90 protein-coding genes, 4 pseudogenes and 1 riboswitch are annotated in these 96,779 nt (G+C 55.5%); of the genes and pseudogenes, 20 read left to right on the top strand and 74 right to left on the bottom strand.

Translation table 11 applies throughout. The features are described from left to right. From B5G37_RS06435 to B5G37_RS06410, 6 genes and pseudogenes are all read right to left on the bottom strand, one after another. Window positions 1-557: pseudogene (locus tag B5G37_RS06435) on the bottom strand (hypothetical protein); the annotation flags it as partial. Window positions 558-567: 10 nt separating this feature from the next. Further along, complete coding sequence (locus B5G37_RS06430; protein ID WP_087255631.1) at window positions 568-1,653, bottom strand: hypothetical protein; 1,086 nt, start codon at window positions 1,651-1,653, stop codon at window positions 568-570. A gap of 791 nt (window positions 1,654-2,444) precedes the next feature. Next, the gene (gene groL / locus B5G37_RS06425; RefSeq protein ID WP_087255627.1) at window positions 2,445-4,070 is read right to left on the bottom strand and encodes a chaperonin GroEL; all 1,626 of its coding nucleotides are present in this window, start codon (window positions 4,068-4,070) and stop codon (window positions 2,445-2,447) included. Between the two features lie 30 nt (window positions 4,071-4,100). After that, window positions 4,101-4,388 carry a co-chaperone GroES gene (locus B5G37_RS06420; RefSeq protein ID WP_087232017.1) on the bottom strand — a complete coding sequence of 96 codons (288 nt, stop codon included), beginning with the start codon at window positions 4,386-4,388 and terminating at the stop codon, window positions 4,101-4,103. A 184-nt stretch (window positions 4,389-4,572) separates the two neighbouring features. Then, window positions 4,573-5,496 (bottom strand): diacylglycerol kinase family protein, encoded by a 924-nt coding sequence (locus tag B5G37_RS06415; RefSeq protein ID WP_087255624.1) that lies wholly within the window; start codon window positions 5,494-5,496, stop codon window positions 4,573-4,575. Between the two features lie 13 nt (window positions 5,497-5,509). Continuing rightward, entirely contained in the window at window positions 5,510-6,634 is a 1,125-nt protein-coding gene (locus B5G37_RS06410; protein WP_087255621.1) for a class I SAM-dependent RNA methyltransferase, read from the bottom strand. 183 nt (window positions 6,635-6,817) lie between these two features. Between B5G37_RS06410 and B5G37_RS06405 the strand changes: the two genes are divergently transcribed. The 6 genes from B5G37_RS06405 (at window position 6,818) to B5G37_RS06380 (ending at window position 10,772) form a co-directional block, all read left to right on the top strand. Next, on the top strand, window positions 6,818-7,279 hold the full coding sequence (locus tag B5G37_RS06405) for an NfeD family protein (RefSeq protein WP_087255618.1): 462 nt from the start codon (window positions 6,818-6,820) through the stop codon (window positions 7,277-7,279). Next, entirely contained in the window at window positions 7,264-8,262 is a 999-nt protein-coding gene (locus B5G37_RS06400; RefSeq protein WP_204217879.1) for an SPFH domain-containing protein, read from the top strand. The genes B5G37_RS06405 and B5G37_RS06400 overlap by 16 nt, the downstream gene beginning before the upstream one ends. Before the next feature lie 126 nt (window positions 8,263-8,388). Beyond that, window positions 8,389-8,667: a hypothetical protein gene (locus tag B5G37_RS06395; RefSeq protein WP_087255615.1), complete on the top strand. Its 279-nt coding sequence runs from the start codon at window positions 8,389-8,391 to the stop codon at window positions 8,665-8,667. Beyond that, window positions 8,664-9,314, top strand: a complete 651-nt coding sequence (locus B5G37_RS06390; RefSeq protein ID WP_087255610.1) for a hypothetical protein — start codon at window positions 8,664-8,666, stop codon at window positions 9,312-9,314. Before B5G37_RS06395 ends, B5G37_RS06390 begins: the two co-directional genes overlap by 4 nt. Window positions 9,315-9,325: 11 nt before the next feature. Further along, on the top strand, window positions 9,326-9,730 hold the full coding sequence (locus B5G37_RS06385) for a hypothetical protein (protein ID WP_087255607.1): 405 nt from the start codon (window positions 9,326-9,328) through the stop codon (window positions 9,728-9,730). Window positions 9,731-9,836: 106 nt separating this feature from the next. Then, a complete protein-coding gene (locus B5G37_RS06380) occupies window positions 9,837-10,772 on the top strand; it encodes a hypothetical protein (protein ID WP_087255603.1) in 936 nt (311 codons plus the stop codon). Window positions 10,773-10,861: 89 nt separating this feature from the next. Here the strand turns inward: B5G37_RS06380 and B5G37_RS06375 are convergent, their stop codons facing one another. The 15 genes from B5G37_RS06375 to B5G37_RS06305 all read right to left on the bottom strand — a co-directional run bounded on the left by B5G37_RS06375 (window position 10,862) and on the right by B5G37_RS06305 (window position 28,107). Next, the gene (locus B5G37_RS06375) at window positions 10,862-11,905 is read right to left on the bottom strand and encodes a M15 family metallopeptidase (RefSeq protein ID WP_204217877.1); all 1,044 of its coding nucleotides are present in this window, start codon (window positions 11,903-11,905) and stop codon (window positions 10,862-10,864) included. A 118-nt stretch (window positions 11,906-12,023) separates the two neighbouring features. Further along, the gene (truA, locus tag B5G37_RS06370; RefSeq protein ID WP_087255599.1) at window positions 12,024-12,761 is read right to left on the bottom strand and encodes a tRNA pseudouridine(38-40) synthase TruA; all 738 of its coding nucleotides are present in this window, start codon (window positions 12,759-12,761) and stop codon (window positions 12,024-12,026) included. Between the two features lie 3 nt (window positions 12,762-12,764). Further along, on the bottom strand, window positions 12,765-14,561 hold the full coding sequence (gene thrS / locus B5G37_RS06365; protein WP_087255596.1) for a threonine--tRNA ligase: 1,797 nt from the start codon (window positions 14,559-14,561) through the stop codon (window positions 12,765-12,767). 485 nt (window positions 14,562-15,046) lie between these two features. After that, window positions 15,047-15,601: a hypothetical protein gene (locus B5G37_RS06360; RefSeq protein ID WP_087255593.1), complete on the bottom strand. Its 555-nt coding sequence runs from the start codon at window positions 15,599-15,601 to the stop codon at window positions 15,047-15,049. Further along, window positions 15,594-16,016 carry a bilirubin utilization transcriptional regulator BilQ gene (gene bilQ, locus B5G37_RS06355; protein ID WP_087255651.1) on the bottom strand — a complete coding sequence of 141 codons (423 nt, stop codon included), beginning with the start codon at window positions 16,014-16,016 and terminating at the stop codon, window positions 15,594-15,596. Before bilQ ends, B5G37_RS06360 begins: the two co-directional genes overlap by 8 nt. Before the next feature lie 130 nt (window positions 16,017-16,146). Further along, complete coding sequence (locus B5G37_RS06350) at window positions 16,147-16,920, bottom strand: TatD family hydrolase (protein WP_087255592.1); 774 nt, start codon at window positions 16,918-16,920, stop codon at window positions 16,147-16,149. Window positions 16,921-16,934: 14 nt separating this feature from the next. Beyond that, window positions 16,935-18,914: a methionine--tRNA ligase gene (metG, locus tag B5G37_RS06345; RefSeq protein WP_087255589.1), complete on the bottom strand. Its 1,980-nt coding sequence runs from the start codon at window positions 18,912-18,914 to the stop codon at window positions 16,935-16,937. Further along, window positions 18,907-19,851 (bottom strand): hypothetical protein, encoded by a 945-nt coding sequence (locus B5G37_RS06340; protein WP_087255587.1) that lies wholly within the window; start codon window positions 19,849-19,851, stop codon window positions 18,907-18,909. The genes metG and B5G37_RS06340 overlap by 8 nt, the downstream gene beginning before the upstream one ends. Before the next feature lie 18 nt (window positions 19,852-19,869). Next, on the bottom strand, window positions 19,870-20,451 hold the full coding sequence (gene lepB / locus B5G37_RS06335) for a signal peptidase I (protein ID WP_087255584.1): 582 nt from the start codon (window positions 20,449-20,451) through the stop codon (window positions 19,870-19,872). After that, window positions 20,444-22,321, bottom strand: a complete 1,878-nt coding sequence (ftsH, locus tag B5G37_RS06330; protein ID WP_204217875.1) for an ATP-dependent zinc metalloprotease FtsH — start codon at window positions 22,319-22,321, stop codon at window positions 20,444-20,446. Before ftsH ends, lepB begins: the two co-directional genes overlap by 8 nt. Before the next feature lie 34 nt (window positions 22,322-22,355). Next, entirely contained in the window at window positions 22,356-22,898 is a 543-nt protein-coding gene (gene hpt / locus B5G37_RS06325; protein ID WP_087255582.1) for a hypoxanthine phosphoribosyltransferase, read from the bottom strand. After that, window positions 22,891-24,198, bottom strand: a complete 1,308-nt coding sequence (gene tilS, locus B5G37_RS06320) for a tRNA lysidine(34) synthetase TilS (protein ID WP_087255579.1) — start codon at window positions 24,196-24,198, stop codon at window positions 22,891-22,893. The genes hpt and tilS overlap by 8 nt, the downstream gene beginning before the upstream one ends. Continuing rightward, a complete protein-coding gene (dnaB, locus tag B5G37_RS06315; RefSeq protein WP_087255576.1) occupies window positions 24,198-25,556 on the bottom strand; it encodes a replicative DNA helicase in 1,359 nt (452 codons plus the stop codon). The genes tilS and dnaB overlap by 1 nt, the downstream gene beginning before the upstream one ends. Window positions 25,557-25,592: 36 nt before the next feature. Further along, window positions 25,593-26,042: a 50S ribosomal protein L9 gene (rplI, locus tag B5G37_RS06310; RefSeq protein ID WP_087255573.1), complete on the bottom strand. Its 450-nt coding sequence runs from the start codon at window positions 26,040-26,042 to the stop codon at window positions 25,593-25,595. Window positions 26,043-26,085: 43 nt separating this feature from the next. Beyond that, the gene (locus B5G37_RS06305) at window positions 26,086-28,107 is read right to left on the bottom strand and encodes a DHH family phosphoesterase (RefSeq protein ID WP_087255571.1); all 2,022 of its coding nucleotides are present in this window, start codon (window positions 28,105-28,107) and stop codon (window positions 26,086-26,088) included. Between the two features lie 369 nt (window positions 28,108-28,476). Here B5G37_RS06305 and B5G37_RS06300 point away from each other — a divergent pair, with 369 nt between their 5' ends. Then, on the top strand, window positions 28,477-29,544 hold the full coding sequence (locus tag B5G37_RS06300; RefSeq protein ID WP_087255568.1) for a branched-chain amino acid aminotransferase: 1,068 nt from the start codon (window positions 28,477-28,479) through the stop codon (window positions 29,542-29,544). Window positions 29,545-29,594: 50 nt separating this feature from the next. Here the strand turns inward: B5G37_RS06300 and B5G37_RS06295 are convergent, their stop codons facing one another. The 20 genes from B5G37_RS06295 to B5G37_RS06205 all read right to left on the bottom strand — a co-directional run bounded on the left by B5G37_RS06295 (window position 29,595) and on the right by B5G37_RS06205 (window position 51,940). Next, window positions 29,595-31,196, bottom strand: coding sequence for a CTP synthase (locus B5G37_RS06295; RefSeq protein WP_087255641.1), 1,602 nt, complete (start codon window positions 31,194-31,196; stop codon window positions 29,595-29,597). Between the two features lie 178 nt (window positions 31,197-31,374). Further along, a complete protein-coding gene (locus B5G37_RS06290; RefSeq protein ID WP_087255565.1) occupies window positions 31,375-32,115 on the bottom strand; it encodes an ABC transporter ATP-binding protein in 741 nt (246 codons plus the stop codon). 2 nt (window positions 32,116-32,117) lie between these two features. Further along, the gene (locus tag B5G37_RS06285) at window positions 32,118-33,134 is read right to left on the bottom strand and encodes an ABC transporter substrate-binding protein (protein ID WP_087255562.1); all 1,017 of its coding nucleotides are present in this window, start codon (window positions 33,132-33,134) and stop codon (window positions 32,118-32,120) included. A 1-nt stretch (window position 33,135) separates the two neighbouring features. Next, the gene (locus B5G37_RS06280) at window positions 33,136-33,921 is read right to left on the bottom strand and encodes an ABC transporter permease (RefSeq protein ID WP_087255558.1); all 786 of its coding nucleotides are present in this window, start codon (window positions 33,919-33,921) and stop codon (window positions 33,136-33,138) included. After that, a complete protein-coding gene (locus tag B5G37_RS06275; protein ID WP_087255555.1) occupies window positions 33,887-34,189 on the bottom strand; it encodes a thiamine-binding protein in 303 nt (100 codons plus the stop codon). The genes B5G37_RS06280 and B5G37_RS06275 overlap by 35 nt, the downstream gene beginning before the upstream one ends. A gap of 196 nt (window positions 34,190-34,385) precedes the next feature. Continuing rightward, a riboswitch (TPP riboswitch) is annotated at window positions 34,386-34,492 on the bottom strand. A gap of 38 nt (window positions 34,493-34,530) precedes the next feature. Continuing rightward, a complete protein-coding gene (locus B5G37_RS06270) occupies window positions 34,531-37,185 on the bottom strand; it encodes a DEAD/DEAH box helicase family protein (RefSeq protein WP_087255552.1) in 2,655 nt (884 codons plus the stop codon). Window positions 37,186-37,617: 432 nt separating this feature from the next. Beyond that, window positions 37,618-38,340: a TatD family hydrolase gene (locus B5G37_RS06265; RefSeq protein WP_087255549.1), complete on the bottom strand. Its 723-nt coding sequence runs from the start codon at window positions 38,338-38,340 to the stop codon at window positions 37,618-37,620. Then, a complete protein-coding gene (qatC, locus tag B5G37_RS14950) occupies window positions 38,327-39,709 on the bottom strand; it encodes a Qat anti-phage system QueC-like protein QatC (RefSeq protein ID WP_158099359.1) in 1,383 nt (460 codons plus the stop codon). Before qatC ends, B5G37_RS06265 begins: the two co-directional genes overlap by 14 nt. Beyond that, the gene (locus B5G37_RS06260; protein ID WP_143482884.1) at window positions 39,693-40,394 is read right to left on the bottom strand and encodes a hypothetical protein; all 702 of its coding nucleotides are present in this window, start codon (window positions 40,392-40,394) and stop codon (window positions 39,693-39,695) included. Before B5G37_RS06260 ends, qatC begins: the two co-directional genes overlap by 17 nt. 2 nt (window positions 40,395-40,396) lie before the next feature. Further along, window positions 40,397-42,262, bottom strand: coding sequence for a P-loop NTPase fold protein (locus tag B5G37_RS06255; RefSeq protein ID WP_087255542.1), 1,866 nt, complete (start codon window positions 42,260-42,262; stop codon window positions 40,397-40,399). 220 nt (window positions 42,263-42,482) lie between these two features. Next, on the bottom strand, window positions 42,483-44,090 hold the full coding sequence (locus tag B5G37_RS06250) for a recombinase family protein (RefSeq protein WP_087255539.1): 1,608 nt from the start codon (window positions 44,088-44,090) through the stop codon (window positions 42,483-42,485). Between the two features lie 14 nt (window positions 44,091-44,104). After that, the gene (locus B5G37_RS06245) at window positions 44,105-44,899 is read right to left on the bottom strand and encodes a recombinase family protein (RefSeq protein WP_242962788.1); all 795 of its coding nucleotides are present in this window, start codon (window positions 44,897-44,899) and stop codon (window positions 44,105-44,107) included. A 38-nt stretch (window positions 44,900-44,937) separates the two neighbouring features. Continuing rightward, window positions 44,938-46,479: a recombinase family protein gene (locus tag B5G37_RS06240; RefSeq protein WP_087255532.1), complete on the bottom strand. Its 1,542-nt coding sequence runs from the start codon at window positions 46,477-46,479 to the stop codon at window positions 44,938-44,940. Window positions 46,480-46,564: 85 nt separating this feature from the next. Beyond that, window positions 46,565-46,744, bottom strand: coding sequence for a hypothetical protein (locus B5G37_RS06235; protein WP_087255529.1), 180 nt, complete (start codon window positions 46,742-46,744; stop codon window positions 46,565-46,567). A gap of 7 nt (window positions 46,745-46,751) precedes the next feature. After that, window positions 46,752-47,165 (bottom strand): recombinase family protein, encoded by a 414-nt coding sequence (locus B5G37_RS06230; protein WP_087255526.1) that lies wholly within the window; start codon window positions 47,163-47,165, stop codon window positions 46,752-46,754. Further along, window positions 47,162-47,599 (bottom strand): recombinase family protein, encoded by a 438-nt coding sequence (locus B5G37_RS06225; protein WP_087255523.1) that lies wholly within the window; start codon window positions 47,597-47,599, stop codon window positions 47,162-47,164. The genes B5G37_RS06230 and B5G37_RS06225 overlap by 4 nt, the downstream gene beginning before the upstream one ends. Window positions 47,600-47,613: 14 nt before the next feature. Next, the gene (locus B5G37_RS06220) at window positions 47,614-49,566 is read right to left on the bottom strand and encodes an ATP-dependent DNA helicase (protein ID WP_087255519.1); all 1,953 of its coding nucleotides are present in this window, start codon (window positions 49,564-49,566) and stop codon (window positions 47,614-47,616) included. Window positions 49,567-50,090: 524 nt separating this feature from the next. Beyond that, window positions 50,091-50,522 carry an RNA polymerase subunit sigma-70 gene (locus B5G37_RS06215; protein WP_087255516.1) on the bottom strand — a complete coding sequence of 144 codons (432 nt, stop codon included), beginning with the start codon at window positions 50,520-50,522 and terminating at the stop codon, window positions 50,091-50,093. Between the two features lie 426 nt (window positions 50,523-50,948). Beyond that, window positions 50,949-51,383, bottom strand: a complete 435-nt coding sequence (locus B5G37_RS06210) for a winged helix-turn-helix domain-containing protein (protein ID WP_087255513.1) — start codon at window positions 51,381-51,383, stop codon at window positions 50,949-50,951. Further along, window positions 51,371-51,940: a DUF1273 domain-containing protein gene (locus tag B5G37_RS06205; protein ID WP_143482883.1), complete on the bottom strand. Its 570-nt coding sequence runs from the start codon at window positions 51,938-51,940 to the stop codon at window positions 51,371-51,373. Before B5G37_RS06205 ends, B5G37_RS06210 begins: the two co-directional genes overlap by 13 nt. 67 nt (window positions 51,941-52,007) lie before the next feature. On the opposite strand from B5G37_RS06205, the gene B5G37_RS06200 reads away from it, so the two are divergent. The 10 genes from B5G37_RS06200 to B5G37_RS06155 all read left to right on the top strand — a co-directional run bounded on the left by B5G37_RS06200 (window position 52,008) and on the right by B5G37_RS06155 (window position 61,063). After that, complete coding sequence (locus tag B5G37_RS06200) at window positions 52,008-52,367, top strand: helix-turn-helix transcriptional regulator (protein ID WP_003531233.1); 360 nt, start codon at window positions 52,008-52,010, stop codon at window positions 52,365-52,367. A gap of 143 nt (window positions 52,368-52,510) precedes the next feature. Continuing rightward, window positions 52,511-53,185 carry a response regulator transcription factor gene (locus B5G37_RS06195; RefSeq protein ID WP_204217872.1) on the top strand — a complete coding sequence of 225 codons (675 nt, stop codon included), beginning with the start codon at window positions 52,511-52,513 and terminating at the stop codon, window positions 53,183-53,185. After that, on the top strand, window positions 53,169-54,533 hold the full coding sequence (locus tag B5G37_RS06190) for a HAMP domain-containing sensor histidine kinase (RefSeq protein WP_204217871.1): 1,365 nt from the start codon (window positions 53,169-53,171) through the stop codon (window positions 54,531-54,533). The genes B5G37_RS06195 and B5G37_RS06190 overlap by 17 nt, the downstream gene beginning before the upstream one ends. Before the next feature lie 170 nt (window positions 54,534-54,703). Then, window positions 54,704-55,180: an MGMT family protein gene (locus tag B5G37_RS06185; protein WP_087255501.1), complete on the top strand. Its 477-nt coding sequence runs from the start codon at window positions 54,704-54,706 to the stop codon at window positions 55,178-55,180. 336 nt (window positions 55,181-55,516) lie between these two features. Further along, window positions 55,517-56,854, top strand: a complete 1,338-nt coding sequence (locus B5G37_RS06180) for an FtsX-like permease family protein (protein WP_087255498.1) — start codon at window positions 55,517-55,519, stop codon at window positions 56,852-56,854. A 15-nt stretch (window positions 56,855-56,869) separates the two neighbouring features. Then, complete coding sequence (locus B5G37_RS06175; protein WP_087255495.1) at window positions 56,870-58,132, top strand: FtsX-like permease family protein; 1,263 nt, start codon at window positions 56,870-56,872, stop codon at window positions 58,130-58,132. 12 nt (window positions 58,133-58,144) lie between these two features. Next, complete coding sequence (locus B5G37_RS06170; protein ID WP_087255490.1) at window positions 58,145-59,419, top strand: ABC transporter permease; 1,275 nt, start codon at window positions 58,145-58,147, stop codon at window positions 59,417-59,419. Window positions 59,420-59,459: 40 nt separating this feature from the next. After that, a complete protein-coding gene (locus B5G37_RS06165; RefSeq protein WP_087255486.1) occupies window positions 59,460-60,164 on the top strand; it encodes an ABC transporter ATP-binding protein in 705 nt (234 codons plus the stop codon). Then, a complete protein-coding gene (locus B5G37_RS06160; protein WP_242962782.1) occupies window positions 60,164-60,571 on the top strand; it encodes a hypothetical protein in 408 nt (135 codons plus the stop codon). The genes B5G37_RS06165 and B5G37_RS06160 overlap by 1 nt, the downstream gene beginning before the upstream one ends. 54 nt (window positions 60,572-60,625) lie before the next feature. Beyond that, window positions 60,626-61,063 (top strand): winged helix-turn-helix domain-containing protein, encoded by a 438-nt coding sequence (locus B5G37_RS06155; RefSeq protein WP_087255480.1) that lies wholly within the window; start codon window positions 60,626-60,628, stop codon window positions 61,061-61,063. Between the two features lie 34 nt (window positions 61,064-61,097). Here B5G37_RS06155 and B5G37_RS15705 read toward each other — a convergent pair whose 3' ends face one another. From B5G37_RS15705 to B5G37_RS06050, 21 genes and pseudogenes are all read right to left on the bottom strand, one after another. After that, entirely contained in the window at window positions 61,098-62,849 is a 1,752-nt protein-coding gene (locus tag B5G37_RS15705; protein WP_242962780.1) for a M23 family metallopeptidase, read from the bottom strand. A 73-nt stretch (window positions 62,850-62,922) separates the two neighbouring features. Next, on the bottom strand, window positions 62,923-65,271 hold the full coding sequence (locus B5G37_RS06145) for a TraE family protein (protein ID WP_087255478.1): 2,349 nt from the start codon (window positions 65,269-65,271) through the stop codon (window positions 62,923-62,925). Window positions 65,272-65,304: 33 nt separating this feature from the next. Continuing rightward, complete coding sequence (locus tag B5G37_RS06140; RefSeq protein ID WP_087255476.1) at window positions 65,305-66,024, bottom strand: hypothetical protein; 720 nt, start codon at window positions 66,022-66,024, stop codon at window positions 65,305-65,307. Continuing rightward, on the bottom strand, window positions 66,015-66,431 hold the full coding sequence (locus B5G37_RS06135) for a PrgI family protein (protein WP_087255473.1): 417 nt from the start codon (window positions 66,429-66,431) through the stop codon (window positions 66,015-66,017). Before B5G37_RS06135 ends, B5G37_RS06140 begins: the two co-directional genes overlap by 10 nt. 20 nt (window positions 66,432-66,451) lie before the next feature. After that, a pseudogene (locus B5G37_RS06130) lies at window positions 66,452-66,745 on the bottom strand (hypothetical protein); the annotation flags it as partial. Between the two features lie 102 nt (window positions 66,746-66,847). Further along, complete coding sequence (locus B5G37_RS06125; protein ID WP_087255465.1) at window positions 66,848-68,680, bottom strand: reverse transcriptase domain-containing protein; 1,833 nt, start codon at window positions 68,678-68,680, stop codon at window positions 66,848-66,850. A 603-nt stretch (window positions 68,681-69,283) separates the two neighbouring features. After that, window positions 69,284-69,748 (bottom strand): annotated as a pseudogene (locus tag B5G37_RS06120) (hypothetical protein); the annotation flags it as partial. 145 nt (window positions 69,749-69,893) lie between these two features. Next, entirely contained in the window at window positions 69,894-70,271 is a 378-nt protein-coding gene (locus tag B5G37_RS06115; protein WP_242962786.1) for a glutamyl-tRNA amidotransferase, read from the bottom strand. A 27-nt stretch (window positions 70,272-70,298) separates the two neighbouring features. Beyond that, a complete protein-coding gene (locus tag B5G37_RS06110; RefSeq protein ID WP_242962778.1) occupies window positions 70,299-71,963 on the bottom strand; it encodes a type IV secretory system conjugative DNA transfer family protein in 1,665 nt (554 codons plus the stop codon). A gap of 92 nt (window positions 71,964-72,055) precedes the next feature. After that, the gene (locus B5G37_RS06105) at window positions 72,056-72,829 is read right to left on the bottom strand and encodes a phosphoadenosine phosphosulfate reductase family protein (RefSeq protein WP_275532974.1); all 774 of its coding nucleotides are present in this window, start codon (window positions 72,827-72,829) and stop codon (window positions 72,056-72,058) included. Between the two features lie 106 nt (window positions 72,830-72,935). Continuing rightward, window positions 72,936-73,238 (bottom strand): hypothetical protein, encoded by a 303-nt coding sequence (locus B5G37_RS06100; RefSeq protein ID WP_143482882.1) that lies wholly within the window; start codon window positions 73,236-73,238, stop codon window positions 72,936-72,938. A 105-nt stretch (window positions 73,239-73,343) separates the two neighbouring features. Continuing rightward, window positions 73,344-74,285, bottom strand: coding sequence for an ArdC-like ssDNA-binding domain-containing protein (locus B5G37_RS06095; protein WP_242962776.1), 942 nt, complete (start codon window positions 74,283-74,285; stop codon window positions 73,344-73,346). A gap of 21 nt (window positions 74,286-74,306) precedes the next feature. After that, window positions 74,307-75,041 carry a PcfB family protein gene (locus tag B5G37_RS06090; protein ID WP_275532973.1) on the bottom strand — a complete coding sequence of 245 codons (735 nt, stop codon included), beginning with the start codon at window positions 75,039-75,041 and terminating at the stop codon, window positions 74,307-74,309. Window positions 75,042-75,138: 97 nt separating this feature from the next. Beyond that, window positions 75,139-75,408 (bottom strand): DUF4314 domain-containing protein, encoded by a 270-nt coding sequence (locus tag B5G37_RS06085; RefSeq protein WP_087255444.1) that lies wholly within the window; start codon window positions 75,406-75,408, stop codon window positions 75,139-75,141. Between the two features lie 4 nt (window positions 75,409-75,412). Further along, window positions 75,413-76,741: a relaxase/mobilization nuclease domain-containing protein gene (locus B5G37_RS06080; protein ID WP_087255441.1), complete on the bottom strand. Its 1,329-nt coding sequence runs from the start codon at window positions 76,739-76,741 to the stop codon at window positions 75,413-75,415. After that, on the bottom strand, window positions 76,742-77,050 hold the full coding sequence (gene mobC / locus B5G37_RS06075; RefSeq protein WP_087255438.1) for a plasmid mobilization relaxosome protein MobC: 309 nt from the start codon (window positions 77,048-77,050) through the stop codon (window positions 76,742-76,744). Between the two features lie 10 nt (window positions 77,051-77,060). Further along, window positions 77,061-77,861, bottom strand: a complete 801-nt coding sequence (locus tag B5G37_RS06070) for a DUF6329 domain-containing protein (RefSeq protein ID WP_087255435.1) — start codon at window positions 77,859-77,861, stop codon at window positions 77,061-77,063. A gap of 127 nt (window positions 77,862-77,988) precedes the next feature. Beyond that, window positions 77,989-78,327, bottom strand: a complete 339-nt coding sequence (locus B5G37_RS06065; protein ID WP_087255432.1) for a hypothetical protein — start codon at window positions 78,325-78,327, stop codon at window positions 77,989-77,991. Between the two features lie 104 nt (window positions 78,328-78,431). Beyond that, window positions 78,432-79,241 carry a site-specific DNA-methyltransferase gene (locus tag B5G37_RS06060; RefSeq protein ID WP_087255429.1) on the bottom strand — a complete coding sequence of 270 codons (810 nt, stop codon included), beginning with the start codon at window positions 79,239-79,241 and terminating at the stop codon, window positions 78,432-78,434. Window positions 79,242-79,257: 16 nt separating this feature from the next. Next, entirely contained in the window at window positions 79,258-79,893 is a 636-nt protein-coding gene (locus B5G37_RS06055) for a hypothetical protein (RefSeq protein ID WP_087255426.1), read from the bottom strand. Beyond that, window positions 79,890-80,405 (bottom strand): hypothetical protein, encoded by a 516-nt coding sequence (locus tag B5G37_RS06050; protein ID WP_204217868.1) that lies wholly within the window; start codon window positions 80,403-80,405, stop codon window positions 79,890-79,892. Before B5G37_RS06050 ends, B5G37_RS06055 begins: the two co-directional genes overlap by 4 nt. A gap of 70 nt (window positions 80,406-80,475) precedes the next feature. Between B5G37_RS06050 and B5G37_RS06045 the strand changes: the two genes are divergently transcribed. The 3 genes from B5G37_RS06045 to B5G37_RS06035 are packed head-to-tail and all read left to right on the top strand — an operon-like array spanning window position 80,476 to window position 83,694. Further along, window positions 80,476-81,720 carry a site-specific integrase gene (locus B5G37_RS06045; protein ID WP_087255422.1) on the top strand — a complete coding sequence of 415 codons (1,245 nt, stop codon included), beginning with the start codon at window positions 80,476-80,478 and terminating at the stop codon, window positions 81,718-81,720. Beyond that, on the top strand, window positions 81,708-82,688 hold the full coding sequence (locus B5G37_RS06040; RefSeq protein ID WP_087255420.1) for a tyrosine-type recombinase/integrase: 981 nt from the start codon (window positions 81,708-81,710) through the stop codon (window positions 82,686-82,688). The genes B5G37_RS06045 and B5G37_RS06040 overlap by 13 nt, the downstream gene beginning before the upstream one ends. Next, complete coding sequence (locus B5G37_RS06035) at window positions 82,681-83,694, top strand: tyrosine-type recombinase/integrase (RefSeq protein ID WP_204217867.1); 1,014 nt, start codon at window positions 82,681-82,683, stop codon at window positions 83,692-83,694. The genes B5G37_RS06040 and B5G37_RS06035 overlap by 8 nt, the downstream gene beginning before the upstream one ends. A gap of 148 nt (window positions 83,695-83,842) precedes the next feature. On the opposite strand, the gene B5G37_RS15530 is transcribed toward B5G37_RS06035, so the two are convergent. From B5G37_RS15530 to B5G37_RS05975, 12 genes and pseudogenes are all read right to left on the bottom strand, one after another. Beyond that, window positions 83,843-84,049, bottom strand: a complete 207-nt coding sequence (locus B5G37_RS15530; RefSeq protein WP_204217865.1) for a hypothetical protein — start codon at window positions 84,047-84,049, stop codon at window positions 83,843-83,845. A gap of 210 nt (window positions 84,050-84,259) precedes the next feature. Then, window positions 84,260-85,225, bottom strand: a complete 966-nt coding sequence (locus B5G37_RS06025) for a DUF3991 domain-containing protein (RefSeq protein ID WP_087255417.1) — start codon at window positions 85,223-85,225, stop codon at window positions 84,260-84,262. A 21-nt stretch (window positions 85,226-85,246) separates the two neighbouring features. Further along, a complete protein-coding gene (gene metK, locus B5G37_RS06020; RefSeq protein ID WP_087255414.1) occupies window positions 85,247-86,407 on the bottom strand; it encodes a methionine adenosyltransferase in 1,161 nt (386 codons plus the stop codon). A gap of 4 nt (window positions 86,408-86,411) precedes the next feature. Then, window positions 86,412-86,657 carry a hypothetical protein gene (locus B5G37_RS06015; RefSeq protein WP_003531158.1) on the bottom strand — a complete coding sequence of 82 codons (246 nt, stop codon included), beginning with the start codon at window positions 86,655-86,657 and terminating at the stop codon, window positions 86,412-86,414. A gap of 178 nt (window positions 86,658-86,835) precedes the next feature. Beyond that, window positions 86,836-87,603 carry a class B sortase gene (locus B5G37_RS06010; protein ID WP_087255412.1) on the bottom strand — a complete coding sequence of 256 codons (768 nt, stop codon included), beginning with the start codon at window positions 87,601-87,603 and terminating at the stop codon, window positions 86,836-86,838. Beyond that, window positions 87,600-91,799, bottom strand: a complete 4,200-nt coding sequence (locus B5G37_RS06005) for a SpaA isopeptide-forming pilin-related protein (RefSeq protein WP_087255409.1) — start codon at window positions 91,797-91,799, stop codon at window positions 87,600-87,602. Before B5G37_RS06005 ends, B5G37_RS06010 begins: the two co-directional genes overlap by 4 nt. An 81-nt stretch (window positions 91,800-91,880) precedes the next feature. Then, window positions 91,881-92,363: pseudogene (locus B5G37_RS06000) on the bottom strand (gamma-glutamylcyclotransferase family protein); the annotation flags it as partial. Window positions 92,364-92,403: 40 nt separating this feature from the next. Then, window positions 92,404-93,357, bottom strand: a complete 954-nt coding sequence (locus B5G37_RS05995) for an amidoligase family protein (RefSeq protein WP_343229691.1) — start codon at window positions 93,355-93,357, stop codon at window positions 92,404-92,406. Beyond that, the gene (dcm, locus tag B5G37_RS05990) at window positions 93,353-94,501 is read right to left on the bottom strand and encodes a DNA (cytosine-5-)-methyltransferase (protein ID WP_087255400.1); all 1,149 of its coding nucleotides are present in this window, start codon (window positions 94,499-94,501) and stop codon (window positions 93,353-93,355) included. The genes B5G37_RS05995 and dcm overlap by 5 nt, the downstream gene beginning before the upstream one ends. Before the next feature lie 141 nt (window positions 94,502-94,642). After that, window positions 94,643-95,182 carry a hypothetical protein gene (locus B5G37_RS05985; protein ID WP_143482881.1) on the bottom strand — a complete coding sequence of 180 codons (540 nt, stop codon included), beginning with the start codon at window positions 95,180-95,182 and terminating at the stop codon, window positions 94,643-94,645. Window positions 95,183-95,343: 161 nt separating this feature from the next. Further along, window positions 95,344-95,601, bottom strand: coding sequence for a plasmid segregation centromere-binding protein ParR (locus B5G37_RS05980; protein ID WP_242962774.1), 258 nt, complete (start codon window positions 95,599-95,601; stop codon window positions 95,344-95,346). A gap of 14 nt (window positions 95,602-95,615) precedes the next feature. Beyond that, window positions 95,616-96,548: a ParM/StbA family protein gene (locus B5G37_RS05975; RefSeq protein ID WP_343229690.1), complete on the bottom strand. Its 933-nt coding sequence runs from the start codon at window positions 96,546-96,548 to the stop codon at window positions 95,616-95,618. Between the last annotated feature and the right edge of the window lie 231 nt (window positions 96,549-96,779).

Below are 96,779 nucleotides of genomic sequence, written 5' to 3'. Positions count from 1 at the left end.
TTGGGGTCGGTGATGAAGTAGTTGGCGTTCAGTTGCATGATGTTGGGGGTGACGTAGTTGAACGTCTTGCCGGAGCCGGAGCCGCCGATGACCAGCACGTTCAGGTTCCGGTCCAGCTCGGGGTTGTATTTGGGCCGGTGGAGGGCGAGTCCGTAGTTCTGTGTGAAGATCAGGTTGTTGTCCTCGTTGGTCTGGTCCTTGAACGCCTTGCCCTCCTTGAGGGTGCCCCAGCGTGCCGAACCGCTCTCCTCGCCCGCACGGTAGTTGCCCATGAAGGCCACAAACCGCAGCCACACCAGCCACACCACGCAGAACATGCCGAGGCCGATGAGCAGGGATGTGGCCGACAGGTCGAGATGCAGGGGCCGGTCAAGGATGAGGGGCCACATGCCGGTGAAGGCGTCGCCCCAGTGGTCGAAGAACTGGCCCGGCTGGGAGGCGATGGCCTCCCCGTACCGGTCGCCGAGGTAGAAGCCGAGGACGGACAGCAGGAAAGTGACCAGCGCCGAGACGCCCATCTTCCGGCTGACCTCCGGGTTGCCGCTGTGCTTTGCCATGCGCCGCCTCCTACCGGACCGGATTGAGCTTGTCCGAGATGTCGGTGACGCGCTCCTGCGTCTGACCGCTCTCCTTGGCGAGCTGCCTGCTGGCGTCACGGGCCTCTCTGGCCTCCGAGTCGAGGCTGTACGCCTTCTCCTCACGCACCTTGGACGGCGGCACATCCGTGCCGTTCTGCTCACGCTCGATACGCATGGTCCGCGTGTCCGTGTCCATGCCGTCGTGGGAGCGGATCCCCTGATTCAGGTCCGGGGTCTCCCCGCGCTGATCCAGAGAACCGTCCGCCACCGTGGGCCGGTTGCGGTTGAACCAGTCCTGCCGGGCGTCCACGCCGTAGTTTTTCTGAAGCGTATCGGCTCCAACGGACCAGTCCTGCCGGTGCTCGAAGGGCAAAAGCTGTCCGTCCGCACCCATGCGGGCCTCATAGAACATAAGTTCTCCCGTCATGGTGGTGGTGACACCGATACCCTGTTCGGCGAGCCGCTGGCGGAAGTCACTGAAGCCGGTGCAATTGTCGCGGGCGTCCCGCACCTTGTCCGCGATGGCCTGCGTGCGGTTGGGAGCCTGCTGCGTTTGCGTCTGTGCGGCACGCTCCTGCGCGGGAGCCTGCTCCGGCGCGGTGCGGGGACGATCCGTGATGGGGATTTCCCTTAGCCGCGGCAGCTTCTCCGGGCTGACCGGCTGGCGGAGCGTTTCGCCTATCCACTGCTCATGCTGCCGGGCCACCTCCTGCGCGAACCGGGAAATGGTGGACTGCATTCGGTCAAGGTCGGCCACGGCGAACTGGAGGAAGCCGTTGCCCTGCGGGTCCGTGAGCGGCATGGCGTACACGCCGTCCTGACGGCACATCTGTGCGAACAGGGCCGCGTCCTGTGCGCCGCCGAACGGCACGCACACCGCCTCGCGGGCGGCTGCGGCCTGCGCTTGGGCCTGTGCTTGGGTCGGGTCCATGCCGTTTTCGAGGAACCGCTGCCGGGTCCATTGCTCCGCATTTCTCTGGTAGTCCGCGAGGAAACGGCGCATTCCATAGCCGACTGCGCGGCCAAGAAGCCGGAAAATCCGCTCTCCTATATCGTCGCCCATATCCTGTGCCATGTTGTTCCTTCCTTTCTCCCGCCGGGGCGGGCGTATTGGGTTGCCGTATCCCTTCCATCTTACCCGTGGCACCTCCTTTCCCGGCAGCCTCATTCTCTACACGACGCGGGATACGACTGCTGCCAACGGGGAAACGAAAAAAGGCCCCGATCCGAAGACCGGGGCTGAAGGCAGTGATTGGGCTGTGTGATAACAGACAACATTTGGAGGTATTACGAATACGCATCCAACCATCGCCTGACAAAAAGGATACCACAGGAAACGGAGGACGGACCGGGATCGCGCCGGATATGGAAATCCCCCGAAGGTGGAAAACCCTCGGGGGTGAGTTTCATGAGAGAAGGGGCTGAGACCCAGGAGTATTTGAGCTGTACCTCAAGCCTCCGCCCAATTCCATATTCTACGGGAAGCGCTTACCCGACACGCCGAAAAATGGAATCCGGTTTTGAAAGGTGGTGCGGCGGATGGATGAGTCTGTTCCGAGCATTGTATGCCATCCGCCGCGCTCCCCACTCTATACGCCGTCGGGATGGGACACGCCGGAGGGAAAACAGAGAAAATTGGCATCGCCCTATAAAATAGGTTGTATTTTTGTTCCTGAAATAATAAAAATACCCGGTACTCAAACAGATGTGAGTACCGGGTATTAGTTACCCTATCATGCGCTTCATTCGTGGCGTAAGTTTGGCGTAAAATTTCGCTCTAATACGGTTTTTTTGTGGCGTAAGTTTGGCGTAAATCCGCTTTTCTCTACGCTGGAATCCAGTCATTTCAAGGGTTTTCGGCATCTATCAGTACATGCCGCCCATGTCAGGAGCGGGAGCAGCGGGAGCGGGAGGCTCGGGCTTGTCGGCCACCAGAGCCTCGGTGGTCAGCAGGGTGGCGGAGACGGAAGCGGCGTTCTCCAGAGCGGAACGGGTCACCTTGGTAGGATCCACGATGCCGCTGGTGATCATGTCGCAGTACTCCTCCTTGTAGGCATCGAAGCCGTAGCCCACCTGACCGGCGGTCTTCACCTTCTCCAGCACCACGGAGCCGTCGATGCCGGCGTTGGTGGCGATCTGCTTCATGGGCTCAGCCAGAGCCTTGGCAATGATCTTCACACCGGTCTTCTCGTCGCCCTCCACGGTGTTCAGCAGAGCCTCCACAGCGGAGATGGCGTTGACGTAGGCGGTACCGCCGCCAGCCACGATGCCTTCCTCCACGGCGGCACGGGTGGCGTTGAGGGCGTCCTCAATGCGCAGCTTCTTCTCCTTCATCTCGGTCTCGGTGGCAGCACCCACGCGGATGATGGCAACACCGCCAGCCAGCTTGGCCAGACGCTCCTGGAGCTTCTCCTTGTCATACTCGGAGGTGGTGTTCTCGATCATGTGACGGATCTGGGACACACGAGCGGCGATGGTCTCGGTGGAACCGGCGCCGTCCACAATGATGGTGTTCTCCTTGGACACCTTCACCTGACGGGCAGTGCCCAGCATGGTGAGGTTGGCTTCCTTCAGGTCCATGCCCATGTCGGTGGACACCACAGTGCCGCCGGTGAGGATGGCGATATCCTCCAGCATCTCCTTGCGGCGATCGCCGAAGCCGGGGGCCTTGATGCAGCAGACATTCAGGGTGCCGCGCAGCTTGTTGACCAGCAGGGTGGACAGGGCGTCGCCCTCCACGTCCTCAGCGATGATCAGCAGCTTCTTGCCGCTCTGCACCACCTGCTCCAGCAGGGGCAGCAGCTCCTGGATGGAGGAAATCTTCTTATCGGTGATGAGGATATAGGGGTCGTCCAGAACGGCCTCCATCTTCTCGGTATCGGTGACCATGTAGGGGGTGATGTAGCCGCGGTCCAGCTGCATGCCCTCTACCACCTCGGAGTAGGTCTCGGCGGTCTTGGACTCCTCCACGGTGATGACGCCGTCGTGGGAGACCTTCTCCATGGCCTCGGCAATCAGGGTGCCGATGGTGTCGTCGCCAGAAGAGATGGCGCCAACACGGGCGATGTCAGAGGTGCCAGAGACGGGCTTGGAGTTGCGCTTGATCTCCTCAATGGCAGCGGCAGTGGCCTTGGCAATGCCCTTCTTCATGACCATGGGGTTGGCGCCGGCAGCCAGGTTCTTCAGACCCTCACGGATGATGGCCTGAGCCAGCAGGGTGGCGGTGGTGGTACCGTCGCCAGCCACGTCGTTGGTCTTGGTGGAAACCTCCTTGACGATCTGGGCGCCCATGTTCTCAAAGGGATCGTCCAGCTCGATCTCCTTGGCGATGCTCACGCCGTCGTTGGTGATCAGGGGAGTGCCAAACTTCTTATCCAGCACCACGTTGCGGCCCTTGGGACCCATGGTGATCTTGACCGTATCAGCCAGCTGGTTGACGCCGCGCTCCAGAGCGTGACGGGCTTCCTCGCCGTAGCAAATAATCTTAGCCATAATTCAATTACCTCCGTAAGAAAAACTCAATTAGTCCTCGACAATGGCCAGAATGTCGTTCTGACGCACGATGTTGTACTCCTCGCCGTCCACTTTGACCTCAGTGCCGGAGTACTTGCTGGTGAGCACCTTGTCGCCCACCTTTACGGTCATGACGACTTCTTTGCCGTCCACCACGCCGCCGGGGCCAACGGCCACGACTTCGGCCATCTCGGGCTTCTCCTTGGCGCTGGCGGTGAGAATGATGCCGCCCTTGGTGGTTTCCTGGGCCTCCATGGCCTTCAAGATCACGCGATCTGCCAGAGGTTTCAGAGTCATAATTGGTTCCTCCTTATATCAATCCAATGGTTTACGGTTTCATGGGTTAGCACTCATTTTATCCGAGTGCTAACTCTAGATAAGATAATAACCGTTTCACTCCAAAAAATCAACCCCTATTTTTGAGAAATAGAGGTTGAGTGAAAAAAATTCATCTTTTGTTCACAAGGCGACAGGGGGAGTGCTAATTCGACTCCTCCACCCGGGGCTGGTAGCTGAGGCCCTGGGGATAGAAGAAATTCACCTTTTTCTCCGAGAGGCGGATGTGGTAACGCTTCTGTTCCAGCATCTCCCCGTCCACCACCGCCACCAAGGGCTGGGGCGCGGTGATGGTAAACTCGGTGCCCTCCACGGCGGTGATGAGGTCAGGGTGCTGGCGATAGCGGCCCTTGGCGTACTCCCCCACCAGGCGGAAGAAGGTCCGGCGGCTGACCTTGGGCACCACCAACATCTCCAGCTTGCCGTCGTCGGGGAGGTTGTCCCCCACGGGCATAAAGCCGCCGCCGTAATAGCGGCCATTGCACACGCATACAATGGCAGTCTCTCCCTCGTAGGCGTACTCCTCCGCCTCCACTCGGGTGGGGCGGCTGATGCCCTTCCACAGCACATTGGCGATGAGAGAGAGGATGTAGGCCCCAATGCCCCGCACCAGAGGCAGGCGGCGGTACTTATGTACATCGGCGGCAATGCGGGCATCCACGCCGGCACAGAAGATATCCAGGCCCAGCTTGCCGTTGCACTCCATCAGGTCCATGGCCACCTGGGGCCCCTGGCTGAGTTGCTCCAGCTGGGAGAACTTGTCCTTATTCTCCGGACCAAAGATTTTCAAAAAGTCGTTGCCGGTGCCCAGGGGCACGTTGGTCACCGCCACATGGTCCAGACCCGCCACCCCGTTGATGACTTCATTTAAGGTGCCATCTCCGCCACAGGCGTAGATGCGTAGGGGCTCCCCACTCTGGGCGGCAGCCCGGGCGATCTCACAGGCCTCCTCCTGGCGCTGGGTGTGCACCACCACGCTGTCCAGGTCCAGCCGGTCGATCTGCTCCAGCAGCGCCCCCTCGTTCCCCGCCTTTCCCGCCGCAGGGTTTACGATAAATAAATGTTTCATATCCCTCTCTCCGTCATTTCACGCCGTACTGGAACAGGTCGCATTTCAACATGCCGTTGTACAGCTTCCGTTTTTTATCCGCCTTTTTGCCATAGGTGCGCTCAAACTCGGTGTGAGAGGACAAAATGGACACCTGCCAGCCGTCGGGGAACTTGTCCATGGCCCGACCAAAGGCCCGGTACAGCTCCTCGGCCTCCCGCTTTTCCATCAGGCGCTCGCCGTAGGGCGGGTTGGTGACCACCCTCCCTCGCAGGCCGCCGAAGTGGAACCGGGTGGCGTCCGCCACTTCAAAGGACACCACATCGTCCACCTCAGCCAGCTGGGCATTGTGTCGGGCCAGCTCCACCGCTTTGGGGTCGATGTCTCCGCCCCAGATCTCGTAATGTCCGTCAAACTCCCCGTCTATGGCCTCGTCGGCGGCATCCAGCCACAGCCCCGAGGGCAGCTGCGCCCACTTCTGGGCGGAGAAAGAGCGGTTCAGGCCAGGAGCCCGGTTCTCGGCGATAAGGGCGGCCTCGATGGCAATGGTTCCCGAGCCGCAGAAGGGGTCACAAAAAGGGTCTCGTCCCTTGTATCGGGACAGGGCTACCATGGCAGCGGCCAAGGTCTCCTTCAAGGGAGCTGCCACACCCTGAGCCCGATAGCCCCGCTTGTACAGCCCCTCTCCGGAGGTGTCCAGCATCAGAGAAGCCCGATCCTTAAACAGGGCAAACTGTACCTGATACAGTGCCCCGGTCTCAGGCAGAGTCTCCAGCCCATACACCTTCCCCAGCCGCTTGGCAATGGCCTTTTTCACCATGGCCTGGCAGGTGGGCACGGCGTGGAGGGCGGAGTTGATGGAATAGCCCTTCACAGGGAATTTGCCCTCCCGAGGGATAAACTCCTCCCAGGGCAAGGCCCGGGTCCCCTCAAACAGAGCCTCAAAAGTGGGCGCCATAAACTCACCCAGTAAAATGAGCACACGGGCGCCGGTGCGCAGATTCAAATTCAGCCGGGGAATGTCTTTTTTGGTGCCCACGCACAAAACTCGACCGTTTTCTGCTCGCACATCGCTAAGGCCCAGTTTCTTTACCTCGTAGCTCACCAAGCTCTCCACACCCAGCAGGGTGGGGATGACAAATTGCAGTTTCCCGTCCATATTCCGTCCTCTCCGGGGTGGTTCCCCTGTTGACATAAAATAGCCATAATCTTTTTTATTATACCCAATTTTCCTCCTCATGACAAGGACAATAATTTTTTGATAAAAGCCGTAAAGGTTACAAATTGTAGTGGTATCACCAGGGGGTGCTATGCTATACTACCCCCAAAGGAGGTTTCCATCATGGATCTTGTCTATCAAATCGTCTGGCTGGCATTGCTGCTCATCTTTGCCGCTGCGGAAGCCGCCACCGTGGGTCTGACTTCCGTGTGGTTTGCCATTGGCTCCCTGGGCGCGCTGGTCTGCGCCCTACTGGGCGGCAGCATTTGGCTGCAAATTGGTATTTTCATTGTGTTGTCTGTGGTGTGTCTGGTGGCCCTGCGTCCTCTGGCGAAAAAGTATCTCAACAGCAAGGTAGAGGCCACCAACGCCGACCGTGTCATCGGACAGGAGGCCCGGGTCACCCAGGACATCGACAACATCCGGGGCGTGGGCGCTGTGACCATCGGCGGCATTCCCTGGACCGCTCGTAGTGAGCACGACACCCTCATTCCCGCCGGGACCATGGTACGGGTGTTGCGCATAGAAGGCGTCAAAGTTATGGTAGAAGAGATAAAGGAGGAAGTTGTATGCCACTCGAAGTAAGTAGTCTGTTCGGTTTGATCATCCCTGTGGTGATCATCATTCTGGTCTTGCTGATCATCGCCGCCAACGTCAAGGTGGTACCTCAGTCCAAGGCCATGGTGGTGGAGCGTCTGGGCGCGTTCCGAGCCACCTGGAGTGTGGGTCTTCACTTCAAGATCCCCTTCATTGAGCGCATTGCCAAAGTGGTGTCCCTGAAGGAGCAGGTGGTGGATTTCGCGCCCCAGCCCGTGATCACCAAGGACAATGTCACCATGCAGATCGACACCGTTCTGTACTTCCAAATCACCGACCCCAAGCTGTATACCTACGGTGTGGAGCAGCCCCTGAGCGCCATCGAGAATCTCACCGCCACCACCCTGCGTAACATCATCGGCGACCTGGAACTGGACCAGTCTCTCACCAGCCGTGACCACATCAACACCCAGATGCGGGCCATTCTGGACGAGGCCACCGATCCCTGGGGCATCAAGGTCAACCGCGTGGAGCTGAAGAACATTATGCCTCCCCGGGACATTCAGGAGTCCATGGAGAAGCAGATGCGCGCCGAGCGGGAACGCCGGGAAGCCATCCTCCAGGCCGAAGGCCAGAAGCAGTCTCAGATTCTGGTGGCTGAGGGCGAGAAGCAGTCCGCCATTCTCCGGGCTGACGCCGCCAAGCAGGCCAAGATCATGCAGGCTGAGGCTGAAAAGACCGCCCGCATCCTGGCCGCTGAGGCCGAGAGTGAGGCCATTTTGAAGGTGCAGCAGGCCACCGCCGACGCCTTGAAGCTCTTGAACGAGGCCGCCCCCAACACCGAAGTGCTCCAGCTCAAGGCTCTGGAGGCTTTCCAGAAGGCCGCCGACGGTCGGGCCACCAAGATTATCATTCCCAGCGAGATTCAGGGTCTGGCCGGCCTGTGCGCCTCTGCCAAGACGGTGTTCGACTCCGTCACCCCCAATCCCGCCACTGCCCCCGCTCAGAAGCCCCCTGTCACCAAGCCCTGAGCCCAGGACTTCCGCATTCATACATCCCAATACTCCTGGAATCCCAGCGATTCCAGGAGCATTGCACTTTTTTCCAGACCTTCTTGTACAAAGAGAGCTGTCAGCCGTAAGGCGGAAGGAGTCAGTATGGACTTGATTGTTTACCTCGTGGAAGGGGCTATCCGGTTTTGGATTGCTGCCATCCCCCTTATCGTAACTTTTCTGATGTTAAAACGATTTCAGCAGCCCCCCAAAGTTGCTGCCTGTTGCGTGGCCCTCTACCTCCCGGTCAGCGTGTTCTTTTGGGTGCAGCTGAAAGACCTGTCCCTGCTTTTGTATCAGGGTGTCCCCTATCTCTCCAGTTTTGTCTGGATTTGGGCGGAACATATTTTGTGGAAACAAAAACAAGGAGGAAAGGACGTATGAACGTACGCCTGCATGGAATTCTCCCCGAAGAATTGAACCTGTACTTTATCCACCATGGAACCCAGATGGATTTGTCCTCGGACACCCCGGTGGAAGTGGACGTGGTAGAGGGTGAGACCATTACCCTGACCCAAGACCCGCCCTTACCCCGTAAATGGAAGGCCTTGGCTGCCCTAGGCATTGTGATTACCGCCCCCTTGCAGGCCGCTTTGCATTTCGGTGATAACCAATGGGACGACGTAGTGCCATACCACCTGAGTGCTGTACTCCGCCCCTCCAAAGATGCCACCTGCACCGTACAGGTCACCAAGTCTTCCCAGAAGCTATACCCTCCCAAGCTGGAAATCTCGGGGGACGGGGTATCCCTGGAGCAGTCCACCTGTGAGCCCCTTCCCCAAGTGCTCCATCAGGCGTATTTCTTCCATATGTGCCGTGTGTTTGGGGTACTCCTGTGGGCCTTGGTGCTGTTTGGTGCACTCTTTTACGGAGCCATGACTCAGAACAACACCATGGCCGCAGCCATCTGCGCCGTGGTGGCCCTGGCCCTGGTGCTGGTGTGCGGGTATATCGGCATCTATAACCGGAAGGTGCTCCGCCGGAATCTGGAGCGTTTGCGGGAAATCAGCGGGAAACGCTCAAACACATAAGGAGGTCTGACATGACCGATCTCAACACCGCTCTAAATGATATCTATGGTTCCGTGATTCGCCGCTTCCATGTGGATTTACTCAACAAAAAGGTAGAATTTGATTTGGAATGCACCGACTACGGCAACACCACCATCCACAACCTCACCTTTACGGGCTGCACCTCATGTATGTGGGTGGAAAAGATGAAGGGCAACAGCACCTTTGATTTTCAGGCCTGTGACTATTACGAATTGACCTCGGTCCTGGTCCGAACCACCACCGCCACCTCCACAGACCCATGGCTCCAGCAGTACCCCCTGGAATACAACATTGCGGTGGAAATTTGGGATTCTGCGCTGCTGCTCCACGCCCAAGAGGTGTGTATGGATGGACTTCATTATCCCATTTCCGAATCGGACAAGGTTACCGGATAGGAGGTGCACCATTGCTACAACTCCAACCGGACAAAGACGGCCTTCAAATCCCTTTGGGCCGCCGCCATTCATCCCATGCACACCTGAATTTCGGGAGGACAATGATATGCAGCAATTACAGTTGAAACGTATCTACAAGTATCCGGCATACGATCTGGTGCCCTCCCCCGATGGCAAATTTCTAGCCGTGTCAGGGGATCGGTGTATTCGCATATTCTCTCTTCCCGCCCTGGCTCTGGAGAAAACCATTTATGTGCGCGACCCCAGCTCCATGGCCTATCTACACGACGGCTCCCTGCTGATCCTCAATACCACCGGGGGCTTGTTCCACTGGCGGGACAACACCCTCCACTCGCTGGGCCATTGGCCGGATCACCTGTGGAGGGAACGGCCCATCTTCCGCTGTGGGCCGGACAGCGTCGTCTTGGGATACGATGAGGGCGTGTGTCGGTACTCCCTTTCCACGGGACAGTTTACCCCCATCTATACCTGTCCAGATAAATTCCTGTATTTCGCCGGGGTGGCAGATGGTCTGCTCCACTTCCTGATCCATGATAGGAAAAAAAACTGGGACTTCCCCTCCTATGTGGTGATGGACCCACAGGGTACGATACACAGCTGTTCGGTGGTAGACCGCAAAATCGACTGTCGGAACATCTCCCGGCCAGGGATCATAGATGGGGGATATCTTGCCATGACCTTCTTCGGTAAACATCCCATCTTAGGGGGAAGTGTCTTGTATCTTATTTCCCCGGATGGTCACACCACGGAGATCGACTTGCCGAAACATTTCCGCTGTTCCCCCTGCATCTCTGTGGTGGGGTCCAGCCGATATCTGGCCGTTCCCAACGACTTTCACCATGATCTCATCATTCTGGACCGCAGGGATGTGAGCACCCGGTTTTATATTTCCACGGAGGAGTTGCATCACACCAGTAAAATCACCTGGCTCTCCGACTGTCTCTTCTTGTCTGATACGGAATTTTTGGTCGGGACTTGGACCAGATTGTTCCGGTATGAGATTACGGAACAGCCCATGTAGTAGACCCAGGCACACCTGACCAACCTGTTATTGCGTCTGCAAGAAATGGCGAGCCCTCAGAGCATCGCTCTGAGGGCTCAGTTTCATATTTATGTCTCTCCACCCCGCTCTGTGGGCTGGGGGCTGAACTCCGGGGTGGAGGTAACCTCCGGTTCCGGGGTAGGCTCCACCGTGGGAACCGGGGTAGGCTCTGGGGTGGGCGTTGGAGACGGGGTAGGCTGGGGCGTTGCTGTGGGGGCCGGGGTGACCTCTGGGGTAGTGCGGAAGAGATACTCCTCCAGGCACAAACCGCTCTCATACACCGCCGTGGCCGTCTTTACCCCCAGGTATCGAATGTGCCACGGTTCATACTGATACCCGGTGATGCTCTCCTTCCCCTTGGGGTAGCGGATGATAAAACCGTATTCATGAGCGTGAGCTGCCAGCCACTTTCCTGCGGGCGTGTTGCCAAATCCGTTGCTGATCTTGCCCACATCAAAGGCCAGACCTGTCTGGTGCTCTGAATGTCCCGGCCAGGCAGAATAGGTATTGGCCGCGGCTACCCCGTCTGTGGCGGCATATCTGCGATACAGCTTGTCCTGGGTTTCAAAGGAGCGAAAGCCGCTGAGCAAAGGCATGGAGAACCCGGCGTTTTCTGCCCCAGCCTGCAGCTGCCGGAGGGCGGCGTTGGCCTCCCCATTGGCGCCGCCATAGCTGCGAGGCAAGGCATACTGTTTGTTCACCAGCAGCACCCCTTTGAGGTAGGTGGGCCGCACCGTGTTGTAATAGCCGTACGGCTTGCCGCTAGGGGTCAACGGCTCCGGCGTAGGGGTGGGCTTTACCGCCCCCGTGGAGGAGTTCCCCCTCTGCCCTTTCTCTCCACCCGGAGACGTCCCCCCCTGTGCCGGTTGGGTGGGAGTGGGGGTGGCCAGTGGTGCCGTTGGTACCGGTGTGGGGGCAGGAGTGGGAGACGGGCTGGCCTGGGGCACCTGAGAGACCTGCGGCTCTGGCTGCACGGGGGCCACCTCTTGGGTGATGGTGGGCCGTGTCCCCGTCTGCACCTGGAGCTCCTCCCCTTTCCCCGTACATCCCGCCAGCAAGAAAACCGCCATACCCACACATACCATCCGTGCTGCCATGCGTCGTCTGTTCATACACACCCTCCCTTTACCAAGACAGCCCCACACGATGTGTGGGGCTGTTCTCCTTTGAGATCAGTGTATAATTTCCATGACAGGTTGTAAAGGAACTTTCGCAATTCTTTATAAAATCTCAAGAATAATATACTTCTTGCAGCACTAAGCCCTGGGCAGGAGCGGTTTTTCCAGCAGCGGTACGCTCGCGGGCCTGGAGCACCTCCACCATGCTCTCGGGGATGCGCTGGCCCAGCCCCACCTCCAACAGGGTGCCGGTCAAAATCCGCACCATGTTGTAGAGAAAGCCGTCCCCTCGGTAGACGAGGGTCAAATCATTTCCACACACCTCGACCCCGATGTGGAAAATTTCCCGCACCGTGGACTTTTTGAAGCGGCGGTTTCCACAGAAGGAGCGGAAGTCGTGCTTGCCGGTGAGGTACTCCGCCGCCTTCCGCATAGCTTCCACATCCAGAGGCTCCTCCACCCGGTATTGGTACTTTCGGGCGAATACGTCGGGGACGCTGCCCATGCGGATATGGTAGCGGTACTCCTTGCCCCGCGCGGACAGGCGGGCATGGAACCGCTCTCCCACTTCCACCACGTCCACCACCGCCACATCCTCGGGAAGATAGCGGTTGAGGTAGGCTAGCACCTCCTGAGGGGTGTACCCCTCTGGCAAGTGGACGCTGGCCACCTGGCCACGGGCGTGAACCCCGGCATCGGTGCGGCCCGCCCCTTGGATTTCCACAGGACTACCCACCATACGGGACAACACACCCTCCAGGCGACCCTGGAGGGTGTTGTCGGTGTTGCCCTGACGCTGCCAGCCGTCGTAGCGTGTGCCGTCGTACTGTATCGTCAGCTTATAATTCATGTCTTACTTCTTAGCCTTGGACTCCACCACGTCGGTGAGCAGAGCCACAAACTCGTCGAAGGACATAGCGCCCAGATCGCCGTCAGCGCGGTGACGGGGAGATACGGTGCCGTTCTCCATGTCCCGGTCGCCGATGACCAGCATGTAGGGCACCTTGTCCATCTGGGCCTCGCGGATCTTCTTGCCGATCTTCTCGTTGCGGTAGTCCACGTCCACCCGGAAGCCCTTACTCTCCAGCTGAAGGGCTAGGCTGGCACAGTAGTCGGCGGCACGGTCGGTGACGGGGAGGAAACGCACCTGCTCGGGAGCCATCCAGGTGGGCAGAGCGCCGGCGTACTTCTCAATGAGCAGGGCCAGGGTGCGCTCGTAGCAGCCCATGGAGGTGCGGTGGATGATATAGGGGGTCTTCTTGGAGCCGTCGGCGTCCACATACTCCATGCCGAACTTCTCAGCCAGCAGCATGTCGATCTGGATGGTGATGAGGGTGTCCTCCTTGCCGAAGACGTTCTTGCACTGGATGTCCAGCTTGGGTCCGTAGAAGGCAGCCTCGTCCACGCCCACCTCGTAGTCGATGCCCAGATCGTCCAGAATGGTCTTCATGACGCCCTGCGCGTGCTCCCACTGCTCAGCGGTGCCCTCGTACTTGTTGTTGGGGTTGGCGGGATCCCACTGGGAGAAGCGGAAGGTGCAATCCTCTTTCAGGCCCAGAGTCTCCATGCAGTAGTTGGCCAGCTCGAAGCAGTTGCGGAACTCCTCCTCCAACTGATCGGGGCGCAGCACGATGTGGCCCTCGGAGATGGTGAACTGGCGCACACGAATCAGGCCGTGCATCTCGCCGGAGTCCTCGTTGCGGAACAGGGTGGAAGTCTCGCCCAGACGCATGGGCAGTTCACGATAGGAGCGCTGGCGGTTGAGGTAGACCTGGTACTGGAAGGGGCAGGTCATGGGACGCAGGGCGAAGCATTCCTTGGTCTCATCATAGGGGTCGCCCAGAATGAACATACCGTCCAGGTAGTGATCCCAGTGGCCGGAGATCTTGTACAGATCCCGCTTGGCCATCAGGGGGGTCTTGGTCAGCAGGTAGCCACGCTTCTGCTCGGTGTCCTCAATCCAGCGCTGGAGCAGCTGAATCACCCGGGCGCCCTTGGGCAGCAGCACAGGCAGGCCCTGGCCAATGACGTCCACAGTGGTGAAGTACTCCAGCTCCCGGCCCAGCTTGTTGTGGTCCCGCTTTAGGGCCTCAGCCTGCTGCTCCAGGTAGGCGTCCAGCTCGTCCTTCTTGGGGAAGGCCACGCCATAGATGCGCTGGAGCATCTTGCGGTTGGAGTCCCCACGCCAGTAGGCGCCGGTGGCGGAGGTCAGCTTGATGGCGTTGCCCTTGATGCGGCCGGTGGAGTCCAGGTGGGGGCCGGCGCACAGGTCCACAAACTCGCCCTGCTTATAGAAGGAGATGACCTCGTCCTCGGGCAGGTCGTTGATGAGTTCCACCTTGTAGGGCTCCTCTTTCTCCTCCATAAGAGCCAGAGCCTCCGCCCGGGGCAGCTCGAACCGCTCCAGCTTCACCTTCTCCTTGCAGATCTTGCGCATCTCGCCTTCCAGCTCGGTGAGATCCTCGGGGGTGAATGGACGGGGGGTGTCAAAGTCGTAGTAGAAGCCGTTCTCAATGGCGGGACCAATGGCCAGCTTCACCTCGGGGTGCAGCCGCTTCATGGCCTGGGCCAGAACATGGGAACAGGTGTGCCAATAGGTCTTGCGGTACTCGGGATTTTCAAAGGTATACAGATTCTTTTCTTCGCTCATGGTATTGCCCTCCTATTCAAATTGGTTCGGGGCGAAGGGATAGAAAAAGCCTCACCCCTGAGATTGGTTCAGGGGTGAGGCATAAAGATGCTCCACGGTTCCACCCTGCTTACAAGAAGAAGTGCGGAGCACCCGAGAGCAGGGCAACAGCGACACACGCAGACCGAAAAATAGGTTGGGCGTAGCCCGGCGGCATTTTCGGCGCAGTGTGGAGCAGTTGGCCGTTGCGAAGGGTGCGAGCATGACACCAAAAGGTGGCAGTACTTGCACATAACATCTTGTCGCTTGTGTCCTCTGTAACGGGAGGGCCCCGTCCCGGTCATGTCCCGGGCAGCTCGGGAGTGGTACCGCCGAAGGCAACGTGCAGGATGCTTGCACCAAACACATCCCTCTCTGGGCAGCTGCTGATTCCGGCTCTTCTCCGTCCACGCCATTTTGATGGGGACACTATATCACTTGGGAGACAAATTGTCAAGGGTCGAACCTTATGCCTCCACCCGCTTGTAGAGAATGGGCTCGTCATATCCGAAGGTGCGCTTGCCACCCACCTCCATGCTCTCAATGACCTCCAGCACCTCGGGAGAGAACCGCTCAAAGAGGTTGAATTTCAGTACAGGAGAGAACATGCTCACGCTGCCCCCCTCCCACACGCCGTCCACCTTGCGGTAGAGGGCCGGGGTGAACTTCTCCGACACCTTCAGCTGGTTGTAGTCCACCTCACCCAACTGCTCATAGGTAAAGGTGTTCTTGTCGTACCCCTGGGGAATCTCGTAGGAGGTGAGCTTCACATCCTCCCCCTCCTGGGTGAAGAGAAACAGGTGGGGAGCGGCATGGGTGCTGCCGTTTCCGGTGTAGTAGCTCTCCTCCACCACAAACAGCCCTTCAAAGCCGTCCGGCAGGTTGGTAATTTTATCGTTGCACACGGTGTTGACGTGGCGGGCGTAGGGGAAGTTCTCCCCCGCTCGCTCCTTCTCTTCAAACTGGGCCTTGTTGTCAAAGTTGCCAATGAGCAGGGCCACCATTTCTTTCAGGTTATTCATCACGGTTCATCCTTTCACGATTGAGTTTTTTCATATAGCTCATGAGCTGCTCCCGCTCCTGGGTGGACAGAGGGGCCAAAACCTCCTGGTCCCAACGGCGGAACACCTCATGGCTCAGAGCAAAGACTTCTTCTCCCTTGGGGGTCAGGCGCACCACCCGGGCCCGGCGGTCCTTGGGGTCCGGCTCCTGCTCCACAAAGCCCCCTTCCGCCAACTTGGCCAAGGTGCGGTTCAAATGCCCCGCATCCAGGCCCAACACCTGGCCGATCTCCTTGGGGGAGCAGGTCCCCCGCTTTCCAATGCAAATTAAAATATACACCTGCCCGTAGGTCACTCCTACCTGGGACAGCTGCTGGGTACAGTAGCCCACAAACTGCCGCCGCAGTGCGGACACTTGGGCTGCAAAGGACGTCATTTCCACGTCGTTCCCTCCATTTATTTGACTAGATCAAGTATATTATATTCTTTGACTAAGTCAAGTATTTATTTGAAGAAAAAACATCCAAGATACGGGTATTTTCCCATATCTTGGATGTTTTGTGCACTTATGGATGCTGGATGCCAAAGAAACGGCATCCATTTGCGGTGGTGGCCTCCACCACCTCCGCCACGGTGAGGTTTTTCACCAGGGCGATGGTCTCCGCCACCCGGTAGACATGGCGGGAGTCGTTGCGCTTGCCACGGAACGGCTCAGGAGAGAGATACGGAGAATCCGTCTCGATCATAATCCGATCCAGAGGCAGCCACTCCAGCACCTCCAGGGCCTTGCGGGCGTTTTTGTAGGTGACCACGCCGGTAAAGGAGAGCATCCACCCCATCTTCACCAGGGTTTTGGCGTCCTCCAGGCTTCCGGAATAGCAGTGGTACACCCCTGTGATATAGGGGTGGGCCTGCACCGCCTCCAGGCAGTCCCCGTGGGCCTCCCGGTCGTGGACGATGATGGGCAACCCCAACTTCTCCGCCAAATCCATCTGGGCGTGGAACACGTGCTTCTGGTGGTCCCGGGGTGGGTTGTCCTTCCAGTAGTAGTCCAGACCGATCTCACCGATGGCCCGCACCTTCTGGTGCTCCCGGGCCAGCTGCTCCAATTCGTCCAGCCAGCTGTCCTGCCAGTCCCCGCAGTCCCCGGGGTGGACGCCCACGGCGGCGTACACATGGGGGAAGGTTTCGGCCAGCTCCACGGCGGTGCGGGAAGTGGCCAGATCACAGCCCGGGTTCACCACCAGCCCCACCCCGGCCAGGGGCAGGGCGGCGAGAACTTCCATGCGGTCGTCCTTGAACTGGTTGGAGTCGTAGTGGGCGTGGGTGTCAAAGAGCATGGTAGACACCCTCTTTAGCACAGCTTAGCCCCGGCGGGGATGGCGTCGCTGACCATCAGCAGGTTCAGCTTCTCCTCGCCACGCTCGGTGTGCACGGCGGAAATGAGCATGCCCTGGCTCTCCTGGCCCATCATCTTGCGGGGAGGCAGGTTGACAATGGCCACCAGGGTCTTGCCAATGAGCTCCTCGGGCTTGTAGTACTGGGCAATGCCAGAGAGGATCTGCCGGGGGGTTCCGGTGCCGTCGTCCAGAGTGAATTTCAGCAGCTTGTTGCTCTTCTTCACGTTCTCGCAGTTCACAACCTTCACGGCACGCAGGTCATTTTTGCAGAAGGTGTCAAAGTCCACCTGCTCCTCACTGAGGGGCTCCACTTCCAGGGCGGGGAGAGCGGCCTTCTTGGCCTCCTCGGCCACCCGCTCCAGCTCCTCCAGGGCCTTCTCAGCATCCACACGGGGGAACAGGTTCTCACCCTTGGACACGGTGGCGGTGTCGCTGAGGCTGCCCCACACACCGGCGCTCTCCCAGGTGCAGCAGCCCTCACAGGCGCCAATCTGGGCAAACAGCTTGTCCATGCTCTCGGGCATGAAGGGGGTGAGGAGCACGCCGCAGATGCGGGTGGTCTCCAGCAGGTTGTACATCACGTGGGCCAGGCGGGCGCCGCTTTGCTCCATGTCCTTGGCCAGAGCCCAGGGGGCGTTCTCGTCGATATACTTGTTGGCCCGCTGGATCACCTTGAACACTTCCTCCAAGGCCTTGTGGGGGGCGTAGGTGTCCATGTCCTTCTGGTAGGTCTCCCGCAGAGCGGAAGCCATGCCAATAAGCTGGGTGTCAAACTCCTGAGGCTCGGCCCAGGTCTTGCACCCGGCGGGCAGCTGGCCGCCGAAGTACTTACCCACCATGGCGGTGGTGCGGCTGACCAGGTTGCCCAGGTCGTTGGCCAGATCGGTGTTGATGGTCTGGATCAGCAACTCGTTGGAGAAGTTGCCGTCGGAGCCGAAGGGGAAGGTGCGCATGAGGAAGAAGCGCAGGGCGTCCACGCCGAACATCTCAGCCAGGATATAGGGGTCCACCACGTTGCCCTTGGACTTGGACATCTTGCCGCCGTCCAGCAGCAGCCAGCCGTGGCCGAACACCTTCTTGGGCAGGGGCAGTCCCAGGCTCATGAGCATGGCGGGCCAGATGATGGAGTGGAAGCGGACGATCTCCTTGCCCACGATGTGCACGTCGGCGGGCCAGAACTTGTCGAAGTCGTCGTACTTGTCGTTGTCATAACCCAGGGCGGTGATGTAGTTGGACAGAGCGTCCACCCACACGTACACCACGTGGCCGGGGTCGAAGTCCACAGGCACGCCCCAGGTGAAGGAGGTACGGGACACGCACAGATCCTCCAGGCCGGGCTTGATGAAGTTGTTCACCATCTCGTTGACTCGGCTGCGGGGCTCCAGAAAGTCGGTGTTTTCCAGCAGGTCCTGGATGCGGTCGGCGTACTTGGACAGACGGAAGAAGTAGGCCTCCTCCTCGGCGTCCTGCACCTCCCGGCCACAGTCGGGACACTTGCCGTCCACCAGCTGGGACTCGGTCCAGAAGGACTCGCAGGGCTTGCAGTACTTACCCACATACTTACCCTTGTAGATGTCCCCGTTCTCGTACATCTTCTTAAAAATCTTCTGAATAGCGGAGACATGGTAGTCGTCGGTGGTGCGGATGAAGCGGTCGTTGGAGATGTTCATCAGCTTCCACAGGTCCAGCACGCCCCGGTCGCCGCACACGATCTTGTCCACGAACTCCTTGGGGGACACGCCAGCCTCAGCGGCCTTGTCCTCGATCTTCTGGCCGTGCTCGTCGGTGCCGGTGAGGAACATCACCTCACGGCCCCGCAGACGCTGATAGCGGGCGATGGCGTCGGTGGCCACGGTGCAGTAGGTGTGACCGATGTGCAGCTTATCGCTGGGGTAGTAAATGGGGGTTGTGATATAAAAACGATTGTCAGACATGGGTATCCTCCTCCTTGTTCTCCATGGGAATCTCGATCTCTTGGGGCATTCCCGTCGGGGCGCTCAGCTTTTCCTCCGAGCCCACCGTGGGCGGGTTTTGCAAGTTGATGGGCAGGCGATGCAGGGCAGCCACAGCGGCCACCCACTGGGACACCAGCAGCAAAGTTGTTCCGGTGTCCGGCCGGGAGGCCAGGGCCACCCAGGAGCACACCACCGTCATCCCCGCCAGCCACAGCATACGCCGGGGCCGGGCGGCGGCACAGGACATACCCGCCCAGTCGATATACATCAACATTCCGGCGATTACCGCCAAAAGCAAAGGCACATAGTCCCACAGCACCGGGTCGGCAGCGCAGTTGCGGTAGGTACCCAGCAGCCAGCCGCAGCCCGCACAGGCGGGCAGGGCCGCCCAGAAGCCGCCCTTTCCTCTCCGTCCGGGCCGGAAGCCCTCCCGGCCAATTTGCAGCAAGCCGAAGAAGGCTAGCAGGGCCAACACCGCAGTGACCATGCCCAGCACGCCGTTGTCTCCGCCCCTCCAGGTCTTCATGGCCAGAGCTACCTGATAGGCCTTCCACAGAGCCCGCCCTTTGGTAAAGAGAATGGGCACGGAGGCCAGAGCGCAGAAAGCGGAAATGCACATCAGAGCCAGAAACACACTGTCCCCGGTGGCAAAAAAGCTCATATCCCACCGGCGGCCCCGAACCTTGGCCCGGGGCGGGGTGACCACAGGCTGACGGGCAGCCAGCATGGCCAAAACAGCCACTGCCATCACCAGTACGCACACCAGCACCACGCTGGCGGTGGCCCCGGGAATGGGCAAGCCATACTCCCCTTCAAAGGCGGTGGCCTCCTGCCACAGCCGCACGGCGGCAGCCACCGCAGCCAGCACCAGGGTCCACACCAGCCAATAGACTTTGTAAGGTCGTTGCTTGTTCATGCTACTCCTCTCCTTCCATCACAACAGGGTAAAGTCCTGGAAGGGAAAGAGCACCATCACCGCTCGGCCAATGACGCAGCGGGTGTCAATGACCCCGATGTCCGGGTAACGGCTGTCGGCGGAGTCGTTGCGGTTGTCTCCCATGACGAAGATGCACCCTTCCGGCACCGTCACATGGTTGACACCTTCCCCGTAAATGGGTATTTGCATGGCCTCTTTGATATAGGGCTCTTCCAAGGCCACGCCGTCCACATAGACGGTGCTGGTCTCATAGTCGATGTCCACCCGCTGGCCTTCCGTGGCAATGACCCGCTTGACCAGGGAGTCGTTTTGGTAGGACCGCTGGGTCACCACCACCACGTCCCCCTGCTTGGGCTCATAGCCCAGGCACCACACCAGCATGGAATCTCCATTTTGCAGGGTGTTCTCCATGGATTCGCCGCTGACCACAATGATGCGCACCACAAAGGTGAACACCAAAATGAGGGCAGCCAGTACAAACACCAAGGTGCGAACGTTCAAATACAATTCATACCCCAGAGAGGTGTCCTTCTGGGTTCTGGATGGGGGAGTGACAACCTCCCGCACTTCATCATCCATGTTTCTCCACTTCCTCTGCGGGGATTTGTTGGGCCAGAGCCTGGGGATCGTCATATACCATCTGGAAGGTATCGGCATCCATGGTCTCAAAGGCCAGCAGATAGCGGGCCACCAGCTCCAGCTTGTCGCTGTCCCGCTTCAAAATGTCCTGACACTGGGCGTAGGCATCGTCCAGCAGGCGCTTCACCTCGCCGTCAATGAGGGCGGCGGTCTCTTCCGAGTAGGGCTTGGCCTGGGCCATGGAGCGGCCAATGAATACCTCGTCATGCTCGGAGGAGAAGGTGACCAGCCCCAGCTTCTCGCTCATACCGTACTTGGTGACCATGTCCCGGGCGATGGAAGAGGCCCGCTGCAGGTCGCTGATGGCGCCGGTGCACACAAATCCCAGGGCGTGGGCCTCGGCGGCCCGGCCACCCAACAGGGTGCACAGGGTCTCGCACAGCTGCTGGCGACTCACATGGCCTCGGTCCTCCTGAGGCCGGTTGATGGTCATACCGGCGGCCTGACCACGGGGGACAATGGTGATCTGATGCACCGGGTCCTGGGTAACCAATGCATGGCTGACCACGGCGTGGCCCGCCTCGTGGTAGGCGGTGATGCGCCGATCCTCCTCCAGCTGGGCCCGACTCTTCTTCTCAGGGCCAGCAATCACCTTGATCACCGACTCCTGAATGTCTTTCAGGGTAAGGAAGGGCTGATTTTTCCGTGCAGCCAGCAGGGCGGCCTCGTTCATCAGGTTCTCCAGGTCAGCCCCGGTAAACCCGGTGGTCTCCCGGGCCACTTCCCGCAGATCCACATCCTCGGCCAAAGGCTTGCGCCGAACATGAACCTTCAAAATCTCCTCTCGGCCCTTCATGTCGGGACGGCCCACATACACCTGGCGGTCAAACCGGCCGGGGCGCAGCAGGGCAGGGTCCAGAATGTCTTGACGGTTGGTGGCGGCCAACACGATGACCCCCTCGTTGGCGGCAAAGCCGTCCATCTCCACCAGCAGCTGGTTGAGGGTCTGCTCTCGCTCGTCATGACCGCCGCCCAGGCCCGCGCCACGCTGACGGCCCACAGCGTCGATCTCGTCAATGAACACAATAGCGGGAGACTCCTTCTTGGCCTGGTCGAACAGGTCGCGGACACGGGAGGCGCCCACGCCCACGTACAGCTCCACAAAGTCAGAGCCGGAAATGGAGAGGAACTTTACCCCCGCCTCCCCGGCCACTGCCTTGGCCAGCAGGGTCTTACCGGTGCCCGGAGGACCCACCAACAGCACGCCCTTGGGAATGCGGGCGCCCAGGTCAATGTACTTTTGGGGGTTACGCAGAAAGTCCACCAGCTCTTGCAACTCGGCCTTCTCCTCGTCGGCACCAGCCACATCCGCAAAGGTAACCTTCACGGTGCCATCCCCCTGGACGGTGCGGGCCTTACCAAAGCGGCTCATGCCGCCCTGACCACCCTGGGCGTTTTGCTGGCGCATAGCCATCACGCCCCAGATCACCATGACCACCACCACAGTACCCACAATGGGGATGGTGATTTGCAGCCACAGGGGCATCTCATAGGCGGGCTCCAGGTCAAAGTCCTTCAACGTTCCATCTGCCTGCTGCTGGGCGATCTCATCTCCCAGGTCGCTGTAGAACAGGTCTACATCCGCCAGACGGTGATACCGCTTCTCCCCGTTTTGCAGCTGCATGGTCAGGGTCTGGTTATCGGACACCTGGAAAGCAGCCACCTGCTCCTCCAAAAAGTAGGTGCGCACCTGGCTGTACGTGACATAGTTTTGCTGTTGGGTGTTGCGGAAGGCCACAAAGCTCCACACCAGCAGCAGCACCAGCACCACGTACACCACAGCGCTGCGAATTTGTTTTCCACGATTCAAAATTGAAAACAGCTCCTTTTTTCCCCGCTGGGGCTCACTCCCCGCCGTAGACGGAGGGCTTCAAAATGCCCACATAGGGCAGGTTTCGATACTTTTCTGCGTAGTCCAGGCCGTATCCCACCACAAAGGCGTCGGGGATCTCAAAACCCACATAGTCGGCCACAATGGGCTGGGTGCGCCGCTCGGGCTTATCCATCAGGGTGCAGATACGGATGGAGGCGGGCTTGCGGGCCTTCAAAATTTCCATGAGGTAGTACAGGGTGTTGCCCGAGTCCAGAATGTCCTCCACAATGATGAGATCCCGGCCCTCGATGGAGTCGGACAGGTCCTTCTTGATTTCCACCTGACCGGAGCTCTTGGTGCCGGCCCCGTAAGAGGACACGGCCATAAAGTCCACCGTCACCGGAAGGTCAATGGCCCGGGTCAGGTCAGCCATGAAAATGTAGGAGCCACGGAGCACTGAGGCCAGTACAGGCTCCTTCCCGGCGTAGTCGGCGGTGATCTGTGCGCCCAGCTCTTTCACCCGCTCCCTCAGCTGCTCTTCGCTATACAGAATGGATTCCACGTGTTCATGCATGGTCTTCGTTCTCCTTTGTTATGGTAATATATCGGGCAGGCTGTCCGGGGGCCGCCAGAAAGTCCGCATCCACCCCCAACAGCGCCACCGCTGCCACACGCTCCCCCTGGGCCAGCACCGGAAGGAATTGGCGCAGAGAAGCGGGGATTTTTTTCTCCATCATGAGTTTTTTCACCGTCTTGGTGGGTCGCTTGGGTAATTGCAAGGTGTCCCCCACTTGGCGGGAGCGAAGGGTATAGTCCCCGGGTGTGAGCCACAGCCCTTTCCCAGGGGTTTGGGGACATACCGCCGGGTGACATTCCACCCGCCATTCTCCCCATACCGTGCATCCGTCCTTCAGGGCAACCGGCAAAAGCTCCTCCACCTCTCCCATCGGGGTGATGGTGAGGTAGTCCCAGCTTTTTCGGGCGGTGTATCCAGGTACATACAGCCGTGCCCCGCTCTGCCCCTCTGCCATGAGCCCATACAGCCCATCCAGATAGGTCTGGGACGGGTGGATGTGCAACTGAGTGAGCATCTGGGCCAGACGCCGCATCACCAAGGGTTTGGGCTGGGCCAGCAGCTGGGGAATGTCCAGCACTACCCCGTCCCCTTCTTCCGTAACCCCGGTCACATCCTGGGCCAAGGTGTCCAGAAGCTGGGCATCCTCCCGCAGCTTAGCTGCCGCCTGGGCGATGTGGCGCACCGCCTGGGGGTTGAGCTGCTCCAAGAGGGGCAACACCTCATGGCGCACCCGGTTGCGGGTGTAGGCGGGGTCGGCGTTGCTCTCGTCCTCCACATGGGGGACGTGATATCGGCTCACATACGCCTCCACCTCTCCCCGGGTCACCTCCAGCATAGGCCGGATGAGCATCCCCTGCCGGGGCTGAATGCCCCGCAGACCCCGCAGACCAGAGCCGCGGATCAGGTGCATGAGCACCGTCTCTGCCTGGTCCCCGGCGTGGTGGCCAGTGGCCAGAAGGGTGTACCCCTCCCGGCGGGCGGTCTCGTAGAGAAAGGCGTAGCGCATGGCTCGGGCGGTCTCCTCCACCCCCTGCCCCCTGCGGACAGCCTCCCGGGGCACGTCGCCGTGGCCCACGAAAAGGGGGATGTGGTGAGACTCACACCAGACGCGGACAAACTCCTCCTCCTGGGCGGAGGAGGCCCGGATGCCGTGGTGGTAGTGGGCTGCGCCCACCTGGTAGCCGCCCTCCTCTGCCCCCTCCACCAGACGGCAGAGCAGGTACATGGAGTCGGCGCCCCCGGACAGAGCGCACAGCACCTTGTCCCCCGGGGCAATGAGATGATAGGAAAAGCCCATCAGTAGTCCTCTTCGTCGTAGTTATAGGCCAGATTGCGGAAGGTGGTGAACTCCGGCCGCCACTCCAGCATGACGGTGCCCGTCTCGCCGTGGCGGTTTTTGGCCACGATGCACTCGGCCACGTTGGGGTTCTCCGTGTCGTCCTCGTAGTAGCTCTCTCGATAGATGAACATGACGATGTCGGCGTCCTGCTCGATGGAGCCGGACTCACGCAGATCGGAGAGCATGGGGCGACGCTGGCCCGCCGAGCGACTCTCATTGGCACGGGACAGCTGGGACAGACAGATCACCGGCACGTTGAGCTCCTTAGCCATGAGCTTCATGGAACGGGAGATGTCGGAGACGATCTGCTGGCGGTTGTCGCTGGCCCGGGTGGGGCCTCCGGCGGAGGTCATCAGCTGGAGGTAGTCCACGATGACCAGACCCAAATCCTTGATGCGGCGGCACTTGGCGTTCATGTCCGCTACAGACAGAGAGGAGTCGTCATCCATGTAGATGTTGGCCTGGCTGAGGGTGGCCACGGCCATGGCCAGTCGGGACCACTCCTCCTCCCCCACAATGCGGCCGGTGAGTAGTTTTTTGTTGTCAATGAGGCACTCGGTGGAAATCAGGCGCAGACCCAGCTGCTCCCGGCTCATTTCCAAGGAGAAAATGGCCACGCTCTTGCCCGAGTGTTTGCCCGCCTCCAGGCCGATGTTCAGGGCCAAGGAGGTCTTACCCATGCCGGGTCGGGCAGCGAGAATCAAAAGGTCTGAGTTGTTTAAGCCGGAAATCCGGCGGTCCAGGTCAATGAGGCCGGTGGAGATGCCGGGGAACTCCGCCCCGTTCTCCTGCCGCTCCTTGATGGTCTCCCACACCTGGCTCATCACCGTGGCGATGTGGGCCATGCCCTGGGCGGAACGGCCCTGGCGGATGGCGTAAATCCGCTGTTCGGCGGCCTCCAAAATCTGCTGGGCGGTGCCGCTTTCGCTGCGCACCATCTCCTCCAGCTCCCCGGCTGTCTCTCCCACCCGGCGCAGGAGGGCTTTGTCCGAGACGATGTTCACATACTCCATGACGTTGGCCGCCGTGGGCGTGATCTCCATGAGCTGGCGCAGGTAACCCACCGAGGTGTTCTCGTCGTACACCCCCGCCTGCTTCATGCGGTCCAGTACCGTCACCGGGTCGATGGTCTCGAAGCGGTTGAACATGGTGAACAGCACCTGGTACAACTCCCGATTTTGGCGCAGATAGAAGTCATCGGGGGTAAGCCGGGCCACCACGTCGGGAATACACCGGTCGTCGATGAGCATGGAGCCCAGCACTGCCTGTTCCGCCTCCACCGAATGGGGCATGCGCAAGCCATTCAATTCGTCCATTTTCATCCCTCCCAGCTATGTGTTACAGGTGTAAGGTTACTGCTGCTCGGTCACCATCACGCGGACGGTGCCAGTGATCTCATAGCCCAGCTTGCACTTGACCTCGTAGGTGCCAAAGGCCTTGATGGGGTCGGCCAGCACCAGCTTGGTCTTGTTGATGTCGATGTTGTACTGCTCCTTGAGGCCCTCGGAAATCTCCTTGCTGGTCACCGAGCCAAACAGGCGGCCGCCCTGGCCAGCCTTGGCCACGATCTTCACCGGGCACTCCTTCAGATGGTTGGACAGCTCCAGAGCGGCAGCGCGCTCCTCGGCCTCCTTGGCACGGCGGGCCTTGTCCTGCATCTTCATGGTGTTGATGTTCTCGGCGCTGGCCTCCACCGCCAGCTTGCGGGGAAGCAGGAAGTTGCGGGCGTACCCGTCGGAAACCTCCACCATCTGGCCCTTCTTGCCGTGGCCCTTCACGTCCTGTTGTAAAATCACTTTCATGATGTGTTCCTCCTAGATAAATTGTTTGCTTAAAAGAAGGACGTTACTCCTCCTCTTCCCCCATCTCCTCCGGGTCGTCGGTCTTGAAGTACCGCTCCAGAGTGGCCATGAGGGATTCCGTCACTTGCTTCAACGTCTGCCCCGTGATCTGGGCTCCGGCTGCTCCGGCGTTGCCGCCGCCGCCCAGAGCCTCCAAAATCACCTGGACATTGGTGTCGTTGATGCTGCGCGCCGACACCACCACCCGGTCTCCGTCTGGGTAGAGCACGAAGGAGGTGTTGATACCAGCAATATTCAACAGCTCATCGGCTGCCTGGGCAGCCGTGACCCGATTGACGGTGTGGTCTACCGGCGCAATGGCGATGTCCTGCCGGTACATTTTGGCGTTTTGAATGATGCCATACTTGGCCACCGTGTCGGCCAGGTCGGTCTGGAACATTTTCTTCACCTCACCGGTGTCGCCGCCGGCCCGGCGCAGGAAGGCGGCGGCCTCAAAGGTACGCCCGCCCGTGCGCATGGTGAAGTTTTTGGTATCCAGCATCAGGCCCGCCATCATGGCCTCCGCCTCGCCCCGCAGCAGATCTCCCGGCTCCATGAGGTAGCTGAGCAGCTCGCTGACCAGCTCGCAGGTGGAGGAGGCATAGGGCTCGTGGAAGTACAGCGCGCCCCCCTCGATGTAGGTGGCAGCCCGACGGTGGTGGTCGATGACCGCCACCTTGTTACAGGACTGGAGCACCTCTCGGCTGGCCACCTGCTCGGGACGGTTGGTGTCCACCACCACCAGCAGGGACCGGGAATCCGCCTTCAACAGGGCCTCCTGGGTGTACAAAAACAGGTTTTTATACTGCTCCATCCCCTCCAGCTTCCGGTACAGCTGGTCGGCGGGGGTGGGGCCGCTCTCCCGGACGATGTAGTGGGGCACGCCCTTTTTCCGGGCAATGGCACACACACCCACGGCAGCGCCCACCGCGTCCATATCGGCAGCGGCGTGGCCCATGACGAACACGCAGGAGGCGTCCGCCACCAGCTCGCCCAGGGCGGAGGCCATCACGCGGCTTTTTACCTTGGTGCGCTTTTCCGTCTCCTTGGCCCGTCCGCCGAAGAACTCGAAGTTGAAGCGGTTTTTCACCACCGCCTGGTCGCCGCCACGGGACAGAGCCATCTCCACGGACAGGGAAGCAAAGCGGAACAGCTCTGCCGGGGTCTCCCCGTCCACGCCAAGCCCCACCGACAGGGTCACGGGGATGCCGCTGGGGGTCTGCACCTGCCGAACACTGTCCAGAATGGAGAACTTCTCCTCCTTGTAGCTCTGCAAGTACTGCTCCTCAAAGATGTAGAGGAAGCGGTCCCGGTCCAGGCGGCAGAAGATACCACCCACATCTCCCATCCACTGGGTGAAGCGCTGGTTGATCTCCGCCAGCATGTTGGAGGCCACGTTTTCCGGCAGCCCCTTGATGGTGTCCTCATAGTTGTCCAGCAACAAAATGGCCACCACAGGCCGGGTGGCCTGGTAAATTTCCTTCAGATTGCTGGCCTCGGTGACGTCCAGCCAATAGGTGGTGGCCAGCAGGCTTTCCCGGCCATCCTCCTGGGTGCGGCCCACGTTGCCAAACACCTGGTAGCGGCGACGGCCCAAAGGCACCTCGTGGGGGCACTCGTGCTTGCCCTCCAGCAGCCAACGGCTGTCAAACTGAGGCACTAAGTCGGTGAGTTTGGTGTCAAACAGCCGTCCCCGGTCCCCAGACAGGTGGAGAAAGCGGTCGTTGGACCACACGATCTCCTCGGTATCCGGGCGGAACATCACCACCGGCAGAGGGCAGTTCAAGGTGCTGTCCCGGGTGGCCTCGTCCACACTGCCCAACAGCTGATCCAGATAACGGGTGGCCTCCCGGCGGCGCTGCAAGGATGCCCGCAGGTACACCAGGTAAAGCACCAGCACCACCGCCGCCTGTCCCAACGCCACCTCCGTCTCCCCCATTAGGGCAGTCATGGCGGCAAAGACAATCATAACCAAAAAATACAGGCCAAATCGGGGGCCCAGCAATCGGGACAATGTCTGGTTCATCTCATCCACTCCTTTTTGTCCCAACATGTATGATTTCAACGGTATCCTTCCGGGTGTTTGGGCCTCATTTTGCCCCAAATCCCCATGAAAATACAAAATCCCATATAGATGAATCATTATATCAAATTCCCGCTCTAAAAACAAGGGAAGGGATGGAGAAATGGCAATGAAAATGGAAGCAGACTGGTATGGCTGGGCAGATTCGGAAAAAATGCCATTGCACATTATGCCTGCAGTTGCTATAATAAATGCCATCATCCATAGTAGGTATTTGCCTGTTTGAACTTCTGCGCGAGCCGGTCTTCTCGGTTGGCGCAATCTTCTCACCAGATGCTTTTACCGCTTTACTGTGTAAAGGAGACGAGTTCCATGCTGGATATTCAAGTGAACCTGGCTGCTCAGCGCAAGCCTCTGCCCGACCCTGACACCCTGAAATTCGGTAAGACCTTTACCGACCACATGTTTTTGATGAACTACGATGCCGGCCAGGGCTGGCACGATGCCCGGGTGGTACCCTACGGCCCTTTGTCCATGGAGCCCTCCTGCATGGTATTCCACTACGCCCAGGAGATTTTTGAAGGGCTCAAGGCCTATCGTACCCCCGAGGGGAAGGTGCAGCTGTTCCGCCCGGTGGAGAATGCCCGACGTTTGAACTCCTCCTGTCAGCGTTTGTGCATCCCCGAGATCCCCGAGGAGGATTTTGTCCAGGCCGTCAAGGCTCTGGTGAAGGTGGACGAGGCCTGGGTACCCCATAAGCTGGGTACCTCCCTGTACATCCGCCCCTTCATCATTGCCACCGACTGCTCCCTGGGCGTCCACGCCTCCCACAGCTACCTCTTCGCCATCATCTGCTGCCCCGTGGGCGCCTACTATCCCGAGGGCATCAACCCGGTGAAGATCTACGTGGAGAGTGAGGACGTGCGCGCCGTCAAGGGCGGCACCGGCTACACCAAGTGCGGCGGCAACTACGCCGCCTCCATTCGGGCCGGAGAGCGGGCGGAGGCCCAGGGCTACTCCCAAGTGCTGTGGCTGGACGGCGTACACCGCAAGTACATCGAGGAAGTGGGCGCCATGAACGTGCTGTTCAAGGTAAACGGCACCGTCATCACCCCCCAGCTCACCGGCTCGGTGCTCCCCGGCATCACCCGCAAGAGCTGCCTGGAGCTTTTGAAGGATTGGGGCATCCCCGTGGAGGAGCGGCTCATCACCGCCCAAGAGCTGTTTGATGCCGCCAAGGCTGGCACCCTGGAAGAGGCCTGGGGTACCGGCACCGCCGCTGTGGTCTCCCCCATCGGCCTGTTGGCCTGGGAGGAGCAGAAGGTAGAGGTCAGCGGCGGCAACATCGGCGCGCTGACCCAAAAGCTGTACGACACCCTCACCGGTATCCAGTGGGGCACCTTGCCCGACACCCACGGCTGGGTGGTACCTGTAGAATAAGATTCAAAAAGGACGCTGCACACTGGGTGCAGCGTCCTTTTTTGCTCTTTTTATTTCTGATAGGCCTTGGCCGCTCCTACAAAGCCCCGGAACAGAGGGTGGGCACGGTTGGGTCGGGATTTCAGTTCGGGGTGGAACTGGCCTGCCACAAACCAGGGATGGTTGGGCAGCTCCACCATCTCCACCAGCCGCCCATCGGGAGACAGGCCGGAGAGCACCAGGCCCGCCTTTGTCAACTCCTCCCGGAAAGCGTTGTTGAACTCGTAGCGGTGGCGGTGGCGCTCCTGGATGTCCAGGGTGCCGTAGATGTCAGCCGCCCGGGTGCCCGCCTGCAGGCGGCAGGGATAGCTGCCCAGACGCATGGTGCCGCCCAGGTCGGTGACCCCCACCTGATCGGGCATCAGGTCAATGACGGGATGGGTGGTGGCGGGGTTGAGCTCCGAGGAGTGGGCATCCGTCATGCCGCACACATGCCGAGCAAACTCCACCACCGCCAGCTGCATACCCAGGCAGATGCCCAGGAAGGGGATGTTGTTCTCCCGGGCGTAGCGGATGGCATTGATTTTACCCTCCACGCCACGGTCCCCGAAGCCACCGGGCACCAGAATGCCCTGAACCCCGGCCAGAATCTGGGCGGCGTTGTCCTCGGTCACCGTCTCCGAGTCCACCCAGCGGATGTTCACCTTCACGTCGTTTTCAATGCCGCCGTGGGTGAGGGCCTCCACCACGGACAGATAGGCGTCGTGGAGGGAAACATACTTGCCCACCAGGGCAATTTCCACGGTGTCCTTCACGTTCTTGGCCCGGTGCACCATGGTGGCCCACTCGGTGAGGTCAGGAGCGTGGCAAATGAGCCCCAAGCGGCGCACCACCACGTTGGCCAGTCCCTCCCGCTCCAGCATCAGAGGCACCTCGTAGAGGATATCGGCGGTGAGGTTGGGAATGGCGTTTTCCACGGGAATGTTACAGAAAAGGGCGATCTTATCCAGAATCTCCTGGGGCACCGGGGCGTCGCTGCGGCACATGATGACGTCGGGCTGAATGCCCAGGCTCAAAAGCTCCTTGGCCGAGTGCTGGGTGGGCTTACTTTTCAGCTCTCCAGAGCCGGGGATGGAGACAATGAGGGAGACGTGAATGAACATCACGTCCTGCCGGCCTCGCTCGGCAGCCACCTGACGGATGGCCTCCAGGAAGGGCTGGGACTCGATGTCGCCCACGGTACCGCCGATCTCCACAATGGCCACGTCGGTGTCGGGGCCTTCCAGGGAGTAGATGTTGGCCTTGATCTCGTTGGTGATGTGGGGGATGATCTGCACCGTGCCTCCCAGGTAATCTCCCCGCCTCTCCCGATTGAGGACGTTCCAATACACTTTGCCCGAGGACACCGAGGAGTTAAAGGTGAGGTTTTCGTCAATAAATCGCTCGTAGTGGCCCAAATCCAGATCGGTTTCCGCCCCGTCGTCGGTGACGAACACCTCGCCGTGCTGGTAGGGGCTCATGGTGCCCGGGTCCACGTTGAGATAGGGGTCCAGCTTCTGCACCTTCACCCGCAGGCCCCGCTGTTTCAGCAGACGACCCAGGGAAGCGGCAGTGATCCCCTTTCCCAGTCCAGACACCACGCCGCCGGTGACAAAGATGAATTTTGTGCTCATAGCCATGTGTGCTTCCTCCTTCGGACAGGAAGATGCGCCCTTGCGCCAGACCCCATTGCCCGGCCCTGTCAAAAAATCATACGCAATATTTTACCCCCGCCCCCCGGAATTCGTCAAGGCATTTGCCTTCCAATTTCCGGGTGGGGCAGGGGTTTTCTTTCATCCAATTCAGACAGATTCAGCCTTTGGCGTGCAGGGCTGCCATGATGCGCCGCTTGTACTCCAGAAATTCCGGGGTCAGATTGAAATCCACATGCCGGGGACGAGGGGCCTCCACCACGATCTCCTCCCCCACCTGCCCGTCTATGAGCAGATAAATGCGGTCGGAGAGGAGGATGGCCTCGTCGATGTCGTGGGTGATAAACAGGGTGGAGAGGCGAATCTCGTCCATCACCTTCAAATACCACTCGTGCACCGCCCCCTTGGTCAGGGTGTCCAGAGCGGAAAAGGGCTCGTCCAGCAGAGCCACATTGCGGGAAAAGAGATAGGTGCGCAGCAGAGCTGCCCGCTGGCGCATGCCGCCGGACAGCTGACCCGGCCACATCTTTTCCGTGCCCTCCAGCCCAAACTGGGGGAACAGGGCCACAGCCTGGGCTCTGGCTTCCTTCTTCTTCACCCCCCGCAGCATCAGGGGAAGGGCCACGTTGTCCTCCACCGTGCGGTAGGGCAGCAGCAGGTCCTTTTGCAGCATGTAGCTGATGTGCCCAGGCTGCCCGGTCACATCCTCCCCGTCCAGAAAGACCTGCCCTTCATCGGGGTGGAGCAGGCCGGAAATGACGTTGAACAGCGTGGTTTTTCCTCCGCCGCTCACGCCCAGCAGGCACACCAGTTCCCCCTCCTTGAGGTGGATGGAGACGTTGCGCAGCACCTGCTTGTCCCCAAAGGACAGGCTGACGTTTCGTACTTCCAGCTTATTCACGGTCACTTCTGGGGCAGATAGTCGTTGGTGAATCCGGCGTTGGGGTCTACGGTACCATCCAGCAGCTGGTTGTCGTTGAGCCAGGTAAAGAAGCCGCTCCAACGGTCGGCGTCAAATTCGCCCCAACGCTCCGCGTCCGCCTGATACTGCTCGGCCAGGTACTTCTGGCTTTCCACCACCAACTCCTCGTTGCTGGCAAGCTCGGGGGCGGCATCCATGAGAATCTGGGCGGCCTCCTCGGGGTTTTCCATGGCGTACTCATAGCCCTTTGTCACCGCAGCCAGGAAGGCCTTGGACTCCTCCTCATGCTCGGTCAGATAGGTGTTGTTGCCGATGATGACGGGGGTGTAGAAGTCAAACACCGGGTCGATGTCGGCAAAGGCGAAATAGTCGGTGTCCAGGCCCGCCACCTGGCAGGCGATACCCGCCCAGCCGTAGTAAATCCAGATAGCGTCCACGGACTTGCTCTGCAGGGCGGACACCTCGTCGGTAACGGTGGAGGGGATGAGCTCCACCTTGCTGAAGTCGCCGCCGTCGGCCTCCATCACCTGCTGGATGGTGGCCTTCTCCACAGGAAGATCCCAAGTGGCATACTTGTGGCCCTCCAGGCCCTTGGGAGTGTCCATACCCTCTCCAGCCCGGGAGATGATGCCGGAGGTGTTATGCTGAATCATGGCCGCCACGGCGGTGATGGGCAGGGGGTCATCCCCAATGAGGCCGGGGGCAATGTAGTCCTGGAAGGACACACCGAACTGGGCCTTCCCCGAGGCCACCAGCACCTCAGCCCCGTCCTCGGGAGGCTGCACCACTTCCACCTCCAGGCCTTCCTCGGCAAAATAGCCGTTGGCGATGGCCACATAGATGCCGGTGTGGTTGGTGTTGGGGGTCCAGTCCAGCACAAAGGTGATCTTCTCCAGCTCCTCCTGCTGGCCCTCGGATTTGGGCTGGCAAGCGGACAAGGTGCCCACCATACCCACAGCCAGAACTCCGGCCAGCATGGATTTCTTCCAATTCTTCACGTCAAGTCCTCCTCTTTTTCTCATCCAAACGGCGATACGGCATGCACCGCCGCTCCAGCCATCCCACCAGTGCCATCAAGGCCAGGGACAGCGCGGAGATCAAAAAGATCACCGCAAACATCTTGTCAAAGGCAAAGGCCTTTTTCACCCGGGTCATGTACACCCCCAGGCCGCCAAAGCCTCCCAGCCACTCGCTGATCACCGCGCCCACAATGGAGTAGGCCGCGGCAATGCGCAGTCCGGAAAAGAACTGAGGCAGAGCCCAAGGGCATTTCAGGTAGCGGAAAATCTGCCACCGCCCCGCTCCCATGGAGCGCAGCAGCCCCACCGCGTCGGGGTCCACACTGCGGAACCCGTCCAGCAGGCCCACCGCCACCGGGAAAAAGGTGACCAAAACCACCAAAATTACCTTGGGGGTCATCTCATACCCAAACCACAGCACCAACAAAGGAGCAATGGCCACCGTGGGGATGGTCTGGGTGATGACTAAAATGGGGTAAAAAATCTTGTAGAGGATTTCAAAGGCATCCATGGCCACGGCAAAGACAAAGCCCACCAAAATGCCAATGAGCAGACCCAAAAATGCCTCTTGCAAGGTGATGACGAGATGCTCGCCCAGGGCGGGGGCATCCTCCACAAAGGCGGTGACCACCTGTACCGGGGAGGGCAGCATGTAGCTGGGCACCAGGCCAGACACACACACCAGCTGCCACACCACCAGCAGCACCGCCACCCCGGCGATCCCAGGCAGCTTAGCCCTGGTGGTGCTTGGTAACCTTCTGGTCAATGGTCAAAATCTCCCCTTCCGGCTCATAAACCACCTTGATGTAGGCGGACACCTTGGGCGCGCCCGCCCGGACGGCCACATGCTGGCACTCCTTGACGATGTCCATGAGCTGGTCATAGTTGTCCCCCTCAATGGTGGTCTCAAAGGGGCCTACATAATAATTCAGGCCGGTGGAACGGATGTAGTCGATGACCTCATCCACCATGCGCACCAGTTCCTGGTCATTGTCCGCCTGGGGCAGACTCTGAATGGCAACACTTGCTCTCATCGCTTTTTCCTCCATTTGCATAAAATTTCATGCGAAACATAACGCACCGCGAAAACTGAGCAAAATCAGCTGTGCATGAAGTTTTGCGCAGCATTTCCGGTTGCCTCGAAGAGGCGAGGAAATGGCGCATTGATGGTTTTTGCTATGCTTTTGCATAGCAAAATACCCCGCCGGGAATACCGGCGGGGTATTTGGACACAAAGACACCAAAACTCCCTACGCTGGCATGACCCAGATCAGGTTAAGGGTCGCAGGACACACCTGCCTCTCAGCTCCTTTCTCGGAACTCCCCTGTCGACATGTCAGTTTAGTCCTTTTTTCCCACTTTGTCAACGAAAATCTCACTCCAAGTACCCTTTGGCCACCTTGCGGCCCTGCCAAGCCTCTTGGTTTTGGTTCACCCAGGATTGGGTGCGGGCCTGGAGCAGCATCCGCCGCCCCTGGGGGGTGCGGGTGTACACCAGTTGGAACCGGCCGCCCAGCACCCGCTTCAGATGCCGCTGAAGCACCACAGCCCGCTCCTTCTGCCGTCCAAACACCTCCGGTACCCCGTAACATTCTCCGCTGCCCTGCCGTTTGGGAACCATCAGGTAGCGGGGGTTGTCAATGACCCCCCACATCTGTCTCATGCAGGTGGCAAAGGTGGTCTTATCCCGCATGCTTCCCCCTTGCAGCCAGGTGCGAATGGCTCCATCACCCAGCTGCTCCACCTGCACCCGGCACCCCTTGGGGTCGTCCAGCTCTCCCAGCTCCAGGAGCGCCGCCAGCACCACGTTCCCCAACTGACCCATACGCCGGGTGGGAGTGGCGCAGTGCAGCAACCGGGGGCCGTGGTACACACTCAGCACCACCCCGGCCAGCACGCCCCCGCACAGGAGGAGGAAATTTCCGCTGATGGCCCCGTAAACGCCAGCCACCGCCACTAAAAACAGACCCAGCAGCTCCCCAGTCAGGGCACGGCGGAACACATATGGGGCGGGAACCCGGGACTTGGGCACACTCTGGGTGTCCTCCATGTCCAGCACCCCGTGAATGTCGTTGAGGGCACTCATCCACCGGCCCCGCAGTCCCCCACGGTCAGCAGCCCGACACAGCATCACCCCGTTGACTCCATCCACCTGGCTGGGATGGTCCACCGGAGGGATGTTCAGCCGCTGGATGCCGCTTTCGATGATATTTTCCCGCCAGGACACCCCCAGGAAGGCATCAAACCGCCGCTCCAGGGTGGGATAATCCCCGGCCAAATACACCTGTCCCGTGCGGGGGTCTTTCTCCTGGTAAACACAGGCCAGGTGCCAAATGTTGCCCGTCTTGTCCGGGTTTCTGCCGTCGGTGCGGATGGTGCGCCCCCGCATCTGGTTGCTGAGCATAAACGAGCCCACATAGGTGGCCAAAATCAGGGTGTTGACGCAGGGAGCGTCCCACCCCTCCCCCAACAGGGATTTGGTGCCCACCAGGGCATGGATGTCCCCCTGCTCAAACAGCTGGGTCACCGCCACCACCACATGGGAGGTGCATCCCTTCATGGAAAGCCGGCCATAACCGGTGTTCCCCATGGGGATCAGGTCGCACGGGCCCAAACAAGCCTCCAACTTTTCCTTGGTGTCCAGGGGCAACAGCACCACCGAGCCGCTCAGGCAGCCCAGGCGCAGCCCGGGCAGGGCCATACGCCGCAGCCGCTCAAAGATAGGTACTGCCCCCAGCTCCCCATGCAGGGCCCCGTCGTTGCCCACCAGGGGGAGCATTTCCTTTTTAATGTAGTCGCACAGCACCAGCAGCCGCAGCTGGTCCCCCAGAGCCTCATATTCCCCCGCCGTAATGTGGCCGATGCTGCGCAGCTTGCCCTGGCTTTTCATCAGCTGCTTTTGCAGGGCCTCGTCCATGGTCAGGGAAACCCGGTTGCGCCCCAGACACCCGGCGGTTTTCAGCGCCTCCACCAGATACTCCCGGTACTTCTCGTCCATGGTGAAAGACTGGGCATCGTCAAAGAGCAGCCCTTGGAGCAGGGCACCCAGGTATACATCATCCAACGGAGGCAACAAATCCGGAGCCCCCAGAATTTCCTTCAACCGCCGGGAAAAGGGAATGCCCTGGGCCTGACAGTACATCAACAGGGCGGCAAAATACTTGGGATGTTCCAAAAATACCTCACAGTATTCCTCCGGCTGTTGCAGCCCTGGGTGAGAGGCCACCGCCTGCATCAGCCGCTCGTCTTCCATCAGCCAGTCCCGCAGCTGTCCCACCCGCTGGTAATGGGCCTGAATGGCGGACACCTCCTGTTGGGTGGGCCAGTTGAAGTAGATGTAGTCCTCGTGAGGGCACAAACTGCCCTCCCGCACCAGCTCCGGGGTAAATATCTCCTCGTCGATGGGGCCGCACAGATCGGTGTACCGCTTCCACTGGGCGGGGGTGCTGTCGTAGGGGGGTGTGGCGGTGAGGGAAATGATGGTGACCTCCCCCATCTCCCGGACAAACCCCTCCAGAGCTTTCCACCACTCGCTTCTCAGGTGGTGGGCCTCATCCAGGCACAGGGTGCGCACGCCGGCCCGTTTCACCTGGTCCAGCAGGCGAAAGTCGCGGAAATCCACCGTTTCCCCCGCCGAAGGCGCATCTTCTCCGTCTCCATCCTCCAACTGCCCCTGAAACTGTTTGGATGCGCTGTACAGGGCCTGATAGGTGATGGCGGTGATGGGGCGCATGTCTTTCAGGTCGTTGGACAGCAGCTTCTGGGGGTCGTTGCCCTCCACCAGAAAGCTCTGGGTGATGCGCTCCAACCACTGCTGGCGGATGGTGATACTGGGGGACAAAATGAGGCAGGGCTGCCCTAAGCGGCGGATGAGCTCAATGCCAAGGGTGGTTTTTCCCGAGCCGGGAGAGGCCACAATGTGGATTTTCCCGTCCGCCAAATACCGGCCGGATCGGTCCAGCACCCGCTGTTGGTACCCTCTCCAAGTGCCTTTGAATTGCAGCACCCCGTCATATGAATTTTGCGCCATAAAACTCCCCCCGATCCACTGGCATACCTATTTTCTTATACCATACCAATTCCCCGATCATTTGGCAATGGCAGATAAAAAACAAAAATCCCGAATGAGAAAGCATTCGGGATTTTGGGAACATCGCAACAGTATAGATGCCAGCAGCTTCCAAGCTTGCACCCAAAACCAAATCGAAGCCCAGCGCAGCGGGTTCGATTTGGAAAGGAGGAGCAGCGGCGTGAGCTTGCTCTGACTTTTATAAAAAAGTCGGAGCAAGCGATACATAGCTTGCTCCGACGTGGGAAGCGTTGACAAAAAAGATACCAGCTGAAAATGAGACTTCTGGATTCAGAAGAGATTCATCTTCGTTTTTATAGTATGATCTTCTGATTTTTTTGGAGGTCTCATTCTTGAGTTCCAAATTCCGAGTTATGTTATTAATTACAGAAATTAGTCCGCAAGTAGTCGTTTAAAATTATGATAAACAATATACGTAATATTTTGTACCCCAAGAGTATCGCTGATTAGGTCATACGTTGATTGTAAGTCTGTGGGAGTATACCTTTTGGTGCCGATTTTTGAAAATGGGCCATCACTTTCAACGAGTAATCTTTCCATTGGAATCTGTGATAATATTTTTTGGCCGTTAGTTGTTGTACACATACTAGAATTAACTGAAAAATAGTATCCTGCATTTAAAAAATGGTGCATTATTCCAACATTGCCGGAATACCAATGGATAATTGCCTTAGAAACTTTGTGTCTCAGCAAAATTCTGAGCGTATCATATTCAGCCATCCTCGAATGAACACTTAAAAGTTTATTTTGTTCTGCAGATTTACGACAAATAAAGTCGAAAATATTAAGCTGCTTTTGCTTTGTACCAATGAACCTCTTAGAAAAGTCAAGACCAACCTCTCCGATATATTGTGTAGTAGACAGCCCATGTAGAAAGGCGCTTTTAGAAAAATTGACTTCAGAGCTTTGTTGAGGATTATATCCCAATGCAAATTTAACAAATTTGGTTTCGGGATACAGTTTTCTGCAAGAATAGTATACTTCAGGAGAATTTGTTACGCATAAAGTGTATTGCTGCAATTTATTAATTTGATCATACCAATATTTATGATTTTTGTAGTAATCCAAATGAAAATGTGTATCAATTAGATGCATATTCTATCCCTATCATTCGCATAAGATCCTTGTCCCTTGAAAAAAGTTCCAAAAGATCGCTAATAGTCGCTTTGTATAGCCTTAGAAAGGCTAATGACTCTTCCTTCGACAACTGTCCTGTTTGTTTAATTCGTTTTAGTAGCGCTTGATCCGTAGATTTTACTGCCGCGCTGATAGAACTCAGAAGGTCGACCAAATCTGAACGTCTTGAATCCGTTGCAGACAAAATATAGTCATATGAAAGAGCATTAAATGTGTAGTGTTCGTTTGGGACTATCACGTCGAGAAGTGAAGATTGCCGAATTAGACATGGATAACAATATCCGCAATTTTCTGGTTGTGATTTTCCGTGCCAACGCGTATTACAAGGGTGTGAGCATGATATTGTTTTAGACACACAATCAAGAAAGCCTTTGGTATCTTTATGCTCTTGAATCATCTCACGTTTAGTCATAAAAGCATAGGGGTTAATTATTTTGTGACTAATCCCCAACTGTAAAAAAAGCTGATTCAGCATTTTCAAAAAATAGGGATGCGTTGTTCGGGTGCTACAGCTTCCTTTTCTCCCTGGAGTTAGAGGAAGATTAAGGCCAATAAATCCGTTTTCAGGTATGTAAACGGGTGTATTAGCTCCTATTGCTTCAGCGACACAAATCGCAGCGGCTAAGAATAAGAACGATCTACTTCTGCTCGTGTTTTCTGCCGGTAATTTCTCAATTCCTAGTGGCTTATATGCTTTTGCGGTAAACGTAAATAGCATTTTTGATGTTTCTGGAAAACTTTCATTAAAGTGATGTACTATTTCGTTTTGTATCTGTTCAAGCTTTCCGAATTCCTTAAACCCGACAAATATAACGTTTTTGCCCTGTGACAACAATTCATATGCGCCACAATATGAGTCCAACCCTCCTGAAAGAAGGGATACTGCGTCATATTCTTCAAGAGATACTAATTTTTGGGGAGGTCGTTTATGATTATCTTGGTAACGATTAGTAGGTTCACATTCTCTGAAATCAATTGTCCAAATATCTCCCGAAAGAAATGAGAGCATTTTTTCTAAGCTGGTACGCACTGAATTCCAATGAGAATATTCTATAACCGGAATAGAAAGATGTAACTTACGCGTCCATCCATCGGACGAAAAAGAACGAGATATTCTTTTATCTGCTGCAAACACAGATAATGCGAGAATATATAAATCTTCGCAGATTGGCGATACACTCTGAATGCCAAGTTTTCTGTACCATCCATCACGTATATTTGACGCAATAAGTCCGCCTTTTCCAGGAACATTTAAATTAAATGTAATTGCGTCATTGAAATAAGTACTTTTTTCTTTTTCGATACATTTGTTAATCCAGATTTTCATATGAATCACCATAATATAGTTCCATCAGTTCAAAACCCTTTTTTAATATATCTTGAACTATGGTTTCATTCGAAAGGTTATGTGGATTGATTGAGGCAAGAATCTCACTAGTTAAAGTAAGTTCCATGGTATAGTAAATATAGTCTTGCATTTCTGCAATACGCTGATTTGCTTGAACAATATTAGGGCATTTATTCCGAATTTGCTTATCAAATAATTGTGCAAATTTTAGCTTTGCAAATTGACATACCATTTCCTTAATAAATCCATTAATTTCTATATTATTTAAATCTTCAATCTTTTGAATATTAAGGACAGAAAGGGTTTCAGAAATGCAATCTAAAGCAATAGCATCGTCAATAGTTTCGCCATTGTTAGCAAAATGAAGAGTCAATTCGTTTATTGCATCCTCTGGATCCATGGCTAGTATATCTTCTCGTCCAATGTCTCGAAGAGCGGTGGCGTAACCATTGGAACTGCTATTTGATGCAAAACTTGCAAATCCAGCGAAGACGTGGGCAACCCGGCTATTGGCATATCCTTCGGTGTTTATAGCCTTGGCATATTTTGATGCAGCAGCGCTCTTTACGGCACTTGATGGATTGTTAATATACATAGATACTCCTCGTTTTGCCTGTGCCCAGTGAGGAGTAGACGGGGCAATATATCCTTTAGATGTTCCCATTTTTATCTCCGATCAACAGCCTTAGCAGCAAAATTTCCACTTGCAATTTGTGATTTAATTACTTGCGAAATCTTTTGGCTTTTTTCCAAATCATCAAGTAGACTACTAATTTGTGTAGCATTCGCACTATACATTCGGGTAATATGTGGTACCGATGACGGGCCAAAAAATGAGTTAGGCTTTGCTTTCAGCGCGTCAACTATATCTGATTGGTAATCTGGGTATTCTTTGTACACTCTGCTAATCATGCTTAGATTTATTGTATCAGACTTAAAATGAACCAACACAGCATCGCATATCTTGCGTTGAGATTCGGGTTCCATATCCTTAAGTTCTTCTAGGCGAGCATCTTCTTGACCTTGTAGACAGTTTTGAATTGCAGCCAACATTTTTCGTTCCGCTTCATTAAACGAAGCGGATATAGTTTCTGTACTAGATAGTGATTCTCTAGATAGATAGAAGTACTTGCTTAGGTCCATTTTATAAAGATTCTTAGGTTCACTTTTGACCCAACGAATAACTCTTGGATTTTTCCAGAGTTTATAATTTTCGTTGAGTTCTTTATCATTATTTATACATGTTTCCACTTCTTTCAGCTGCTTTATTTCACCGTCAAATTCACTATTCCATTCATAGAGTTTTCTAAATGCTTTTATATCAATTGTTTCCAATGCTAAGAGCTTTGCCATAACTGAAAGATCAATTTCTGCTCCGAAATAAAGAGAAGCAAGATTCTTTCGAACAAAAAATGTGTTAAGAAATCTTTTTGCCTGACGTGGGTTTCCTTTTAGGCTGCTTGAAACAGCGAAGCTGATTTTTGATATAATGGAGGCATCTTCCTCTAAACTCGTTTGATTGGAATTTGCTTTAAATGATCCACCTGTTTCTTTAATTATTGATTCAATGACAGTGTATGTAAGAGATTTGTCTGCAAGCATAAGTTTTTTATCATATAGTGTCCGAATTAGCTTTTCAAAGCTTTCTGTTTCCAAGTGCAATTGACAGATTAAAAGCAGTAGATAATTCTCAATGTCTTTTGGAGATAGTTCTGGAATTTTAATAGGCAATTGAATTATCTTCTCAATATAATCTGTAGATACAGCATATCCATCGTTTTGTGGATATTTAATGTTTACTGCATATTCAATGATTCTCTGATCTACGGCAACAATAAAAGTGGTTTTCTTTACAGATAAGAATAGCTTTATTGCTTCGAGAGTATCAATTATTCGATCCGGTGTACACCTGTCTAAATCATCTACAATAACAACAAGTGTTTTAACGGAAGTAACCTCCGCTAACATTTTTTCAAATTCAATTCTGAATTTTCTAACATTTTCTGTTTGCGTTTCAGAATCGCCTGCAGCTTTTATATAATCATTTTTAAATGTCTCCAATTTAGAAATTATATCATCTGGATTAGATAACTCGGCAGAAAGATTGACTGCTATTGGAATAGGATTACCAGTCAATGCAGTGACCACATATGGGACTCCTTTAAACAATATGTTTTTGCCAAGTTTCAGAAAGTCAATGCGAGACAATAAACTTTTAATTTTCTCTCCAGCCTTTTCAAAAAATGTCTCATTGCTTTGCAATGATTTTAATAGAGATTCCATGATGGCAACCTTTGCATCTTCGTATCCTTCAAATTGCCATGCATTCAATGAGATACAAACAATATCTTTGGTGTCGTGATCTATATTTTGTTGGATTAGTTGTAGTAGAGAAGACTTTCCCGCACCCCAGCTGCCATATAAGCCTATTGTTAAGGGAGTTAGTTCTGGTTCTTTTATAAAATTAACAATTGTGTTTGCATATGGAGAGTAGAACAACATATCAATATTAGATGCATTATCTAACCACATTTTACGCCCTCCAATAACATTATTCTTTACAAGACCTCGCAGTTATGCCAATTCTTGATATCTTAAAGTTAGCGCGAATCTATCATTTCCCGCAAATGGAATGATTCTTTCAAATATTACTTTTATTATACCACAAATTTCCCCATTTCTCAACGAGAAAAGCAGGCACAGAGAGACACCGGCAACGCCCAAGCTGTCGGCATTTCTCTGTGCCTGCTTCTTAGTGAAGGGGCTGGGTAATTTCAAACCCACCAACGAAGCGGATGCGGATTTCTTCTTTGGAGAGTACGGTTACTCGTTCAATCACCCGGTACACCAGGGTATCGGAATACTCCGTAAGGTCGAGATCTTCTGCGGAGATGAGTTCCATGATTTCCTTGGCTTTGTTTTCACGGCCCATATCCTGCTGGGCGTCCAGTTCCGCACATTTTTTCATTTGCCTCAGCTGGAGCATCTCATCGCTGATTTGCTTGATCCGCAGATCCACGATTTCACTCCCATCCATCGTAAGCAGCCGGTCCAAGTCCTTGTCCAGGTCATGGAGCCTGTTTTCTATCACAAGGGGATTGATTGCGGCGTTTTCTCCACCAATACAGTGTACAAGTGCTTCTTGCAAGGTGGCTGCCATTTCTTCCTGGTGGCCTTGAACCAGGGAACGAATGGCTTTCAGGATAGCGGAATAGAGTTCTTCTTCCTTGAGGCTGGGGGAGTCCTTGCAAACCTTTGGCCCGCATTCCAGCCGGTTGATGCATCGCCAGACGATTTGCTTCCGCCCGTGGATACTCCATGTCACCCTTCGAAAGTAACAGCCGCAGTTCCCGCAGACAAGTCTTTCCGAAAGAGCGTATTTGCTGGTAAACCGCCCACGATTGGTCTTGGCTTTCTTGGCATTGGCGGGCTTTTTACTTTTCCTGCGGGCGATTTCCTCTTGGATTTGGTAAAACATTTCCCTCGGGATGATGGCCGGATGGTTGTCCTTGATGTAGTATTGCGGGAGTTCTCCATTGTTCTTCTTGACCTTGCCCTCAATGAAATCTGCCGTGTAGGTTTTCTGCAGCAGGACGTCACCCATGTACTTCTCATTCTGCAGGATGCGTTGGATGGCTTCCGTGCTCCAGTTTTGGTTGCCGGTGGCGGTTGGAACGCCCATGCTCTCCAAGGTTTCCTTTATGGTACGCAGGCTATCTCCATTTAAGTAATTCTGAGCAATCAGCCGGATGATCTTCGCTTCTTCAGGCACAATTTCCGGCTCACCATCCGGCCCTTTGCGATAGCCCAGGAAGTTCTTATATCGGAAACTGAACCGGCCCTGCCGGTAGCCCATGCGGATGCCCTTAGTCACGTTGCCGCTGATGGATTCGCTCTCGGCCTGGGCGAAGGAACTCAGGCAGGTGAGGATCATCTCGCTGTTCATATTCGAGGTGTCAATGTTTTCTTTCTCAAAGATGACCGGAATGCCCCAGCTTTTGAGGATCCGCACGTGCTTGATGCAGTCCAGGGTGTTACGGGCAAAGCGGGAAATGGATTTCGTCAGGATGAGGTCGATTTTCTTCTTCCGGCACAGTTCAATCATTTTGTTAAATTGATCTCTTTTCTTGGTGCTGACGCCTGAAATCCCATCGTCCGCAAAAATTCCGGCCAGCTGCCATCCCTCATGGTGAGTGATTTTATCCGTGTAATAGGCCACCTGCACCTCAAAGCTGTTCTGCTGTTCTTCTTCCTCGGTGCTGACCCGGCAGTAGGCAGCTACCCGCAGTTTCCGTTTTCGCTTACGCAGGTCACCCAGCAGAGGGTTTGCCGGGATTTCTGTAACTGTTTTTTGTGCCATAGAGATTTCTCCTTTCAAACCACGATATCGTTCAGCAGACGAAGCTGTACAGATGCGTCCGGCTGCAAAATCACCTGTTTCACAGTCCTCTCAAAAAGTTCCCGATCCAGGGCCGTGTCATTGCTGTGTGCCTGAAAGAGGGCTTTCAGGGTAATGGTCAGATGGTCTGCTTCCTTGATAAAGCAGGTTTTGTATTTTTCAGCGGCACACTCAAGAATGAGAGGGAGCAGTTCATTCGGATCCACTTCCCGCTGATTCATTGCTTGATTGATTTCATTGGTTAGCCTGGCTGCTTGTATTGATAAACTCTCCGCAGATTCCTTTGCTGGTTCCACCATATGAGGATTTAGGCAAACTGCAAGAAACCTTTCTGTAACGATTTGAAGCAACGTATCATCAGGGATAGGGCCAAGACGTTGTTGGCAGCATTTGCAGTCCCAAAAAGTCCGATGAGGCTTTTTCCCATTTCGCCTCAGTCTACTTCCGCAGTATGGGCAGGTCATTCTTTTTTGGATAAACGGTGTTTGGGAGCGAGGAGAAGCTTTGCTCTGTTTCAAATCAGCTACTTTCGTGGCAATCTCCCTTTCCACAATCGGCGGATACTGTTCTCCGTCCCAATACCTGCTGTTGTCCAAAATTCGGGATACCATATTTTTGTTCCAAGAGGATGCATTCTCTCGGAACTTCAAGCCTGTTTCTTCTGCCATGATTGACAGCTGTTGGAGAGAGGCTCCATTAAGGTAACGAGTAAATATCTGCTCAATAAGGCGCCTTTCTGCAGGCACCACAGTATAAGTCCCGTTTTCCATCCGATATCCAAAGGGGCAACTCCGTATCCTTTTCATGTCTATCGCCTCATTTCGCAAAGAACCAGCCCATTGGAAAGGACAAAAGAGAACTTTTCAGGATAGACGGTAATCTCTTTTATCATGCTCTTAAATATGGAAGGTTCAAACTCCAGCATGGGTTGGGCATCATCAAGAAGATCCAGCAATAAATTCGTTTGATCGATTGTTTCACTGACACGGTCTGGCTCTTGAAGCTGGCGCAATTCAAACCGTAGTTCTTCAATCAGTTTATTATTGCGGTTGCTACGCTCTATAAAAATGGCAGAGTCAATGCACCCTTTGGCCTGTAACCTGGAGAGTGAATGATTCTGCCTGGCTAAGTCGGAAATTTTTTGATTTAGGTCTACGATTTCTGGCCTTGCAAATGTGGTCTTGCTTTGAAGTTCTATCAGCTGTGCCAGCATTACTCTTAAGATGAGATTTTTATTATCCAGCAGCTTGTTGTACATAAGCAGAAATGTTTGGTACACTTCGCTTTCTGCCACTACCTCCATGACGCAAAGGCTTTTGTCCTTTCGGTGCTGATAACAGCACCATCGAGCCCCCTCTTTTTTAAGATGACGCTGAAATGTGCTGCCGCAAAATCCGCATTTCATCATATGGCTCAAAGGGAAGCCACCGGGTTTAGGCTTTGCTGTATGTGTAGCGGCACGCCTTTTCATCAGGCGTTGAACAGCTTCGAACATTTCTAATGGTATAATCGCCGGATGGGAGTCTTTTACATAAAATTGCGAGAGCTGCCCTCGGTTGCGAATGTTGACCAAGGGCAGCTCATTGGGGGTAAATGTTTTTTGAAGCAACGAATCGCCAATATATTTTTCATTCGATAGAATGTAACGAATCGATGTGCGATACCATCTTGTCATTTCCTTTCGGCTGTACTTTGCTTCCTGATCATTTAAGAAGGTAGCTATCTCATCCATACTATGTCCGGCAAGATAGCTGGAAAAAATATACTGTACTATAGGAACCTCTTGGGGATCTGGAACCAAGGCTCCATCTTTAAGAAAATACCCAAGTGGCGCATTGCAGGTAATAAAATCGCCGGATTTCATCCGGCGCCGGTAACTCCATTTCAGGTTTTTCGATATGGAGAGGGATTCTTCCTGGGCGGCAGAGCCCAAAATACTCAGCAGCATTTCGCTGCCCATGTTTCCAGTGTCAATGCCCTCTTTTTCAAATTCCACCGCCACACCAAGCTGCTTGAGTTCTCGCACGGTCTGAAGGCAGTCGAGGGTGTTTCGTGCAAACCGGGAGATGGATTTCACAAGGATGCGGTCTATTTTCCCGGTACGGCAGTCGGCAAGCAGGCGTTGAAAATCGTCCCGCTTTTCGGCTGTGGTGCCGGAAACCGCTTCGTCAGCATAAAGGCCGGCAAACTCCCATTCGTCTTTGGATTGGATGAAGTCGGTGTAATAAGCTACTTGGGTGGCAAAGGAATTCAGCTGGTCGGCTGAATCGCTGCTGACACGGGCATAAGCGGCAACCCGCAGCTTTTTGGCTTGCTCTGAGATGGGTTGAATCACTCTGACCTGCGGCATCTCTGCCACCCCCTTTCCGGCGGACATCTTTTTTGTCACACCCAACACTACCACAACCGGCATGGGATAGCTATTACGACAACCACTAAATACTGAGCTCAGAGACTCCGTACTTTTCGGCAATAGCAACATTGGCTTGCTGACAGTATTCTGCTGTGATTTTTCCCTGCTCCATCAGCTTTTTCAGCGTGGAAAACAGCACAAAGTATTTGATTTCCCTGATCACCTTTTCGCACGGTAGCGCCGGAGTAAAAACAGGATCCATGGTAGGCTCACCATGGAAGCCGGAGCCCTTTTTGGGCGGCTCTCCTGAGAAAATGTTTTTCCAAGCCTTTGATGTAGAGTTCATACCGCAGGTCGCTTTCGGTGGTGATCAGTACCGCATTGTGATCCTGTAGGAACTCCAGTATCTTCATAAGGATGGCGGGGTCATGGCTTAGACGGGTGAGATTCTGCACAAGGACAGCTTGGGCAAGGCCGCCTTTCACGGCCCGCATCATCTGCTTCAGGCCCATTCTGGCCATGCTCTTGCCGGAACCCATATCCTGCGAAGTGCCTGCGACAGTGTATGCTCTGCGCTCCGCTTCATCCAGCAGGTTTTGCATCTGCTGGAACAGCACCTTCAGATGCTTATCGCTGCTGCGGCTGTACAGCCACATGGGACGGTCCGCATAGGGAAAACTCATCGTGCGCCGCCCCCTTTCCCCTTTGAGGGCGGCTTTGGAAACAGAGGAAGGGAGAGCGCAGAGGCGTCTTTGGCGCGAACGTGTACCTTCTGTTTTAGAAATTCGGCCAACACAGGGAGGATCGCACCGAGCTCCCTGCTAAGATGACGGAGGCTGGGCATCATCACCGCACCCACCCGTCCTTCATGGACAGCCGCCAGCATTTCCTGAACGCCGGGCCGCTCCATGGGCGGAAGCTGTCTGCTGGAGTCAGTAGAAACCCCGGCAACCACAAGGCCATTTTGCTGGGCCGTATGTTTCATGGCCTCCACGCTCAAATCTCTCCACTCTGCTTGCTCGGAGCTCTTGGAGCTGGCGTAGAGCCAGACTTTTTGCTCTATTGGCACAGTGGCTGTTCGGAAATAAACTGCCACCTTCATATTTTTCTTGTCCATCTATGGCAACTCCTTTATGGCATAAAATAATCCGGGTCTTTCTTTGCCCGGATGAAGTCCTCCACATCTTCTATTTTGCTCGTGATGCGGATCGGTGGCAGGGTTTCCAGCACAGCTTTATGGTATCGCCCTCCGGGGGCGGCACGGTGGTCCAGGATGCTGACCACGCAGGTGTCGGTCTCCGTGCGGATGGCACGGCCAAACCCTTGTCGGAGTTTTACCTGCATATCGGGTATCACCACAGTTTTAATGTAATCCTGCAGGGTGGGGTACTGCTCCCGTTCCGCTTCGCTCAGTGGGTCCGGGACGGGGAAAGGCAGTCGCACAATGATCAGCGACGACACCATATCTCCGGGAAAATCCACCCCTTCCCAGCAGGAGCCCGCTGCGAACAGCACAGCGTTTTGAGCCTGCTTGAAGCGATGGATGATATCCTGGGAATGCCGCCAGACCTCCATCAGCGGGAAGGCCATCCGGCCCTTCACCTGGTTGTAGACAGCGCCCATAAGGGAATAGGAAGTAAACAGCACCAACGTGTGGCCATGGGTGGCGTCCACCAACCTGCAGATCTGTTCTGCCAGACACTTTGCCTCCATTTCGCTGCCCATTGGCGTTTTCGGCAGGTCCCCCGGAATGTAGAGGATGCAGTTTTCCTGGTAGTTGAAGGGGGACTCCGCAATGAAATCCTCCAGCCGCTGGCTTGAAGACAGCCCCATGCGCTGCTGGGTCCGGTGAAAGCTGCCCCCGGCCATGAGGGTGCCGGAGGTAAGAATGGCAGGAATGTTGTTGCGCCAGAGCGCACGGTTCAGCTGCTCCGGCATCTGTCGGCTGGCGGCGCAGAGGCTGGGGCTGCCGGTTCTGTCGTATTGGATGTAAAGGATATAGCGGCGATCCCCCGTGAAGAACAGGTTCAGCGCCTGCTCTGTTGTTCCCAGCCGGTGAAGGATCCACCGTGGCAGGTGGGGCGCCAGCTGTTTTTGGAGCAGCCTGAGAAGGGAGAGGCAATCCCGAAGGGCCGCTTCCCGTTCGGCGGTCAGCACGAAGGCAGTGCGCTGTGCTTCCTCCAGCAGCTCACCCCGGCACAGGGCGCCCATCAGCGCCCGGAACTTTTCCCGCAGGTTCTGCGCCGCAAGGATATATTTCTCCTTTGTGAGCAGAGCGCAGAGTTCATGAAAATCCTCCGCCGACAGGCTCTGCCCGTACATCTGGCGGGCGGCATCCGGCAGCTTGTGGGCCTCGTCGATGACCAAAGCCCGGTAATCGTTCAGAAGGGGCCGCAGGTCCTGAAGCCGATGGGCTGCATCGGCCAGCAAATAGTTGTGGTTGCAGATCTGGACGAAGATCTCTGCACTTCGGGACTCTTTCAAATATTGATGGTAGCGGCAGCTGTTCCGCAGCCGGCAGGTTTTCTTGCAGACCTTCGGAACGCACACCTGGCGGCGGTCAAAACCGCTCAGGCCGGTGACAGCGTCCAGGTCATAATTGCTTTTAAGGGAGAACAACGCTTTCCGCTGTTCCTCGTTTTTGTTCTTCCCCTTGACGGCCTCCAGCCGCTGGGCGAGACGGGCGTCGCAGACGAACCGCTCCTTCCCCTTGCGAACCATGGCCCGAATGGGCTTCGGGATGATATGGTTTTCTAAAAAGATGCGGGATAAGAATGGGATGTACTCTCCGATGATGGCGTCCTGCAGGGCCACACTGGAGGTGGAGACCACCACCGGCTGGGAACCGGCAGGCCCGGATGGATAAAACTTTTTCAAAAGGATGCAGGCGGTCAGGTAGGCGTAGGTTTTCCCGATCCCCACCCCTGCATCGCATAAGGCAATTTTATTGTGGAGCAGGGTGTCCAGCATGGTATGGCACAGGGCAATCTGTTCTTCCCGCACCGCCAGCCCATTTTGAGGCAGAAGGATGCGGAAGATCCGCTCGATCTCACCATGGGCCTGCTCCTTCAGGTCTATGTTCATATCGGCACATTCTCCTTGGTGCGTTGGCGGCAAACTGATGCGGCGCAGCAAAAACTGCGCCGCACGGATTCGCCGTCAACGGCAATCTGAAAAATAAAAGGGTTGATTCTGATGTGCCGTATTTGCAACTCGCCCCCCGGCAACCTTGGGAACCATGGGGGCAGGCTTGCAGTTTACAAGCCGTTCACTGGCTCTCCGGGGGTCTTGCTGATTACAACCCAGGGTCGGCCAACCCATCTGACGTGTGGGCAAACGGTAATGCGTATCATAATACTCCGGCCAGGGTCGTGGCGAAAAGGGCAACTGCCCCCTCTTTTCGGTCAAAAGGGATCGCTCGAAGCAACGACACAAGCTGCCATCCCATTGGGGAGTGGCAGCTGTGCCGCAGCTTGTCATGGCGCTTTTTCCATCGTCGCTCGCCTGGACGGGAACGTACCCGCATGGCTGGTATTGACTTTTCAAGCTACAGGCTGAACGTCTTTTTCCCCGTTCATCCCATAGCCCAGGAAAAAGGGCCGATAGCTTCACGCTTCAAAAAATTTTTTCAATTTTTTTCTCAGGCGCACCATCCGAAGGTTGACCGCCTTTTGCGTGAGGCCGGTTTTCTCAGCGATCTCATACCCGTTGTAGCCGGACATCTTCAAAAAGGCGATTTGGATGGTGAGCTTGTCCTCCTTGGAGAGGATACGCAGCAGTTCCATATCCTCGATGCTGTCCATGAGGGATTCCACATCCTCGACGGGCAGTTCCAAGTCCTGCGCCGAAATCATATCCACATAGGGCGACCACTCCACCTGCCGCTGCAGGTACCGGCGCTCCCGGTTGAATTCGGCCCAGTCGTATGTATGCAGGCGCTGGATGGTTTCCTCGTCCACACCCAGCTCCCGGAGTTTCTTTTCCTCTGCTTCCTTCCATTTGAGCCACTTCTTTTCGGCTCTGGCTTTGTTATAAGCCATGGCTGTTTCCTCCGATCAATCTGAAATTTGAGAAAATTCAGATTGTCGGGGGCGGCGGCCTGCCGCTATGAGTCCTTAGCCAAGACCTCCTTCCGCAAAAGCAAAAAAGGCGCACTCGTCCCTGGACGAATGCGCCGGATAAGGCTGATTCACAAAAAATACGGCATGGCTGTTCAAAACAAACGAGCCATACACGAAAAAAGGCTGCAGCTTCGGGTGAAGCTGCAGCCAAAATCGTATGATGCGGTTTCCAACGCCGCATTGCTGGCATCCCCTCTATGTGGGGAAAGCCGGCGACCTCCCGCTATACCAGTTTTCCCCAACCAAATTCAGATGGGGCCAGTATAAAAAGGGGAAACTATTTTCTTACTATCTTTCTCCTTCCAATTGCATATTTCGTATTGGGATATTCGACAAATTATGAATTCATCCGGCAGAGCAGGTAAAACGGTACCCTGGCCCACGCCCCGTATCTTCATCGACGATCCTGCAGGGGGAGCCCGGCTGGTCTAACTTCAGCTTTTCCCGCAAAGCAGCTATATACGCCGCCACTTCTTCTTCGCCGTGTTCCGAGTCGGGGTGGGTCCAGACGGCATTATGGAGGAAGGCGGCTGGCAAAGCACGGTTCGGATGCTCGGCAAGCAGTCCGAGAAGCTCGAACTCCCTGCGGGTCAGATCCACCGCTGCTCCGTCGAGGGTCACCTCCTGTTTTGGCTGGTCGATCCGCAGCGTACCGAATTCATAGAGTTTTCCCGGCCCATGGTATGGGTGGTACTCATATTCAGCAACCATGTTTTTGAGCTGCTCGACCATGCGGTCAGCTTCTTCGTCGCTGCACTCGATAATAATCATTTTAGGCATTGTGGCGCTCCTTTCGCAACATTGATGATTGGGATAGACTTTTTCATCGCATATCGGCAGGTCTGATAGGCCCCACCAAATTGGCGAATGATATAGGAAATCAGGCAATCTGCCTGGTCTACCATCCAGCGGTTCCGTTTCGGGATCGCTGCTTTGTAATGGGCATATTCTACCCCGTCCGGCATTAGAATTTCATCGTATAGAGATTGAAAAAAACTTCTATCTGCATTCAATTTACCTGAGAAATACGGGATAACTAAGCAAAGCTGGATATCCTTCTCCGGATGCTTTTTCTTCAGCCAGCGAACGGCGCCGGCACAGAGCGCATCAAACTGGCCCATGCCCCCGCATAGGAACACGAGCCTGTGTCCTCTCCCTATCAGGCTTTCCAGCGTTTCTTTTACTCTTTCCTCGATCTTCGGCTCAAAAACCTGCCTGTGACCGGCAAATGTGCAGACAAACTCCGGACATACGTCCTGTCTGCCCTCGCAAAACATGAAAATCACCGCCCGTAAACTTATCAAATCGCTAAATACTTTCATTATATACTTAGCCATACACGAAGGTCAAGCGGGTAAAATATAGCTGTACGCTAAGTTCGAGTATAAAGCGAGGTGAGATGGGATGTTTGATTTTGGGAACCACTTGCGGATGCTGCGGGAACGGTATGGCATTTCTCAGGAGGAGCTTGGACGGAGAGTAGGCCGGGCCGGATCGGTCATCAGCAACTATGAGAACAATATCAAGATCCCTACGCTGGATGTCCTCACGACCATGGCTCGGATTTACAACGTATCGCTGGATTACCTGGTTGGCTTCGATAAGAAAGACCAGGTTGTGCTGGAAGGCATGACCGATGGGCAGCGGGAACTGATCCACCTCTTGGTGAAAGAATTGAAGGAGAGCACCAAGCCGAAAAACGGCGGCTTGTCTGCCGACCAGCAGGAAATCCTAAACCTCATTATGCAGGAGTTTTCAAAGTAGCATTTGCAAAGCTAATATGGTGTCTCTGAATTCAACGGCGGCCTGATTTTTTCTCAGACCGCCGTTACTTTTTTTCAAAAGTAACACTTACTCCATCAAAACTCCATCTTCGTATGGTACACTACTACCTGGAGGTGCGGACAATGTCGAAAACGATTTTAATTATAGAAGACGAAGAGGCCATTCAGAGCGTGGTGAAAGCGTTTCTGGAGGATGAAGGATATAACGTAGTGCTGGCCAGCGACGGATTAGAAGGGATGGAGAAATTCCATGAGCATCGTCCAGACCTCATCCTGCTGGATCTGATGCTTCCGAAGATGAACGGCTTTTCTGTCTGCGAGGCGATCCGGAAAGAGAGCCAAGTCCCCATCATCATGCTCACAGCCTTAGACGATGACGCCAGCCAGATGAAGGGCTTTGACGCTCTGGCAGACGATTACATTACCAAGCCCTTCTCCATGCCCCTTGTGGTGAAGCACATCGAAGCCGTACTGCGCCGGGCGGAGCAAGGCGCCGGTGTAGAGACGAACATCCTCCGCTATAAGGATCTCACCCTTGATACAGACAGCTTCACGGTCCTTGTCAAAGATGAGAGCGTGTCCCTGACCATCCGGGAATTTGAGATATTGAAACTCCTGGTGGAGAACCAGGGGCGGGTGTTTACACGGGAGAGCCTGCTGGACAGCATTTGGGGCTACGACTACTTTGGCGACGAGAAAATCGTGAACACCCACATCAAGAATATCCGCAAAAAGCTGGGCGTGGATTATATCGAAACCATACGAGGGGCGGGATATAAAATTGAGAAAGAGAATTAGTGAAAGCATCCAGGCAAAGACCTTCCTCAGTATGCTGGCCCTGCTGGTGGTCTGTTGTATTATCATCTACGGCATGGTGATGATCTTCCTGCCGAGGAATTACCACACGCAGCTGGAAGGCCAGGTCACGGCGGATTTCTACGACCTGGTGGAGATATTAGAACGGAACGGCTGGGAGGCCAGTTCGGACAGCCTGTTGGAATTCTCCATGACGAACAACGCTTCGGTGGAGATCAACGATGACAACGGAAACAACCTGTTCTCCGTGAATTTTGCCGATATGGAGAATCTGGACACCTCGGCTCCCTCCATGAGCTGCTCCGCTACCTTCCGGCAAAATGGGCAAACCTATCATTTGTTTGCCAACGCTGCCCTGGTAGCGGTGGCGCAGTCCTACGATATCCTCCTGAGGCTGATCCCTCTCATCGCTGCTGTGATTCTGCTGATCTCCATCATCGGAGCGGTGATTTGCTCCCGGTACTATTCCAAGCCGCTGGTGGGCATCAGCAATGTGGCGAAACGGATGACCACCCTGGACATGACCTGGAAATGCGATGTACAGAGGAAAGATGAGATTGGCGTCCTGGCCTCCAGCCTGAACGAGATGTCCCAGCAGCTGAGCAATGCCCTGGACAGCCTGCAGGCGGCCAATGAGCAGCTGCAGCAGGACATCGAGCGGGAACGGGAACAGGAAAAGCAGCGGGTGGACTTCTTCACCTCCGTATCCCATGAGTTGAAAACCCCCATTGCCATCATCAAAGGGCAGCTGGAGGGGATGATCCATCAGGTGGGTCCCTATAAGGACAGGGACACCTATCTGCGCCGGTGCCTGAAAACCACCAATGACATGGAGGCGCTGGTAAAGGAGATTCTATCGGCAGCCCGGATGGGCGGCAGCGACTTCCACCTGGAGCGCACGGACCTGGACATCAGCCAAATGCTGCGAAAGGTCTGCCAGCAGTTCCGCGGCCGGATGGAGGACAAGCAGATGGAGCTTTGCATGGACATCCAGCCGGAATACCACTACCAGGGGGACCGGCGGCTCATGGAGAAGGTGTTCACCAATGTGATCGGAAACGCCGTGGCTTATTCGCCGGTGGGCGCGGTAATTACCGTCATCCAAAAGGACGAGGAGTTTTCCGTGGAGAATACCGGCGTCCACATTGCCGAGGAAGATTTGGAGCGTATCTTCACTCCATTCTACCGGGTGGACAAGTCAAGAAACCGGAACAGCGGCGGCAGCGGCCTTGGGCTGTATATCACCAAGACCATCCTGGATCACCATGAAATCATCCACAACATGGTTAATACGGAAAACGGTGTGAAGTTTACGGCGTTTCTGCGCTGAAAGGAAATGTATTGCTTACTATTCAGGAATATCTTGTGCTGTCAGTTATACCAGTCTGGCACGCTTTTTCAAATTCAGTCGTAGTTACAAGTTTTTGAAGACCATTTTCAAACCGTCTCATTGCATGGAATGGTTTGCTCCACTATAATTAAGGCAGGAGGTGTTGAGAAATGGCGAACGAAGATAAAAAGGATTTTAATGCCATGCTGCACGATAGCAAGGATATGCCTAAATTTCAGACCATTACCGACCAGAAAAGCATTGAAAAATATGGTGGAAGCAGAATGTACTTTGCCCCACCAATCGACTATGACAAGGTGATGAAACGAATTCCTTATGGCAAAGTAATCACTGTCGGAAAAATCCGTGAATATTTTGCTGAATTGAATGGGGCGGATTTCACAGAACCTATCACAGCCGGGATTTTTGTATCTATTGCAGCATGGGCGAGTTACCAGCGTTCCGAAGATGAAACCCCGTATTGGCGAACCTTAAAGGCAAATGGGGAATTGAATGCAAAATATCCCGGCGGTATAGAAGCACAAAAGGAAAAGCTGGAAGCAGAAGGCCATACAATTATTCAGAAAGGGCGAACAAATATAAAGTATTTCGTAAAGGACTACGAAAGCGTTCTTTTTGAGTTGTAAAATATTCTATTTTCAGACCACTTTGACCCGAACTTTCAAAACTGAATAGCAGCCGCCTATCGGCGGCACCATTCAGCAGGAAATCTTGAAAACAGATTTCCTGCTCTTTTTATGCCTGATGCGGAGAGAGTACACTGATTTTACTTTGTAAAAATGCCAACTCCACCTAAAAAATATCTCAACTCCACCTCAACTCCACCTTTGTAGTGTACCATAAGGGTGTTCCCGGCAGACGGGACACCACCGGAGCGAGAAGCAGCCCCGGCGAAAAACTACGTTAGGAGGTACACAAGTGAACCCACTGGTTTTACTCGAAGGAAATGAGGTGGCCGTGAGATGAACCTGTGCAAACGGGCCTGCCTGTATTCCATCCGCAAAAAGGGCAAGACCCTCACACTGCTGGCGTTTCTGCTGGTCATGGCTACGTTAATGCTGACCTGCCTTTCCATCCAATCGGCCACGGAAACAGCCAACGCCAATATTAAAAAAGCCCTGCTGGGCTATTTTACCATCAACGCCAAGACGCTGGAAAACGGCATCCCGGAGGATACGGTGAGCCAGATTCTTGCTATGGATGGTTTGAGCGGCAGGTACACCCTGCGCTCTTACACCTACGCTACTTATTTTGACGCAGACGGGAACCTTCTGGAAATCAACACCGAGGGCGCTGCCCAGGTGCCGGAGGGATATGAGAACGCCGGACGGGTGGTGGCGAACTCCAATTCCCAGGAGGACAGCTATTTCACCGATGGCGGCTTTGAGATGGTGGAGGGAAACCCCATCACCACCGAAACCGGCAGCCAGGTGCTGATCCATGAGAAATTTGCCCAGCGCAACGGCCTGTCTGTGGGCGACACCATGCTGCTGGGGAATGTGGAGGACAAAGATAAGACCATCCCTGTGACGGTGGCCGGGATCTTCACCAATACGGAAAAACAGGATTCCATCGGCATGGCCCCGTCCTATGACCTTTACGACAATATCGTGTTTACCGATCTCTCCACCGCCTCTTTCCTGCTCTACGGCACCGAGGGAACCACCAATGTCCAATACGGGGATTTTTATGTGAACGACCCGGACGAACTGGAGCGCATTATGACCGATGTGCAGGAATTGGATGGCGTGGATTGGGAGAACTGCACCCTGACCCGCTACGACAACGACTATCAGAACGCCAAGGAATCCCTGGAGGGCTTGCAGAACATCGTCTTTATCGCCATCGCTGTGGTATCGGTGATCTGTTTCCTGGTGCTGGCCCTGTTCCTGACGCTGCGGCTCCGTGGACGAATCCATGAAACCGGCGTCTATCTGGCGATGGGCATTTCCAAAGGCTCGGTGCTGCTGCAATACCTGCTGGAAGTGATTCTTGTGGCGGCCATCGCCCTGGTGATCTCCTTTGGAACCAGCACAGCCATTTCCCATCAGATCGGGAGCAGCCTGCTCTCTCAGGTGACAAGCGAAACCTATGAAACGGTGGACTTGACCGGAGAAAGCGAAACTGCGGAAGAACCCACCGAGGATTTGGGCCTTGCCGAGATCGAAGTGGCCGTTTCCGCTGAGGATTACGCACTGGTGTGGGCTTTCGGTATGGTGCTGTGTGTAGCCTCTACCGCACTGGCGGCCTATCCCATTATGAAGATGAAGCCCAAGAGTATCTTGTCGCAGATGAGTTAAGGAGGTGCAGGCGATATGAATTTAGGAATACGGGCGATTTTATATAGCGCACGGAAATGGAAAAAGACCTTGCTGGTGTTCTGTTTGCTCCTGGCCATTACCACCCTGGTGCTGTCCGGGCTTGCCATAGCCGACGCTCAGGAAGAACAGGCCGAGGAAGTCCGGGGAACCACCGGGGCCAGCTTCACGGTGGAGCGCGACATCTCTACGGGCGGCTGGAACGGCAATTACAGTACACAGGAATTTATGTCCGAGGACATGATTCAGCAGATTGCCGCAGTGGATGGCATTGAAGGGTATGACGCCACCCTGATTACCCTGCCCCGTATCTTTAATGATAAGGGCGAGGAACTGGCCCATGAGAATTACAGCTTCTACAACTACGGCTCCTACAACTCCCAATACCATGAGCTGTTCTTGTCGGGCCGGTTTGAGCTGGTGGAAGGCACCCACATCACTGATGATATGACGGGTAGCATTATTATCAGCCGGGAACTGGCTGAGTGGAACGGGCTGAAGGTCGGGGACACCTTGACAGGCATTTACTACCCGGAGAATAACACCCCGGAAGTGGATATGAAGATCGTAGGTATCTTCGATGTGGTGGCTGATAAGAACGACCAAGTAAATATGTATGATGATGCGTCCTATTACGCCTATTCCAGCTATGTTTTTTGTAGCATGGACGCAGCCGAGGGCTTGATTAAGGGCTGGGGCGAAGATGGCGAGGGCATTTCCGAAGCCTACTACTATGTCACGGACGCCGCCCAATTAGAGAATGTGATTCGGGAAGTGCAGAGCATTTCCTCTATCAACTGGAACAACTACAAGATTACCGCCAATGATGAGGTGTATCAGAATATTTCCAGCGCCCTCTCTGACACCGGCACCCTGATTACCACCCTTATTATCGTCATTACCGTGGTGAGCATGGTTCTGATTATTCTCATCCTCTCCATGTCCATCCGAAGTCGAAAGAGAGAAACAGGCATTTTGCTGGCGGTGGGTATCGCCAAGCCTGCGGTGATTCTCCAGTATGTGTTGGAAACCCTGCTGATCGCAGTGGTTGCCTTCCCACTGGCGTACCTATCGAGCAAGCAGGTTGCCGGCACCCTGGGTACACTGTTCGGCAAAGCGGTTGAGAATGTCATCGTCACGCCGGAGCATTTCATGCTGGTGGCTATCGTGGGAGGTATCCTGCTGGTGACGGCAGTGCTGGTGTCCAGTATCTCTACCCTGCGGTTGAAGCCCAAACAGATTTTGGCACAGATGGAGTAAAGGAGGCGCAATATGAATTTAGGAATACGGGCGGTTTTACATACCGCGAGAAAATGGAAAAAGACGCTGCTGGTGTTCTGCTTGCTCCTGGCCATTACCACTTTGGTGCTGTCCGGCCTTGCCATAGCCGACGCCCAGGAGGAACAGGCCGAGGAAGTCCGGGGAACCACCGGGGCCAGCTTTACCGTGGAGCGCAATTTATCTACGGGTGGTTGGGCAAATGACAGTGATGGTACTTATAGTACGCAAGAACTCATCACTAAAGATATGATTCAAAAAATCGCTTCGGTGGAAGGTATCACTGGGTACGATGCGTCAAATGGCGGTGTGCCTACCTTGTACGATGAAGAAGGAAATAATCTTAGCCTTAGCCCAGACGGATTCGCCTACTATGCTTATGGTGCATATAATTCTGAATTTAACAGTTTATTTGTATCCGGGCGATTTGAGCTTGTTGAAGGTTCTCACATTACAGAGGATGTTACAGATGGAGTTATTCTCAGCCGGGAGAGCGTTGAAAAAAACGGGTTAAAAATAGGAGACAAAATTACAGGTATTATTAACCCTGAATATAACGATCCAGAGGTTGAGATGGAACTTATAGGCGTATTTGACATTGTGGCGGACAAGGACGACACAATAAATATGTACGATGCGTCTACCTATTGGGACTATAATCAATATGCTTTCTGTAGTAACAGCGTTATGGAGGCATTGGCAGTAAATTACTCAGATGATGGAATTGAAAGAGGCTTTTTCTATGTGGAGGACGCTGCTCAATTAGACAATGTAATAAAGAACGTGCAACATATTGATTCTATTAACTGGGATAACTTTATCATTACTGCCAATGACGAGGTATATCAGAATATTTCCAGCGCCCTTTCTGACACCGGCACCCTGATTACTACCCTCATCGTTGTCATCACGGCTGTGAGCATGGTACTGATTATCCTGATCCTCTCCATGTCCATCCGCAGCCGGAAACGGGAAACCGGTATTTTGCTGGCCGTTGGAATCGCCAAGCCTGCGGTGATTCTCCAATATGTGCTGGAAACCCTGTTGATCGCGGTGGTGGCCTTCCCGCTGGCGTATCTGTCCAGCAAGCAGGTTGCCGGCGCCCTGGGGACGCTGTTCGGCAAGGCGGCGGAGAATGTCATCGTCACGCCGGAACACTTTATGCTGGTAGCTATCGTGGGCGGCATTTTGCTGGTGGCGGCAGTGCTGGTTTCCAGCATTTCCACCCTGCGGTTGAAGCCCAAGCAGATTTTGTCGCAGATGGAATAAGACCATCCACCCCTTAAAATAACGAAATGAGGTAATCACTATGAGTATCATGGAAATCAAGCAAGTGGGATATTCCTACGATAATAAAAAGAAAGTCTTAAAAGGCGTCAACGCCGAAATGGAGCAGGGCAAACTCTACGCCATCCTGGGGCCTTCCGGCTGCGGCAAAACCACCCTGCTCTCCCTGATCGGCGGGCTGGACAGCCCCGGCAGCGGCCAGATTTACTTCGACGGGCAGGACATTGCCAAGACAGGGCTTTCCGACCACCGGAAAAACCATGTGGCGTTTATCTTTCAAGCGTACAACTTAATCGACTACTTGACCCCTGCGGAGAACGTGTCGCTGACTTCCAAGCTGCCGCCGCTGCCCATTCTGGAGCGCCTGGGGCTGACGAAAGAAGAAGCCAAGCGGAATGTGCTGAAACTCTCCGGCGGCCAGCAGCAGCGTGTAGCCATTGCCCGCGCCCTGGCAAGTGAGGCCCCGGTGATCCTGGCAGACGAACCTACGGGCAATCTGGACGAGGACACCGCCCAGGACATCACGGAAATTCTTAAAGAGAGCGCCCACAAGATAAACAAGTGTGTGGTGGTCGTCACCCACTCCAACGAACTGGCGAAGCAGGCCGATGTGGTGTTCCGGCTGAAGAAGGGTGAGCTGCAGGTGTTGGAGCGCGTTCAAGATGGAGCCGCCCAGCCCCAATCCCGCAGAAACAACACTCCCCGCAGTGAAAGGAGGGCAAAATGATGGACGAGTTTTCTAAGCCCTCCAAAAAGGGCAGCATCCTCGCTGTGGCCTGCTACGTTTTTGCTGTGGTGCTGCTGATCACGGCTTTTGTCTCCCTGGCGGCCTGCCATCAAAACATTTCCCGGCAGCTTGAGCAGGGCGTCCCTGTGCAGGGAAATGAACTGGCCATTGTGAATCTCTATCTTACAAGCTGTGTGCAGTATTTCGCCTTTGCCGCCGCCATGGTGTTTTGCGGCAAGGCAGTCCCCAAGGTGCTGGCACTCAAGAACGAGATGCCGGTACAGGTTACTCCTTATATGCTCAACGCCCCGGCAGAGGCCCCTGGCTCCACCTTTACGGAAGAGGTGGAGCCGGAGGAGGACGATGACGATTGGGAAGGCTGGGAATTTCGGGAGCAAGACAAATAAACCGGGGATCCTCATGCAGCAGCATGAAGGGCAAACAGGATTTCGTTCATAAGCATGGGAGGTGATAGAATTAGACGAGTCATTATTCTGGAGCTGCAGGAAGAGGATGGGGAAGTTTTTGAGGACTTTCTTTCGTTTTTGCAGGATCATCCCGAAATCGAAAACTGCAAACAGAACAAGGACTCTATCATATCTCTTCCAGGGCTTGAAATCTATCCACGGCAGCGCAGGGTTTTCCGCAACCAGCAGGAGATCCCGCTTACCAAAACGGAGTACGAAATACTTATATACTTATTCCAGAACTCCAACCATGTCTTAACGCACAGCCAAATCTATGAGAGGATCTGGCGGGAGCCAGACTATGGGGAAGCCCGAAAGCTGGTCAGCCATCACGTGCAGGCCATCCGGCGAAAGCTGAATTTGAAGCAGGACTCCGGTGTTTACCTGCGGTGCATCCGTGATGTGGGGTACAGCTTCGAGAGAAAGAAATGAGGGGCAGCAGCCTGAACCAGGCTGCTGCTTCCTTTTATCCTTTAGCCCTGAAGAAGCTGAGAGCGTCGGTGCGCTGCCCGTTTTGCCACACCTCGAAGTGGAGGTGATTTCCGGTAGAGTTCCCTGTGGTGCCTACATAGCCGATCACCTCGCCCTGCTTGACCTCCTGGCCTGCCACCACACAGATGGAGGAACAGTGGGCATACAGGGTTTCGTAGGTGTCGTTGTGGCGCACCTTGATGTAATACCCGTACCCGCCGCCCCAGGAGTCTATCCCGTTGGCGATGGTGACGGTGCCATCCGCAGCCGCCAGGATGGGGGTGCCGCCCGGAGCACCGATGTCGGTGCCGCTGTGGTAGTCGATCTCCCCGGTGAAGGGATCCGCCCGGTAGCCGAACCAAGAGGTAATGGTGTAGCTCTGAGGCAGCGGCCATTGGAAGATGCCTGTTCCTTCCCAGTTGGTATTGGGGTCTATGATTTGCCCGCCGCCGCTGACGTAACCGCCCAGCAGTTCGGCCCACAGGTTTTCATTTTCCGGCTCTGTCATCAGGGCCAGGTATTCATTCTGCCTGTCATTGAAGTTGTATTGCTGGGCCATTTCCTCCGGTGTTTTGTGGGTGATGGTGATTTCCAGAATGGTTTCCGTCACCGTCTCCGTGCTGGTAACCTCATTTCCATTCTCATCTGTGGAAGTCACCTCTACGGAACTGCTCTCTGTGCGGGTGGTGTAGCTGATGGCGTTCATCTCCCACGTGATACTCCGCAGTTCATCCACCTGGACATCGTCCAGCGAGGCCACCTGGGAGCCATCCTCTGCGCCCGTCACTTTTGCGGAGAATACCGCAAGGACATCTTCCCAATTGACAGACAGCACCCCGTCGTTGGAGGTGATCTCCTGCCTGTCATGGGGGTTGGCGGTTTCAATCTCCTGAATGTGCGCCTGGTATTCTTCGTTGAGGTCAGCCACCGCCTGGGTCACGCTGGTCCCTGTCCCAGTGGACTCTGAACCGAAGAACAGGCCGAAGCAGGAGCCGACTATCAAAGCAATCAGGCATATCAGCAGGATGATCACCACAGCGACCCAGCCACCGGCAGCGATGGCGGCAATCAATCCCTTCATTGCCGCGATGGTCGCTTTTATGGCTGTGGCAGTCACCTTAACAGCGGCCTTGACCCCAGTGACCGTCGCTTTCGCTGTGGCTCTGGCGGCATGGGCGGCTGCCTTTGCCGCCTTTGCGGTGGCCTGGGCTGTTCTCTGCGCCACCTTAGCGGATCTCTGTGCGGTCTGGATGCTTTTGGCGCCCTGCTTGACTCCCTTCAGGGTCCTGTTGGCTGTCTTTACCGCTTTTGCCGGCTTCCCCTTGACACCCTTCACCACAGCGTTCTTGGTCTTAATTTTGGAGGCCGCACGCTTGGCGGCCTTTCCCGTTTGGGATGCGGCTTTTGAGGCGGGACCCTCGGCCTGCTTGCGAATGCGGGCTACCTCACGTTTCTCCCGCACTTTCTTGGCGGTAGTCTGCGCCAGCTTTTTGCCGCCCCGATAGGTCAAATCTGCCCCCTTCTTGGCAGTGCTCTCCATGCCGGACAGCATCTGATCCCCGGCAGTGTTGGCCGGGGCATTGGAGGACTCCCCCTGCTGGCTGGCGAAGGGCGTTTCCTTTATCTCGGAAACGGATTTCTCCTTGGACTTCAGCCACAAATCCTTCATGGCGGTTTTCGGGGCTTTGGCCGCACTCCCCAGCAGTTTGGGCTTGCCGCCCTCCGGTTTGGTCTTTATTTCTTTCAAAGGCATACCTCCTGCAAAAAAAGAATACAGGGGGTCGAAGGAGGCCCCCTGGGGAATGACAGTTTCATGGATGTTACACCCCTCTCAGGGCTTCATCCGGTTTGGTGGTCATCAGCTGGTACAAGCGGGTGTTGCGGGGAAAGCTGTTCTCGAAGGGGACGATGTTCCCGGCGCAGCGGATGAGGCCGCAGCCCGCCGACACATTGGTGATGTACCCCAGTTGGGTGTCGGAGATGTGCAGGAGGCCCGCCAACTCGTCACGGTCTGTGGCGGATTGATTCAGCAGAATGAGGAATTCGCTGTTCGCCAGCATGAGACGGGCGGTATCGGAACGGAGTAGTTCCTCCACATTCTGTGTGAGCCCTGTCACAAGGCCGTTGTACTTGCGGATGCGCTTCCACAGCTTATAGAAAAAGTCGGCGCTGTACTGATAGCGGAACAGCAGATAAAACTCGTCCGCAAACACCCAGGTGGTCTTGCCCTTCTTCCAGTTCTGAATCACCCGGTTGAAGATGGCGTCCAGCGTGACCAGCATCCCAATAGGCATGAGCTGCTCCCCAAGTTCCCGGATATCATAGGCGATGATCCTCGCCTTGGTATCCACATTGGTGGGCTGGGCAAAGGTGTTGAGGCTGCCAGTGATGAAGAGCTCGGAGGAAAGGGCAAGCCCCCTGGCCTCCGGCTCCGGCTGCTTCAGGAGGGAATGGTACAGATCCTTCAGGGTGGGTACCTCGCCCTGGTAGTTGTTGGCCATGTACTCCCGGTACACATCGTAGGTGCAGCGGTCCAGGATGGATTTCTCCTTGGCAGAAACACCTCCGGCGCCCACCAGCTGTTCAAACAGGGAGAGGACGAACTCGGATTTCTCAATCAGCGGGTTGCGCTCATCCCCATAGGCTTTGTCCATGTCCAGCGCATTGATGTGGGTATCAGAAGAGGCCGACACCCGGATCACCTCGCCGCCCAACGCTTCCGTCAGGAAGCCGAATTCGGATTCGGGGTCCAGAATGAGGATATCGTCATCGGTGGACAGGGCGATGCTGACGATCTCCTCCTTGGCGGAGAAGGATTTACCGGATCCGCTGACACCCAAACGGAAACTGTTCCCGTTGAGGAGTCTGCGGCGGTCCGCCACAATCATGTTCTTGGAAACAGCGTTCTGCCCGTAGTAGATGCCGCCGCCCTGGAGGATCTCCTGGGCGCGGAAGGGAATCAGCACCGCAGTGCTCTCGGTGGTCAGGGTGCGCAGGGCATGGATCTTCCGCAGGCCATAGGGCAGAACGGTGTCCAGACCATCCTTCTGCTGCCAGCGCAGCGTGCTCATTTGGCACAGATGCTTTCGGGACACAGTGAGGATGGTTTCGGTATCCGAGTCCAGCTGCTCCTTGGTGTCGGCCAGATGCACCAGCGTCACCAGGCCGAACATCATCCTTTGGTCTCTGTTGGTGAGGTCGTCCAGCATCTCCTTGGTTTCCTTCCTCTGCTGCTCCATATCGTAGGGCAGCACGGCGGAGAAGTTGTTGGCGGCGTTCTGCTTCCGCTGCCAGTTGGCCGCATTGGTCTCCACACCCAGCAGCTTGTTCTGGATCTCCCGCACCGCTTCGTCAGTGGGAACCGGCAGAACGTCGATGGACAGCATGAGGCTGCGGTCCATGTCGCAGAGCTCGGCAATCATGGAGTCTTTGATATAGGTGGCATAATCCTGCAGATAGAGCACCCGGCCCCATCGCTCATCGATGCGGAAGTGGTCCTTCTGAAATTCCATGGAGTCAGGGCAGAGCCAATCCTTGAAGCTGTGGCCCTTTTTCATGTGCTCTCGCAGGTCGAAGGCAAAGGCCGCAGGCTCCGAACCCTTGAAGAAATCCCGGAACAGCTGCAGCCTGGCGGCGGCGTCCAGTTCCCGCCCCACCGAGGACAGCTGAGACAGGTGATTGATGAGGTCTGTGCCTACACGGGAGAAATAGGTGCGGGCTTCATCGATATTCCGCTTGGCTACCGTGATGGTGATGTAGCGATCCTGCACCACACTGTTGTTGGTGCCGGTAACCTTGGAGAGCAGCATTTCATTGTATTCCCTGCGGAAATGGTCCAGGCCATCCTCCCGCATGGGGAGCAGCAGGGATTTCTCGAACTGCGCCTTGTCGATCCGCCGGTTGTGGATGGTAATTTTGGCGCTGGCTCCGGAATCCAGAGCGTTGAGGAGCTCTGAATAGTCCAAGAACATGGCGGTCTTATCGTCCTTGCTGGCAATGCTGTAATTGATGTCGGTAAAGGAGAAGGTTTTGGAGAACCGGCTCCCCACCTGAAAAATCCCATCCGGCCAGATGCGCTGGATGGGGATGGCGTCCTGTACGGACTTGGGGATCGTGAATTTCTCTTTTTCCAACTTCGTTGCTTTAGTAAGCGTTTTGATTATAGGCATCCGTCCTTTTCTAAGAGATTTTTGTGTTGGGCATCATCGCTCCTGCCCTTTGCGGTGCGGCTTGTGGCTGGCCCGCATGGGCGGATCCAGCGGCAGCAGATGAAGCCCGCTTTTTGCCGCCCACTCCGGCAGCTCCTGAACAGCGTGGATGGAGCTTTGGCGCAGTTCATCGAACAGAACCGCCTGCTCCGTGTCCAAATAGCGGATGGTCCAGAAGCTGGAACGCCCGTTGGGAGACACGGCTTTCAGTTTTCCTCCATCCGGCATCCGGAACCGCTCATGGCCCTGCAAATCCAAAATGGGGATGCCGTTTCGGGCCTCCCTCATGTAGCGATCCAGCGCCAGGAACGAAAAGGCGTTTACCCACAACCGGCAGTCTGTGGAGAGAAACGAGCAAACCATCCAGTAGGAGTACTTTCCGGTATTGATGCGAAACCCATGCCGTGTATCGGCACTGAGATTGTCTTGCAGAAGGCTGTCCGGGTGAGCGGCACAATAAGCACGCAGTTCTGCGGGGCTTTTCAGGATCCCTTGGCGCAGGGCATCCATCATATCGTTGAAATCGTCGGTGAATTCCGGGGTGTTGAGCCGGGGCGTGCGGTCATGCCAGGAGCTTTCAAACACCGGGGCGCTGGCATTGAGATTGTCTGTCAGATAGCCGATGCAGCCGGTTTTTTCATTCAGCACACGGTTGCTATGCCCGCCCATGGCGGCGATTTCCTCCGGGAGGATGGAGTGGATATTCATCTCCATGCCTTATTCCCCCTGGCCTTTACCCGCTGATGCTGGGGCCTGCGGTTTTTGCGCTTGTGAGGAGGCTTTTCGCCCTCCGCAATGGCTTCCTCCATTGCCTCGTAGTAGAGGCTGTCGGATTGAAACAGCAGCTTCTTCGGGTACAGGAATTCCGACTTAAACCAGGCCCAGGCCAGCTTTTCCGCAGTCATGCCATGGTACTTGAAAAAGCCGCAGGCGGCAAAGGGCGCAGCCCCAAGGATGCACATCCAGCCAACTTCCTCGCTCCCCACAAAGGGGCGCAGGCCGAAGTAGATGCCCACCGCTACGCCCACCGCCAGAAGGGAGCAGAGGAACTGCCTGGTGGACAGGCCGAAAAAGATGGACTCCTGGTAATCCCGTATTTCCTTTGGCACTTTTACTTCTATAATGCTTCACTCCTTCCGGCTCACAGGCCCAAGATTTCTTTCACGATGCGGTCACTCATCCGCACGGCGCCTACGAGGACAAGCAGGTTGAAAATGAGCTCGCCCACATAACTCCACACGGCGGTCACCGCCGAGACATTGGGATCCACCGCAGGCGGGGAGGTCGCCATGACGGAGAAGATGATGCAGGCCAATGCGATGATGGCCCCTTCCAGACACACCCCGGCATAGGAGCGGAGAAAGTTTTTCCCCACATTGCTGGTGGGTTCCCCCGCAAAGCTGGAGAGCGGAACCGGGGCGATGGCGGTGTACAGTAGGGTAAGCGCCCAACGCCTTGCCGCATTCCTGCGGTAGGTTTCCAAACGCTCCCCTCCAAACCGGACGTACACCTCTCGATGTATCCGGCTTTCCAGATATCAGTCTAACTTTCCATTGTGCAGCTTTACATGGCAGGAATGGCATAGGGCCATTGTCTTGCGCCTGCGCGCAATCATATGGCGCTCCCATTCCGCCTTACCACTTAAATCTTTCAGTTTTCGGACATGATGGATTTCAATATCCTCTGTTTCGGCTCCGCAGAACTCGCATACATGGCCCTCCAGTCGGTCTGTCAGACTTGTATAGCGGCGGTTCTCATTTGCTCTGCCAATAATGTCCGGGTTTTCCGTCACAACAACTCTGCCGTTGCGCCGCATACCCTGATTGTAGAACACCACGGACTTTGTCCCGTTTTTCGTTGGATAGGATACGGTGAAGTCCCCGTTGTGGCAGTATTTGCGGATGATTTTTCGCATACTTGTCCGATACTTTCCAGCGAAGGTCTTGTACATGCTGAACTTCATCACATAGAAGAAGGAGTTCAACACCGTTGCGTTGTTTGCCAGCCGATAATAGTTGTACATTCCCCGCACTTCTGCATTGTACTGGTTCAGAATCTCAATATCATCCAGGCGTATCAGCCCCGGACGCCGTACCGGTTCCCATACCTCTTTGTTCCCATGGGCTTTGTCGTAGCTGATTTTCAGGGTGCCATAGGAGAGCAGGCGGTTCAGCCATTTTTCCTTGGGTATATAGAGTTTAACCTTGCCAGAATAAATGCGCTGGACAGCGCCCTTTGAGGTGCGGATGCAGTTTCGGTCCTGACTAATTGTAATCAGATATCCGAGAAAACGGGCGAAATCATTGCCGTGGGTGATGAGTGTTTTTTCCGGTGACATCTCCAGATGAAGGCGCTCCCTGATGAACGCTCCCACATCGGATTTGACCTGCCTTGCATCCTCTTTGCTTCCAATCACACCAATCAGGAAGTCGTCGGCATAGCGGACGTAAACAACCCGCTTGTATTCCGTGTCCATGGGATCGCTGTAAGGAATAGAGCGCAGCTGGCTATTAAGTTCCTTTATCTGCGCCATGACCTCCCGACGTTTTTCCTCACTGATTTTTGCTCCATTGCGTTTTAGCCATTCCTGTTTTCCGCGCCGGACATCTAACGGCTTTTTGTAGGCCGGGTTGATTTTCCGTTTTGTGCCGCGGTTAAAGGTCTTGGCATATTCCGCCATGAACACGTCCAATTCATTGAGATAGATATTCGCCAGGATTGGACTAATCAGCGACCCTTGCGGGGTGCCGGAGTAGGTGTTGTAGTACACCCAGTTTTCCATATATCCCGCTTTCAGGAATTTCCAAATCAGGCCGATGAAATGCTCATCCGCAATGCGTCTGCGCAGTATCTGCACCAGCACATGATGGTCAACATGGTCAAAGCACCCTTTGATGTCGCCCTCAACAAACCATTTGACCCCCGTGTAATTCCGCTTGATATATTGCAGGGCTGTATGACAGCTCCGCTTTGGGCGAAATCCATGGGAAGTAGCACAGAAGGTAGGTTCGTAGATACTTTCCAGTATCATGCGCACCACCTCTTGTACCAGCTTGTCGTCAAAGGACGGAATACCAAGGGGGCGCGTTTTACCGTTTGCTTTCGGGATATACGTTCTTCTGGCCGGTTTCGGCTGATAGCTGAAATCCTTCAATTTTTGAATAAGGGCTTCAATTCGCTTCATACTCATGCCGTCGATTGTTTTCCCATCGCTTCCTTCTGTCATGTTGCCTGGCTTTGCTTGAATACGTTCATACGCCAGCAGATAAAATGCCGGATTGTACAGGTTTCGATAGAGCCTTTGATAGTGGTAATCTTTGTTTGCTGCTTTTGATGTTAGACTTTCCAAAACGTTCTTTGGACTTCTCATAGTGCCTCTCGCACCTTTCCATTGATAGTTTGGTTGATATCCTGCCGCCCTTCGCTATGTGCAAGGCTTTCCCTTGCTCGGACTACTACGGCGGCTCCGTTGCCATACCGGATTTTCAGGCTCTGAAAGCCATAGCCTATGAGGGCATTCCGGGTTAGGCAATCCCCGGTTAGGCAGTTTGGGACAGCGTGTTGCGATGTCGGAATGGGTTTTCGTCCGTTATCCGCTTACTGCGGTCGGCTGTCGTGGGTATCTCGCAATCGGCGTGTACATGTCACCAATTGCCACGGCATGCGGCGAATACAACTATCCTGCGCCGCCGGCTCAAGTATGCCGCCTTGGACTGCCCTTCAAGCAATCCAGCTTTATTCCTCATTCACAACGTTTCACCTTGCCGTTCAGTAGTGGTTAGATAGTTTCCCAACTTACGGCGTTGCCGATATGCTACACTCCCCATTGGGTTTCCCCTCCGGATAAATCGGTTGGTGATAGGGTAATTTGCACCTCCCTTCGGAATACCTTTTCCTACTGCCGCGCTACTGGCAGAATCCCAAATTGCCCGCAGACTGCTTTGGCTCACGCCGCAGCCCTTCCAGGCGCACTATAGAGTTTAAACATCCGGCTATACACCGTCAGAATCATGATGAACGACAAAACGGTGATGAACAGGCCGCCTAAGAGGGTCACCGCCCACAGGGGGATGGAGTCCCAAAACCCCACATCGTTGATTTTGTCGATGATCTCCTGGGGCAGTGTCGTGCTGGTGCTTCCCGACAGGCCCGACCTGGTGATGATGGTGGAAACCATGCCCTGGACAATGCGGAACACCGCCAGCATCAGATCCAGGCCATAGGTCACCGCCGCCTTTGCCAAGGCAAAGCGGACAAACAGTTTGAGGGCGTGTTCCGGGCGCTTTAGATCGGCCACGCTCGAACAGGTCTTGACTACACCAACTGCAAAGAACAGCACCAGCAAGCCAAGGCCAATGGCTTTCAGCGCATCGTTGATGTTGAGCATGACGCCCCAAATCCCACCGCCTTTGAAGGTGGCGGGATCCTGGGTGAGCAAGGTCCAGATTTCGGCCAGCTTGTCGTTCCATGTTTCCAGCGCCGAGTTCAGGTTATCTATGATCCAGTTTCCGGCTGGTCACCTCCTTCAGAAAAAATAGGCGGGAGCGCCCCTGTGGACGCCCCCGCTGCCGGAACACAGAAACTCAAGCTGTGATAAGGTCGAGGATCTCCTTGGCAAAGGTCACGACCAGGCCGCCCGCCAGGGTGAGAAAGCCCTGGGAACGCTGGGAGGGGTCATGGCTCTGGAAGGAGAGGCCCACCTGCACCACGCCCCAGCCCAGCAGAATCAGGCCGATGGCGCGGATCAGGGAAAAGATGAAAGTGGAGAGATTGTTCACTACTGTCAGCGGATCGCTGGCGGCGAAGGCAGTGGTAGAAAGACAGCCGACACACAGCACGGTGGCGGCATAGATGGAAAACCCGCAGCGGCCCTTTCTGCCAAGAGGCAGGGCACCCTGGGGTCTGTCGTTCTTCTTGCTATGATTTTTCTTGGAAATCCAATGATGCAGAATATTCTTCAGAAGCATTCCTCCAATTCATTGTGTAGTTTAAGGCTTCAAAAAATCCTCCGGATCCAGCAGTTCGAAATCCTCGTACTGCTCCGGAGAATAGTCCAAATCGTTTGCGGCGTCTTTCGCCTGGGTATAGTCGTAGGGCGCAGCGCCCCCATCTTCGGTAAGCCGGATATTGGGGTGGCGCATCAGGTCGTACTTATCGTCCAGCATGGGGCGTTCCCCACGGACGAACAAAATCGCCTTGCGGTTGTCCACCATCCGTACCTCGTCGGGGGTGAGCAGTTCCCTACCCGTCTGCTGGTCGTTGACGCTGAAGCTGCCGCTTCGCCCACGGCTGTGGCCGTAGGTGTTGGTATCCAGCGTTTCCTTGCCCATGAGCTCGGAGACGTACTTGTGGGTTTCTTTCTCGTTGCCGCCGAGATATAAAAACTCATCGCATAGGCCCACCAGGGACTCCCACTGCTCCTTGAACAGCGCCTTGAGCTGGGCCATGTTCTGCGCGATGTAGGAACAAAAGATGTTCCGGCTCCGCATGGTGGAAAGCCAAGGCAGGAAGTTGTCCGTAGGCAGGGCAATGTTGGGCGCTTCATCGATGAGGAGATGCACTGGCACCGGCAGGCGGCCCTTGTATTTCCGGTCCGCCACATAGTACAGGGTCTGGATGAGCTGGCCGTAAATCATGCCCACAAGGTAGTTGAGGGATTTATCGCTGTCCGGAATGCAGCAGAACAGGGCCACCTTCTTTTCACCCAATTCCTCCAGATGGAGGTCGTCGGTATAGGTGAGCCGGGCAATCTGCGGCAGGTTGAAGGCGGACAGCCGGACACCAACACTAATCAAAATGGATTTTAGAGTTTTTCCGGCCCCCATCTTGAACACATGGTATTGCTTCACGGCGATGCTCTCCGGGTCCCGCATCTCCAGACGGGCGAACAGGATGTCCAAGGGGGACTCGTATTCCTCATCTTCTTCTCGGACTTCCGCAGCCGCCAGCATCTCCATCACCATGGCGAAGTTCTGTTCTTCCTTTGGGGCTTCATGCATGAGATAGAGCACCAGGGCCTGGAGCAGCGCCGTTTCCGATTTGGTCCAGAACGGGTCGCTGCTCTGTGCTCCCGGCGGGGTGGTGGATTGGATGAGGGTTTCGATGAGGCGAAGCACGTCTTTGTCATCCCGCACATAGGCCAAGGGGTTGTAGCAGAAGGAGGTGTCGGGGCTGAGCAGGTCGAACACCCGCACGTCATAGCCATTGGCTTTCAGAGCCCCGCCGGTTTTCCGCAGGATCTCGGATTTCGGATCGCAAATCACCATGGAGCAGTTCCCACAATTCAGGGCGTTGGGAATGGCATAGGAGCGGCTTTTTCCGGCGCCGCTGCCCCCAATCACCAGCACATTGGTATTGCGCTTGTGTTTATGACCGTCCAGCCCCATCTGAAAGTGCTGGGTCAGGATGAGGTTTTCCTTCGGGTGCTTCTTATCCCGGTACCGCTTGGCGATCTGAAACGCATCGCCCCATTGGGCGGAGCCGTGTTCCGCACCACGGCGGTGGTTCTTCCGGCTGGAGGCCACCGTCAGCGCCACGATCCCATACCCCATGGTAAAGAACAGCAGGCACTGAGCGGAATACTCTGTCCAGTGGATGGCAAAAGGATTGTTCATGGCCACGGAGAGTTTCCCCAGCAGATCCACGAGGTTCATCCCCGCGCTCCAGCTTCCGGCCACCAAAAGGGCAGCCCACCAAACGATGGGCAGCGGCAGCAGCCACACCCACCATGGATTTTTCCGTGCAGCTATACCGTCGAAGGAGCACCCACCCCTTCCTGCTTTTGAAGATGCTCTTTCAGCAGGCGGAAGAACTCACGGCTTGTGAGAGAGATGCCGGCTTGCCGGCACTGCTGTTCGAACTGAAAGCGCAGTCCCAGCTGCCGCACAGAGTAATCCGCCCGGAACTGCCGCCAGGTATGGTCATCCATGGCTCGGAGTTTTTGCCACAGTTCTGGAAAAAGGGCGTAGAGCTTCCGAAGTTCACTGAGCGGCTGCAATGGACAGCACCAGCAGGACACACGCCGGAAAACATCGTACAGGCCGCCCCAATCGAATCCTCTCTCCCGGCAGTAGCGCAGGCAGTCGGCTTCGGTCATGCCCCAATCTACCAAGGGATAGCAGTATTCCCGCACCCGACGGGCTTCGTCGGCGGCAATGCCTACATATTGGACGATGTGGTATTCCTGCTTTAGTTCCTTCAAGTAAGCGTTAATGACCCGGTGCTTCAACCGTCCGGTACACCAGCGTTGCTTGGGGCCGGGCCAGCTGAGGCCGCGGTATTTGGACAGGGCCGGATTCTTTCGCTCTGGCGAATACTCATAGAAAAAGTATTCGAAGCTGTGGGGCGGTTTTAGCCGGGTGATGGCCCTGCCGGTGTACTGCTCCACCTTGTCCAGATGCTCGTACATCTGAGGAAACTCCAATCCGGTGTCGCAGAAAAGGATAACGTCTACCGGCATCTTTTCCTCCAGCATACGCAGCAGCAGGGCGGTGCTGTCTTTCCCGCCGGATAATGAAATTACGTGTTTTGTGCTTTTCTTATAGATCCCTCCTTTTTGCAGAAAACAAAAAAAGCCCCCCGAAGCCCATGGGGAGAACCCACAGGCTTCGGGGGAGTGAATGGACTTATCTGACCGGCGTGTGCCGGTACTTGCTGTTCAACAGCTTGAGGAGAATGCGGTCAAACCCGACGCTACTCCGTCCTGCCGACAGATAGGCGTTGCGCTTCCGGTTTAGGGCCTGTACCGCCCGCCCGAATTCCTCATCGCTCAGGTACAGCCTGCGGCGGGGAGCACGGACGGTTTTCGCAGCAAGGGAACGCATTTCCTCGGCCTGTTCAGGCTGCACATCATTCTGTGTATCGCAAAGGGCTTTGACCAGCATATCCTGTTCCAGCTGGCTCATCTTAAACATCCTTTGCTTTTCCATAGGTACCCCTGCCTTTCTTTTGTTTTTCATCATCACCATATCACAACGCCTTGTAGAAAGCTACCGCACAGAAGAAAACAAACGGAAAACTCTCGGCGGATGCCGTTATCTGGCCGCTTCCTTTTCCTTGTCCTCTTTGGCCTTGGGCGCTTTGGCGGGCTTGGGAGACTCTACGGAGAATTCATCCGGCTGGATGGTCTGCTCCATCTCTCGAAAACTCCGCTGCATATCCCGGTTGATGGCATAGGCCGCCCGCTTGACGTCGCTGATGAACCCCTTCTTCTCCTGGACTTCCATCCCGGCGCAGGTCTGGCACACCTTATCAAAGTGGAAAGCGGAGGTGTTCAGCCCAAGTTTCTGCGCTACTACGTAGGCCGCACAATAGGCCTGGGGCGCATACGCCTGCCGGTAGTAGCCGCTGCCTACGGTGTCAAAACCGGCATGGGCCTGCTCACGGGCGATGGCGCAGATCGTAGCGGTTTCATCCATCCCGTTCCTCACATAGATGGTGCGCTGCTTGGGGACATACTGCGCCTGCACTCCTTGGGGCAGCTGATCGGAAATGGCCAGTGGAACAGGGCTCTGCTCCACCAGGGCGGCGATGATCTCCTCCGGCAGCCGCTGCTGGGAGGGCAAGGGCTGCTGGCCCCTGGTCTGAGAGATGTCAAAGGCTTTGGTGATGGTGAAACCGCTGCCCTTGGTGCCATCCTCCCGTTCATACTCCTGGTCGGCGTAGAACGCATACCCCGTCACACCGCTTCGCAGGGAACGCCCGGCTTCTTTCCACTTGTCGAAGGTACGGGGGTGGGTGATGGTGGGATCCTGTTCATAGAGGATGAGAAGGTTCCGGGTGCTCTGCGGGGTGCACTGTGCCATGAAATTGAGAAACCCTTTCATGGAGGCGTCATCCCGGAACACCTCCTGGGCCTGGGCGTCCACCCGTGCCTGGAGTTCTTCCCGTTCCGCCTTTCGCATGGCGGCGTATTCCTCTTTGGAAAGGCGGGGTGTCTCCTGCTGGGGCTGCTGCTCCTGCTGTTTGCCAATCAATGTACTTAAATCGATACTGCATTACCTTCCTTTCTGCTTTTTCTTTTTTCTGCTGCGGCCGGGCGCAGTGTGCTCACGCTGAGGCTGCCTGGCCCGTTCCTCCTTCTTCTGGGCCTGCTCCTGCCGGATCTCCTGCAGCTGTTTTCTCACGGAGGGCTTTTGCTCAGGCGCCGACTCACTGCCGGTTGGACCGGGCGAAGAACTTCTGTCGGGCGAGGAATTCTCTGACGGACTCTTTGCCGCCTCCCCCTGCACAGGTTCCTTCTCCCGGCCAGGAGTAAAATTTGCCCCTTCCTCCCGGTCCGGTACGGAGGAGAGTTCAATCTCATCCTCGAAGCCGCCCACCTCAAATTCCACCGCACCATGCTCCGTCTGGACGGTTTCCGTCCTGCTGGGGGCAGCGGCGGCGGGAGGCTGTTTCTCCTGCACAGGCGCTTTCTCCACAGTGGCGTCACCAGCCTGGGCCGCAACGTAATCCAGGCCGAGGTTGTCATAGATGCGCTGGATCTTGGAGGCGTCATCAGCAAACACGACTACCTCGATGCGGTCAGACTTCTGCCGGTTCCGAATGGGGACGTATAGGAGTCCGTGCTCCTTGGCTTCCCTGGCAAATTCCTTCATATAACTTACCGGCACCTTAAAGAATTTGAAAGGGCGCTGTTCTTTGAGCATCCGTACCAGCCGCGTCTTACCACGGGTTTTCTTCTGATCCTTTAATACCGCATAGACGAACAGCGCAAAATTCTTTGCTGCCAGCCCCGACAGCTTGAGGGCTACCTCGGTACCCTCAAGGGTAAATCGGACGATTTGGTCGGCGGGATCGCTTCCGTAGTTCAGTCAAATCACCTCGCTTTCACCGCTCCAAATCACGGGAGCGTTTCTGTTTTTCCTTTTCCGGTGCGAAGACCTTGGAGAAGGAATCTTCACCGGGGATAAGAGACAGGGCGGAACCGTTGTCCCATTCGACTCCAAGCTGCCCAATATCGTCTACATAGACAACCGTACCCATGGTGCCAGGCGGCGGGGCCTGGGCGTCATCCATGGAGTGCAGGATGATACGGGTTCCGGCAGGATATCGCTGCCGGAGGCGTTCCACCTGTTCTCTACTGGGGATCCTGTTCAATCGATCACCTCCTGGGTCCGTCTTTCGTTTTACGTTCTTGCTGTTTTTCTTCCCGTTCCTGACGCTGACGATCTTCCTCTTGGGCCGCCAGCAGGCGCTGTTCCATCTCCACAGAGTGGGTTTCAATATTCCGGCACAGTTTGGCGGTATGGCGAAGCTGCCGAAGCTTCTCAGTGATGGCGCTGATCTGCGGGGAGTCCGGCTCGTAGCGGTAGAGCTTCTGGCGCTGCTTTAACAGCACGGCGATTTCATCCTCTGCTTGCTGCCGGAGGCTGGCCAGCTGGCCACGATCCTCTACATGATGCTGAAAAATGAACTCAGCCTGCTCGATCCGCTGGTCCAGCTTGCGGATATCCTCCCGCACGGCATAGCTGGGGTAGGGCGGTTTCTTGCGAAGCACCCCCACCTTATATAAGTAGGAATAATAAAGCGCCCGCAGTCCGGTGAGCTTGCGGGGCTGCGCTTCCCCAAGGAGAACAAGCAGCCCATGGGCGGGCGGTGTTCTTTTCCCAGCCGGTGCGGAGCGCCTGGGGTACAGGATGCGGCGCTGAATGGCTTCGGGCGTGTAGTTTTTGCCCAGGGTCTTGAACCGGACAGGCCGATCCTTACCAGGCGGCTTCAACGTCATGTACTTGCGGTCAAAGCGGAAGGTGTATCCCTGTTGCTCCAGCACCCGCAGGAACTGCTTCCATGTGAGAGAGGCAGTGATGGCGGCGTCTACATCCTGCTGGATGACAGTTTTCCAAGTGGGCTTTCCCTCTTGCTCGGCCAGCCATTGGGCATAGGGACGGGCCACCCGTTCCGATTTCTCGGTGTCGATGACCGAGAGATGGTATTTCCGGCACAGTTCATCGGAAATCCGGCGCACCCCGGTGACATAGCTTTTTTCATTGCTCCGGTACTTTTTCCCCGTTTGGATGGAAACGGAATTCCACACCAAATGGTTGTGGATATGCCCGGTGTTCAAATGGGTGCTGATGACCACTTGAAATTTGCCATCCAGCAGACGGTCCGCAAGCTCCCGGCCAATCTGATGGGCCAATTCCGGCGTTACCTCCCCAGCGGCGAAACTCTGTACCAGGTGGAAGCCCTGCACCCCTTTTTCCTTGTGCCACATCTTTTTAATCTGGCACATATCCGCAAAGGCGGAATCCAGCATACAGCCAATGGCGGAGCAGAACAGGTCCTGCTCGGTTTTATCCTTGTTGAGGGCATAGTCCATCGCCGCCTGCAGGGAATCTGCGTTTTGGGAACGGGAGGATTTTTTCTCATCCAGGACATAGTCCACGCTATTGTCCAGGCGGTGCACGGGGATAATGCTGGTGTACGCCATTTACCAGTTCTCCTTCACTTCCTTCCAGACCGCACGGGCGATGCTGGTCATTTCCTCCACGCTCTGCTGGCTGGCCTCGCCATAGGTGTTTGCGACCTTGGCAAGCTGGTTGGCATTATTGCAGAGACCCGCCACTTTGTGAAGCAGGTCGGCATGGTGGGTGCAGGGCCTCGCCTGCAGCTGCGCCCCCATGATGAGGGAGCGCAGGAATTCCTCACGGGCAAGGCCGCTGAGCTTCACCTGAGCCCCCAGATGAGCCAGTTCTTTTTTGTTCAAATGGAGGGGGATGATATGGTTTCGTTTTCTCATGTGGACTCCTTTAGCGTTCCGGCTCATTCCTTTTTCGTGCTTTCACTTGCTCCGGCGCTTTTGCTGGGTATTCATAGTGGACGGGGGCATCCCGCAGCCGAAGCCTGCTGCAATCCGGGGCAAAGGCGGCGTAACGGGCATAAGAATACCCCTCCGCTTCCACCAGGACGCCATCCCTGCTGGTTTCGCCTTTGACGAGCACACAGTGCCAGCACAGGTCGCCGGGGTCAAACCACATCTTGCCGTTGTACTCGAACAGGAAAATCTGATCTTCCACAAGGCCGCATTCCTGGAACTGACGGTACTGCTCATCGGTGAGGATGACGATCTGCTCCACCCGAAACCCCGTTTGGCGCTCTGGAGCAGTGGTTCCGGGATGCTCTGCCATGATATCCTCCATGCAGCGAGGCCGATGATGGAACACAGCCCGTTCCTGGTACACCTTCGGATCTTCTAAAACCATGCGTTCCACCGGAACGCCTTTTAAGTCCACCTTGCGGTAATCCTTCCCATAGCCCAGGTACAGGGTATTCCTTCGCTGTGAGATGAGCAGATGCTCTGCCTGCCCTTCTGCCCGTACCATCAGGCAGCGGAACAACCCGCCCGGATCGGCGCTGAGAAGGTTCCGGTTGTCTTGCAGGAACGGATAATCCGGGGAGATATCCTCCGAGAGCTTGTCAAAATCCGCTTTGCTCAGAAGGATGACCTTTTCGACCCTGAGAACACCCGGAACAAAGTTCGTTTTCTTTTGGCGCAGGGCATCCCATGATTTTATATTTGCCGCAAATGCGGCGTACTGCATTTGGCTCATGTTTCACCTCGTATTTCATGAAATCAGCCGGGGGTTTGGGGTGCTCCCCAAGAATGCCTTTGGATATCCAAAGGCTATGCTTGCAAAACCAGTCACCGGCTGGGAAAGAAGCGACCTGCGCCGCAGGTCAGATGACGTTGTCCTCGCCAGCTTCTTTGATTCTGGCCAGACCATCCAGTGTGGTGCAGATGATGTTCCTCTTTTCGGCCATCCCGATTTCTGCGGACATGGAGTTGCTGATCTCCTTGCCGCATACCACCAGCATCCGGCACCGGCCCAGCTTCTGGCGGGCAATATTGTGAAAATCCCTCTTTTCATCGGCGTTGTCCAGCGCAAGGTACTGCCCATCGTTCAATTTGGGGTAAATGGGGACGTATCCCAGCTCGTAAACTTTTCGGCAGTACCGCTTCAAAAGGCGGGGAGCCGTATCCGCAGCTGTGCAGATGTAGGCAAAGGCTTTTTCCATGGCAATGTTTCCTTTCTTTGTAGGTAATCAGGCAGGCTATCCATGTGGATAGCCTGCCTGGGTTTGGGGTTGTTGGCGGCTATCCACATGGATAGCCATGGAGATTATTCAGCGGTTTCCGGCTGGGCCTCAAGCGCAAAACGCACCCGGTCCGAGCCCAGCTTGTAGTAGGCGTCGGTCACCTCAATGCCCACGGCCTCGTACCCCTCCAGCCTGGCTGCCAGCACGGTGGTTCCGGCCCCGCAGAAGGGGTCGAGGATCCTTCCTCCCGGCACACAAATCTTCACAAGATCCCTCATGAGCTGCAGGGGCTTTTCGGTGACATGGGTGCGGTTTTGCGGATTGGCATAGCGGAACACCCCCGGCAGGCAGCCCACCGGGCGGCTCACCGGCATGGGGCCGTTGGAGCCCCACACCACATATTCGCTCTGCTGGCGGAAACGCCCTTTCTGCGGGCGGCTGGTCATCTTATCCCACACCACGCAGCCCCGCCAAATCCATCCGGCCCATTGCAAAGCGTCGGTGATGGAGGGGTACTGCCGCCAATCGATGAACAGGCAGACGGGCGCACCCGGCTTGCAGGCTTTGCGGGCATCGTACAGCCACTCGGCCATCCAGCGGGTCCAGCTTCTCTGATCCCGATTGTCCCCGTCGAAGTCGGGCGGAGCGTTCTTGGGGTCCATGCTGCTGTACTTCTGTGTGGTTGTGCGGTTTTTCTCTGCAGGTTTCCAGCCGCCCGAAGCATAGGGCGGGTCAGTGATGAGGGCATCGAACACCTGGGGCTTGAACGCACGGATGATCTGCAGGGTGTCCCCATGCAGAATGGTCCATCCATCCCCGCCGTTGTGCTCGATAGGCAAAGTGGATTCTTCTACAACTTGAGCAAGTTCGTTCTTTTGGTTCAGAGGCATCATCCTTCCTGTTTTGTTTTTATCGTTCCTCACCCCGATGGCGCTTTTTAACGGAGGTTTTCTGCTTGGGCTGGAAACCTGGCGGCGGGGTGAGGGCAGGCGATTCACGCTTGAATTTGCGCTCGATGGCGATATCGTCCGGCCCGATGTGGAGCACATCGCTGGTGGGATTGTCTATGGTGACCCCAGGCAAAATCACAGCGGTTTCCCGCACTTCGATCTCCCCGCCAAGTTCACCATAGACAGTGGCTCCCTCCATGACCACGGGGATGCCGCCGGTTACGGAATTGGCAAAGAGCTTGGCGTTCCCGGAAATATGGACATTGCCGTGAACGTACCCGGCAGTGATGATGGCGTAATCCTCTATGATGGCGTTTCCACCGATCCTGCTTGGGCCGGAGATGGCCGCACAGCCACGGGCGCAGGCCTGATCCCACAGGATGGCGTTTCCGTACACATAGGCTTCCTCCGCTGCGACAGCGTTTCCCGCAATCCAGCACTGGCCCTCCTGACTCAGATTTTCCTCCGATTGGACAAAGCCGCCCAGGTCACCGGCATGGACGTCCTCCCGCACATCCCGCAGAGCCCGGATGCGGTGCAGCCACGGATAATGTGGATGGGCGATGTTGGTGATTTCATACTTTTTCTCATTCATCTGGCGTCACCCCGTTCCTTCCTGGATCTCACAGGCGGTTTTACCGACAGCTCGGTTTCCACATACTCGCTGATGATAGACAGGGCTTTTCCGTAGTCGCCGGATCTGTAGACACGGTCCGTCATCTCCTTGGCCTGCTCCGGCTGTCCGCTTCTCTTGAGAAGCTGGGAAGCCTTGCCGAGGATAAAGAAGATGTTTCCGTCCATGCCGGCCAGCTTCATTTTGGGGTGTTTGGGAACAGACGGCTCTTTTGTAGGCTCTGCGGCCTGCACCGGCACGGCTTCGAAGGAGAAGGAGTCCTCGTTCCAAAAATGGACGTAGAGCGTACCATCATCCGTATAGATTTCCCACTGCTCGAAGCCTTCGCCCCAGCCATCCTTATGTGAAGTTTCACATAACGATGGTAATGCCAAGTGGTTGTTAATGTAAAGTGAAAGCGAGAAAGAGCTGAAAATACAGCACTTTCCCGCTAAATACTTTGCATAATATTTTGTTTTTTCTTGTGAGTTCATTAGAATTGCCTCTCTTTCTGTTAAGATGTTTATGCGGGCAGCGCCCGACATTTTTTAGGAGGGTCAGTACATGGAATCACAAAAATTGTTGTCGGACTTGACAACAGAACTTGAAGAAATGCTTGTTGCCAGAGGGCAGTCTTCAAATGCTGTAGCGCAGTACCATTATATTTTCCGAATATTTCTGGCATATTTCCGGGCTCATCATGAAAGCTACTTTTCACAAAGTACAATGGATCAATGCTTGCGAGAGCATTACGGAATCACAGACCAGCGAATTCTTTCCAGCCGCCAACATTACAAAAAGAAAGTGATTCGAGCCAGTAAATTGCTGAGTGAACTTGCAGCGGGGAAGAAATTGACAGATCGTTACATCGAGCCGAAATGCTTGCTCATAACAGATAGCTATACCCTTGCTGTCACAGCATTCTGTAATCATTTGCAAAAGATTGGACGGAGCGGAAAAACTATTGATAGCTACCGGAGATATGCGGCACGTTTTTTAAATCATATGGAGCGGCAGGGTATCACACAGATCGCAGATTTATCAGTGGATCTCATAAACAGCTACACGCTGACACTGTCTGGCCTCAATAAGGCCACCGTTAAATCAACGCTTGGTCCAATTCGGATCTTTCTGCGGTTTCTTTATACAAATGAATACACAGAACAAGATTTAAGTCAATTTGTCGGTACCGTCCAAATGCGCAGCCAAACGAAAATCCCCTCTATCTGGGAAAAGGAAGATGTATTGAAATTGCTGACCGCCATAGATAGAGGGAATCCATCCGGGAAACGGGACTACGCAATCATTTTGCTGATTGCACGTTTGGGAGTTAGAGTTGGGGATGTAAACAAACTAAAATTTGAGAATATCGACTGGAGAAAGGGTTGCATTAGGTTTGTGCAGAGCAAAACACAGAACCCTGTCTGTCTTCCGCTACTGAAAGATGTTGGATGGGCCATCATTGACTATGTGCAGAATGGACGCCCCAAGATCAATTCACCGTACATTTTTCTGACGCATACCCCACCTTTTAAGAACTATGCAGATGAAAACCATCTCCACGCTACAATTCAAAAATATATGGCGATGACCGATATACAAAACCAACCCCGGAAAAAGCGTGGAATGCACTCCTTAAGATACTCACTGGCAAATCGTTTGCAAGAAAATCGAGAAACCGCTCATACGATCTCATCGGCGTTGGGGCACAGCAGTCCAGATTCCGCCGCCGTTTATGTCAAAACGGACATTGACCTTCTTCGGGAGTGTGCTCTGACACCGTCGGAGGTGGGAATATGGCTTCTTTAGATTTTTATAGCAATCTGGCTCCATATATGGTCGACATGGTTGAGCAAAAGCGTGCTTTGGGTTATAAATATGAGGAGCAGGTCAAACTGCTGAAGAAATTTGATGCATTTTGCCTTGAGTGTTTTCCTGATGAAAAAACAGTAACAAAGGCTATGTTGGACATTTGGACGATCAAGAAACCTCATGAACACCCCGGAACGTTGCGGCACCGGGTAACTGTGGTATCTCATTTAGCTCGTTATATGGCAGCACTTGGGTATAACGCCTACATTTACCCGACAAATGAACTCCCAAAGGAACCGAAATATACACCTTACATTTATTCGGAGGATGAACTGCGCAGGCTTTTTCTACAGATCGATTGTTGCCATTACTCTTCAAAAGTCCCAGACCGACATCTCATCATGCCTGTTCTGTTTCGTATTCTATATTGTTGTGGTCTGCGGCTCGGAGAGGTACTACGCCTGAAGGTCAGTGACGTTGATTTGACCTCTGGGGTGTTGCTGATTCGAGACTCCAAAAATGGGAATGACCGCTATGTTCCTATGTCACAGGAGTTGACGGCGATGTGCCGCGATTATGCGGCAGAAGTGCATGGCAAATTCACTGGACATCAATATTTCTTTCCCGCGCCGGATGACGGCATGATACCCGAAATCAATATCTACACAAACTTCCGCCGTTTCTTGCGAAAGGCTGGGATTTCTCATGGCGGCAAGGGGAAAGGCCCTCGCATCTATGATTTTCGACACACCTTTGCGGTTCATAGCCTTAAACAGATGGTTCTTGCCAATAAAGATCTCGCTGTTTACCATCAGGTATTAAAAACCTATATGGGACATTCTTTTTTCAAGTATACAGCTTACTATCTCCGTCTTACGAAAGATATGTTCCCGGATATACGCCAAAAAATAGAGTCGCACTACGAATCGTTCATAACTGGCCCGGGAGGTGACTATCGTGATTAAGCAAAAGGATTTTGCGTATCACCTTACCACCTATCTGACAGTGTATCTCCCCAGCGTCAAAAACTTCAGTGTGAATACCATACGATCCTACCGAGATACATTCAAATTGCTTATACGGTATTGCGAGGAAGAACTGCGACTGCCGGTGGGAAAACTGCAGATCAAGACTCTGTCTCCACAGACAATATCTGGGTTTATCGACTGGCTGAAAGAGAAAAGAGGAAACAGTGTCGCCACCGCAAACCAAAGGCTTGCCGCTTTGCACGCTTTTTTCAAGTATTTGCAAAACAGAGAGCCGCAGTATCTTTTGCAATGCCAGCAAATCTTAGCTGTTGATCTTGCGAAAAATACAAAACCGATAATTGACTTTCTATCTGTGGAAGAACTTCAACTTATTTTCAGTCAGATAAGCGAATCGTCTTACCGAGGGCGCCGCGATGCCGCCCTACTGCATTTGCTTTACGATTCTGCTGCAAGAGTACAGGAATTGTGTGATTTGCGTGTACGGGATGTTTTTCTCAAGGACAATCCTCATGTGTTGCTTCGTGGAAAGGGAGGCAAGTCCAGATATGTTCCCATTGTGACAGATGTAGCTCATCGTATTGCGGAGTACCTTGTAGAAAATCGATTGGATGGCGAGGAGTGCAAAGATCGACCGCTGTTTTTTAATCAGCAACGCCAAAAACTCACAAGAGCCGGCGTGTCCTATATTGTTGCTAAATACGCAAATTCCGCCAGATTACAATCCCCAAGCATACCGACTAAAATTACACCTCACATCTTTCGGCATACAAAGGCGATGCATCTTTGCCAGGCGGGTATTGACATCATTTATATCAGAGACATTCTTGGGCATATCGATCTTGCCACAACAGAAATTTATGCACGGCTGAATATTGAACTACTGCGGGATGCATTAGAAAATGCTTATCCTGAGTTGCCCTCTCATGGACTCCCAAGTTGGGCAGAGGATGACTCTCTTATGAGAATGCTTAATAATTTATAAATGGAAGTTAAAACTCTGGTCGGGTGTTCTCGACCAGAGTTTTAACTCTTTGAAAGGATGAAGAAACTTTGAGAAAAAGAGAACGGCCTTTTTATGCAAAGTATTTAGCGGGAAAGTGCTGTATTTTCAGCTCTTTCTCGCTTTCACTTTACATTAACAACCACTTGGCATTACCATCGGAAAACTGGCCCCGCAGATACTCCTGGAGAGCTTTCATTTCCACATCGTTCAGAGACTCCTTCAGCCGGACGGTGGTGCAGCCCATCAGCTCCCCGTCCCGGAGTTCCACCGAGGGGATGGCGCTGAGCACCTTTGCCTTGACGCCGGGGTTTCTCTGCCCTGAAAAATAGGGCATGAGATCCCCGCCGCTTCCTTTAAGAGAGGCCGTTATAGCGGATTGGATGGATTCCTCATAATCCGCCAGCTCAAAGCCGGAGAACTCGTCCGGCCCCACTCGATTCAGCCAATCTATATCGTCGTAGACCTCCTGGGGAAAGAAATCCCCTTTCAGCGGGGAATATAGTTTCAGTGCGATTTCCTTCTTGTCGATTGCATGACCTTCTTTCTATCGGGAACCGTCCGAAAGGCTCCGGGCGGTTCGCCGTTCATAGTTTTCTTTTGCCAGGTCACCATAGTCGCAGCCCTCTCGCAGGGGCAGGTTCTTCACCATGCGGTACCTGCCTTGATAGGCTCTCTCGATGTGGGCTGCAGCCCAGCGCCCGGCAAAATCGTTGTTGGTGCAGATCTCGATTTCCTCGATCTCCGGGTGGCGCTCCAGAAAAGCATCCAGCGCAAGGGGGTTCTTGGCCTCCCGTTCCTGCCGCTGTCCTTCTTCCGGTGCGTAGATGCCGCCGAGAGACAGCCGCCACTTGTCTGTAGTCCCTTCCAGCGTCAGATGGGCCATGGGTTCAATGGCGGCTTCGTACACAGCCACCCGGTTGGTTTTCCCCTTCGGCGGCAACAGGTAGCAGAACCGCTTATCGCTGCCCGGCACCTCTGCCTTGAAGGGTTCTCCCCGTGTGTAGGTGCCGCGCAGGAAGGCATACCGGGCAGTGCCGGCTTCATCCCTGCCGACGAAAACAGCGTTGTGGTAGTCTGCGCTTTCATAGAGGATCCCTGCCCGGACGCAGGCTTCGATGACCCCACGGCTGATCCCCCGCTTCAGCAGATAGGCGAACACCCTGCGGTTGTTCACGGCTGCCGGTGGAAGGATGAATTCCGGCCTCTTTTTTGGTTGAGGCGGAGGCGGGATGTAGCCGGGGCATTCGTCGCACAAGGCCAGCACCGCATCTACAAACTTCATCCCTTCCACTTTGATGAGGTAATCCAGAGCGGATTTCCCTCCAATATCCCGGCTTTTCCAATGCCAGATGGAGGACTCCCCGTTGATTTTGAAGCTGTCGTGCTCCCTCAGCTGGAACTCACCACGGCTGCCGCTTCTGACCAGTTCATTGGGGCGAAACCGGCGCAGAAACTCGATGGCAGTCATCTGCTTGGCGGCGGCGATCTGCTCTTTGCTCACTCCGGGCATGGGAATACTCCTTCCTTTGTCTTAGATTACCGTCGCCCGGAGGATTTTGGCCTGGTCGGTGCGCTCCCAGGGGAGTTCCGGCTTTCCAAAATGCCCGTAGGCTGCGGTTTGGGTATAGCGGGGCGTCAACAGGTCCAGCTGGGCGATGATCTCCGAAGGGGTCAGCCCAAACACAAGGCGCACCGCATCTGCCAGGCAATCGTCGGCGCAGATGGCGCCGGTGCCGAAGGTATCCACCTCCACCATCACCGGCTCGGCTTTTCCGATGACGTAGGCCAGCGTCACCTGGCACCGGCTGCACAGCCCGGCGGCCACGAGGTTTTTGGCGATGTAGCGGGCCATATATGTCCCGGAACGGTCCACCTTGGTGGGGTCCTTCCCGGAAAAGGCGCCGCCACCATGGGGCGCGAACACACCGTAGCTGTCCACCATGAGTTTCCTTCCGGTGAGGCCGGTGTCGGCCTCCGGGCCTCCAAGCACAAACCGCCCGGAGGGGTTCAGCAGGATCTTGGTGTCCTCGTCCGGGGGAAGCGCCTGCAGCGCCGGGGCCAGCACCTTGTCGGTGAGTTCCCAAAACAGTTCATCGGCGGGCTTCTCCGGGCTGTGCTGGGCGGAGAGGACAACCGTGTCCAGCCGCAGGGGGCGTCCATCCTCGTCGTACTCCACGGTGACCTGGGCTTTCCCATCCGGGCGCAGGCCCCGCACCAGACCGGATTTCCGTGCTGTGGTGAGACAGCCGGCCAGCCGGTGGGCCAGCACAACTGGAAGAGGCATCATCTGCGGGGTTTCCGAACAGGCGTACCCAACCATGACCCCCTGGTCACCGGCGCCCAATCGGAGGACAGGATCTTGGAGCGATCCCCTTCGCTGCTCTAACGAACAGTCCACCCCTGCGGCGATGTCCGGGCTTTGCTTATGGATGAGGCATTGGACGGCGTACCGGGCGGGGTCGTAGCCCACCTTCCGCAGCACGGAACGGACAATGGCCGGGATTTGGGGTTCATACAGGCTGGTGATCTCACCAGCTACAATGACCTGCCCCTTGGTGGCCAGCACTTCGCAGGCCACACGGGAGAGAGCGTCATGGGAAAGGCAGTCATCCAGAACACGGTCGGCTATGAGGTCGCACAGCTTATCCGGGTGGCCTTCCGTGACGGATTCGGCGGTGTAAAATTGATTCATGGCGTCACCTCACTTTCAGGGAAAAGGGCTTGAGGCTTTTCCCGATGTCCTCATAATTGGCAAACCGCACCTCGCAGCCCAGCAGGTAGGACACAGCTTCTTCCCATTCCTTCAGCGGGTACTGCTCTTTGTTCTCCAGCTGGTACAAGTCTCCAAGAGCCTCCCATTTGAGGGTGGGCTGCAGGCGCAGGTTGGAGATGAAGGTGCGATGCTGCTCTGCCAGCCGGTCTAAAAGTCCAAGTTTCTTCAATCAATCCCTCCAGTGCATTCAAATACAAAAAGCGGGGCGCTTTTTAGCGCCCCACTCAACCAAATCTCTGCTACTTCTTCCTGCGGTTGCGAATGTGCAGAAAAACAAGCCCGCCTAAAATGACAGCGCACAGGACAATGACTATAATTGCTTTCGGTTCCATAGGTTCATTCTCACCTCACTTTTGTACGGCGACGACCACCGTGCGGGCGTTATCCCATTCATAGGAACAGGTAACAAGGGTCAGCAGGCGGTGGCCTGCGCCGGGGATAAATGCTGGGTCGTGATACAGCGGCTGTGCAAGCAGCTCCTTCTGAAAGGACAGGAAATCTTCATCGTCCGCAAATACGGTGCGGTTGAAGTAGAGCTTTTGGATATCCGTTTTCAGCACAGCCACGATGGTGTACTCCCGCAGCCCGGTTTCCGTCTGCAGGAGGATTTCGGAATGTTCTTCCCGGGACGCTGCATCGGCCATCTTCTGAAGCACAGCGAACATGGTTCCGTCGTTCATGTTGTGTCCGTAGACCACGGTGTTCCGGCTTCCCGGGGTGCAGTCCCACTGAAAGAAAATGCTGCCGGCTGTGCGCCATTCCCCTTTATAGGTGCGCCGCAAGTAGTATTCGGGATCATCGGCGCCGCTTTGCAGAACAGGGTAGTCCACGCAGGTTCCGGGGATAGTGATCCACCCCTTGATATCCGGGTATTCCGCTTGCAGGGCCGGGAGGTCTACAATGGCTTCCGGCTCCTGCTCCTGCACGGTTTGTTCATTCCCAGCCGGTTCCTCCCCGGAGCTTTCGGCTCCGGGGAGGGGCTGTACTGTGTATTCCTCTTTTAGGGCCTGCGCTTCCCCATTGGTCAGCCCCGGTTGGAGCACCAAAAACCACGCAAGCCCCAACAGGCTTAGGCACAGCAGGCCGATGCAGAAACCTTTCAGAAAGGTTTTCATCGGATATCCTGGTTCCTGTCATGGCCGCCTGCGGATCTCTTCTTTTTGCCCACAAGGTGCATGGCGAGGAGCCCGCCGCCTGCCAGCAGCGCCAGAACGGAAAGGCCAATCAAAACTGCGGGCATCCAGGGGCTGTCTCCCGTCTGAGGAACGGTGGGGACTTCCGGCACCAGCTTGTTGTGCATCGCCACGGTGACGGTTTCACCAGCCAGGATCTCCACGGTCTGGTCATCCGGCAGGATATACTGTTCAGCATCCTCACCGGCCACCTCGGAAACGGTGTACTCGCCCACACGGAGGGTGACGTTGATCTCACCGTTCTCATCGGTCTGGAACTCCTGCTCATAGGCGTTGCCCATGAAGTCGGTGCCGGTGATCTTGAAGGTGCGGCCTTCGATTTGGTCGTCATCGGCTGTCTTGACCACCTTCAGGGAGCCGGTCTGTGCATGGTTGAGGAAGCCCACGCCAGCTTCGGTTTCCACCCGCACGATGGCGCCGTTTTCCGTGATGGAGAAGGGATAGTACCCCTCGTCACGCTGGAAAAATGCAGGGGCTTCCTTCTCGTGCAGGAAGTAATCTCCGTACTGCAAGTCCTTCAGCTGATAGACGCCGCCCTCGGACTCAGCCATTTCACCCGCCAGCTTGTCGATGTCAGGGTCGAACTCCCCGTTGTGGTCCACATCGGCATACACCTCGAAGATGGCACCGGACAGCGTATTCTCCGGGAAGTCGGCGTCTACCTTGGTGGTTTCCACAGTACCCCGGATGATTTGGTTTTCCATGGTGATCTCAATGGTCTGCCCATCTTCGGTGATCTCCACAGGGAAGGTTTCCTCGCTCAGTACGAAGGCTTCCGGCGCTGCGATCTCACGAATGACCCAATTGCCAATGGGTACCCGGTCAAATTCAAAGTACCCGATGGGATTGCTCTCGGTGACCATGAGGGCGGTTTCTTTTGTGAACTCGGTTTCGTCAAAGCGGAACAGGCCAATCACGGCGCCGCCCAACTCGAATCCGTCCTGGTCCACCTTCCAGCCGGATACCTTGCCATACTTCAGCGTGTTTTCCATGGCTTCTCCGTCATTGACCTCCAGCTGCACGGTGGCGACGTCCTGCCCGGCGTACTCAAACACCACAGGGTATTTCTCGTCGCTCAACAGGTAGTGCTCATCCGTACCGATCTCTTTTACATACAGCGAGGCCCCGCAGGGGAGGTCGGTTTTGAAGGAGGCGTTCCCGTTTTCATCGATGCCGGTGGTCTCAATAAGGCCATCGGCGGGGATGGAACTGCCATCGGCGGCGATGATTTCCTCTGCGGCGAACAGGCCGAAGGTAATGTTCTTCCATTCCTCATTCATCCCGATGGAGAAGGTCTCATCCTGTTCCAGCAGCTTTTTGAGGCTGATCTCCACCTTCTGACGTTCATTGACGAAGCCTACATCGGCGGTGGTGACAGACACCTCCTGGCCAGCGTAGGCGAGGGTGACTTCCTTCGGCTCGGAATCCAGCACCGTGCCTGCGGGCGCTGTCCGTTCAGAAACTTGGTAGCGGCCCAGGTACAAGGGCTCCGATGTGGCGGTCCCATCGCTTCCTGTGGTCAGGGTAGTCACCAGTTCTCCGGCCTTTGCGTGAACGACGCCATCCGGGGTGACGATATCCTCCAGAGCGGCGATGTCGTAAACGGCGCCCGGCTGGCCCTGCGCCTCATACTGCGGCTGGTAGAGGCCACCGGCTTCTGGCACATGGCTGAACACCTCGCCCTCCTTGTGGACGGTGATGGTGCCTTTCTGAACCGTGTTGTACTTTGTCACGGTGACAACGTCCTGGGTGCCATCCACCACAAAGGGTACAGGCTCGTCATCCAGAACATAACCCCAGGGGCTCTGCTGTTCATACAACTCGTAATTTCCAAAGCCCAGGGCCTCCGGCAGCATGAGGGTCCCTGTGGAATCCGTCACGAAGGTGTCGATGTCCATGGGGCTGGGATAGTTGATGTGCTGCACCACCCATTCGCCGGTATCCGCATTGCGGATCTTCACGGAGGTGCCGGCCAGCGGGATGATCTCGCCGGATTCGGCGTCCCTCTTTTCAAAGCGGATGAGGGAGGTAAAGGTGGGGTTGTTCAGGATGAAGTAATAAGTTTTGCCATGCTCGGAAATGAACACGGAGAAATCCGGGACGAATTTTTGCCCCTCGGCGCCAGCGGTTTGATGCACCACATACAGGCCGTATGGGAGTGACTTCGATTGGGCGAAACCATAGGAATCTGTCAGCAGGATATCCCGTTCAGACTCTTTGGCGTTCTCGTAACTGCCAGCACTGGCCAGATAGACCTGAAACTCAGCCCCGGCCTCCGGCTGCTCGATCTGCACCTCATTGCTGGTAACGGCCAGCGGCACAGCTTCTGCTTCCGCATCGGATGCATCAGGCTGGTCGATATTGGCTGGTTCCTGTACAGCGTCGTTTTCCGGGGCGGCGCTGGCATCCCCGGCCTGGTTCTCGATGGCTGCTTCGTTTTCCTCCGGCTGGCTGGAAGGCTCGGAGCCGCTTTCAGAAACAGCGCCATTTTCAGGTGTGCTGGGGGCGGGAGTTTCCTCTGCGCTTTCAGTCTGCTGTTCTTCAGGGACGGTAGCTTCTTCCTCAGTGGGGGACTCCGTCTCAGGTGCCGGAGCGTCCTGCTCTGGAATGGCGGGCTGGTCGGTGTGCTTGGTAATGGCAATGGAGCCGAGCACCACATCCTCTGTTGCGGTCATGGGGACGCTGTTGTGTTCCAGCGTGAAGTTCCCCGGCTCTGCGCCCACAGGATAGACGGTTTCATCCAGCAGGTACCCCTCGCTGGGCGAGATCTCTCGAATGGTGTAATCCGTGCCGCAGGGATACTCCTTGGTGGTGAATTTTCCCCCGCTCGAAGTGGTGTAGGTGTCCAGCAGGGTTTCACCTTTGAACATTCCGTACACCGCGCCATCCAGGAAGGCGTCGCCCTGGGCTTCCCCAGTGACGGAATCCACCTTTTCCATGGTGACGGTGAACTTCTTCAGCACATTGGCAAAACTGACGCTGGCGGTCTGGCCGGGGTAAATGGTCACCTGCTGGGAAGCGGGCTGGACGTATCGGTCCGGTGACTGCTCGGTGACGGTGTAAGTGCCGGCTTGGATATTGCCCACCCCGATGGTACCATCTGGGCCTGTCACCACATCCCGTTCCACCCCGTTGCCGGAGATGTGGAAGGGGATGCCGGAAACCTCGCCATCCTCGGAGGTTTTCACGATCTGCAGGGTGCCGGATCTGATTTCGAGGGAGAAGTAGCACTCCACCGGCTGGGCCTCGCCCTCCACATCGAAGGTGACAACATTTTGATAGGTATCCCGCAGCCAGTATCTCGTGCCGCCGGTGACCACACCGGGGATGGAAGAGGGCAGGCTCTTTTCAGCGGTAATGGTCCCGAATTCCGTCTCACTGGTGGAAACGTGCAGCTGGTTTCCGTCCACGGAAAAATCCACGCCGGGGCAGCTGAAGGTGAAATCGCCCAGCACATTGTTCTCATCTACCAGCGTCGTTTCATTTTTTCCGGTGCTCTCATTGTACTGCAAGGCATGGGTATAGGCCCCAACCGCACCGGGGTCATCTGTGGTAAAGGACGGGATCGTGCGGTAGTTCATCACGTTTTCCCGCAGAGTATAGAAGATGGGCTTCGCCGCAGGGCTGTTGGCAGTGATCTCGTCCACGATCTGGCTCTCATACCCTGTGCCGAGCTGGTTGTGGGCAATGAGCCAGATGAGGATTTGGGTGGCGATGTACTCATCGATGGCGCTGCCCCCGTACTTTGTGCCGGTTTCCATGTTGTAGCCCAGGGTGAGGGCGGTGTTGATCAGCGCCTTTTGTTCTTCTGTGAAAGAGGCGTAATCATCCGAGGACTCATAGCCGATGCCGCTGTTAGCCCGTACACCCATCTGGATGCAGTAGGCGGTGCGGTATGTGCGTAAATCATTGATCCGCAGCTCGAAGAATTCCTCAGTTGTACGCCCGCCAAAAGGCGCAGGGAGGTTTTCGCTGAGAGAATAACGGCGGTCTTTGTATTCGATCATGGCGAGGTACCCGTCATAATCATTCTCGGCGGCAAGGGCGCTGCCAGGGAAGAGCCCAAAGCAGAGCAGCACCGCCATCATCAGGGACAGCACTCTTTTAAGATTTTTCATAACAATCTCCTTTTAGGCAAAATAAAAAAAGCCCCCGCAGATTTGAGGGAAACCCTCAAACCCACGGGGGCTAAAGCAGATTTATCGTTCCTCGCCATTTTTCTGGCGGGGCTTTTTTCGAGGGATCGCCTTGTGATGCGTATCCTGCTGAGTGAGCCAGACCGCTTCCAAAATAGAAGCGGTTTCAATCCCATTCTGCCGGCAGCCATTGAGGATGCCCTCCAGATAGGATTTAGAGGGTAGTGCGGGGACGTCCTTGTAGGGGCTGTTCATGGTATAGGCCATGACTTCCCGCTTCAGGCCATCCGGGTCGACCACAGTGACAGGCTCCTTCCCATACAGCCGGGGGAATCCCTCATAAAGGTCCAGGCTCTGCTCATCCCGTTCCGAAATGCGCCAGAGGACGCCATCCACAAAGCTGTCCTGCTCCGGCAGGATGGTGGCAACACCATGCCCGCCGCCATTCATGCAGAAAGCGAGGCGGTATCCTTCCAGACGGACGGTATCCACCACCTGGGCGTCCGGGCAGCGGAAGGCCATCTGGTTCAGGTTCATGTTGGAGCCGTAGGCAAAGTAAAGTTTCCCTTTGGTTTTTCATCATCTCCTATCGTTCTTGATTGCTGCGGTTCTGCAGGCTGGGGTACTGGGATTTGTCATAGCGCCAGGCCCTGTCGCCGGGAAGATTGGAGAGCAGGTGTTCACGCACATTTTTGTACTCCGGCCCAATCAGGCCGAGGCGGAGCAAAAAGGTGCGGAAGGTGAAGGCGGGGTTCTCGCTGATCTCGGTTTTCCGCATCACCGTCCGCTTCTGATTGATGGCTTGGGCGGAGATGGCCAGCGCCAGCGTAATATTGGCGCGCACCTTGCCGGCATGGAGGGTGCTCTCAAAACAGCGCCACTCCAATGTGCCGCGATAGAACACCGAATGAAGGTTCAAAGCGTAGTACCGGGTCCAGTTGTAGTGCTCGTAGCTGCCATCGCCTCCCTCGTACCATTCCCGCTTGAGGCGGTCCATGGTGGTGTTGGTGGGCAGCCTGCGGATCTTCTCCAGCATGGGTTCCCGCACCTTCTGGCACCAGCGTTCTACCCGGCGTTCGTCCACGTTGAGGGCTTTGAACAGGATATCCTCCTTGGAGTACATGATGGACAGGGCGTTCTTCAAACTCTGCGGGGTGTGCTTGGAGGCGTCCACATGGACGTGCATCCCGCAGGATGAATTGACCACAGCCCCCGCATGGCGGAGGGTGCGTACTACATCTTGAAGCTTCCCCATCTCGCTGTATTCCAGCTTGGGGGAGTTCATCTCCACTTTGTAGGTGTCATCGCCTGTGGAAAGCTGCCTGCGCCCACTCCGATGGGTGGCGCGGATGCTGGCGTCAAAGACAAAGCGCCATGTTTTCCCCTCGTTGTCGGTGACCTCCCATGGGTCATAGGTGCGGGAGGAACGGGAGTGGATGGCGGTGGCGCCGAACAGGTCAGCCACTGCTTCCGCAGCCTGTTGGCGGGTCAGCCCCGTCATCTCGATCTCGCAGCCGAAGAACTGGTCTTTCAGGTCAATCGACAGCGTTCACCTCCCGATGGGCGGCGGCCAGCCGCTTTCCGATGGCCTCCACCACATTGACGGTGACGCCGTTCCCGGCCTGCTTGTAAAGCTGGGCGTCGGATTGGAGCGGCAGGACAAGGTCGATGCGTTCATCCGTCCATCCCTGGATCCGCAGGCATTCCCGTGGCGTGAGGCGGCGGATGCGGCATCCGTCCCACACACCGGAGGCTTCCCGCTTATGGCTGCGGATCCCGCCGTTCTGCTTGGCGGTGAGGCAGCGGGCATAGTCCGTCAGCTCCGGTTCCTCGTTCATATCCACACAGCAAAGGGTGCCTTGGCTGCTCCCGGTTGTGATGGTGTGGGCGATTTTCCTGCCCACCCTGCCGCGGCGGGTATTGAGGGTGGGATAGGCCAAATCCACACTGTCGCCGGGATATGCCATTTTATATCCCTTTTTCGTGTTTTCCTTGATGGGAACGCCTGTGCAGTACAGCCCGGTTTTCCCGCCCATCCCGCCTGCCTGGGAGGTCAAGGTGCAGCTTACTCCTTCCGGGGAGTAGATGCGCTCCCCCTGTGCGCCGGGGCGGATTTGCTTAAGAGGCGTTCCTGCTGTTTCGGTGAAAGGAAGTATTTTTCCTCTGCATCTTTCATCAAGATATCCGACAAGGTACACCCTCTTGCGGGATTGAGGGACGCCGAAATCTTTGCTGTTAAGCACCTGCCATTCCACACCATACCCCAATCCATCCAGCGTATGGAGGATGGCCGCAAACGTCCGGCCTCCGTCATGGTTAAGCAGGCCGGGTACGTTTTCAAGCAGCAGATACGCAGGCCTTTTTGCCGCAGTCAGCCGGGCAATTTCAAAGAACAGCGTACCTCTTGGGTCTGCAAACCCTCCACGGTGTCCAGCAATAGAAAAAGATTGGCAGGGAAATCCCCCGCACAGCAGGTCGAAGTCGGGCATTTCATCGGGGTCGGCTTTTCGGACGTCCTCACGGAACCACTCTCCTTTCGTATCGAACAGCGCACGGTAGCTTTGGTCGGCATATTTGTCGATCTCACAATGGCCTACGCAGACAAAACCTCCGGCCCGGCTGAGTCCCTCCCGGAACCCGCCGATGCCGGAAAACAGGTCAATATACGTTATGGCTTTGGGCATCACGCTCCTTTTTATGAATTTGGTGAAACGCTGCTACACAATCAACCGGCATCACCCCTTTCATGGTGCAGTGTCAAATGATAGGAAAACAGCCCGCAGGGGCTGGGGTGAACCCAATCCTGCGGGCTGCTGTTGTTCCTCTTATGCGTAGATTTCTTCTTCAGCATCCTCGGCCTCAGCCGCTTCGTCCTCGGCTTCTCCCTCGTCCTCATCCGCCGTTTCCTGTCCGTCCTCCTGTGGGACGCTCCAGGCGGCGTATTCGCTGGGGAGGCCCGTGCTGGGGTCACCCTCGCCCTCGCCGGTTTCCCCGCCCTGGGCGGTGGCCCAGGCGCTTTCTTCCTGTTCCTCCCGCCCGGCTGCCTCAGCGGCCTCGAATTCTTCCTCCGCTTCCTCCAGCGCCTGCTCGATCAGCCCGATGATGAACTCCTTTTGCGTCAGGCGGCGGTGGTGGACTTTTTCAAAGCGTTCCAGGTATTCCTTGACCCGCTGGAACAATTCCTCGCTCACCTGAAATGCCAGTGTTCTGCCCTTTGCCATGAATTTGCCAGCCCCTTTCTCATAATGCTCTTGGATGATCATTTCAATAAACTTGCTCATGGTGCTCTCCGTTTCCCGGATCTCCTCGCTGATCCTGTTGTGCAGGTCCAGCGGGATTTTGCAGGTTACGCCCTTGGTCTCCACGTCCATCGCTCCTTTGCTTGGTTCTTTTCCTTTCGGGCAACACAAGCATATCCGAAGAGCGAAGAGAAAGCTATTACCAAGACCAACAACCTTTCAGCCAAAGCAGGGGCAACAAACGTCACAAGCAATAACGGCTATGTTGGGGACTTCTTTGGGGGATTTTACTCATCATCCATGAGAGTGTTGAGAAAGCCCAGCATCTCCGGTGGGATGGCTTCCTCCGGCTGCTGTACCGGCTGGGAAGGGACAGCCTGAAGTTCTTCCCGCAGGATGCGGCGCAGGGTGGACTCCAAGGCGTCCTGCCTGGCGCTGTCCAGAATTGCTTTCACCAGGAAGGCGCTTTTCTGTCCTTCCGGCACAGCCTGCAGCAGTGCCCATGCCCGGCGGTGGTCCTCATTCTGGAGGTTTGGGCGGAACATAAAAAGGGGCCTGCTCATCCCTTGCCCACACCGCCCGACAAACGCCCCAAAATCCGCTCGAATCCTTCGGCGTTTACCCGGTCGTCCAGCAGGGCAAAAACCCGACACAGGCCGTCCTGCTCGCTCACGTTGCGCTTGACCACCGCTGCGCCGCCGCCCAGCATCACCACCGGGATGGCCTTGAGGTCAAACCCTGCTTCCATAGCCGCTGAGAGAAGGCGCTCGGTGTAAAGGCGGCCCTGCTTTTGGATGATGCTGCGGGCGTCCTCGTCCATGCTGCAGGGCTTTCCCGCCAGCACTCGCTCCACCTGGGCGTCGGTAACGGACAGCCCCACATCCCGGCGAACCTGTTCTTTCGCCTCGTCGATGCAGCGGATCATCCCCAGTTCCAGGCTCCGGCAGGTGGCGGCGTTGGGAACATTGTTGTCCAGCCGCATCAGGTCCACCGTCCAGCCGCCGATGTCCATGAGCAGGACGGAGGGCTCGTTCTGGAGGAGTTCCGGGTGGATCATCAGGGCGGAATACCCCTGTGGGAACAGCTTCACATCCTCGACGGTCACTTTGTAGGGGATGCCCTCGAACTGGAAGCTTACCGGCTGGGAAGAAGGGCGAAGGTACTCCCGGAAAGACTTCTTCTCCCGGCCAAACCCAGCCAGAGGAAGGCCGGCTGCAATGGTAACGGAACACTCTGTCTTGGCGCCCCGCTGCTGGATTTCTTTGGCGATGGCCGCAAGGGTCAGCAGGTAGTAGTTCTCGTTCTCCATCTTGTTTCGCAGGATCGGCTGTCTGCCGGTCCCGCACACGAAGAACTTTCCACCGTACTCCAGCGTGTTCTGCAGGGTGTAGGGTTCATGGGAATAGGCGGTAATACCGGCTGGGAAAGAAAAATGCCGGGTCTTGATGGCGTAGTAGCCATGGTCGATGCCGATGTTCATGGTTTTGCTCATCCTTTCTTGGCTGTTGTTGAAAACTTGGTTTCCTGCTGGTTAAGAGCGAAGCGTATCTTGTTCTTTCCCAGCTGGTAAAGTATTTAGGGGGGAGAGTGTGAGAGGGGGGGAAGCGCAAAAAACTCCCCGGCCAGCCAGCCGGAGAGTTCCTGAAAAAGGGCGCACTACCCCCTTGTATTTTGAGGGTTTGATTTTGGGCCGTTTGGGGCTTTCGTCAATCTATCTATGAAC

Source organism: Pseudoflavonifractor sp. An85 (assembly GCF_002161235.1).
Lineage (GTDB): Bacteria > Bacillota > Clostridia > Oscillospirales > Oscillospiraceae > Enterenecus.
Note: the sequence above shows the minus strand (reverse complement) of the source record. Positions and strands in the feature narration are given on the sequence as shown.

Excerpts from the sequence above, each read along its gene's own strand:
- B5G37_RS06215 (WP_087255516.1), bottom strand. The coding sequence starts at position 50,522 with ATGGCTTATAACAAAGCCAGAGCCGAAAAGAAGTGGCTCAAATGGAAG.
- B5G37_RS06175 (WP_087255495.1), top strand. The coding sequence starts at position 56,870 with ATGAATTTAGGAATACGGGCGATTTTATATAGCGCACGGAAATGGAAA.
- B5G37_RS06400 (WP_204217879.1), top strand. The coding sequence starts at position 7,264 with ATGCCACTCGAAGTAAGTAGTCTGTTCGGTTTGATCATCCCTGTGGTG.
- B5G37_RS06125 (WP_087255465.1), bottom strand. The coding sequence starts at position 68,680 with ATGAGAAGTCCAAAGAACGTTTTGGAAAGTCTAACATCAAAAGCAGCA.
- B5G37_RS06410 (WP_087255621.1), bottom strand. The coding sequence starts at position 6,634 with ATGGACGGGAAACTGCAATTTGTCATCCCCACCCTGCTGGGTGTGGAG.
- B5G37_RS06395 (WP_087255615.1), top strand. The coding sequence starts at position 8,389 with ATGGACTTGATTGTTTACCTCGTGGAAGGGGCTATCCGGTTTTGGATT.
- B5G37_RS06205 (WP_143482883.1), bottom strand. The coding sequence starts at position 51,940 with ATGGCTAAGTATATAATGAAAGTATTTAGCGATTTGATAAGTTTACGG.
- B5G37_RS06265 (WP_087255549.1), bottom strand. The coding sequence starts at position 38,340 with ATGCATCTAATTGATACACATTTTCATTTGGATTACTACAAAAATCAT.
- B5G37_RS06250 (WP_087255539.1), bottom strand. The coding sequence starts at position 44,090 with ATGGCACAAAAAACAGTTACAGAAATCCCGGCAAACCCTCTGCTGGGT.
- B5G37_RS06170 (WP_087255490.1), top strand. The coding sequence starts at position 58,145 with ATGAATTTAGGAATACGGGCGGTTTTACATACCGCGAGAAAATGGAAA.
- B5G37_RS06300 (WP_087255568.1), top strand. The coding sequence starts at position 28,477 with ATGCTGGATATTCAAGTGAACCTGGCTGCTCAGCGCAAGCCTCTGCCC.
- B5G37_RS06340 (WP_087255587.1), bottom strand. The coding sequence starts at position 19,851 with ATGAACAAGCAACGACCTTACAAAGTCTATTGGCTGGTGTGGACCCTG.
- B5G37_RS06005 (WP_087255409.1), bottom strand. The coding sequence starts at position 91,799 with ATGAAAAATCTTAAAAGAGTGCTGTCCCTGATGATGGCGGTGCTGCTC.
- tilS (WP_087255579.1), bottom strand. The coding sequence starts at position 24,198 with ATGGGCTTTTCCTATCATCTCATTGCCCCGGGGGACAAGGTGCTGTGC.
- B5G37_RS06065 (WP_087255432.1), bottom strand. The coding sequence starts at position 78,327 with ATGGAAAAAGCCTTTGCCTACATCTGCACAGCTGCGGATACGGCTCCC.
- B5G37_RS06240 (WP_087255532.1), bottom strand. The coding sequence starts at position 46,479 with ATGCCGCAGGTCAGAGTGATTCAACCCATCTCAGAGCAAGCCAAAAAG.
- B5G37_RS06430 (WP_087255631.1), bottom strand. The coding sequence starts at position 1,653 with ATGGCACAGGATATGGGCGACGATATAGGAGAGCGGATTTTCCGGCTT.
- metK (WP_087255414.1), bottom strand. The coding sequence starts at position 86,407 with ATGAATCAATTTTACACCGCCGAATCCGTCACGGAAGGCCACCCGGAT.
- B5G37_RS06420 (WP_087232017.1), bottom strand. The coding sequence starts at position 4,388 with ATGACTCTGAAACCTCTGGCAGATCGCGTGATCTTGAAGGCCATGGAG.
- B5G37_RS06155 (WP_087255480.1), top strand. The coding sequence starts at position 60,626 with ATGGGAGGTGATAGAATTAGACGAGTCATTATTCTGGAGCTGCAGGAA.
- dnaB (WP_087255576.1), bottom strand. The coding sequence starts at position 25,556 with ATGGACGAATTGAATGGCTTGCGCATGCCCCATTCGGTGGAGGCGGAA.
- metG (WP_087255589.1), bottom strand. The coding sequence starts at position 18,914 with ATGTCTGACAATCGTTTTTATATCACAACCCCCATTTACTACCCCAGC.
- dcm (WP_087255400.1), bottom strand. The coding sequence starts at position 94,501 with ATGCCCAAAGCCATAACGTATATTGACCTGTTTTCCGGCATCGGCGGG.
- B5G37_RS06050 (WP_204217868.1), bottom strand. The coding sequence starts at position 80,405 with ATGAACTCACAAGAAAAAACAAAATATTATGCAAAGTATTTAGCGGGA.
- groL (WP_087255627.1), bottom strand. The coding sequence starts at position 4,070 with ATGGCTAAGATTATTTGCTACGGCGAGGAAGCCCGTCACGCTCTGGAG.
- B5G37_RS06185 (WP_087255501.1), top strand. The coding sequence starts at position 54,704 with ATGGCGAACGAAGATAAAAAGGATTTTAATGCCATGCTGCACGATAGC.
- thrS (WP_087255596.1), bottom strand. The coding sequence starts at position 14,561 with ATGAGCGAAGAAAAGAATCTGTATACCTTTGAAAATCCCGAGTACCGC.
- B5G37_RS06140 (WP_087255476.1), bottom strand. The coding sequence starts at position 66,024 with ATGGAGATGAATATCCACTCCATCCTCCCGGAGGAAATCGCCGCCATG.
- B5G37_RS06385 (WP_087255607.1), top strand. The coding sequence starts at position 9,326 with ATGACCGATCTCAACACCGCTCTAAATGATATCTATGGTTCCGTGATT.
- B5G37_RS06255 (WP_087255542.1), bottom strand. The coding sequence starts at position 42,262 with ATGTGGTTAGATAATGCATCTAATATTGATATGTTGTTCTACTCTCCA.
- B5G37_RS06025 (WP_087255417.1), bottom strand. The coding sequence starts at position 85,225 with ATGCCCGGAGTGAGCAAAGAGCAGATCGCCGCCGCCAAGCAGATGACT.
- B5G37_RS06100 (WP_143482882.1), bottom strand. The coding sequence starts at position 73,238 with ATGGAAAAGCAAAGGATGTTTAAGATGAGCCAGCTGGAACAGGATATG.
- B5G37_RS15530 (WP_204217865.1), bottom strand. The coding sequence starts at position 84,049 with ATGCCCTATTTTTCAGGGCAGAGAAACCCCGGCGTCAAGGCAAAGGTG.
- B5G37_RS06230 (WP_087255526.1), bottom strand. The coding sequence starts at position 47,165 with ATGAGTTTTCCCTATGCGGACCGTCCCATGTGGCTGTACAGCCGCAGC.
- truA (WP_087255599.1), bottom strand. The coding sequence starts at position 12,761 with ATGAATTATAAGCTGACGATACAGTACGACGGCACACGCTACGACGGC.
- B5G37_RS05980 (WP_242962774.1), bottom strand. The coding sequence starts at position 95,601 with ATGTTCCGCCCAAACCTCCAGAATGAGGACCACCGCCGGGCATGGGCA.
- B5G37_RS06235 (WP_087255529.1), bottom strand. The coding sequence starts at position 46,744 with ATGGATCCTGTTTTTACTCCGGCGCTACCGTGCGAAAAGGTGATCAGG.
- B5G37_RS05975 (WP_343229690.1), bottom strand. The coding sequence starts at position 96,548 with ATGAGCAAAACCATGAACATCGGCATCGACCATGGCTACTACGCCATC.
- B5G37_RS06305 (WP_087255571.1), bottom strand. The coding sequence starts at position 28,107 with ATGAACCAGACATTGTCCCGATTGCTGGGCCCCCGATTTGGCCTGTAT.
- B5G37_RS06270 (WP_087255552.1), bottom strand. The coding sequence starts at position 37,185 with ATGGCGCAAAATTCATATGACGGGGTGCTGCAATTCAAAGGCACTTGG.
- B5G37_RS06210 (WP_087255513.1), bottom strand. The coding sequence starts at position 51,383 with ATGCCTAAAATGATTATTATCGAGTGCAGCGACGAAGAAGCTGACCGC.
- B5G37_RS06200 (WP_003531233.1), top strand. The coding sequence starts at position 52,008 with ATGTTTGATTTTGGGAACCACTTGCGGATGCTGCGGGAACGGTATGGC.
- mobC (WP_087255438.1), bottom strand. The coding sequence starts at position 77,050 with ATGAGAAAACGAAACCATATCATCCCCCTCCATTTGAACAAAAAAGAA.
- lepB (WP_087255584.1), bottom strand. The coding sequence starts at position 20,451 with ATGGATGATGAAGTGCGGGAGGTTGTCACTCCCCCATCCAGAACCCAG.
- B5G37_RS06055 (WP_087255426.1), bottom strand. The coding sequence starts at position 79,893 with ATGAATGAGAAAAAGTATGAAATCACCAACATCGCCCATCCACATTAT.
- B5G37_RS06360 (WP_087255593.1), bottom strand. The coding sequence starts at position 15,601 with ATGAATAACCTGAAAGAAATGGTGGCCCTGCTCATTGGCAACTTTGAC.
- rplI (WP_087255573.1), bottom strand. The coding sequence starts at position 26,042 with ATGAAAGTGATTTTACAACAGGACGTGAAGGGCCACGGCAAGAAGGGC.
- B5G37_RS06350 (WP_087255592.1), bottom strand. The coding sequence starts at position 16,920 with ATGCTCTTTGACACCCACGCCCACTACGACTCCAACCAGTTCAAGGAC.
- B5G37_RS06060 (WP_087255429.1), bottom strand. The coding sequence starts at position 79,241 with ATGATGCCTCTGAACCAAAAGAACGAACTTGCTCAAGTTGTAGAAGAA.
- B5G37_RS06260 (WP_143482884.1), bottom strand. The coding sequence starts at position 40,394 with ATGGGAACATCTAAAGGATATATTGCCCCGTCTACTCCTCACTGGGCA.
- B5G37_RS06220 (WP_087255519.1), bottom strand. The coding sequence starts at position 49,566 with ATGAACATAGACCTGAAGGAGCAGGCCCATGGTGAGATCGAGCGGATC.
- B5G37_RS06380 (WP_087255603.1), top strand. The coding sequence starts at position 9,837 with ATGCAGCAATTACAGTTGAAACGTATCTACAAGTATCCGGCATACGAT.
- B5G37_RS06405 (WP_087255618.1), top strand. The coding sequence starts at position 6,818 with ATGGATCTTGTCTATCAAATCGTCTGGCTGGCATTGCTGCTCATCTTT.
- B5G37_RS06010 (WP_087255412.1), bottom strand. The coding sequence starts at position 87,603 with ATGAAAACCTTTCTGAAAGGTTTCTGCATCGGCCTGCTGTGCCTAAGC.
- B5G37_RS06160 (WP_242962782.1), top strand. The coding sequence starts at position 60,164 with ATGGACGAGTTTTCTAAGCCCTCCAAAAAGGGCAGCATCCTCGCTGTG.
- B5G37_RS06045 (WP_087255422.1), top strand. The coding sequence starts at position 80,476 with ATGGAATCACAAAAATTGTTGTCGGACTTGACAACAGAACTTGAAGAA.
- B5G37_RS06375 (WP_204217877.1), bottom strand. The coding sequence starts at position 11,905 with ATGAACAGACGACGCATGGCAGCACGGATGGTATGTGTGGGTATGGCG.
- B5G37_RS06295 (WP_087255641.1), bottom strand. The coding sequence starts at position 31,196 with ATGAGCACAAAATTCATCTTTGTCACCGGCGGCGTGGTGTCTGGACTG.
- B5G37_RS06080 (WP_087255441.1), bottom strand. The coding sequence starts at position 76,741 with ATGGCGTACACCAGCATTATCCCCGTGCACCGCCTGGACAATAGCGTG.
- B5G37_RS06390 (WP_087255610.1), top strand. The coding sequence starts at position 8,664 with ATGAACGTACGCCTGCATGGAATTCTCCCCGAAGAATTGAACCTGTAC.
- B5G37_RS06415 (WP_087255624.1), bottom strand. The coding sequence starts at position 5,496 with ATGAAACATTTATTTATCGTAAACCCTGCGGCGGGAAAGGCGGGGAAC.
- hpt (WP_087255582.1), bottom strand. The coding sequence starts at position 22,898 with ATGCATGAACACGTGGAATCCATTCTGTATAGCGAAGAGCAGCTGAGG.
- B5G37_RS06225 (WP_087255523.1), bottom strand. The coding sequence starts at position 47,599 with ATGGACAAGAAAAATATGAAGGTGGCAGTTTATTTCCGAACAGCCACT.
- B5G37_RS06180 (WP_087255498.1), top strand. The coding sequence starts at position 55,517 with ATGAACCTGTGCAAACGGGCCTGCCTGTATTCCATCCGCAAAAAGGGC.
- B5G37_RS06275 (WP_087255555.1), bottom strand. The coding sequence starts at position 34,189 with ATGAGAGCAAGTGTTGCCATTCAGAGTCTGCCCCAGGCGGACAATGAC.
- B5G37_RS06110 (WP_242962778.1), bottom strand. The coding sequence starts at position 71,963 with ATGAACCTCGTGGATCTGCTGGGGAAACTCTCCGTGGCCATGAACAAT.
- qatC (WP_158099359.1), bottom strand. The coding sequence starts at position 39,709 with ATGAAAATCTGGATTAACAAATGTATCGAAAAAGAAAAAAGTACTTAT.
- B5G37_RS06165 (WP_087255486.1), top strand. The coding sequence starts at position 59,460 with ATGAGTATCATGGAAATCAAGCAAGTGGGATATTCCTACGATAATAAA.
- B5G37_RS06145 (WP_087255478.1), bottom strand. The coding sequence starts at position 65,271 with ATGCCTATAATCAAAACGCTTACTAAAGCAACGAAGTTGGAAAAAGAG.
- bilQ (WP_087255651.1), bottom strand. The coding sequence starts at position 16,016 with ATGACGTCCTTTGCAGCCCAAGTGTCCGCACTGCGGCGGCAGTTTGTG.
- B5G37_RS06040 (WP_087255420.1), top strand. The coding sequence starts at position 81,708 with ATGGCTTCTTTAGATTTTTATAGCAATCTGGCTCCATATATGGTCGAC.
- B5G37_RS06195 (WP_204217872.1), top strand. The coding sequence starts at position 52,511 with ATGTCGAAAACGATTTTAATTATAGAAGACGAAGAGGCCATTCAGAGC.
- B5G37_RS06070 (WP_087255435.1), bottom strand. The coding sequence starts at position 77,861 with ATGAGCCAAATGCAGTACGCCGCATTTGCGGCAAATATAAAATCATGG.
- B5G37_RS06245 (WP_242962788.1), bottom strand. The coding sequence starts at position 44,899 with ATGGAAAACGGGACTTATACTGTGGTGCCTGCAGAAAGGCGCCTTATT.